Genomic DNA, 112,508 nt, shown 5'->3' on the forward strand with positions numbered 1-112,508 from the left:
AGGCCGCGGGCCGAGCTGCCTGCCTGGAACAGCACCGGTGTGCGCTGCGGCGAGGGCTCGCACAGGTGATAGCCCTCGACCTTGTAGAATTCGCCTCGGTGCTCGACCTTGCGCACCTTGTCGGGCTGGGCATAGACGCGCTGCTTGCGGTCTTCGACCACGGCATCGTCCGCCCAGCTGCCTTCGAGCAGCTTGTACAGCACCTGCAGGTATTCGTCGGCCTGGTCGTAGCGTTGGTCGTGCTCGGGCTGCTGTTCCAGGCCCATGGCACGGGCCGCGCTGTCGAGGTAGCCGGTGACGATGTTCCAGCCGACCCGGCCCTTGCTCAGGTGATCGAGGGTCGAGAGCCGGCGCGCGAACAGATAAGGCGGCTCGTAGGTGAGGTTGGCAGTCAGTCCGAAGCCCAGGTTGCGGGTCACCGCAGCCATGGCCGAGACCAGCAGCAGCGGATCGTTTACCGGCAGCTGGATCGACTCCTTGAGCGTGACATCGACCGAGTCGCCGTAGATGTCGTAGGTGCCGACGATGTCGGCGATGAACAGCCCGTCGAACAGCCCGCGCTCCAGCAGGCGGGCGAGGTCGGTCCAGTACTCGATATCCTTGTAGCGGGTCGAGGTGTCGCGCGGATGGGTCCACAGGCCATGGTTGATATGGCCAATGCAGTTCATGTTGAAGGCGTTGAGCAGGATCTGCTTGCTCATCAGATGGTCCCTCGCAGCGGTGGGTTTTCGCCGTTGAGGTAGTAGTTGCCGATGGCGTGGTACTTCCAGCGCACCGGGTCGTGCAGGGTGTGGACCCGGGCGTTGCGCCAGTGGCGGTCGAGGTTGTGTTCGGCCAGGGTGGCGCGGCTTCCGGCCAGCTCGAACAGGGTGCTGGCAGCGGCCAGGGAGATCTCGGTGCTGATCGCGCGGGCCTCGGCGACGGCGATGGAGGCGGCGGCCACGTTGCTGGCGTTGCTGTCGCGCTGGGCCTGGTCGAGGATTTCACCGGCCCGTTCGAGCAGCGCTTCGGCGGCGTGCAGGCGGATGCTCAGGCGGCCGAAGCTGTTGAGTGTCAGCGGGTCGGCCGAAGCCTGGTCGACGCCCGCGTCGATCCATGGGCGGCTGTGGTTGCGCACGAAGTGCAGGGCGTCCTCGACTGCGGCGCGAGCGATGCCGGTGTCGATGGCGGCGTGGAGAATCTGCGCCAAGGGGCCGACGGTGGTCGGGCGCTCGAACGCGGCCTGGAAGGGCACCACATCGGCGGCCTCGACACGGACATTGTCGAACAGCACCGAACCGCTGCCGGTGGTGCGTTGGCCGAAGCCGCTCCAGTCGTCTATCACTTGCACACCGGGGCTGTCGGCGGGCACGAACGCCAGTTGCTGCACGCCCTCGTCATCGACCACCGAGGTGGGGATGCGTTGGGCATAGATCGCGCCGGTGGCGTAGAACTTGCGGCCGTTGATGCGGTAGCCGCCGCCGTCGCGGGTCAGGCGGGTGGTGCGGTCGCTGGAGGTCCTGGTGCCGAGTTCGGCCAGGGCGTTGCCGAAGCGCTTGCCGGCCAGCACCTCGGCGTAGAGACGCTGCTGTTGTTCGGGGGTGCCGTTCACGCGCAGCACTTCGAGGGCGTAGAAGTGGTTCTGCGGAATCTGCCCGAGCGAAGCGTCGGCCTGGGCGATGCGGGCGATGACCTTGGCCAGGGTGACGTTCGACACTTCGGCGCCACCGAAGGCCTTGGGTACGGTGATGGCCCACAGACCGGAGCGGGTGAACAGCTCCAGTTCAGCGTGTGGCAGGCGGCGTTCGCGGTCGCGCAGGGCGCTGTCGCGGTGCAGTTGCCGGGCGATGTCTTCGGCGACGGCAAGGGCCTGGGCGTCGCTGCTGATCAGGGATGTGGTCATGTTGTTCTCCGGGGCTTTTCGCGGGACAAGGCGCAGCGGCGAACCGCCGCTCCCACAGACCTGTGCTGTCCCTGTAGGAGCGGGCTTGCCCGCGAAAGGCCCTCAAGTCAGATCCAGGAATGCCGCGCAGGCAGCGTGCCGTTGAGGTAGTAGGCGCCGACCGCGTGGTACTTCCAGCGCACCGGGTCGTGCAGCGTGTGCACCCGGGCGTTGCGCCAGTGGCGGTCGAGGTTGAATTCGGCGAGTGTCGCGCGGCTGCCGGCAAGCTCGAGCAGCTTCTCGCTGGCCTGCAGCGAAATCTCGGTGGTGAGCACCTTGGCCTCGGCCACGGCAATCGAGGCGCGTGCCGCCGCCGCAGCGTCGATGGGCGCCGCATTGACCTCGTCCAGCACCTGCGCGGCCTTGCGCAACAGGGCTTCGGCGGCGTGCAACTCAAGCTTGAGGCGGCCGATGTCGGCGATCACATAGAGGTCGTCACTGGCACGCTCGACCTTGGCATCGATCCACGGCCGCGACTTGTCACGCACGAAGGCGATGGCGTCCTCGATGGCCGCTTCGGCGATCCCGGCGTCGATGGCAGCCTGGATCAGTTGCGAGACTGCGCCCTGGATATTGGGCTGGTCGGCCTGGCGCCAGTTGTCGATCACCAGGTCCGCGTCTACTGGCACCTGGTCGAGCAGTACCGTGCCGCTGGCGGTGGTGCGCTGGCCGAAGCCTGACCAGTCGTCGACGATGCGCAACCCCGGGCTGCCGCGGCGGACGAAGGCCAGGCGCTGGCGACCTTCGTCGTCCAGGGCCTTGACTGCCACCCAATGGGCGAACAGGGCGCCGGTGGAGTAGAACTTCTCGCCGCTGATGCGGTAGGTGTCGCCATCGCGGGTGATGCGTGCCTTGAGGGTCAAGGTGTCTTTGGTGCTGCGTTCGGGGCCGGCGTTGCCGATGCGCCAGCCGTCCAGCACCGAGCGGAAGATCAGCGCCTGCTGCGCCTCGCTGGCGGTCAGGCGCAGCAGGTGCAGCAGGCCGAACTGATTCTGTGGGATCTGCCCCAGCGCCGGGTCGGCGGCGCTGATCAGGCGAAAGACTTCGGCGATGGTGGCGAACGACACCTCCGGGCCGCCATGGGCCTTGGGCACGCTGATGCTGCCAAGCCCCGAGCGGGTGAACAGCTCGATCTCGGCCCACGGCAGCTTGCGTTGCTGGTCGCGGCGCGAAGCCTGCTGGCGCGCGGTTTCGGCCAGTTCGCGGGCCGCTTGCAGGGCCTCGGTGTCATTGCGCAGCACCTTGGCCGGCAGTAGCAGGGGCGAGCTGTCGATGTCGCTGTGGAATTGGGTGTTGGGTTGGCTGGACATCAGTGCCGCTCCTTGGCTGCACTCAATGCCCTGGCGTTACGCACTGGGGTGATTGTGTTCCTGACCATTCCTGAACCTCACGAAGTAGATGCGTCGCTACAGCTGGTCGCGACGGATGTGTGCGGGTCCGGTGGTCCGGTCTATATACCTTATGTGCTTATAAAAAGTTTATGAACTAACTCTTTGGAATATGAATAGAAGAGAGGCATTTGCCTGGATGTGCCGGCTTCTTCGCGGGCAAGGCTCGCTCCCACAGAGAACCGCACGGGCTTGAGCACCGGTGCGGCTCCTGTGGGAGGGGGACTTGCCCGCGAAGAATCCAGCCGAGCTTTTCAGTCTTGCGAAGCAGTGGTCCCGAGGAACTTGCGCAGGAACTGCCGGGTACGCTCTTCCTTCGGATTGGCGAACAGCGCCTTGGCCTCGCCCTGTTCGACGATCACGCCCTTGTCGAAGAAGATCACCCGGTTCGCCACATCACGTGCAAAGCTCATCTCGTGGGTGACGATGATCATGGTGCGCTTCTCTTCGGCCAGGCCACGGATGGTCGCCAGCACTTCGCCGACCAGCTCGGGGTCGAGCGCGGAGGTCGGTTCGTCGAAGAGGATCACTTCAGGCTCCATCGCAAGCGCGCGGGCGATAGCCACGCGCTGCTGCTGGCCGCCGGACAGGCGCCGTGGATAGGCGTCTTCCTTGCCGGCCAGGCCGACCTTGGCGAGCAGCTTGCGACCCAGCTCCAGCGCTTGGCTGCGCGGGGTCTTCTTGACGATCACCGGCCCTTCGATGACGTTCTCCAGGGCGGTGCGGTGGGGGAACAGGTTGAAGTTCTGGAACACGAACCCGGCCTGCTGGCGCAGACGGCGGATCGCGCTTTGCTGGCCGCTGAGCGGGCGGTCGGCGTCGATGTCGATGTCGCCGATGCGGATCTTCCCGGCATCGGGCGTTTCCAGCAGGTTCAGGCAGCGCAGGAAAGTGGTCTTGCCCGAGCCACTCGGGCCGATGATGGCGACGACTTCACCGGCCTCGACCGTCAGGTCGATGCCCTTGAGTACGGTCTGGCCCTTGAACTGCTTGGTCAGGCCTTCTACTACGATCATCTTCAGTGCTCCTGGTCATGCTGGTTGACCCGCGCTTCCATGCGGTTCTGGAAGTGCGCCAGGATACTGCAGAGAATCCAGTAGATGACGGCCACGGCCAGGTACATGGTGAAGACTTCGAAGGTCCGTGCGGTGATCAACTGCGCCTGGCGGAACAGCTCTGGCACCTGGATGGTCGCTGCCAGGGCGGTATCCTTGACCAGCGAGATGAAGCTGTTGCCCAGCGGCGGCAAGGCGGTGCGCATGGCCTGGGGCAGGATCGCCCGGCGCATGGCCTGGGTACGGGTCATGCCGATGCTGGCGGCGGCTTCCCACTGGCCGCGGTCGATCGAGGAGATCGCCGCGCGCAGGATTTCGCAGATGTACGCCGCCATGTTCAGCGACAGGCCGATCAGCGAGGCGGGGATCGGATCGAGTTCGATGCCGATCTGCGGCATGCCGAAGTAGATCACGAACAGTTGCACCAGCAGTGGCGTGCCGCGGAAGAACGACACGTAGATCCGCGCCAGCCAGTCCAGCGGCAGGATCTTCGACAGGCGCATCAGTGCCAGGGCAAAGCCCAGCACCAGGCCGAAGAACATGCCGCCGACACTGAGCAGTACCGTGTAACCCGCGCCCTTGAGCAGGAAGGGCGTAGAGTCGATTACGAGTTGCAGGCTTTCAGAGATCATTTGGTGACGTCGGCACCGAAGTATTTCTCGGACAGCTTGGCCAGGGTGCCGTCAGCCTTGAGCTTGTCCAGCGCCTTGTTCACTGCCGCGAGCAGTTCCGGCTCGCCCTTGCGCAGGGCCACGCCGCTTTCCAGGCGCGAGAAGGCTTCGCCGGCAAGTTGAGTGTCCTTGGCCTTCTGGGCGTATTCCAGGGCGGCCAGGCGGTCGATCAGGATGGCGTCGATACGGCCGTTGCGCAGGTCGGCGAACTTGCTCGGATCGTCTTCATAGGTACGCACGTCGGCCTTGGGGACGTCCTGCTTGACCCACTGCTCGTAGTTGGTGCCCAGCCCCACGCCGACCTTCTTGCCCGCCAGGTCCTGCGCGGTCTTGATGTTCAACTGCTCGGCCTTCTTCTTCAGGATCAGCGCCTGGATGCCGGAGATGGTGTAGGGCTCGGAGAAGTCGTACTTTTTCTTGCGCTCTTCGGAGATGGTGACCTGGTTGATCACCACGTCCAGGCGCTTGGATTCGAGCGCGGCGAGGATGCCGTCCCACTTGGTTGGCTGGACCTTGGCCTTGACGCCCAGCTCCTTGGCCAGCAGTTCGGAGAGTTCCACTTCGAAACCGGTCAGCTTGCCGTTCTCGTCGACGAAGCTGAAGGGTGGGTAGGTGCCTTCCAGGCCGACGTTGATCACGCCTTTTTCCTGGATGGTCTTGAGCTGCTCACCCGCGAAGGCGTGGCTGAACAGACCGGTGCCCAGCAGGATGGCCAGGCTGGCGTTGAGAAGTGGTTTGGTGAATTTGGTCATGGCTGTCCCCGCGCTTTGTTTTAAGTAGTGGGTGGCGACTATAGGGTGGGCTTTATAGTTCAGGAAATAATAAAAAATTATCTATTATTCCTTTCAGTTATTTCGTCCCTGAAGGGCAGTGTTGAGGGTAGCCGTGAACCTGGCCCCCGTCATCGCTGCTTATGCCCGACTTAGTGCAGGATGGAATAAAGCGTTGTTTTTTCCAAGGGAAGAATTTGCCGTAGAGTAATTCCTACAAGTTGCGGCCCTACTTTTCCGACATCGCCGCAAGCCAGGAGAACACCGTGAGCGAACATCCATCGACCGGCCATTGGCAATTGCCGGGCATCGTCAGCGAACTGCGCCAGGCCCGTGACCAGTGGCGCAGCCGCAACGGCCGTTGCAGCAACAAGCAAGGCGGACGCGAACTGCCCTCGCGCGAGGCGATGCGCGAGATTCTCGAGCAACTCTGTGGGGCGTTGTTTCCCATGCGCCTGGGGCCTGTGGACCTGCGTGAGGAGAGCGAGGACTTCTACGTCGGCCACACCCTGGATGCGGCGCTGACCGCACTGCTCGCCCAGGCGCGCCTGGAACTGCGCTACGCCGCGCGGCACGGCAATACCGAGGTCGAGCCCAAGGATGTCGATGCCCACGCACTGGGCCTGATCCAAGGCTTTGCCAAAGCCTTGCCGGGGTTGCGCGTACTGCTCGACACCGACGTGCTGGCGGCCTACCACGGCGACCCCGCGGCGCGCAGCGTCGATGAGGTGCTGCTGTGCTATCCCGGCATCCTGGCGATCATTCACCACCGCCTGGCGCACTACCTCTACCAGGCCGGGCTGCCGCTGCTGGCGCGCATCAGCTCTGAGCTGGCGCATTCGGCCACCGGTATCGACATCCATCCCGGCGCACAGATCGGCCAGAGCTTCTTCATCGACCATGGCACAGGCGTGGTGATCGGTGAGACGGCGATCATCGGCGAGCGTGTGCGTATCTACCAGGCCGTGACCCTTGGCGCCAAGCGCTTCCCGTCGGACGAGTCGGGCACCCTGCACAAGGGGCTGGCGCGCCACCCGATCGTCGAGGACGACGTGGTCATCTATGCCGGTGCGACCATTCTGGGGCGGATCACCATCGGCAAGGGCTCGACCATTGGCGGCAATGTCTGGCTGACCCGCAGCGTGCCGGCCGAGAGCAACATCACCCAGGCGAACCTGCAGCTCGATTGCCAGGACAAACAGTGAGGTAGGCCCGGCGGGCCATATCGCGGGACGAGCCCGCTCCCACAGAGTGGAGCGGGCTCGTCCCGCGATAGGGCCGGAACTGCTGGCAAAGCGCAAAGGTCAATTGGTCGCCCGCCAGCGACCACAGGTCGCATTGAAATCCGATCCATGTTTAACTTGAACGCTTGTTCAAATTAAAACGCTGGTCCGCTGCCGGTGTTCAACAGGAGGATTCCCTTTGCTGAACCCGTTCAATCCGAGCCTTTTCACTACTGTAGAGGTGCCCGTTTCATGAGTGCACCGACGCCTTCCCTTGCCAATGGCAAAATCCGCATGAACCCCCCGGTGTTCTACTTCGCGGCAAGTTTCATCCTCATCTTCGGCCTGGTGGTCATCGCCAACCCGCAAGCGGCGGGCGACTGGTTGCTGGCTGCACAGAACTGGGCGGCCAACACGGTCGGCTGGTACTACATGCTGGCCATGACCTTGTACCTGGTGTTCGTGGTGGTCACCGCAGTGTCCGGCTACGGCAAGATCAAGCTCGGCGCCGACCATGACGAGCCCGAGTTCAGCTACCTGTCCTGGGCCGGCATGCTGTTCGCTGCCGGTATCAGCATCACGCTGTTCTTCTTCTGCGTTTCCGAACCCCTGACCCACATGCTCCAGCCGCCCCAGGGCGAGGCGGGCACGGCCGAGGCCGGGCGTCAGGCGATGCAGATCCTGTTCCTGCACTGGGGCCTGCATGGTTGGGGCGTGTTCGCCTTCGTCGGCATGGCCCTGGCGTATTTCGCCTACCGCCACAACCTGCCACTGGCACTGCGCTCGGCGCTGTACCCGCTGATCGGCAAGCGCATCAACGGGCCGATCGGCTATGCAGTGGACGGCTTCGGCATCATCGCCACGGTGTTCGGCCTGGGCGCGGACATGGGCTTTGGCGTGTTGCACCTGAACGCCGGCCTGGACTACCTGTTCGGCATCGACCACAGCCAGTGGGTGCAGGTGCTGCTGATCACCCTGATGATGGGCGCCGCGGTGGCCGTGGCGGTCGCCGGAGTAGAGAAGGGCGTGCGGGTGATGAGCGACATCAACCTGTTCCTGGCCTGCGCGCTGCTGCTGTTCGTGCTCTTCGCCGGGCCCACGCAACACCTGTTCAACACCCTGATCCAGAACCTCGGTGACTATCTCGGCGCCCTGCCGCGCAAGAGCTTCGACGTGTATGCCTATGGCGAGAACCGCGACTGGCTGGGCGGCTGGACGGTGTTCTACTGGGCCTGGTGGATTGCCTGGGCGCCCTTCGTCGGGCTGTTCATCGCGCGCATCTCGCGTGGGCGCACCATTCGCGAATTCGTCTTCGGCGTGCTGTTGATTCCGCTGGGCTTCACCCTGGCGTGGATGTCGATCTTCGGCAACAGTGCGCTGGACCAGGTGATCAACCATGGGATGACCGCGCTGGGGCAGTCGGCGTTGGACAACCCGTCGATGAGCCTGTACCTGCTGCTGGAAACCTACCCCTGGAGCAAGACGGTGATCGCCGTCACGGTGTTCATCAGCTTCGTGTTCTTCGTCACCTCCGCCGACTCCGGCACCGTGGTGCTGTCGACGCTGTCTGCCAAGGGCGGCGACGCTGACGAAGACGGGCCGAACTGGCTGCGGATCTTCTGGGGCGCGATGACGGCGCTGGTCACCAGCGGCTTGCTGTTCGCCGGCAGCATCGATTCGCTCAAGTCGGCCGTGGTGCTGACGTCCTTGCCGTTCTCGCTGATCTTGCTGTGCATGATGTGGGGCTTGCACAAGGCGTTCTATCTGGAGAGCCAGCGACAGATCGCGCAGATGCACTCGCTGGCACCGTTCGCTCAGTCCCGCCGCGGACGCGGTGGCTGGCGCCAGCGCTTGAGCCAGGCCGTGCATTTCCCGTCACGTGACGAGGTGTACCGCTTCATGGATGACGTGGTGCGCCCGGCGATTGCCGACGTGACCGAGGTGTTCGAGCAGAAGGGCCTGGTGCTGATCACCCAGGACGACCCGAGCCACGACAACGTCAGCCTGAAGATCGGCCATGGCGAGGAGCAGCCGTTCATCTACCAGGTGCAGATGCGTGGCTACTTCACCCCATCGTTCGCACTGGGTGGGCTGGGCACGCAGGAGTTGAAGAACCGCCGCTACTACCGCGCCGAAGTGCACCTGGCCGAAGGCAGCCAGAACTATGACCTGGTCGGGTACAGCAAGGAGCAGATCATCAACGACATCCTCGACCAGTACGAGCGGCACATGCAGTTCCTGCATCTGGTCAGGTAAGGCGCGGCGCCTCCATTTGCGGGCAAGTCGGCGCTCCGACTTGCCCGCAAATGGTTTCAGAACGGCGCGTCGCCGAGAATCGTCGCGCGATGCATCACCCGTCGCTGCGGCCGGTAGTCGTCCACCGCGTAATGCTGGGTCACGCGGTTGTCCCAGAACGCCACGTCATTCTCCTGCCAGCGCCAGCGAATGCTGAATTCCGGCCGTGTGGCATGGGCGAACAGCAGCTTGAGCAGCGCCTCGCTCTCGTGGTCGGCAAGTTCGTTGATCCGCGTGGTGAACCCTTCGTTGACGAACAATGCCTTGCGCCCGCTCACCGGATGGGTGCGCACCACAGGGTGCGACAGCGGTGGGTTGTTGCGGCGGGTGGCTTCCCAGCGCTCCAGGTCCTGGGCGGTGGTGCCGAAGCGCTCGAGCGGGAATGACTTGGTGAAATCGTGGGTGGCCGTGAGGCCATCGAGCAGGGTGCGCAGTGGCGCCGACAAGGCTTCGAACGCGGCGATGCCGCTGGCCCACAAGGTGTCACCGCCGTAGGCGGGCAGTTGCTTGGCGCTGAGCACCGCGCCCAGTGCCGGGGTCGGCAGGAAGGTAACGTCGGTGTGCCAGATCGCGTTGTCGCGCACGTCGGTGACCGCAGTGTCGAGAATCAGTACTTGCGGAGTTTCCGGCACGTTGGGGTAGATCGGGTGGATGTGCAGGTCGCCGAAGCGCGCAGCGAAGCGGGCCTGCTGGGCGGGGTCGATCGACTGCTCACGGAAGAACAGCACCTGGTGCTCGAGCAGCGCCTGCTCGATGGCGTCGCGCTGTGCATCGGTGATTTCGCGTGACAGATCGACGCCGCTGATCTGCGCGCCGAGGGCCGGGCTGAGGGGAGTGATGGTCAGGCTCATGTCGGTCTCGAATGGGGGGCGGTTGGCGGTGTCGTTGTGGACCTCATCGCGGGCAAGCCCGTTTTGTAGGAGCGGGCTTGCCCGCGATGAGGCCTAAAAGGTCAGTGACTCTGTCCATGCCAGGGTACGAGGCGGCGCTGCAGGGCGCGCAGGCCCATCTCCAGGGCAAAGGCGATCAGCGCGATCAGCAGGATGCCCAGCACCACCACATCGGTGACCAGGAACTGCGCGGCTGACTGCACCATGAAGCCCAGGCCGCTGGTGGCGGCGATCAGTTCGGCGGCGACCAGGGTCGACCAGCCGACCCCCAGGCCGATGCGAATGCCGGTGAGGATGTCAGGCAAGGCGCTGGGCAGGATCACATGGCGAATCAGTTGCACCTTGCTCGCCCCCAGCGACTGCGCGGCGCGCAGCTTGGCCGGGTCGACGGTGCGCACGCCGGTGGCGGTGGCGATGGCGATCGGGGCGAAGATCGCCAGGTAGATCAGCAGCACTTTTGACAGCTCGCCGATCCCGCACCAGATCACGATCAGCGGCAGGTAGGCCAGCGGCGGTATCGGTCGGTAGAACTCGATCAGTGGGTCGAGGATGCCGCGAGCCACGCGGTTGTAGCCGATGGCGATGCCGACCGGAATCGCGGTCAGGGTCGCCGCCAGCAACGCCACGCCGATGCGGCCCATGCTCGCGCCCAGGTGCTGCCAGAGGCTGGCGTCCATGTAGCCCTGGGTCAGCAGTACCCAGGCCTTGGCCAGGATGTCGCCGGGGGCGGGCAGGAACAGTGGCTCGACCCAGCCGGCAGCGGTCACCAGCCACCAGACCAGCAGCAGGCTGGCCAGGGTCAGGGCGCTGATCCAGCGGGTCGGCAGCGGGCGGCGGGTCTTCACCGCCGAGGCGGTGCGGGTGTCGGTTTTGCCGGCGACCGGCAGGTCCAGGCTGCTCATGCGGACTCCTCGCGGCGGGCGGCACGTTGGGAAAACACCCGCGACAGCACGTGCTCGCGGGTTTCGATGAAGCGCGGATCGGACTTGATCGCCCGCGCTGGTTCGCCCGCGGCGTAGCGCTGGCCGAAGTGCAGTCGCAGGCGCTCGACCACGCGCCCCGGATTAGGGGCCAGCAACACCAGTTCGCTGGCCAGGAACACGGCTTCCTCGATGTCGTGGGTGATCAGGAACACTGGCTTTGCGGTGCGCTGCCAGACCTGCAGCAACAGCTCCTGCATCTGCTCGCGGGTGAAGGCATCGAGGGCGCCGAAGGGTTCGTCCATCAGCAGTACGCGTGGGTCGGCAGCCAGGGCGCGGGCCAGGCCCACGCGCTGCTTCTGTCCACCGGAAAGCTGCCAGATGCGCCGGTCGCCGAACCCGGCCAGATCGACCAGTGCCAGCATCTCGCGCGCCTTGGCTTCACGCTGCGCGCGAGGGACGCCGGCCAGCTCCAGGCCGAAAGCGACATTGCCGAGCACGTCCTGCCAGGGCAGCAGGGCGTCATCCTGAAACACCACCCCACGGTCGGCACCCGGGCCTTGCACGGGCGCGCCGTCGAGGGTGATGCGCCCGCTGCTGGGGGCGACGAAGCCGGCGATGAGATTGAGCAGCGAGGTCTTGCCGCTGCCGGAGGGCCCGAGGGCGACCAGCAGTTGGCGTGGCCCCAGCGTCAGGTTGATGTCATCCAGCACCGGGGTGGTGGCGCCGGGGTACTGTGCGCTGATGCGCTCCAGCTCGAGCAAGGCCATGATGGGCTCCGGTTCGGGGCGCAGGGCGCCCCTGGGTTCGATCGGTTGGGCAGGTGCTTCAGTCGGGAAGGAACTTGGCCGTTACGTACGGCGAGTAATCCGGCAGCACCGCCTCGACCTTGCCTTGCTCCTTGAGGAAGGTCGCGGTGTCGGTCAGCGCCTGGGTGGTTGGCGCGCCCAGCGCCGCGCTCTGGTCGGCGGCCAACGGGTAGACGTTGCCCTCCAGCAGGCCGGGGATATCGCCGGTCTTGGCGCCGGACAGCTTGGCCAGCTTGTTCACGTTGTCTGGATTGGCCAGCCAGGCTTTCGGGTCCTTGCGGTAGTCGGCGTAGGCGTCGAGGGTGACCTTGGCGAACGACTTGACGATCTCCGGGTGCTTCTCGGCGAAGTCCTTGCGCACGATCCAGGCATCGAAGGTCGGGGCGCCTTTCTTTGCCAGTTCGCCAGAGGTGATCAGCACCTTGCCGTTTTCCTTGGCCACGCCCAGTGCCGGGTCCCAGACGTAGGTGGCGTCGATGTCGCCGCGTTTCCAGGCGGCGATGATCGCAGGCGGCGCGAGGTTGAGGATCTGCACCTTGGCCGGGTCGATGTTCCAGCTCTTGAGCGCCGCCAGCAGGCTGTAGTGGCCCGTGGAGACGAAGGGCACGGCGACTTTCTTGCCGATCAGGTCCTGTGGGGTCTTGATGCTGTCGCGGGCGACCAGCGCTTCACCGGCGCCGATCTGGGTGGCGATGAGGAACGTCTCCACCGGCACCTTGCGGGTGGTCGCGGCAGCCAGCGGGCTGGAGCCCAGGTAGCCGATCTGCACGTCGCCGGAGGCGACGGCGGCGATGATGTCGGCACCGTTGTCGAATTTGCGCCAGTCGATGCTGGCGTGGCTGGCTTTTTCATAGCTGCCATCGGCCTGGGCCACCTTGGCCGGATCTACGGTGGTCTGGTAGGCCACGGTCAGGTCGGCGGCCTGGGCGAACCAGCTGGCGGTGGCCAGGGTCAGCGCGGCGAACAGGCGCAGGGGGGCGTGGGGGATCATGATCGAACCTCTCGTCAGGCATCGGGTGATGAATGACGCGAAGACTAAATGATCTAAGAATTACAAAATAAATAACTTTTCAGAATTATCTTAGGAGACAAAACGCTTAGCGAACGCACCCTGTCGGACGAAAGGTTGTGAAAATTTTGTGAAAGGCTACGCTTTCACAACTTTTCACGGAGCGCCCTCTGGCAAAGGGCTGCAGATAACCGGAAGCTATGAGCAAGGGACGCCAATACACCAAATGACGCTGAAGGTTCCGTATTTATTCCGGAAAAATCTGACGATTTCATAAAACGGTCATTTTGGATTTATAGGATTGTCATTATCCTGTAGCGCAGGTGCATTAGACCAAAGTCGTGAAATCTCTGGTAACGATTGACTTACCAGTCACACTTTGGTGCTAAATCGCTTACCCGTGGCGAGGGGGGCAGCAGATCCCCCCGCCTTGAGAATACAAAAATTAGAACGTAGAGGAGCAAAGCATGTACAAGTCTAGCCTGGCCCTGGCCGTGGCACTGGGGGTTCTCGCCCAACAAGCGGGCGCCGCTGGCTTCATCGAAGACAGCAAGGTATCCATCAGCTCGCGCACCATGTACTTCAACAACGACGACCACGAAGTTCGCACGAACGCTCAGGGTCGTAACGGTGACCAGCGCGAAACCGCCCAAGGTTTCAAGCTCGACTACCTGTCTGGCTTCACCCAAGGCACCGTTGGTTTCGGTGTCGACGTTCAAGCTCTCTGGGGTATCCACCTCGATGGCGGCCGTGGCCGTCACCCGGATAACAACACCTTCTTCCCAAGCGACAGCGACGGCTCTGCCGTGAGCCAGTGGGCTCGCATCGGTGGTAACGCCAAGGCTCGCTTCTCCAAGACCGAAGTCCACTACGGCAGCGCCCTGGCGCCAAACCTGCCGATCCTGGTCTCCAACGACGGTCGTCTGCTGCCGCAAACCTTCGAGGGCGGTACCGTCCAGTCGAAGGAAATCGACAACGTCACCCTCAACGCGGGCCAGCTGACCCACGCCATGGGCCGTGCCTCGAGCAACCGCACCGGCCTGTCCGTTGGCGGCGCTTACCGCGACAGCAACAAGTTCCAGTTCGCCGGCGGCGACTGGAAGGTCACCAAAGACCTGACCCTGCAGTACTACTACTCGAACCTGGAAGACTTCTACAAGCAGCACTTCCTGGGTCTGACCCACGTCTACCAGATCGCCAACGATCAGTCGTTCAAGACCGACCTGCGCTGGTTCAAGAGCAGCAGCGACGGCAAGAACGGCGAAGCCGGCTACACCTTCAACAACAACGGTGGCTATGCCAAGAACGCAGGCGAGGTCGACAACAAGACCTGGTCCGCGATGTTCACCTACACCATCGGCGGCCACGCAATCATGCTGGGTCACCAACAGGTTGGCGACGACGGCGGTTTCGTCTGGCTGAACCAGGGTAACGTGCGCAAGGACGGCAGCACCTCGCCGCTGGAAGGCAACGGTGGCTCGAGCTTCTACCTGTTCACCGACAGCATGATCAACCAGTTCGCCCGCGCTGGCGAGAACACCACTTTCGGTCAGTACTCCTATGACTTCGCACGTCTGGGCGTACCGGGCCTGAAGGCATCCGTGGCCTACCTGCGCGGTGATGACGTCAAGAACGCCCGCACCAGCGGCACCTACAGCGAGTGGGAGCGCGACGCGCGTATCGACTACGTACTGCAGGAAGGCACCCTCAAGGGCCTGGGCGTCAGCCTGCGTCACGGTACCTACCGTGGCGGCGGCGAGAGCATCAACGATGCTGATCAGACTCGTCTGATCTTCAACTACACTTACAACTTCATGTAAGTCGTAGCTGCAACGAAAGAGCCTCGCCTGGTGCGAGGCTTTTTTGTGTGTGCAAATTCGTATTCTTTCTGGTTATAAATAAATCATTATTCATTCTTTTTGTTTTTAATCGGAAGCAGGCACATTGAATCTCACAAGGCCAGACACAGCACAGGAGCCGCTTCCATGAGCCTCAAACTCGGCGACATCGCCCCCGACTTCGAACAGGATTCCAGCGCCGGCAAGATCCGTTTCCATGAGTGGCTGGGCAACAGCTGGGGCGTGCTGTTCTCCCACCCGGCCGACTTCACCCCAGTGTGCACCACCGAACTGGGCCTGACCGCCAAGCTCAAGGATGAGTTCGCCAAGCGCGGGGTCAAGGCTATCGCACTGTCGGTGGACCCGGTCGACTCGCACCACAAGTGGATCGATGACATCAACGAGACCCAGAACACCGTGGTCAACTTCCCGATCATCGCCGATGCCGATCGCAAGGTGTCTGACCTGTACGACCTGATCCACCCCAACGCCAACGACACCCTTACCGTACGCTCGCTGTTCGTGATCGACCCGAACAAGAAGGTACGCCTGACCATCACCTATCCAGCCAGCACAGGGCGCAACTTCAACGAAATCCTGCGGGTGATCGATTCGTTGCAGCTGACCGACAACTACAAGGTCGCCACCCCAGGTAACTGGCAGGACGGTGACGAAGTGGTGATCGTGCCTTCGCTGAAGGATGAGGACGAGATCAAGCAGCGCTTCCCGAAAGGTTATCGGGCCGTCAAACCCTATCTGCGCCTCACCCCGCAACCCAATCGTTGAATCCTCGTTGCATTGCTCTTAGCCATAGCAGGGATTTCGGGCCGTTTCGACGGCCTTTTTTTATGCCCGCTTTTTGTGGGAGCGGGCTGGCCCGCGAAACGGGCGAGGTCAAAACGCTATATCTCCATAACGCATAAACAAATGAAAAAATATGATTTCTAGATATATGTGGCGAGCTGCTAATGTCGGAGTCATTCACTGGGGCCACACCCCGGAACCGAATTTAAGGAAGCGCTGCAATGCTGGTTGTTTCGATAGGTGGTAGCCCCAGTACCCGTTCACGTTCCGGCGTGCTGCTCGAGCGTTCGCGCCAGTGGTTGCAGGATCGTGGTGTGGAGGTGGTGACCTTCCAGGTGCGCGAGTTTCCGGCAGAAGACCTGCTCCACGCACGTTTCGACAGCCCACAGGTGCAGCACTTCCAGCAACTGGTAGCCCAGGCTGATGGGCTGGTGGTGTCGACCCCGGTGTACAAGGCATCGTTCGCCGGGGCCCTGAAGACCTTGCTCGACCTGCTGCCCGAGCGCGCGCTGGAACACAAGGTAGTCCTGCCGATCGCTACCGGCGGCAGCATCGCCCACATGCTGGCGGTGGATTACGCATTGAAGCCTGTGCTGTCGGCACTCAAGGCGCAGGAGACCCTTCAAGGGATCTTCGCCGACGACAGCCAGGTCGCTTACGCCGAAGGCAATCGCCCGGCACAGTTGGCCGAGGCCCTGGAGGCCCGCCTGCTGGACTCGCTGGAAACCTTTCACAGTGCCTTGGCGCGTCGGCCCAAGCCGGTCGCTCCAGGTGTACTCAACGAACGCCTGATCAGTGCTCGCTGGAGCATCTGAACGACCCCGCAAATGCGTCACCGTTTTTCCACCTTACTCGCCCGACAACGAGGCAAGCAGGTGCAACCCGAACCTCATTCGCACAGGAGAGCGCCATGCGCACAGTCTTCTTGCGTCGTGGTCTGGTCGCCCTGTTTGCGGCGGCTGTGTCCTTCGGCGCCATCACCCAAGCCCAGGCCGAGAGCCTGCGCATCGGTTACCAGAAATACGGCACCCTGGTGCTGCTCAAGGCCAAGGGCTCGCTGGAAAAGCGCCTGAAGGAACAGGGCATCGACGTGCAATGGACCGAGTTCCCCGGTGGCCCGCAGCTGCTCGAAGGGCTGAACGTCGGCTCGATCGATTTCGGTGTCACCGGCGAAACGCCACCCGTCTTCGCCCAGGCCGCCGGTGCCGACCTGCTCTACGTGGCCTATGAGCCGCCTGCGCCGCACAGCGAGGCGATCCTCGTGCCCAAGGGCTCGCCGATCCAGTCGGTGAAGGAGCTCAAAGGCAAGAAAGTCGCGCTGAACAAAGGCTCCAACGTGCACTACCTGCTGGTCCGCGCCCTTGAGGACGCCGGCCTGAAATACAGCGACATCCAGCCCGTTTACCTGCCACCTGCCGATGCCCGCGCCGCCTTCGAGCGTGGCAGCGTCGATGCCTGGGTGATCTGGGACCCGTACCAGGCGGCTGCCGAACAGCAGTTGCAGGCCCGCACCCTGCGTGATGGCAAGGACCTGGTCGACAACCACCAGTTCTACCTGGCTACCCGCAGCTACGCGACCCAGCACCCGGCGGTGATCAGCACCCTCATCGATGAAGTGCGCGCCGTGGGCGAGTGGTCCCAGGCCAACCCGCAGCAAGTGACCGACCAGGTCGCGCCGCTGCTCGGCCTGCCGGCCGACATCACCCTGACCTCGGTCAAGCGCCAGGGCTACGGCGCCGCGCCGCTGACCCCGGAGGTGATCGCCGCGCAACAGAAGATCGCCGACACCTTCCAGGCTCTGAAGCTGATTCCCAAGCCCTTGAGCATCAAGGACGTGATCTGGACCCCACCGGCCAAGGTCGCCAGCGCGCCTTGAACGATTCGCCTGCGCCGCAGCATCGCTGCGGCTTGAGCCCCCCTTGAGGAGACAACTCCAATGAGCCTTAACATTTTCTGGTTCCTCCCCACCCACGGCGACGGCAAGTACCTGGGTACCACCGAAGGCGCCCGCGCCGTCGATCACGGCTACCTGACCCAGATCGCCCAGGCGGCCGATCGCCTGGGTTTCGGTGGCGTGCTGATCCCTACCGGTCGTTCCTGCGAGGACTCCTGGCTGGTCGCGGCGTCACTGATTCCGGTGACGCAGAACCTGAAGTTCCTGGTCGCGCTGCGTCCGGGCATCGTTTCGCCGACCGTGGCCGCCCGCCAGGCCGCGACTCTGGATCGCCTGTCCAATGGCCGGGCGCTGTTCAACCTGGTGACCGGTGGTGATCCGGACGAGCTGGCCGGCGATGGTCTGCACCTGAACCACCAGGAGCGCTACGAAGCCTCGGTCGAGTTCACGCGCATCTGGCGCAAGGTGCTGGAAGGCGAAGTGGTCGACTACGACGGCAAGCACATCCAGGTGAAGGGCGCCAAGCTGCTCTATCCACCGATCCAGCAGCCGCGCCCGCCGCTGTATTTCGGCGGTTCGTCCGAGGCCGCACAAGACCTCGCCGCCGAGCAGGTCGAGCTGTACCTGACCTGGGGTGAGCCCCCGGCTGCCGTGGCGGAGAAGATCGCCGCGGTGCGCGAGAAAGCCGCTGCGCAAGGCCGCGAAGTGCGCTTCGGTATCCGCCTGCATGTGATCGTGCGGGAAACCAACGAAGAAGCCTGGGCTGCCGCCGATCGACTGATTTCGCACCTGGACGATGACACCATCGCCCGCGCCCAGGCCTCGCTCGCGCGCTTCGATTCGGTTGGCCAGCAACGCATGGCGGCCTTGCACAACGGCAACCGCGACAAGCTCGAAGTCAGCCCCAACCTGTGGGCGGGCGTCGGCCTGGTACGAGGCGGCGCCGGTACAGCACTGGTGGGCGATGGCCCGACGGTCGCGGCGCGGGTCAAGGAATACGCCGACCTGGGCATCGATACCTTTATCTTCTCCGGTTATCCACACCTGGAAGAGTCCTACCGCGTCGCCGAGCTGCTGTTCCCGCACCTGGACGTGCAGCGCCCGGAGCAGGCCAAGGCCGGGGGCTACGTGAGCCCGTTCGGTGAAATGGTCGCCAACGACATCCTGCCCAAGTCCGTGTCGCAGAGCTGAGGGCCAGGCCATGAGTCGTGCAACTTCCTCCACCCTGACACAGCGCCTGGCGCCATGGGCCTTGCCCGTGCTGCTGCTGGCGGTGTGGCAGCTGGCGGTCAGCGCTGGATGGCTGTCCACGCGCATCTTGCCGGCACCGAGCGCTGTGGTCAGCGCCGGTGTCGAACTGGTGCGCAGCGGCGAGATCTGGACCCACCTGGCGATCAGTGGCTGGCGCGCAGGTGTGGGCTTTCTGATCGGCGGCAGCATCGGTCTGTTGCTGGGGTTCGTCACCGGCCTTTCGAACTGGGGCGAACGCCTGCTCGACAGCTCGGTGCAGATGATCCGCAACGTGCCGCACCTGGCGCTGATCCCGCTGGTGATCCTGTGGTTCGGCATCGACGAGTCGGCGAAGATCTTCCTGGTCGCGCTGGGCACGCTGTTCCCGATCTACCTGAACACCTACCACGGCATCCGTAATGTCGACCCGGCGCTGGTGGAAATGGCGCGCAGCTATGGCCTGTCCGGTTTCTCGCTGTTCCGCCAGGTGATCCTGCCCGGTGCGCTGCCTTCGATCCTGGTCGGTGTGCGCTTTGCCCTGGGCTTCATGTGGCTGACCCTGATCGTTGCCGAGACCATCTCGGCTAATGCCGGCATCGGTTACCTGGCGATGAACGCCCGTGAATTCCTGCAAACCGACGTGGTGGTCCTGGCCATCGTCATGTACGCCGTGCTCGGCAAGCTCGCCGACCTCGCCGCCCGTGGCCTGGAGCGTGTCTGGCTGCGCTGGCACCCCGCCTACCAGGTGGCGAAGAAGGAGGGCGCATGACCGTGCTCAAGGAACAACCGCCGCGCCTGCTGCGTGGCATCCCGCTGGCCGCAAACGGCCTGCGCAAGACCTTCGGCAAGCGTGAAGTGCTGCGCGGTATCGACCTGCACATCCCGGCGGGCCAGTTCGTCGCCATCGTTGGCCGCTCCGGCTGTGGCAAGAGCACCTTGTTGCGCCTGCTGGCCGGTCTGGACCAACCCAGCGCCGGCGAGCTGCTGGCCGGTGCCGCGCCGCTGGCCGATGCCCGCGAGGAAACCCGTCTGATGTTCCAGGACGCCCGTCTGCTGCCCTGGAAGAAGGTGATCGACAACGTCGGCCTGGGCTTGTCCGGAGACTGGCGGCCACGCGCGGTGCAAGCGCTGGAAGAGGTCGGCCTGGCCGATCGTGCCAATGAATGGCCAGCTGCGCTGTCCGGCGGGCAGAAGCAGCGCGTGGCCCTGGCCCGCGCGCTGATCCACCAGCCACGCCTGCTGCTGCTCGACGAGCCACTGGGTGCACTGGATGCCCTGACGCGAATCGAAATGCAGCAACTGATCGAGCGCCTCTGGCGCGAACACGGCTTCACCGTGCTGTTGGTCACCCACGACGTCAACGAGGCCGTCGCCGTGGCCGACCGGGTGATCCTGATCGAGGACGGCGAGGTCGGTCTGGACCTCACCGTCGACCTGGCAAGGCCGCGGGCGCGTGGTTCGCACCGCCTGGCGGCGCTGGAAAGCGAAGTGCTCAACCGTGTCCTGTCCGTCCCTGGCACGCCGCCCGAGCCGGAACCTGTAGCCCCTTTGCCCACGCAACTGCGTTGGGCCCACTGAATCTGCGAAGCCAATCAAAGGAATCAAGCCATGACCATCAAAGCGATCAACGTCCGCAACCAGTTCAAAGGCACCGTCAAAGAAATCCTCGAAGGCCCGGTACTGTCGGAAATCGACGTGCAGACCGTCTCCGGCATCGTCACTTCGGTGATCACTACGCGTTCCGTGCGCGAGCTGGAACTGCAGGTTGGCAGTGAAGTGATTGCCTTCGTGAAATCCACCGAGGTGTCCATCGCCAAGCTGTGATGGCGTTCGACTCCCGGGCCGTGTGAAGGCCTTCGCGGGCAAGCCCGCTCCCACAGTAACCTGTAGGAGCGGGCTTGCCCGCGAAGGCAATTTCAGCTTGTGCGCTTGGCCAGGAACGGCGGCAGATAAAGCCCCAGATAAGCCTCGAACACCCGCATGCCTTCCTCTGCCATGCGCGGTGTGATCTGCTCGTGCAGCTGTATCGACCGGGCATAGACCCGGTCGCTCAGCTCCATTGCCAGGGCGAACACATCCACGTCCCCAGGCATCACCGGCAGCAGGAAATGCCGGTCGAACAGCTTGTGCAGCAAATCGCCCAGCTCCATGTCGTGCTGGCGGTCGGCCTGGACCACTTCGCTCAGGCCATGCTGGGCGAGGATCAACTGCCGGGCGGCAGTGTCCTGGTTGTAGATATCCAGCATGCGTTGCTCGACCAGGCGTGACAGACCCTGCCAGGTGCTGAAGGCGTGGCTGTCGATCGGCGCGCTCAGCGCCTCGCGAAAGGCGCGGTGCACGTCGGCGGTCAGGGCTTCGAGCAACGCCGGAACGCTGGCGAAGAAGTGATAGACCGAGGACGGCGGGATCTGCGCCCGTTCGGCCACGCTGTAGATCGACAGCCCCGCTACCCCCTCGCCCGCCAGCAGCTCGCGAGCCGCGGCCAGGATCGCTTCGATCCTGGCCTGGCTGCTGGCGCGGGGCTTGCGTGTCGAGGGCGTGCGGCTCATCAGTTGCTGATCGCCAGGATGCTGGCCTGGTAGGCACCGACGAACAGGTCGAAGTCGCCGACTTCCTGCTGCTCCAGGCGCGACTGTTCGGCCAGAGAGTCGCGGGCGAGTGTTTCGAAGGCTTGCTGGCGCTCGCCAGGCAGCGCTTGCTCACGGAAGGTTTCGGCGTGCAGCTTGCTCTGGCGCAGCGAGAATTCGACGAAGCTTTCTTCGTGCTCGGTCATGCGCGCCAGGACCTGTGCAGAAGGTGTCAGCTCCGGGTCGTCGACCTTGGCCTGCTGCGCCTCCAGGGCCTTGGCGTGGTCGTCACCACCTTGCGCCTGGTCAAGCAGTCCGGCCAGCTGGCCGATGCGGGCGATCAGATCGCTGGCCCATTCGCGCAGGGCGACCGGCTGACCATCGCGCTGCAGCTCCAGGCCTGGGCGACGGCCTTCCTTGACCACGGTGAGGAAGTTGCTGGTGCACTGGCCGCATTCGCCGTTGTCCAGCGATGGGCTGTCCTCAAGCGCGCAGAACAGCAGGAAGGCGTCGAGGAAGCGAGCCTCGGTCAGGTCGATGCCCACCGGCAGGAAGGGGTTGATGTCCAGGCAGCGCACCTCGACGTACTGCACGCCGCGCGCGATCAGGGCCTGGATCGGACGTTCGCCGGTGTAGGTGACACGCTTGGGGCGAATGTTCGAGTAGTACTCGTTCTCGATCTGCAGGATGTTGGTGTTCAACTGCACCCATTCGCCGTCCTTGTGCGTACCGACCTCGACATAGGGCGGGTAAGGCGTGCCAACGGCCTTGCGCAGGCTGTCGGTGTAGCTGGACAGGTTGTTGTAGCAGGGCGTCAGGCCGGCCTGGGCGTTGCTCTGGTAACCCAGGTCGCTCATGCGCAGGCTAGTGGCGTAGGGCAGGTAGAGGGTGTTGGCATCCAGCTCTTCGAGCTGGTGCGGGCGGCCGCGCAGGAAGCCTTTGTCCAGTGCTGGCGAGGCGCCGAACAGGTACATCAGCAGCCAGCTGTAGCGGCGGAAGTTGCGGATCAGCGCAATGTAGGCCGACGACTGATAGTCACGGTCGTCCTGCTCGCTGCCTTCCGCTTCACGCAGCAGGGGCCAGAGGGCCTCGGGCAACGAGAAGTTGTAGTGGATGCCGGCGATGCACTGCATGGTGCGGCCGTAGCGCAGGGCCAGGCCCTTGCGGTACACGTGCTTGAGCTTGCCGATGTTGGAGCTGCCGTACTCGGCGATCGGGATGTCTTCCTCGGCGGGCAGCGCGCACGGCATCGACGGGCTCCACAGGTATTCGTCGCCGAGCTTGGTGTAGACGAAACGGTGGATCTCCTCGAGGTTCTCGAGCACCTTGGCCGGATCAGCCAGGGCCGGGGTGATGAACTCCAGCAGCGACTCGGAATAATCGGTGGTGATCTGCTCGTTGGTCAGTGCCGAACCCAGGGCTTCGGGGTGTGGGGTCTGGGCCAGCCGACCTTCGTCGGTTACTCGCAGGCATTCGCGCTCAATGCCGTGCAGGCACTGCTTGAGCAGGGAGAGATTGGCGCCGAGCAAGCTCAGGCGGCGATTGAGGAGGTCGCTCAAGATGGATTCCTTCACGCGTCAGTCGCCCCAATATGGGGGTAGAAATGACGGTCTACAAGGGTAGGGACAAAGGAACTGGCGTTGTCGCCTGGTTTACGCGGTTCCGGTGCTGGTAGCGCAGATACTTCGGGGCCTTGCCGAGCCCATCGCGGGACAAGCCCGCTCCCACAAAAGCACCGAGGCACCTGTGTGAGCGGGCTTGTCCCGCGATAGGGTCAGTGACAGCGCCCGACCAATACCGGCAAAAATACCGCAGTTATCACTCGGGCAGCTAGAGAACCGCGAAGGTTCCCTGTGCCTTGGCCACCAGCTTGTCGCCCTGGAGCACGTCGGCGTCGACCACCAGCGTACGCCGCCCGGCGTGTATCACCCGGGCGGTGCACAGCACTTCGCCGTCGCTGACAGCGCGCATGTAGTTGATCTTGCACTCGATGGTCACGCTCTGCTGGTCGAAGCCATGGCTGGCCGAACAGGCCAGGCCCATGGCGATGTCCACCAGGCTGAAGATCGCCCCACCGTGCAGTTTCTGGCCACGGTTGCGCAAGTGCGGTTCCAGCGGCAGGACCACCTCGGCAACGCCTGTGTCCAGGCGTTGCAGGCGGCAGCCCAGGAGCTGGCTGAAGGCGCTTTCGACGTATTCCTTCGGGACGTCCATCACTTCTTCTTCAACTGCTTGGCGTTGGCGAACAGCGCGGCCATGGCGTTGTTGGCCGGTGCGGCGGTGGCTGTCTCGCGTGGGCGTGGTGCCTGCTGCGAACGGTTGCCGCCGTTGCCGCGTGCGCCGCCACGGTTGCCTTCGACCTTCTCGCCGGGGGTGTCGCTCATGCGCATGGACAGGCCGACGCGCTTGCGTGGGATATCCACTTCCATGACCTTGACCTTGACCACGTCGCCGGCCTTGACCGCCTCGCGCGGATCCTTGACGAACTTCTCCGACAGCGCCGAGATGTGCACCAGACCATCCTGGTGCACGCCGATGTCGACGAAGGCACCGAAGTTGGTGACGTTGGTCACCACGCCTTCGAGGATCATGCCGGGCTCCAGGTCCTTGAGGTCCTCGACGCCATCCTGGAAGGTGGCGGTCTTGAACTCAGGGCGCGGGTCGCGGCCAGGCTTGTCCAGCTCCTGGAGGATGTCGGTGACGGTCGGCAGGCCGAAGGATTCGTCGGTGAATTTCTTCGGGTCGAGGCGCTTGAGGAAGCTGCTGTCGCCGATCAGCGAGCGGATGTCGCGGTCGGTGTCGGCGGCGATACGTTGCACCAGTGGGTAGGCTTCGGGGTGCACGGCAGAGGCGTCCAGCGGGTTGTCGCCGTTCATCACGCGCAGGAAGCCTGCGGCCTGCTCGAAGGTCTTCTCGCCGAGGCGGCTGACCTTCTTCAGCGCCGCCCGGGTGGCGAACGGGCCGTTGGCGTCGCGGTGGGCGACGATGTTCTGTGCCAGTGTGGCGTTCAGGCCGGAGATACGGGTCAGCAAGGCCACCGAGGCGGTGTTGACGTCCACGCCCACGGCGTTCACGCAGTCCTCGACCACCGCGTCCAGGCCGCGCGCCAGTTTCACCTGCGACACATCGTGCTGGTACTGACCCACCCCGATGGACTTCGGATCGATCTTCACCAGTTCGGCCAGCGGATCCTGCAGGCGGCGGGCGATCGACACCGCGCCGCGGATCGAGACGTCGAGATCCGGGAATTCGCGGGCAGCCAGCTCGGACGCGGAGTACACCGAGGCGCCTGCTTCGGAGACCATGACCTTGGTGATCTTCAGCGCCGGGTATTTTTTCACCAGGTCACCGATCAGCTTGTCGCTTTCGCGGCTGGCGGTGCCGTTGCCGATGGCGATCAGCTCCACCGAATGCTTGGCGCACAGGGCGGCGAGCACGGAGATGGTGCGGTCCCAGTCGTTTTTTGGCGCGTGCGGGTAGACGGTGGTGTAGTCCAGCAGCTTGCCGGTGGCATCGACCACCGCGACCTTGCAGCCGGTGCGCAGGCCGGGGTCGAAGCCCAGGGTGGCACGCGGGCCGGCCGGGGCGGCCAGCAGCAGGTCGTGCAGGTTGTGGGCGAAGACGTTGATCGCCTCGCCTTCGGCGTTGTCGCGCAGCTCGCCGAACAGGTCGGTTTCCAGGTGAGTGTAGAGCTTGACCTTCCAGGTCCAGCGCACCACCTCGCCCAGCCATTTGTCGGCCGGGCGGCTGCGGTTCTCGATGCCAACGTGGCTGGCGATCATCAGCTCGCACGGGTGCAGGGTGCCCGGCAGCTCCTCGCCGACCTTGAGCGAAGCGCTCAGCACGCCTTCGTTGCGACCGCGGAAGATCGCCAGGGCGCGGTGCGACGGGGCGTTGCGCAGCAGTTCGTCATGGGCGAAGTAGTCGCGGAACTTGGCGCCTTCCTCTTCCTTGCCCGGTACCACGCGCGCGGTGAGCACTGCCTCCTGCTTGAGGAAACCGCGCAGCTTTTCGAGCAGGGCGGCGTCTTCGGCGAAGCGCTCCATGAGGATGTACTTGGCGCCTTCGAGGGCGGCCTTGACGTCGGCGACGCCTTTGTCGGCGTCGACAAAGCGCGCGGCTTCGCTTTCAGGGTCGCGCTGCGGGTCGTCGAACAGGCCGTCGGCCAGTTCGCCCAGGCCGGCTTCCAGGGCAATCTGGCCCTTGGTGCGGCGCTTTTGCTTGTAGGGCAGGTAAAGGTCTTCGAGGCGGGTCTTGGTGTCGGCGAGCTTGATCTCGCGGGCCAGTTCCGGGGTCAGCTTGCCCTGCTCCTCGATGCTGGCCAGGATGCTGGCGCGGCGCTCGTCGAGTTCACGCAGGTAACGCAGGCGCTCTTCCAGGTGGCGCAGTTGCGTATCGTCCAGGCTGCCGGTCACTTCCTTGCGGTAACGGGCGATGAAGGGCACGGTCGAGCCTTCGTCCAACAGGCCCACGGCCGCCTCGACCTGCTGTGGGCGCACGCCCAGTTCCTCGGCGATACGGCTGTTGATGCTGTCCATGAGAACCACCTGACAAATAGTGAATACTAGGGCCGCAGTGGGGGTTCAGGCCCGGCGGCACTGGATGAAAGCCGCGCATTATACCTATCGCGTCCGGCTTGCGGTGATGGCGCTTGGCCATGCTCCTGGTGCGGGAAGTGGCACCCGGGGAAAAATCTGCTAACAATGCACACGGCACGCATCGCAATGGCTACGCCATAATGCGCCGCGATATCAGAGGAGTTATTGATGACCAGCACCGCAAACATTGCTGAAGGCGAAAAGATTCTCATCGTTGACGACGATCCAGGGCTGAGCAGCCTGCTGGAACGTTTCTTCACCAGCAAGGGCTTCCGTGCCCGCGCCGTGCCGAACGTCGAGCAGATGGACCGCCTGCTGGCCCGCGAAGTGTTCAACCTGGTGGTGCTCGACCTCATGCTGCCGGGTGAAGACGGCCTCTCCGCCTGCCGCCGCCTGCGCGCGGCGAACAACCAGATCCCGATCATCATGCTCACCGCCAAGGGCGACGAGCTCAGCCGCATCAAGGGCCTCGAGCTGGGCGCTGACGATTATCTCGCCAAGCCGTTCAACCCCGACGAGCTGGTCGCGCGGGTCAAGGCCGTGCTGCGGCGCCAGGTCCCGAGCGTTCCTGGCGCTCCGGGCAGCGAGGAAGAGACCGTCACCTTCGGCGACTACGAACTGTCGCTGGCCACCCGCGAACTCAAGCGCGGCGATGAAGTGCACATGCTCACCACCGGTGAGTTCGCCGTGCTCAAGGCACTGGTCATGCATGCTCGCGAACCGCTGACCCGTGACAAGCTGATGAACCTGGCCCGTGGCCGCGAGTGGGATGCCCTTGAGCGCTCAATCGACGTGCAGATCTCGCGCCTGCGCCGGATGATCGAACCCGATCCATCGAAGCCTCGCTACATCCAGACGGTCTGGGGTGTGGGTTATGTCTTCGTGCCGGACGGAAATGCCGGTAAATGAACCGCTGCCATGAGACGGCAGGGCGGCCCGCAAGGGTCGCCCTGTTTTCGTCTGTGGTCCCCGCCATGCTTGTCCCCGCCGTGCAGTAATCGTCGCCAATGAAAACGCCTCTCTGGTTTCCGCAAAGCTTCTTCGCCCGCACCCTGTGGCTGGTGCTGATCGTCGTCCTGTTTTCCAAGGCGCTGACGCTGGTGTACCTGCTGATGAACGAGGATGTGCTGGTCGACCGCCAGTACAGCCACGGTGTGGCGCTGACCTTGCGTGCCTATTGGGCGGCCGATGAAGAGAACCGGGACCAGATCGCCGAGGCGGCCGGGCTGATCCGCGTGACCGGCTCGGGTGTTCCTGAGGGTGAGCAGCACTGGCCGTACAGCGAGATCTACCAGCGCCAGATGCAGGCCGAGCTGGGCGAGGATACCGAGGTGCGCCTGCGCATCCACGCGCCGCCGGCACTGTGGGTCAATGCGCCGAGCCTGGGGCCGGGGTGGTTGAAGGTGCCGTTGTACCCGCACCCGTTGCGGGGGCAGAAGATCTGGAACGTGCTCGGTTGGTTCCTGGCCATCGGCCTGCTGTCCACCGCGTCGGCCTGGATCTTCGTGCGCCAGCTCAACCAGCCGCTCAAGCGCCTGGTGTTCGCTGCCCGCCAGCTCGGGCAGGGGCGCAGTGTGCGCCTGCCTATCAGCGATACGCCCAGCGAGATGACCGAGGTGTACCGGGCGTTCAACCAGATGGCCGAGGATGTCGAGCAGGCCGGGCGCGAGCGCGAGCTGATGCTGGCGGGGGTCTCCCACGACCTGCGCACGCCCCTGACCCGGCTACGGCTGTCGCTGTCGCTGATGGGTAACGAAAGCGAGCTCAGCGACGACATGGTGCGCGACATCGAAGACATGGACGCCATTCTCGACCAGTTCCTGGCCTTCATCCGCGATGGCCGCGACGAGCCGGTGGAAGAAGTCGACCTGGGTTATCTGATTCGCGAGGTGGTGGCGCCTTATAACCAGCCCGAAGAGCGCGTGCGCCTGTGCCTGGAGCCTATTCCACCCTTCCCGCTACGACGTGTATCGCTCAAGCGCATGCTGGGCAACCTGATCGGCAATGCCCTGCACCATGCGGGCAAGGGCGTCGAGGTGGCGGCTTATGTATCAGGTGAGCAGGGCGCGCCGTATGTGGTGCTCAGCGTGCTCGACCGGGGCACGGGGATCGACGAATCGGAACTTGAGACCATCTTCAACCCGTTCATTCGCGGCGACCGCGCGCGTGGGGGCAAGGGCACCGGGCTGGGCTTGGCGATCGTCAAACGTATCGCCGCCCAGCATGGCGGCAATGTCGAGTTGCGCAACCGCTCCGGTGGCGGGATCGAGGCGCGGGTGCGCCTGCCGCTGGGGTTGTTGCTGCCGCGCGATGCGGTGTGAGGTTCTGCGGCCTCTTCGTGGATAGCCACGAAGAGGCCGCAACGGTTTCGAATCAGCCCTTGCCCTTGGTCCGAGTCTGGTTCGGCCCGCCGTTCTTCTCCAGATGTTCGATGATCATCCCGGCAACGTTCTTGCCGGTGGTGACCTCGATACCCTCCAGCCCCGGCGACGAATTCACTTCCATCACCAGCGGGCCATGATTGGATCGCAGGATATCCACCCCGGCCACGCTAAGGCCCATGACCTTGGCCGCACGAATGGCCGTCATGCGTTCCTCGGGGGTGATCTTGATCAGGCTGGCCACTCCACCGCGGTGCAGGTTGGAGCGGAATTCGCCGGGCTTGGCCTGGCGCTTCATCGAGGCGATGACCTTGTCGCCGACCACGAAGCAGCGGATATCGGCGCCGCCGGCCTCCTTGATGTACTCCTGGACCATGATGTTCTGCTTCAGGCCCATGAACGCTTCGATGACCGACTCGGCAGCCTTGGTCGTTTCGCACAGCACTACGCCGATGCCCTGGGTGCCTTCGAGCACCTTGATCACCAGCGGTGCGCCGTTGACCATCTGGATCAGGTCGGGAATGTCATCCGGTGAGTGAGCGAAGCCTGTGATCGGCAGGCCGATGCCGCGGCGTGACAGCAGTTGCAGAGAGCGCAGCTTGTCCCGCGAGCGGGCGATGGCCACCGATTCATTGAGTGGATAGACGCCCATCATCTCGAACTGACGCAACACGGCGCAGCCATAGAAGGTCACCGAGGCGCCGATACGTGGGATCACCGCATCGAAACCTTCCAGCGGTTTGCCGCGATAGTGGATCTGCGGCTTGTGGCTGGCGATGTTCATGTAGGCGCGCAGGGTGTCGATCACGACCATTTCATGGCCGCGCTGTGTGCCGGCTTCGACCAGGCGGCGGGTGGAATACAGACGCGGGTTGCGCGAAAGCACGGCGATCTTCATGCAGCACCTGTGACAGGGGAGAGAGTGGCCGGGAAGGCCGGTTTGTCCTGAACGTACTTGAGGCCGGGGTTGACGACCAGTTGACCGTGGACCAAGGCTTTCGATCCAAGCAACAACCGATAGCGCATGCTCTTGCGGCAGGCCAGGGTGAATTCCACTTCCCAGACCCGGTCGCCCAACGCCAGCGGCGTGCGGATCACGTAGCGGGTTTGGGCGTGGCCGTTGGAGCTCTTGATGGTCTTCATGGTAACCAGCGGCGCCTCGCAGCGGCGATGGCGCAGTTGCACCACCGAACCCAGGTGTGCGGTGAAGCGCACCCACGACTGGCCGTCGCGCTCGAAGGGTTCGATGTCGGTGGCGTGCAGGCTGGAGGTGCTGGCGCCGGTGTCGATCTTGGCCCGAAGCCCGGCGAGACCGAGGTCGGGCAGGGCGATCCACTCGCGCAGGCCGATCACTGTCAGATGGTCAAATGTTTTCACGAAGCACACCCTGCGAATGAGGTGGTGAACTGTAAGCATGGCGCGGACTTTTTGCATCCGACAGTTACGGTAGTACAGTTCCGTTAAAGACAGAATTCGAGGTAGAGGGATGGCACAGAAACCAGAAGACGACGATAAGGTCCGCCTGGACAAGTGGCTGTGGGCGGCGCGCTTCTACAAGACGCGTGCGTTGGCCAAGGCGGCGATCGAGAGTGGCAAGGTGCATTGCCGTGGTGAGCGCTGCAAACCGGGCAAGGAGCCGCGGGTAGGCGATGAGTTCGTGCTGCGCACCGGTTTCGACGAGAAGACCGTGGTGGTCAAGGCGCTGTCGGTGGTGCGTCGCGGGGCGCCCGAGGCGCAGACCCTCTACGAGGAAACCGCCGACAGCGTGAAGCGCCGCGAACAGGCCGCCGAACTGCGCAAGGCCGGGGCGATGGGGGTGACCACCGACGGCCGGCCAAACAAGAAGCAACGGCGGCAGATCCACCAGTTGCATGGCAGTTTCGAGTAGACCTGCGCCTTCAGTTGCGCCTAAGAGGCCGTGCGCATCACACTCATGCGCCCGATCAGCGGCAACTTGCCGAGTACCCTGAACAGCGGTGAGGTCCAGCGCAACAGTGCCGCGCTGGCCTTGGCCGCCAGCGGGGTATGCACGGTCCAGCCCAGGGCCAGTAATGCCATCCCCAGACCGCCGATGTAGTCATCCTGTCCCCAGTGCGCACCAGCAACCAGACGCGGCAGCATGAACAACACGGCCAGCCCCCAGATCACCAGGCTCTGCACCAGTCGGCGACTGAACAGGCTCATGAACAGGGCCCAGAGCAGCAGTACCGAGGCGTGATCGCCCGGGAAACTCTTGCTGGAACGGTCCTTGAGCTCCCAGTGGGCTTCGAGGTTCGGGTAGTAGTGGCTCAGGCGCACGGCGTCGTCGAATACGATCGACGGGCTGTCATGTTGCCATCCAGATGCATCCACCCACTTGGAAAACAGCGCGCGAACCACCACTAAGAGGAGCAGACTGACGAAAAAGCCGAAGAATGCCTGTCGGACCTGTACAGCCTTGAACACCCAGTCGCCTTTGATCAGCAGCAGGAGCAGGATCAGGCCGACGACGATGTCGAAGGGGCGCAGGCTGCCCAAGGTCCAGATGTAGCGCCAGGTGGTGTTGTCTGCCAGCGGGCCGTTGAGTGCACGGAATAGCCACTCGTCGAAAGTCAGGAACAGGATCTGGCCAAACGGCCACAACCAGAAACACAGTAGAGCGACGGGCAGTAACGTGCAGGCTGCCAGAGGTCCCCAGGACCACTTTTCCTGGAACAGTGGTCGATTATCCATAAAATACCTCGATTGCCAGCTGAAATTCTGCGCGTCGGACGCGCTTTACGACGGGCCTTTGTAAGCTCCTGTAATCATTTTGTCACCCTTTTCAGAATTTTCAGATAGCCAAAACCATGAGCGATTTACCGGATACCGATTTCACCCAACGCTTCCTGTTCGAAGAGCGCGATGTGCGCGGCGAATGGGTCGAGCTCGACAAGAGCTACCGCGAAGTGCTTGCCCGTCACCCTTATCCGCAGCCGGTTGCCGCTCTGCTGGGTGAGCTGATGGCTGCCACCTCGCTGCTGGTCGGCGCACTCAAGTTCGATGGCCTGCTGATTCTGCAGGCGCGCTCGCAAGGGCCGATCCCGCTGCTGATGGTGGAGTGCTCGAGCCAGCGCGACATCCGCGGCATGGCACGTTACGAGGCCGATCAGATCGCCGCTGACGCCACCCTGGCGGACCTGATGCCTGGTGGCCACCTCACGCTGACCATCGACCCGGTCAAGGGCCAGCGCTACCAGGGCACCGTCGACCTCGATGGCGCCAACCTGTCCGAATGCTTCACCAACTACTTCGTGCAATCCCAGCAGCTCAACACGCGCTTCTGGCTCGACACCTCGGCGGGCAAGGCCCGTGGCCTGCTGCTGCAGCAGTTGCCGGTCGACCGCCAGCGTGATGAAGAAGAGCGCGAAGACAGCTGGCAACACGTAGTGGCCATGGCCAGCACGCTGAAGCCCGAAGAGTGGGCCGAAGGCAACGAAACCCTGCTGCACCGCCTCTATCACGAGGACGCCGTACGCCTCTTCGACATCGAGCCGCTGCGCTTCCACTGCAGCTGCTCGCGTGAGCGTTCCGGCAACGCTTTGGTCAGTCTCGGCGAGGCGGATGCCAAGGCGCTGGTCGAGGAATGTGGTGGCAAGGTCGAGATCGATTGCCAGTTCTGCAACGAGCGGTATTTCTTCGATGCCACCGATGTAGCGCAATTGTTTGCGGGTGGTGGCACGGACGAAGCGTCAGAAACTCGCCACTGAAACGCTTCACTACAGGAGATTCTCCTGTCTAATTGCGTAAAAGCGCAGTTACGACAGGAGGGGCCTACTTTTTTTGGGCGTTTCTGGCATAATCCGGCCACTTTTTTCGCTGTAGTAGTTTGAAACAGGCCACTACAAAACGTTTGGAGCACTCGGCCTCGGGCCGGATGGGGTATCTCATGACGCAAGCCAACAACACCGTGTACACCGACCTGACCGTCGACGAGCTGGTAAAACATGCGCTGCAACGCGGTGAAGGCGTGCTGGCCGATACTGGCGCACTGGTCGTGAAAACCGGTCACCGTACTGGCCGTTCGCCCGCTGACCGTTTCATCGTCGATGAGCCGAGCACCTCTGCCGCCATCGCCTGGGGCCCGATCAACCGCAAGTTCCCAGCCGACAAGTTCGATGCCCTGTGGGACCGCGTCGAGGCGTTCAACAACGCCCAGGAACACTTCGTCTCCTACGTACACGTTGGTGCTGCAGCCGAGCACTACCTGCCGGTGAAGATGACCACCCAGACCGCCTGGCAGAACCTGTTCGGCCGTTGCCTGTTCATCAATCCGGAAAAAGGCCAGTTCAACCCGGCCGGCCGCGATCAGTGGCAGATCCTCAACGTCGCCAACTTCGAGTGCGTTCCAGAGCGTGATGGCACCAACTCCGATGGTTGCGTCATCCTCAACTTCGCCCAGAAGAAAGTGCTGATCGCAGGCATGCGCTATGCCGGCGAAATGAAGAAGGCCATGTTCTCGGTGCAGAACTTCCTGCTGCCGGAAGTCGACGTGCTGCCGATGCACTGCGCGGCCAACATCGGTGAAGAAGGCGACGTGACCCTGTTCTTCGGCCTGTCCGGCACCGGCAAGACCACCCTCTCCGCCGACGAAAGCCGTTACCTGATCGGTGACGACGAGCACGGTTGGGGCGAAGGTGTCGTCTTCAACATGGAAGGTGGTTGCTACGCCAAGTGCATCGACCTGTCCGAGAAGAACGAGCCGGTCATCTGGAAAGCCATCAAGCATGGTGCGGTGCTGGAAAACGTCGTTATCGACAAAACCGGCAAAGCCGACTACACCGATGTCAGCCTGACCCAGAACAGCCGTGCCGCCTACCCGCTGGAGCACGTCGCCAAGCGCGCCGAAGCCAACCTGGGTGGCGAGCCGAACGCGGTCATCTTCCTGACCTGCGACCTGACTGGCGTTCTGCCTCCGGTGTCGATCCTGAACAACGAGCAGGCAGCCTACCACTTCCTGTCGGGCTACACCGCGCTGGTCGGTTCCACCGAAATGGGTTCGGGCGGCGGCATCAAGTCGACCTTCTCCACCTGCTTCGGCGCGCCGTTCTTCGCCCGTCCTGCAGGCGAGTACGCCGAGCTGCTGATCAAGCGCATCAATGGCTTCAACTCCAAGGTTTACCTGGTCAACACCGGCTGGACGGGCGGTGGCTACGGTGTCGGCAAGCGCTTCAGCATCCCGACCACCCGTGGTGTGATCGCCGCGATCCAGAGCGGTGCTCTGGTCGGTGCTGAAACCGAACACCTGGACATCATCAACCTGGACGTACCGAAGTCCGTTCCAGGCGTCGACACCGAGCTGCTCAACCCGCGCGCCACCTGGGCTGACAAGGCCGCTTACGACGAGGCCGCCAAAGGCCTGGCCAAGCTGTTCATCGAAAACTTCAAGAAGTTCGAAGTTTCCGACGCGATCAAGGCCGCTGGCCCACAGCTGTAAGCTGTACTGGCCGCACTGAAAGAGCCGCCCTTCGGGGCGGCTTTTTCATGTCTGGCGATCAAGGGCTGTGTTTGCGTCTATGGTTTTCCAGATCAGATGTGGGAAGCTTTCCTTTCCTGCCACCCGCCTTGGATACCCCATGCCCGAGACCATCAAGCGCAGTGCCTTTTCTCATTTCCACCCCATCCTCACCCGCCCGCAGGACAACGACCACAACGGCTACCTTGCCGGTTCCACGGTGCATGCCTTCTTCGAGACGGCCATCCAGGCGTTTCTCGTCGAACAGGCTGAACTGGACCTGCGCGACGGTGAGCTGGCGGGTTTCGTGGTCAGCTCTGCCGCGGACTTCTATGCCCTGCCTGGATTTCCCGATGTGCTGGAGGTCGGCCTGGGGGTGACGCGGCTGTCTGGCAGCACGGTGGAGTTTTGCCTGGCGTTGTACCGGCCGGGCGAGGCCGAGCCCTGTGCGGCGGGCACTGTGGTGCACGTATTCATCGAACGCGCCACGGGGCACCCGGCGGTGTTGCCGGAAACCCTGCAACTGATCCTGGCGGGGCTGTCGCTCAATCGTTGAGGCGAATGATCCCCTCGCGCACGGCAAACAGCACCAACCCCGGGACATCGTGGATCTGCAGGCGGTGCATGATCTGCGAGCGATGGGCCTCGATGGTCTTGATGCTCAGCCCCAGCCCCTCGGCGATGGAGCGGGTGCTCTCGCCGCGGGCGATCAGGCGCAGGATTTCCAGCTGACGGGTGGTCAGCGGCGCTTGTGCGGGGCTGGGCGTGCGCTTGCGACTGTGCTTGAGGGCCTGCCCGATGACCATCGGCAGCACCGTCGACGACAGGTACTGACCGCCGCTGCGCAAAGTCTGCAACGCCTGCTCGAACTCTGCCACGGTGGCGCTCTTGAGCAGGAAGCCCTGGGCGCCGAGTTGCAGGCAGCTCATCACATGCTCCAGTTCCGAGCGTGTCGAGAGCATCAGCACGCGTGTGGCCGGAACCCGGATAAACAGTTCCTGCAGCACCTGCTGACAATCCAGTGCATCGCTGTTCATGTCGAGCACGACGATCTCGGGCCGCAGCTTTTCCGCCAGACTCACGGCGCTCATGCCGTCGCTGGTGTCTCCGACCACGGTGTATTCCTTCTTCTGTTCGAGCAGGGCGCGCAGGCCGGCGCGGAAAAGTGGCGAGTCGTCGGCAAGCAGGATTCGGCAGGGCATGGGTCAAGGCCTGTTTCGCAAGGGATGGGGGGCGGCAGGCCTGCTCGATCCACAAGCGCACTGCCGCGCGGGGGCGCGACCAGTCCTTGTCTGCCGTTCGATGCGGCAGTGCTATTCATCATAGGCGTTCGAACACCGACGGCAGTAGTGGCCGCAGGGGCAGGTCCAGGCCGTGAATGCTCTCGCTGTGGCCGATCATCAACAGCCCGCCCGGACGCAGGTGTGGCATCAGGCGCAGCAGGACATCGGCCTTGCACCGCGCGTCGAAACCCGCGAGCAGGTTACGCAGCAGGATTACATCGAACTCGCCCAGATCGGTCGGCAGCGGCTCGATCAGGTTGATCTTCTCGAAGCGTACCCGGTCGCGCAGGCTCGGTGCGATACGTAGACGACCGGCTGCTTCGTCGGCGCCACACAGGCAATGGCAGTCCAGCCAGCCGTGGGGAAAGTAGCGGGCCTGGGCGATGTCGTAGACACCGGCCTCAGCCTGTCGCAGCAGGGCGCTGTCGTAGTCGCTGGCCAGCACCTGCCAGCCGGCGGATGTGCTCTGTTGCGCGACCATGGCCAGGCTCCAGGCCTCTTCGCCGCTGGCACAGGCCGCACTCCAAAGGCGTACCGGGTGAGCGAGCCTGGGGAGCCAGCGTTGCAACTGTTCGAAGTGGCGATGCTCGCGAAAGAAGTAGGTGTCCCGGGCAATGAGCAGGTGCAGCAGGTGCGTCTGTTCGCCGGGGTGTGCATCGATCAGGTCGAGGTAAGCCTCGAAGCTTGCCAGCCGGTGGAAGCGCAAGCGGGCGTGCAGGCGATGGGCAACCATGCTCTGGCGATCGTCTGCCAGTTGCAGGCCGGTGGCCTGGGAAACCCGTCGGCGGATGCGCAGGAAGCAGGCGTGGTCGAGGTGTGGCGGGCGCGTATCGTCCGTCATCCTTCTGCCTCCCCGGATTCGGGCTGGCGTGTTGGATCGACGAGGCTCGTGCGCATTCCCTGCGTCCCCTGTTGTGATGGCGGTGGGAAATGATAGCTAGTGGCTACCTGCCTCCATATCGGGGTGTCCCTTACGCCCTCGACCTGTCGGAATACAAAGGCCCCGCCGGGTGAGGGCGGGGCCTTAGGTATCAGGCGTAGGTGAGTGGACGCCGATCAGTCACGCCAGTGGCGCTTGTGCTTGCGATGGCCGTAGTGATGGCCGTGGTCCCAATGGCGACGGTCGTCGCGGCGGTAGCGCCGATCGCGATCGCGGTCGTGGCGATCGTCTTCGTCGGCCTTGTTGCCCATGTAGTTACCCAGTGCGCCACCGGCACCGCCACCTGCGGCTGCGCCGATCAGGCTACCGGTGCTGCCGCCGACCTGACGGCCGACGACGTTGCCGCCCGCCGCGCCCAGTGCACCGCCAATGGCGGCTTCACCGCGCTGGCGCTTGTCGGCACCGACGGCACTGCCCGCCGCGCCACCCAGACCTGCGCCGATGGCCGAGCCGGTGTTGCCGCCGATGGACTGGCCGACCACCGAGCCCAGTACCCCACCCAATGCGCCGCCAATGCCGGCCTCGGTGGTGCCGCCTGCCATGGCAGCGCCGCTGAGCAGACCAAAAGACAACAACAGAATCGAGGAGTACTTCTTCATCAAGAGAGCCTCAGAGGGATGACGAGGCGGAATTTGAGGCTCAGCGAAGCGGCTGGCAATGGAAATCCGACGAGTAGCACGAGTTGTACACAATTTCCTAACTTGCTGATTTTGCTGTGAAACTTTCTCTGTTTTTGCTGGTCTCAGATTACTTGAGATGAAAACAAGCCCCGGTCGTTTGCTCGGGGCTTTTTGTTGGGTGATGGCTTTATCGCAAAACGAGCCTGCTCCCACAGGAAGTGAACAGGGTAGCGGGCTCAAGTCCGCAACGCCATGCCCTGTCACTCTGGGTCGTATTCGAAAGACTTCAATTTGGTGTGCGCGCTGTTATGGTCGATGGAGCGGATGAGCGTGACACTCTTGATGCCTGGCTGACTGACTTCTGCGGTTGTGCCCACTACCTGGCCATTGGCATTCTTCACGACAAACTGTTCGAATGTGCCTTCTTTGACAACCTTGATGCGGCTTGCCGTCCCATCAAGCGTTATCAGCGTGTCTCCCGGTTGATGATCGCGGTCGGTCCCTTCGCCCTCCAGAAACTTTTTGCCGTTCTCTTGCTTTACCGTCCATTTCAGTTCGTTGATGACTTTCAGCTTGTAGCCAAATCTTGGGCGTTCGATGACATCGCCTTTGACGTATACCTGGCCTAGCGGCAGATCATTGAACTCGTCGATCACAGTGCTCACAGATGTCCCCTCTCGACTGGCGTCGATGTTTTTTGAAGCCTTGACTCTGTGTCCTTGCTGGTTGCTGCACAACTGGCAACTTTATCAGTTGAAACGCGCAGCGAACTTATGCTGACCATTACGTCAGTGATAAATGTGCAGGCCTGAGGTTACCGGAAGTACAAAAAAACCCGGTTGATTAGCCGGGTTTTCTTGTATGGGTTGTCCCGTCGTGGGACGAACCCGCTCCCGCATGGGAGCGGTGGTGGCATCAGATGATGCGACCGTCCCCGCGCGCGGCTTCCAGCTTGATGGCGATGAACTTCGAGGTTGGCGTGTGGCTGCCGTCGCCGATGCTCTCCAGCGGTACCAGCGGGTTCACCTCTGGGTAGTAGGCGGCTGCCTGCCCCGCCGGAATGTCGAAGGCCAGCAGGGTGAAACCCTCCACCCGGCGCACGTGTTCATCGCCCCACAACGACACGATGTCGACCTTCTGCCCTGGCTGGAAGCCCAGGCGAATGATGTCGGCCTCGTTGGCGAACAGCACCTCGCGCTGGCCCCGCACGCCGCGGTAGCGGTCGTCCAGGCCGTAGATGGTGGTGTTGTACTGATCGTGCGAACGCATCGACTGCATGATCAGGTCAGGCACCTGGCCGCTGGCGCGCACGCGCTCGTCGAGCAAGGTGTCGGGCAGCAGGTTGGGCTTGAAGTTGGCACGGCCGCTCGCGGTCTTCCACTGGCGGCTGCCGGCGCTGTTGCCCAGGTAGAAACCACCCGGCAGGTTCAGGCGCTGGTTGAAGTCGGTAAAACCGGGGATGGTATCGGCGATCAGGTCGCGAATCCGGTCGTAGTCGGCCACCACCCAGTTCCAGTCCACAGGATGGTTGCCCAGGGTGGCGGCGGCGATGCCGGCGACCACCGCAGGCTCCGAGCGCATCTGCTTGGACAGTGCGCGCAACTGGCCGTTGGAGGCGTGGACCATGCTGAACGAGTCCTCCACCGTGACCGCCTGCGGGCCTTCGGCCTGCAGGTCGATATCGGTGCGGCCCAGGCACGGCAGGATCAATGCCTGCTGGCCATGGATCAGGTGGCTGCGGTTGAGCTTGGTGCTGATGTGCACGGTCAGCGCACAGTTGCGCAGGGCCTGGGCGGTGCGCTCGGTATCCGGGGTAGCCTGGGCGAAGTTGCCGCCCAGCCCGATGAACACCTTGGCCCGGCCTTCGAGCATGGCGTGGATCGCCTCGACCGTGTTGTGGCCGTTGTGGCGTGGCGCCGGGAAGCCGAAGCGCTTCTCGATGGCATCGAGCAGGGCTACCGGCGGGCGTTCGTTGATGCCCATGGTGCGGTCGCCCTGCACGTTGCTGTGGCCGCGAACGGGGCACAGGCCGGCGCCAGGTACACCGATGTTGCCGCGCAGCAGCATCAGGTTGACGATTTCCTGGATGGTCGGCACCGAGTGGCGGTGCTGGGTGATACCCATCGCCCAGCACATGATCACGCGTTTGCCTTTGCAGTACATGCGCGCCGACAGCTCGATGTCGTCGAGGGTCAGGCCGGACTGTTCGACGATCTGCTCCCAGGGTGTGGCATCGACCACTGCCAGGTATTCGTTCACGCCCTGGCCGTGCTCGGCGATGAACACGTGGTCGAAGACCGCCGGCTCGCCCTTGGCCTGAGCCTCGCGCTCCCACTGCAGGAGGAACTTGGCCATGCCGCGCAGCAGCGCCATGTCGCCACCCAGCGCCGGGCGGAAGAACGCGGTGTTGGTCGGCCGGTCGCTGTTGAGCAGCATCTCCAGTGGATGTTGCGGGTGCTGGAAGCGCTCCAGGCCGCGCTCTTTCAGCGGGTTGACGCAGACCACCTGGGCGCCGCGCTTCACGGCATCGCGCAGGGGGTCGAGCATGCGCGGGTGGTTGGTGCCGGGGTTCTGGCCCAGGACGAAGATCGCGTCGGCATGTTCGAAATCGTCGTAGGTGACGGTGCCCTTGCCGACGCCGACGCTCTGCCCCAGGGCCACGCCGCTGGCCTCGTGGCACATGTTCGAGCAGTCGGGGAAATTGTTGGTGCCAAAGGCGCGTACGAACAGTTGGTACAGATAGGCCGCCTCGTTGCTGGCCCGGCCTGATGTGTAGAACTCGGCCTGGTCTGGCGACTCCAGCGCCTTGAGGTGGCTGGCGATCAGCTCGAAGGCTGCATCCCAGGCAATCGGCTGGTAACGGTCGCTGGCCGGGTCATAGACCATCGGCTCGGTCAGGCGGCCCTGGTACTCGAGCCAGTAGTCGCTCTGCTCGAGCAGCGCACTGACGCTGTAGCGGGCGAAGAAGGCGGCGTCGACACGACGCTTGGTGGCCTCCCAGTTGACGGCCTTGGCGCCGTTCTCGCAGAACTTGACCATGCCGCTCTCGGGCGAGTCGCCCCAGGCGCAGCCGGGGCAGTCGAAGCCGCCGTTCTGGTTGGTCTTGAGGAGTGCACGCAGGTTCTTCAGCGCGTTGTCGCTGCCGACCCAGGCCTTGGCCACGCTGCGCAGCGCGCCCCAGCCGCCGGCTGGGCCGTGATAGGGCTTGTAGCGTGGGGTGGAAGCGGGGGCGTTGTCTGGAAGTTTCTCGAAGGAGGTCACGGCTTTTACGACTCCGCCGCTGGGCTGAATACCCGCGGTGCGCTGTGTTTGGGCAGATGGATGAGGTTGAGGTTGTGCTTGCGTGCCCATTGCAGGGCAAGGCCGGTCGGTGCCGACAGGCTGACCAGGGTCTGGATGCCGGCACGCAGGACTTTCTGGATCAGCTCCAGGCTGCAGCGGCTGGTGACGATGGCCAGGCCGCCGGAGGTGTCGATGCGTTGGCGCAGCAGGGCGCCGATCAGTTTGTCGAGGGCGTTGTGCCGGCCGATGTCTTCGCGGCCCAGCAGCAGTTCGCCGTTGCGATCCATGAACAGCGCCGCATGCACAGCGCCGCAGTGCTGGCCCAGGGGCTGGAAGGCGTCGATGCGCTGGCGCAGGTCCTTGAGCCACTCCACCGGCGGCAGGGGCGCGCCGGGCAGTGCCGCGAGCTCGGGCAATGCCTGTTCCAGAGCCTCTACACCACACAGGCCGCAGCCACTGGTGCCGGCCATCTGACGCCGCTGGTCCTTGAGGTTCCAGAACGCGCGGCTGGAAATCTCCAGGTCGGCATACAGCGCCGAGCCGCTGCCGGAGAGCTTTACGTCATAGATCTCTTCGGTGCTGGAAACGATGCCACTGCCGACGCTGAAACCGACGGCGAAGTCTTCCAGGTCAGTCGGGCTGACCAGCATCACCGCCTGGTTCAGGCCGTTGTAGACGATCGCCAGGGCGACTTCTTCGGCCAGGGGCGTGCTGTCGCTCGCATGGTCGCAGAGCTGTACATAATCGTAGGTGTTGCTGGCGGCAGGCAGTGACAGAGGTGCTGATGCCGCGCAGACCGGAGGCTTGCTGTTCATCGGGGCGGATCACCGGCGGCTTTTTACTAGCACAAGCCTAGGCTTGTGGGCGCGCCGCGTCTAATCGCTAGGGTCGATGCCGTGATAGACCGCGTCGATTGGTCGCAGTGGAGCGGGCCAGGGATTCCTGGCCTAGACTCTCAGGTTCCGAGGAATCATCAACAAGGAGCGCGTCATGAGCCTGTTCAGTTTCGTGAAGGAAGCCGGCGAGAAGTTGATCGATCTGCTGACCCCCGGCAACGCGAATGCCGAGGAGCAGTTGAAGAAGCACGTGGAGAGCGTGGGCCTGGGCAATCCGAATATTTCGGCCACCGTAGAGGGTGACAAGGTCATCCTCAAGGGCGAGGTGGCGAGTCAGGAGGAGAAGGAGAAGATCATCCTGGCGGCAGGCAACATCGCAGGGGTGGCTTCGGTGGATGACCAGATCACCGTCACCGGGCCGGTGGCGCAGGCGGCTCGATTCGTCACGGTGAAGAAGGGCGACACCTTGAGTGCGATCGCCAAGGCTGAGTATGGCGATGCCAGCAGATACCAGAAGATCTTCGAGGCCAACAAGCCGCTGCTGTCACACCCGGACAAGATCTATCCGGGGCAGGTACTGCGCATTCCAGACTGAGGATCGGTGTTGCGCTCATCGCGGGACAAGTCGGAGCGCCGAACCGCCGCTCTCACAGGGATATCTCCCCCGCCTGAAACCCGGGTGATATTTGTGGGAGCGGCGGTTCGGCGCTCCGACTTGTCCCGCGATGAGGCCCTCAAAGTCCCAGCAACAATTCCCGGTAATCCTCGACCGCCGCGAACTCCTGCGTATCGCGCACATCCGCCCGGCTATCGGGCTGCCGCACTGCCAGCAGATGCCCCACCCCGAACCGCTGGGCACTGCGCAGGATCGCCAGGGTGTCGTCGATGAACAGGCTGCGCGCGGGCTCGAAGCCGATATCGGCGCGCAGGGCATCCCAGAACTGCGGGCTCTCTTTCGGGTAGCCATAGTCGTGCGAGCTGATCAGCCGTTCGAAATACGGCGCAAGCTGCACTTTTTCGAGTTTCAGCGACAGTGAGTCGCGGTGGGCGTTGGTGATCATCACCACACGCTTGCCGGCCTTGCCGATGGCGGCAAGGAAGGTGTCGGCGTCCGGGCGCAGAGCGATCAGGTCGGCGATCTCGCGCTTGAGTTCGCGGATCGGCAGGCGCAGTTCGCGGCTCCAGAAGTCCAGGCAATACCAGTTCAGGGTGCCGGCATGAAGCTCGAACAGCGGCCGCAGTTCCAGCTCGGCCATCGCGCGGCTCACGCCATGCAGCTCGGCGTAGCGCTGGGGCAGGTGTTCGAGCCAGAAGCGATTGTCGTAGTGCAGGTCGAGCAGGGTGCCGTCCATGTCCAGCAGGACGGTATCGATGGTGGACCAGGGCAGAACAGGCATTGGAATTTCTCGATCGGTCGGCAAGCCACGGTATAGTAACCCGTTCACGCCAAGGAGCCGCACCCATGCGCCAGAAACCCACCGTCCTCAGTCGCGAGATCGTCGCCAGCAGCCGCCTGTTCCGGGTCGAGGCGGTGCAGTTGCGCTTCTCCAATGGCAACGAGCGCACCTACGAGCGCCTGGTCGGTCGGGGCAACGGTTATGGTGCGGTGATGATCGTGGCGATGCTCGACGCCGAGCATGCGGTGCTGGTCGAGGAATACTGCGGCGGCACCGATGAATACGAACTGTCGCTGCCCAAGGGCCTGATCGAGCCGGGCGAGGACGTGCTGGCCGCCGCTGATCGTGAGCTCAAGGAAGAAGCCGGTTTCGGGGCACGACAACTGGAGCACCTCACCGAGCTGTCGCTGTCGCCCGGCTACATGAGCCAGAAGATCCAGGTGGTGCTGGCCAGCGACCTGTACGAAGAGCGCCTGGAGGGCGACGAGCCTGAGCCGATGCGCGTCGACAAGGTCAACCTGCGCGAGCTCTCGGCCCTGGCCATGCACCCGCAGTTCAGTGAAGGCCGGGCGCTGGCGGCGTTGTACCTGGCGCGTGACCTGCTGATCCAGCGGGGGCTGCTGAGCGCATGAACGACCTGCAACTGATGCATGAAGTGGTCAAGCTCGCTCAACTGGCGGGCGAGGCGATCCTGCCATTCTGGCGCTCTGGCGTCGCAGTCACCAACAAGGCCGACGACTCGCCGGTGACCGCCGCCGACCTGGCTGCTCACCGAGTCATCGCCGACGGCCTGCAAGCCCTGGCGCCGCAGATTCCGGTGCTGTCGGAGGAAGATTGCAACATCCCGCTGGCGACACGCCAAGCCTGGACGCGCTGGTGGCTGGTCGATCCATTGGACGGCACCAAGGAGTTCATCGCCGGCAGCGAGGAATTCACCGTCAACATCGCCCTGATCGAGAACGGTGAGGTGGTGTTCGGTGTGGTGTCGATGCCGACCAATGGCCGCTGCTACTTCGGTGGCCGGGCGTTGGGTGCATGGCGCGTCGAGCCCCAGGGTGACGCCCGGCCGATTCACGTGCGCAACGCGCCACCTGCCGATGGGCGTTTCACGGTCGTTGCCAGCCGTCGTCATACCAGCCCCGAGCAGGAAGCCCTGCTGGCTGGGCTCGGTGCCGAGGTCGGCGAACTGGAACTGGCCAATATCGGCAGCTCGCTGAAGTTCTGCCTGCTGGCCGAGGGCGCTGCCGATTTCTACCCGCGCCTGGCGCCGACCTCGCAGTGGGATACCGCGGCGGCGCAGGGGGTGGTCGAAGGGGCAGGGGGCGAGGTGATCGGGCTGGATGGCCAGGCGTTCCGCTATCCGGCGCGGGAGTCGCTGCTCAATCCGTTCTTCCTGGCGCTGCCGGCCAAGGCGCCATGGCGGCAAAAAGTCATTGCAGCGGCTATCGGGCAGTAATTACCGAAGCCGCCTCGCTCCTCGCCTGATCAGCGGTGCAGCACATACTGCCCGCTGAATCTCACTGCCGCCTCTTCACTCCCCGCATTGCTCACCATCGTCTCCAGGGTCAGGCGCGCCCGGCCGCGGCGCTGGTACATCGTCAGGAAGCGCTCCCAGACCTTTTCGTCCGGCGCCGGGCAGCGTGCTACCGCCGTGCCTGTCACCGGCAATGGATAACTGATCTGCCCTTCATGGATGACGATGTGCCCGTCATCGATCCCCAACTCACGCAAGCGCAGGTGCAGCCAGCCCCAGCCGACCAGCACGGCGGCGCAGTAGAGGCTGCCGCCGAACATGGTGCTCTTGTGGTTGACGTTGGGCGCCAGCGGTAATTGCAGACGCAGGCACTGCTCGCGCCAGTCGATGACTTGCATGCCCATTTCTCGTGTCAGCGGTATATCGCTGTGCAGGACTGCCTGCAGGTACTGGCTGTCGGTGGTCATGGCCGCGGCTCCTCGTGATCGTCATGGCTGCTGCCGTCGGCGAAGCTCAGGCCGTGCTTGCGCAGCTTGTCGTGCAACGTTTTGCGCGGGATGCCGAGGGCTTCGGCGAGGCTGCGCATGGAGCTGTGCGGCTGGTTCAGTTCGGCGGCGATCAGCGAGCGTTCGAACTGCTCGACCTGCTCGCTGAGGTTGCCGACACGTGCCGGTTCGGCGCTGTCGGTGGCAGGGGGCACCTGGCCGTCCAGGGCCAGCTCCAGGCCCAGGGCGAAGCGCTCTGCCGCGTTCTGCAGCTCGCGTACGTTGCCTGGCCATTCGTGACGCAGCAGCACGGCCCGCTGCGCCGGTTGCAGGGTGTGCGGTGCCAGGCCGTGGCGTTGGCTGGCGGCATCGGCGAAGTGCTGGAACAGCACCAGGATGTCGTCGCCGCGTTCGCGCAGGGCCGGTATGCGCAGCGGTGCGACGTTCAGGCGGTAGTAGAGGTCGGCGCGGAAACGCCCTTGGTCGGCCGACTGGCGCAGGTCTTCCTTGGTCGCGGCGATCACGCGGATATCCAGCGGGATCAGTTGGTTGCCACCCAGGCGCTCGACCACCCGCTCCTGCAGCAGGCGCAGCAGCTTGACCTGCACGTCCAGGCTCATGCTCTCGATTTCGTCGAGGAACAGCGTGCCGCCGTTGGCGAATTCGAACTTGCCGATACGACGCTTCTGCGCACCGGTGAAGGCGCCGGGTTCATGGCCGAACAGCTCGCTCTCGACCACCGACTCGGCCAGGGCGCCGGCATTGATGGCCACGAACGGGCCGTCCCGACGGCTCGACAGGTCGTGCAGGGCACGCGCGACCACCTCTTTACCGGCGCCGGTCTCGCCGAGGATCAGCACGTCGGCGCGGGTTCCGGCCAGGGCGCCGATCTGTTCGCGCAGGCGCTGCATCGACGGTGAATGGCCGACCAGCCGTGTCGACAACTGCTGGCGATCGCTCAGGGCCAGACGCAGGCTGCGGTTGTCCAGCACCAGGCGGCGCAGCGCCAGGGCCCGGCGCACGCTGTCGAGCAGGGCGTCGCTGGCGAAGGGCTTTTCCAGGAAGTCATAGGCCCCGGCACGCATCGCCTGGACTGCCAGCGGCACGTCGCCGTGGCCGGTGATCAGCAGCACAGGCAGTTCGCTGTCCCGTGTGTGCAGTTGCTCCAGCAGTTGCAGGCCGTCGATACCCGGCATGCGGATATCGCTGACCACCACGCCGGGCCAGTCAGGCTCGATGCGCTCGGCCAGGCCCTGGGCGTCGGCCAGGGTAGCAACCTTGAGGCCTGCCAGGTCCAGGGTCTGGCTCAGGGCCTGGCGCAGGTGCGGATCGTCATCGACCAGGATGACCTGGGTTTGACTGTCGATCAGTGTCTCGGTCATGCCGAGGAATCCTCCGAAGGTTTCAGGTTGGCACCGGGTGCTGCCATGCGCAGTTGCAGGGTGAGCAGGGCGCCCCCTTCCGGGTGGTTGCCCATCAGCAACTCGCCACCGAGCGCGCGCATCAGGCTTTCGCAGATCGCCAGGCCCAGGCCAAGGCCCTGGGTACGGGTCTTGGTGGTGAAGAAGGGTTCCTTGGCGTGCTCCAGCGCTTGCCGGGTAAAGCCCGGGCCGTTGTCGCGAATGTACAGGTAGACGCAGTCGTCGCGCGTCTCGGCACTCAGCCAGAGGCGGCGAGGGTTGGCTTTTTCCGTGAGTGCGTCGAGGGCATTGGCCAGCAGGTTGCCGAGCACCTGGCGCAGGCGGGTTTCACCGGCCTGGACCCATAAGGTGGCATCCGGCAGATCGCGGATCAGTTCCACCGCCATGGCCCGACGACGCTTGGCCAGCAAGGCCAGGGCATCGTCCAGCGCCGGTTGCAGGGCCACGCTTTCCGGGGCATGGCGGTCGCGGCGGGCAAAGGCGCGCAGGTGGGCGATGATCGAGGCCATGCGCCCGGTCAGCTCGCCGATCAGCTTGAGGTTGCCGCGGGCATCCTCGGTGCGCTGGTGGTCGAGCAGGATCTCGGCGTTCTCGGCGTAGCTGCGGATCGCCGCCAGCGGTTGGTTGAGCTCGTGGCTGATGCTCGCCGACATGGTGCCCAGCACCGACAGTTTCCCGGCCTGGACCAGCTCGTCCTGGGCGCGTACCAGTTCCTGCTGCGCCTGCTCGCGCTCCAGCACTTCGTTCTTCAGGCGATTGTTCAGCCATTCGAGGTCGGCGGTGCGCGCCACCACGCGGTTTTCCAGCTCCTGGCGGCCACGAGCCTCCAGTTCGATGCGATCCATGTAGTGGCGGCGGCGCTGCATCACCAGCCCGGCCAGGAGCATGGTCACCAGCAGCGCACCGGCGCCGATGGCCATGACGGTCTGCACCGAGCGATCGACCAGGATGCGCGGCGCAAGGATGCTCACCTGCCAGCCGGTCTCCTTGATATCGCGGGTCTGGGTCAGCCAGGCGTCGGGTTCCAGGCGCAACGGTTGCGGTGCCTGGGTCGGGTAGGGCTGGATGGCGATCATCGCCTTGCGCTCGGCTTCGCTCAGTACACGGGTAGCGCGGAAACGCCACTCCGGGCGCGAAGTGAGCACCACCACGCCGTACTGGTCGGTCAGCAGCAATTGTTCCGGGGTGCGGCCCCAGAGGGTTTCGGTGTGGTCGAGGTCGACCTTGACCACCAGCACGCCGACTACACGTTCGCCGTCACGCACCGCTGCCGCGAAGAAGTAGCCGCGCTTGGCCGAGGTGGTGCCCTGGCCGAAGAAGCGGCCCAGGCGCCCTTCCATCGCCTCGATGAAGTAGGGGCGGAAGGCGAAGTTGCGGCCGACGAAGCTGTCGCGCTTGTCCCAGTTGGAGGCGGCCAGGGTATTGCCGCTGACGTCCATCAGGTACATCACTTCGGCGCCGGTCTGCTGGGTGATCTCGCGCAGCAGGCGATTGGCGTTGGTCACCGCCTCCAGCCTGAACGGGTCGGCCAGCACGCCACGCAGGGCCGGGAGGTCGCCGAGGATCTGCGGCAGGGTCTCGTAGCGGTGCAGGGTGCCGAGCAGGTTGGCGACGTAGAGGTCGAGGGTCTGGCGGTTCTGCGAGGCCAGTTGGTCCTGATAATAGCGTTCGGCCAGATGATGCAGCGGCCACAGCAGCGGGGCCAGGCACAGGGCCAGCAGGGCCAGGCTGCGCCAGCGGGGTCGTTGCGAAGTGATTGAAGTCGAGGTCATCGCCAAGTGCGCCAGAATGAACTGGCGCAATTATGCGCTACTTCAGGCAGTCGATCAGCGCTTGCTGCCAATGCGGCTGGCTGACCTGCCATTCACGTGCCAGGCGTGAGCAGTCCAGGCGTGAGTTGAGCGGGCGGCGGGCCGGGGTCGGGTATTCGCTGCTGGGGATCGGCAGCAGTTCGGCACAGGGCAGGCCGCGGGCCTTCAACTGCTCGGCGATGGCCTCGGCGAAGCCGAACCAGGAGGTTTCGCCCTGGGCTGTCAGATGATAGGTCCCCCACGCACCCGCCTGGCCGGCCTGCCAGCGCTCGATCAAGGCGCGGGTGCTGGCGGCGATCGTCCCGGCCCAGGTCGGTGCGCCGATCTGGTCGTCGACCACTTTCAACTGCGGGCGCTCCTGCAGCAGGCGTTGCATGGTCAGCAGGAAGTTGCGTCCATGCAGCGAGTACACCCAGCTGGTGCGCAGGATCAGGTGCTGGGCGCCCACTGCGGTAATCGCCTGCTCGCCTGCGAGCTTGCTCTGGCCGTAGACACCCAGCGGATGCACCGGGTCGTCCTCGACATAGGGGGTTGTCTTGTTGCCGTCGAACACGTAGTCGGTGGAGTAGTGGATCAGCGGCGTACCCAGGCGTGCGGCTTCCTCGGCCAGCACGCGCGGACCTTCGGCGTTGATCGCGTAGGCCAGTGGCGCTTCGCTCTCGGCCTGGTCCACCGCGGTGTGGGCCGCGGCGTTGATGATCAGGTCGGGGGCGAGCTGGCGCAGAGGCTCACGCATGCCTTCGGGTTGAGCCAGGTCGAGCTGGTCGCGGCCGAGCAGGTGCAGTTCGCCAAGCCCGGCCAGCGCCTGCTGAAGGGCCTGGGCGACCTGGCCGTTGCGGCCGCAGACGAGGATCTTCATGGGAACAGCTCCGCGTCCTGAAGCAGCACCCCAGCCTGGTCCTTGGCTGACAGCAGCGGTTCCGACTCAAGTTGCCAGTCGATGGCCAACTGCGGATCGTCCCAGCGAATGCAGCGCTCGGCTGCGGGGTTGTAATAGTCGGTGGTCTTGTACAGGAAGTCGGCCGACTCGCTGAGCACCACGAAACCGTGGGCGAAGCCAGCAGGGACCCACATCTGGTGGTGGTTCTCGGCAGACAGGCGTGCGCTGACCCAGCGCCCGAAGGTTGGCGAGCCGCGGCGGATGTCCACGACCACGTCCAGCACCTCGCCCTGGGTCACGCGGACCAGCTTGCCTTGCGGGTTCTGCAACTGGTAGTGCAGACCGCGCAGCACGCCCCGCTGGGAGCGCGAATGATTGTCCTGAACGAACTCGACATCGACCCCGGTACGTTCGGCGAAGGTGCGGGCATTGAAGCTTTCGAGGAAGAAACCACGGCTGTCACCGAACACCTTGGGTTCGATGATGAGGACTTCGGGGATTGCGGTATTGATGACGTTCATGGCGTTTCTTCAGCCAGTTTGCTCAGGTATTGGCCGTAGCCGGTTTTCTTCAGTTCGTTGGCCTTGGCCAGCAGCCTTTCCCGGCAGATCCAGCCCTTCTGATAGGCGATTTCTTCCAGGCACGCCACTTTCAGGCCCTGGCGGTGCTCGATGGTCTGCACGTACTGGGAAGCCTCCAGCAGGCTGTCGTGGGTGCCGGTATCGAGCCAGGCGAACCCGCGACCGAAGCGTTCGACCCTCAAGTCGCCGCGCTTGAGGTAGGCGTTGGTGATGTCGGTGATTTCCAGTTCGCCCCGAGGCGAAGGGCGCACGCCCTTGGCGATCTCGATCACATCGTTGTCGTAGAAATACAGGCCGGTCACCGCGTAGCTGGAGCGCGGTGCGACCGGTTTTTCCTCGATGGACAGGGCATTGCCCTGCGCGTCGAACTCGACCACGCCGAAGCGCTCCGGGTCCTTGACCAGGTAGCCGAACACCGTCGCCCCGGAGGGGCGGTTGACCGCACGCAGCAACTGTTCGCTGAAGCCTTGGCCGTGGAAGATGTTGTCGCCGAGGATCAGGCACACCGAATCGTCGCCGATGAAGTGTTCGCCGATCAGGAAGGCTTGGGCCAGGCCATCAGGCGAGGGCTGCTCGGCGTAGCTGAGGTTGATGCCGAACTGGCTGCCGTCGCCGAACAGCTGGCGGTACTGCGGCAAGTCCTGGGGAGTGGAAATGAGCAGGATGTCGCGGATGCCAGCGAGCATCAACACCGAGATCGGGTAGTAGATCATCGGTTTGTCGTAGATCGGCAACAGCTGTTTCGACACGCCAAGCGTGATGGGGTGCAGGCGAGTACCGGAGCCTCCGGCGAGGACGATGCCCTTGGTCATGCGATCAGGTCCTTGAAGTCGGAATTGCCCAGGCGTTCACCCTGGTAGCTGCCATCCTGGACGTGGCGGCACCATTCCAGGTTGTCGAGGTACCACTGCACGGTCTTGCGCAGGCCGGACTCGAAGGTCTCCTCCGGCACCCAGCCCAGCTCGCGCTCGATCTTGCTCGCGTCGATGGCGTATCGCAGGTCGTGGCCGGGGCGGTCCTGGACGAAGGTGATGAGGTCGGCAAAGTGGGCGATGTTGGCGGGGCGCTGGGGCGCGAGCTCTTCGAGCAGATTGCAGAGCGCCCGCACCACATCGAGGTTCTTCTGTTCGTTGTGCCCGCCGATGTTGTAGGTCTCGCCAACCTTGCCTGCGGTCACCACCCTGAGCAGCGCGCGGGCATGGTCCTCGACGAACAGCCAGTCACGCACTTGCTGGCCGTTGCCGTACACCGGCAGTGGCTTGCCGGCGAGGGCGTTGAGGATCATCAGCGGGATGAGTTTCTCGGGGAAATGATACGGGCCGTAGTTGTTCGAGCAATTGGTGATCAGCACCGGGAGGCCGTAGGTGCGATGCCAGGCGCGGACCAGGTGGTCGGATGCCGCCTTGCTGGCCGAGTAGGGCGAGCTTGGGGCATAAGGCGTGGTTTCGCGGAACAGGTCGTCGGCACCGTGCAGGTCGCCATACACCTCGTCGGTGGAAATGTGGTGGAAGCGGAACGCGTCGCGCGCATCTTCCGGCTGGCGGCTCCACCAGGCGCGGGTGGCCTCCAGCAAGGTATAGGTGCCGGTGATGTTGGTCTGGATGAATGCTGCCGGCCCGTCGATGGAGCGGTCCACATGGGACTCGGCGGCCAGGTGCATGATCGCGTCAGGCTGGAAACGTTCGAGGACAGCGCTGACGGTCTCCTGATCCACGATATCGGCCTGGACGAACTCATAGCGGCTGTTGTCGGCGATGCCGCGCAGCGACTCGAGGTTGCCAGCGTAGGTCAACTTGTCGAGGTTCAGAACTTCGTTGTCGGTATGGCCGATCAAGTAGCGGATCAGCGCCGAACCGATGAAGCCGGCACCGCCGGTAATGAGAATACGCATGGGGTGTGACTATCCTGCTGGTGGTAGGTGGCATTGTGCTGCAGGCGCGTAACAGCCTTTGGTTCAACGGCGCGCGAGCGCGGTACTCAAGGCTGAAATCACTCGGTCCTGGCGTTCATCGCCCAGGCCGCACCACAGCGGCAGGCGTACCAGGCGGTCTGACAGTTCGTCGGTGAGCTGCATCGAGCCATGTGCACGTCCGTAGCGCTCGCCGGCGGGCGAGGAATGCAGTGGCACATAGTGGAACACGGCATACACCTCTTCGTCTCGCATCCTCTGCAACACAGCCTGACGGTCAATGCCCGGGGCGAGCAGCACATAGTACATATGGGCGTTGTGCTGGCAGTCCTGCGGGATGATCGGCCTACGCAGCAGGCCGTCCGCCTCGAGGCCGGCGAGGGTGTGGTGGTAGCGTTCCCAGGTGGCCAGGCGGCTGTTGGTGATCGCTTCGGCTTCCTGCAACTGTGCCCAGAGGAAGGCGGCGGTCAGCTCGCCGGGCAGGAACGACGATCCGACCTCTTGCCAGGTGTACTTGTCGACCTGGCCGCGGAAGAAGCGGCTGCGATCGGTGCCCTTCTCGCGGATGATTTCCGCGCGCATCACCAGCTCTGGATCGTTGGCCAGCAGGGCACCACCCTCGCCGCTGATGACGTTCTTGGTTTCATGGAAGCTGAACGCGCCTAGATCCCCGATGCTGCCCAGCGCGCGCCCCTTGTAGCTGGACATGACGCCCTGCGCGGCATCCTCCACCACCTTCAGGCCGTGCCTGCGGGCGATGGCCAGGATGCTGTCCATCTCGCAGGCGACGCCGGCGTAGTGGACCACGGCGATGGCCTTGGTGCGGGGGGTGATGGCGGCCTCGATCAGGCGTTCGTCGAGGTTGAGCGTGTCTTCACGGATGTCGACGAACACCGGCACCGCGCCGCGCAGGACGAAAGCATTGGCGGTGGAGACGAAGGTGTAGGACGGCATGATCACTTCATCGCCGGGCTGGATGTCGAGCAGCAACGCGCACATTTCCAGTGCCGCGGTGCAGGAGTGAGTCAGCAGCGCCTTGCCGCTGCCGGTACGTTCCTCGAGCCAGGCATGGCAGCGCTTGGTGAACGGTCCGTCGCCGGCAAGCATCTGGCCCAGGTTGGCCTCGGCAATATGGTGGAACTCCTTGCCAGTCATGTAGGGGCGGTTGAAGGGGATCTTTTCCAGGCTCATGGGCGGTTTCCTGCAGCGTTCGCGGGCGGAAGGTCGCTGCGGATCGCGCTGATGCGCCCGCCGATCTGCGTGCCCTTGGCAAGGTTTTCGTAGAAGTACTCGGTGAAGCCAGCATGTGCCATGGCGCGTTGCGCGGCCTCGATGTCGTAGGCGATGCGACAGAGCGTGAAGCGTTGGCCATCCCAGGTGGCGAAGGCGGCCCGAGGGTCGCCGTCGCGGGGCTGGCCGACCGAGCCAGGGTTGCACCAGGCCTTTTCGCGGCCTTGCCAGAGGTACTGCACATGGCTGTGGCCGGAGGCAAAGAAGCGCCCCGGGCGTTCGGCGAAGTAGGCCTCGCTGGGCTCGAGATACTCGTCCAGTGGGTCGTTCCAGCCGCCGTGGATCAGCTCAAGGCCATGCAGGCTGGCGCGCTCCGGCAGGCTTTCGAGCCAGCGGCGGTTGTCGGCGCTGAGCACCTCACGCTGGTAGTCCAGACAGGCATTGGCGCTGTTGGAGCGTGGGCAGGGCTGGTTGAGTGCGATGTAGGCATCGTGGTTGCCCATCAGCGAGAAGATCCCGCGAGCGCGCAAGGTATCGCAGCACTCGTTGATCTGGCTGTAGTAACCGGCGGTGTCGCCCAGGCAGATGATCTCGTCCACACCCATCCGGTCGAGCTCGGCGAGCACAGTGGACAGCGCGGCGAAATTGCCGTGGATGTCAGAAATGATCCCGATCATGAACCACGTAGTCCTCGATGTAGCGCACCGCAAAACCTGCGCGGACCTCTGGTTGCCGGGGCTTCTCGCCCTGGAGATACCAGGCCAGGCACATGGCGGCCTCGTTGTAGCCGAAAGCGGTGCGGATGGAACTGGTGGAAGAGATCCGTGGATTGATCTCCAGCAGCTTCCAGGTGCCGTCGTCTGCCCGGCGGAACTGCAGGTTGGTGGGCCCGACCGGTTTGAAGTGCTGGCACAGGCGCAGCACCACGGCATCCAGGCTGGCGTCGTGGCGCACTTTGGCCTTGGCTGTGGAGCCGTCAGAGGCCAGGCTGCGCTGGAAGGTGATCGCGGCGCAGATGCCGCCCTGGCCGTCACCGAACACCGCCACGGTGTACTCCTGGCTGGCGCTGCCGATGATCGGCTGGGCCATCAGCACCTCCCCGAGAAGGGGTGCCCAGGGTATGAAATCGCGCTCTTCGCGGACCCACACCAGGCCCTTGGAGGCATAGCTGCGTCGCGGCTTGAGCAGGAACGGAAGGCCGAGTTGCTGCGAAAGCGAGGCGAAGTCGCCGGTCAGATGGCTGGGGATGCGGGCGTCGTCTTCAAGTGCCAGCAGGGCCTGGTCCATGGCGTACTTGTCGCGCGACAGGCTGATCAGTCGGGCGTCGTTGAGCACAATCCGGCAGCCGCTGGCAGCCAGCACGTCACGGTGTTCGTCGAGCCAGTGCACATCCTGCTCGATGCCGGGAATCAGCAGCTCGACCCGATACTGCTCGATCATCCGCAGCAGCCAATCCTGATATCTGGGGTCGGCGGTCAGCGGTGCCTGTTCGAAGTGGTCGCACCAGGCCTGGCCGACCGCATCGTCGTAGATGTCGGTGCCCAGCAACGTGAGTGTCGGGTCGGCGGCGCGCAGCGATTTCAGCAGGCCATAGCCCATGATCGCGCCGACGCCGGTGACCATTGCCGTGGTCATTGCTGGGTCTCCTGATGAGCCTGCATCAGTTGCAGGCCGGTACGGATGTCAGTGGCTGGCCAATAGTCGATGGCCTGGTGCAGTTGCGCATCGGCCTGCATGGCCGGCATATCGGCGATGTCCGGCTTGTCCCGTAGGAAGTGGATTTCGGCAGGGCGGGCGCAGGCAGCAAAGGCCGCTTCGGCGATCTCGGACAGCCTGGGGCTGTGCGGGTGCACGCAGTCGAAGCGACCGACCACCGTGCGCTGCGCCACGCGTTTCACGATCTCGGCCAGGTCGTCCAGAAACAGGTAGTTGCGCTGCGCATCGTTGTTGCCATACAGCTGCACTGTCCTGCCTGCACGCGCCGTTTCGGCGATGACGTACAGCAGCCCCTGGTGTTTGCGGCAGGCACCGGCTGCATCGTAGACCTGGCTGGGGCGCAGGATGGTCAGGGCGATTTCGCGTTGCTTGCAGAACAGCTGTGCAAGCTCCTCGGAATGGCGCTTCGACAGCGAATAGATGTTGTAGTGAGGGTCGTCGGCGCTAAAGCCTGCGAACACCGAAGACACCAGGATCAAGTGCCGGGCGCCGCTCTGCGCAGCAAGCTCGCAAGCGCGCAGGGTACCGACCGCGTTGACCTGCTCGGCCTGGATCAGCGCTTGGCTGGAGGTCCCGCCGAAGGCGGCGGCCACCAGCACCGCGGTATCGAAGTGCCCGCCAGCGAAGGGCGGGTTGTCTGCCTGCTCCAGATCGAACGGGAAGTCCGCTTCGCGACGCCCCGCAGTCCTGACTTCGCCCAGCGTGGCAAGCCGGGCGGCGATGGCCTGGCCGATGACCGAGGTGCTGCCGATCAACAGGCTTCTCATGTCGGCTCGACCTGGGCCTCGAACATGAGTGCACAGCAGAGCTCGGGGTAGTCGATGCCGACCGTGCACATCCCTTCGATGATCTCGTTGGACAGCCCCAGTGGCTGCAGTTGCGAGGTCATCAGCGGCTTGAGGAACACCCCTTCCTTGCGCACGATGCGATAGCCGGCCTGCTCCAGCTCATCGGTCAGGCGGCTGACCGAGTAGGTGCGCTGGTGACCGAGTTCCAGATCGCCCTGGCCCAGCTTCATCATGTCGTCGAGCTTGCCTGCCGCATGGCCGATACGCCGGTGCAGCGACTCGCCATTGGGCACCAGGGCGAACAGCCGGCCGCCAGGCGCGAGGAAGCGGCGGAAGTGTTCCAGGACCTGCTGCGGGTTGTCGACGTGTTCGAGGATGAAGCCCATCACGATCAGGTCGAAGGTCCGCTCGGTGTCGAAATGCTCGAAATAGCTTTCGACGATCTCGACCGGACTGTCGGGGTAGTTTTCGCGGAACTGGGCGATGACCGAGGGCGATCCGTCGATCACCGTATGCGAGGCGAAGAAGCGCGAGAAGCGGTTGGTCGAGAAACCGTGGCCGACGCCCAGTTCCAGAATCGAGTGGTGCTGCTGACACAGCTTCATGATCCGCTGGGGATACCAGTTGAGCATGATGTCGTTGTCGAAAGCGAAGCCGAAACGATCACTGTAGGCGCCGATGTAGCTGTCTAGTGCATTGCTCATGGGGAGACTCGCATGTCGGGTGCTGCGCCCGTCGGCGCGGTGGATTCAGGAGCCGATGACCGTATGTGCTTCATGAAGCGCGGTGCGTCCGGGCCACAGTTGAACAGCAGGTCGAGGATGCTCACGCCATGGGTGAAATCACCCCACTGCTGCGGGTATTGGGGGTAGCCGCTGTAGTCGAACCAACTGACGGCGATGCCCTGTGCGGCGAACAGACTTTCATCCAGGTAGTCGCGCGCGGCCGGGCCGGAAAGGTATTCGCTGGCACCGGCTTGCTGGCACAAGTCGACCAAACGCTCGCTCTTGCCTTCACCCAGGCGATAGTCCCAGGAGTGGCTGATGCGTGTGCCGATGCCCAGGTAGTGGCAGACGGCCTGGAGTAGCCTACGATTCAGCGGGCTGAGATGGTCGAACTGCTCTTCGAGATAGATCGGTCGCAGCCACTGTTTGATTTCGTCGAAATACGGCGCACGCTTGTAGTTCGCTTCGAGGGACCGCCAGTGACTGGCGGCCCAGTCGTGCCCGTCGATCCGTGTTTCGCGGATCGCCTGGTGGTAGCGCCCTCTGACCTGAACCGGCACGGTCAGCCATTGCACGCCTTGGGGAGTCTTGATTTGGTTGCGATTACGCCAGTCACGTCGGGTGAATTGCATGTCGTCGTAAAGGATGAACTCGTCCACGGCGGCGATCAGGTCGAAATAACCTTTCCAGGGGATGTAGTTCGACTGCAGGATGGCGACCTTCTTCATGCGTATGCCCCCGCGCGTTTGTGACGAACTTCTGACGCATGCAGCCTGCGCGACGATGCCCCGGCGTCAAGGAGCCGGTGCGGGAGGGGCGACAACAACAGTGGTGCAGCGGACATCGACATCGAGCTCCTGATGGACAGCGGGCGATACCAGGCCTTCTGGGGCGCGGCTTTGGCAATGATCGTTGCAGGTTGGCAACGACTGTCTGCGTCTCACCCCCTTGCTTCCGGGCAGTGGTAATGGCGATATAAGCAAAAAAGAGGCCGAGGTTCGCACCATGCCGTTGCACACCCTGATCCACCGCTCCAGCCTTCCACGTCCCGAGGTTTCCGAGGCGCAGGCCAGCCATACCCTGCAGGCGTATTACGGCCTGCACGGCGCGCTGGTGCCCCTTGGCAGCCAGCAGGACGTGAACTACCGGCTGGACAGCGAGCAGGGGCGCTTCGTCTTCAAGCTCTGCCACGGCAGTTATGCCCAGGTCGAGCTCGAGGCACAGCATGCCGCGCTGGCCTACCTGCGCACCCAGGGCCTGCCGGTGCCTGCGGTGCGTGCAGCGCTGGGTGGCGAGGGCTTGCTGGCGCTGGAGATCGGCGGCCAGGCCCTGCGTTGCCGTGTGCTCGAATACATCGACGGCCAGCCACTGACCCGTCTGAAGCATATGCCGGATCGGCTGATGGCCGAGCTGGGGGCGCTGTGCGCGCAACTCGACAAGGCCCTGGTCGGCTTCGAGCACCCGGGGCTGGAGCGCACGCTGCAGTGGGATCCGCGGCATGCCGAGGCGTTGATCGAGCACCTGCTGCCGGTCATCAAGGACGAGGCCCGGCGCGAGCGCGTCGAGGGTGTGGCCAGTCAGGCGCGGGCGCGTCTGCAGCCGCTGGTCGGACAGCTTCCGACGCAGGCGGTGCATCTGGACATCACCGATGACAACGTGGTCTGGTCGCTTGACGAGCACCGTCAGTGGCAGGCGCAAGGTGTGATCGACTTCGGCGATCTGTCACACACCTGGCGTATCGCCGACCTCTCGGTCACCTGCGCAGCCTTGCTGCACCATGCCGAAGGCGATCCGCTGCGCATCCTGCCGGTGATTGCGGCCTACCAGGCGGTCAATCCGCTGAGCGAAGCCGAATTGCGCGCCCTGTGGCCGCTGGTGCTCAACCGTTCCGCAGTGCTGGTGCTGAGCAGCGAGCAGCAACTCACCGTCGATCCGGACAACCAGTACACCCGCGACAACATCGCCCATGAGTGGGAAATCTTCGATACCGCCACTGCGGTGCCTGCCGCATTGATGGAAGCGGCGATCCTGCAGACGGCAGGTTTTGCCCCCGACACCCTGGACCTCGGCGACTGCGCAGCACTGCTGCCGAGCCTGGCCGGCCAGACCGTGGGTCGGCTCGATCTCGGTGTGCTGAGCCCGCACTGCGAGGCTGGAAACTGGCAGCAGGCCGGATTCGACCAGCGCCTGTTGCTTGCCCAGCCGGCTCCCGCCACCACGCTGCATGGGCAGTACCGTCTGTCGCAAACCCATTTTGACCGCCCGGACGAGCCTGCCACCTGTGCCTTGGGCGTGGAACTGAACCTGCCGAGCGGTACGGTGTTGCACGCGCCGCAAACCGGTATCTGGCTGAGCACCGGGGATGGCCGGGGTTGCCTGAGTACCGCCGGTTGGGGCCTGTGGCTGAGCGGCCTGGAGCAGGCGCCGGAGGATGGCGAATCGGTGCACAAGGGGCAGGTGCTGGGGTCGACCTGTGGCTTCCTGAGCGTGCAGTTGTGCCTGGACCCCAACATTGCGCCGCCGTTCTTTGCCAAACCGTCCCAGGCAAAGGCCTGGCTGGCGCTTTGCCCGTCGCCGACGGCACTGCTGGGCTTCGATTGCGATGCCGAGCCGCTGGTCGATGCCCAGGCCCTGCTGGCGCGGCGCGATGCCAGCTTCGCCCGCTCGCAGAAGCACTACTACGCCCAGCCGCCGCATATCGAGCGCGGCTGGCGCAACTACCTGATCGACATGCAGGGGCGTTCCTACCTGGACATGCTCAACAACGTGGCGGTGCTCGGGCATGGGCATCCGCGCATGGTCGCCGAATCGGCGCGGCAGTGGTCGCTGGTCAATACCAACTCGCGCTTCCACTACGCGGCCATCGCCGAGTTTTCCGAGCGCCTGCTCGAGCTGGCGCCGGAAGGCTTCGACCGGGTGTTCCTGGTCAACAGCGGCACCGAGGCCAACGACCTGGCGATTCGTCTGGCCTGGGCCTACAGCGGCGGGCGTGACCTGCTCAGCGTGCTGGAGGCCTATCACGGCTGGTCGGTGGCCACCGATGCCATCTCCACCTCGATCGCCGACAATCCGCAGGCGTTGGAAACCCGGCCGGACTGGGTCCATCCGGTGGAGGCGCCGAATACGTTCCGCGGCCGTTACCGCGGCGCCGACAGCGCCAGCGATTACCTGCGCGATGTCGACGCCAAGCTCGCCGACCTGGATGCCCGTGGCCGCCAGTTGGCAGGGATGATCTGCGAACCGGTGTACGGTAATGCCGGCGGGATCTCGCTACCCAAGGGCTACCTGCGCGAGGCCTATGCCAAGGTGCGGGCGCGCGGCGGCGTGTGCATCGCCGATGAAGTGCAGGTGGGCTATGGTCGCCTGGGCGAGTACTTCTGGGGCTTCGAGGAGCAGGGCGTGGTGCCGGACATCATCACCATGGCCAAGGGCATGGGCAATGGCCAGCCGCTGGGTGCGGTGATCACCCGCCGCGACATCGCCGAGGCGCTCGAGGCCGAGGGCTATTTCTTCTCCTCGGCCGGCGGCAGCCCGGTGAGCTGCCGGATCGGCATGGCGGTGCTGGATGTGATGCGCGACGAAGGGCTGTGGGACAACGCCCGCGATGTTGGCCGCCACTTCAAGGCGCGCTTGCAAGCGCTGGTCGATAAACATCCGCTTGCCGGTGCCGCCCACGGCTCGGGCTTCTACCTGGGGCTGGAACTGGTGCGTGACCGCCAGACACTTGAACCGGCGACCGAGGAGACCATGGTCCTGTGCGATCGCCTGCGCGACCTGGGGATCTTCATGCAGCCCACGGGAGACTACCTGAACATCCTCAAGATCAAGCCGCCGATGTGCACCACGCGCCAGAGCGTGGACTACTTCGTCGATTGCGTGGATCGTGTCCTGACGGAGCTGAGTTGATTTAAACCGATTTATATCGATTAAATTTCCTGAAATATCTATTTCGATTTTATTTCAGGCTTTAAAAGTCGATATCTATCGGTTAGATTGGTCGTATTCGCTGCCCCTGTGGGAGCGGGCTTGCCCGCGAAGGGGCCCTGCAGACACCTGAACAACCAACCCTGGCACCAGCCTGCCGGGCCATCCAGAGGCTACTCATGAAGACCCTGAACTCGACTCCCCGCGCCGACGGTTTCCACATGCCTGCGGAGTGGGCTCCGCAAACCCAGGTATGGATGGTCTGGCCGGAGCGCCCGGACAACTGGCGCCTGGGCGGCAAGCCCGCGCAGGCGGCACACGTCACCTTGGCCAAGGCCATCGCCCGCTTCGAGCCGGTCACCGTGGCGGTATCTGCGGGCCAGTATGAAAACGCCCGCCGCCAGCTCGACCTGCCCAATATCCGCGTGGTCGAGATCAGCAACGACGACGCCTGGGTCCGCGACACCGGCCCGACCTTCGTGATCAACGATCACGGCGAAGTGCGCGGCGTGGATTGGGGCTTCAATGCCTGGGGCGGTTTCGACGGCGGCCTGTACGCGCCCTGGAACCGTGACGAAGAACTGGCCGCCAAGGTCATGGAAATGGAACGCTGCCAGCGCTACCACACCGAAGGCTTCGTGCTCGAAGGCGGTTCGATCCACGTGGACGGCGAAGGCACCCTGATCACCACCGAAGAGTGCCTGCTCAATCGCAACCGCAACCCGCACCTCACGCGTGAGCAGATCGAGGAAGTGCTGCGCGAGCATCTGGCAGTGGAGACCATCGTCTGGCTGCCCGACGGCCTGTACAACGACGAAACCGACGGCCACGTCGACAATTTCTGCTGTTACGTCAGCCCGGGCGAAGTGTTACTGGCCTGGACCGATGATTCCAACGATCCCAACTATGCACGCTGCCACGCCGCCTACGAGGTGCTGAAAAACACCCGTGATGCCAAGGGACGCGAGTTCGTGGTGCACAAGATGCCCATTCCCGGGCCGCTGTTCGCCACCGAGGAAGAATGCGCCGGGGTCGACCAGGTCGCCGGCAGCCAGGAGCGTGACCCGTCGGTGCGCCTGGCCGGCTCTTACGTGAACTTCCTGATCGTCAACGGCGGCATCATCGCGCCGAGCTTCGACGACCCGGCAGATGCCCAGGCTAGAGCGATTCTGGCCAAGGTCTTCCCGGACCATGAAGTGGTGATGATCCCAGGTCGCGAGCTGCTGCTGGGCGGTGGCAACATCCACTGCCTCACCCAGCAGCAACCGGCACCGGTCAAGCGCTGATCGCCGAACACTGGAAGGGCCTGTCGAACGACAGGCCCTTTTTGTTTGCGCGAACGATTTTTCCACGCGCTGGCACAGCTCTTGTATTGCATTTCCCTGGGGTGTTTCGGGGCGGCGGTCCACGCTGTTCTGTAACAATCCCACAGTAATTTAGCCGCTCACGGCCCCGGGGAGTACGTGTCGAAATGAATGCAGCAAGTGAGTCGGCTTTGTCTCCAATGGCGATCAATCACGAATCGCTCAAGGTGCTGGCGCAATGGTTGAAGCACCATGGAAACATCCGGGTCAGGAAGACCGATACGCGCCGCCTTCTGGATGGTCGCTACCCTCAAGGCCTGCTTAGCGAAGCGGAGCTCGAGGCTCTGGTTGCTGTCTGGCGCTGAAGGCAAGGCATCGCACAACGAAAACGCCACCGTATCGACGGTGGCGTTTTTGTTTCAGCTGGCCAGCTCCGTGGCCTCCTCTTCCTCGAACCCGCGAGCGGCACGACCCACCAGCAGCGGGTCTGGCGCGTGGGCGACGCTGTGATCCTTGCCTGGGTAATCCAGCGAGTGCAGGAAGTGCCGGATGCAGTTGAGCCGGGCGCGCTTCTTGTCGTCGGACTTGATCACTGTCCAGGGTGCATCGGCGGTGTCGGTGTGGAAGAACATCGCCTCCTTGGCGGCGGTGTAGTCGTCCCACTTGTCCAGTGACTTGATGTCGATTGGCGACAGCTTCCAGTGCTTGAGTGGGTCGTCCCGCCGGGAGATGAAGCGGCGCAGCTGTTCTTCGCGATTCACCGAGAACCAGTACTTGAACAGCAGGATGCCGCTGTTGCACAGCATCCGCTCAAGATCAGGTGCCTGGCGCATGAACTCCAGGTACTGCAACGGTGAGCAGAAATCCATGACCCGCTCGACCCCGGCGCGGTTGTACCAGGAGCGGTCGAAGAACACCATTTCGCCCGCCGTAGGCAGGTGCTGGATGTAGCGCTGGAAGTACCACTGGCCCTTTTCCTGCTCGGACGGCTTCTCCAGCGCGACGATCCGGGCTCCCCGCGGGTTCAGGTGTTCCATGAAGCGCTTGATGGTGCCGCCCTTTCCCGCCGCATCGCGCCCCTCGAACAGCACCACGATGCGCTGGCCGGTATCTTTCGCCCAGCTCTGCACCTTCAGCAGCTCGATCTGCAGCGCGTGCTTGGCCTTTTCGTACTCCTGGCGGCGCATGCGTGTGCGATAGGGGTAGCTGGCCGGCAGGCGCGCGCTGGTGCTGTCTTCGTTGCTGCCTTTACGGGCGCTGGCGACTTCCAGGGCGGCAGGTTGCTGGCTGATCCGGGTGATGGACGCTTGCGGTTTGCGCTTGCGAGGGCGCGGTGTGCGCAGTGGCGTAGCCGGGGCAGCTTCGACGGGGTTGGCAAGGGGGAGGGGAGAATCGTCGCTCATGGAGGTCCTTTCGGGGATCGGGTGTCCATGGCGCAGTTTAGGGCGGTGCGGTTGGTGGCTTTTTGATGCTGGTCAATGATGGCCGGTTAGGCAAGACCACTCTTGATCAACAGAGGAGGGAGAAATCGCAGGCAACAAAAAACCCGCACTAGGCGGGTTTCTTGTGTCGCTTCGGGTAACTTTGCAACCACCCGATGCTTAATGGTGGTGCCCAGAGACGGAGTCGAACCGCCGACACGAGGATTTTCAATCCTCTGCTCTACCGACTGAGCTATCTGGGCGACGGGGCGAATTAAAAAGGTTTTCAGACCTTGCGTCAACGACTTTTTGAAAATTTTTTAAATTAATTCCGTCGCTTACGCATGTTGGCTGTTTTTTGTACAGCCAACCGTCCTGATCGGGTTCACTCGCTGGGTGGAACGTAGCCTTCGGCCTGGGCGTATTCCTCGCCGGCGAAGAACTTGTCCATTTCCGCCTGTAGGAATTTGCGGTCTTCGCCATTCATCATGTTCAGGCGTTTCTCGTTGATCAGCATGGTCTGGTGCTTCTGCCACTCATCCCAGGCCTTCTGCGAGATGTGCTCGTAGATGTCCTGGCCCTTGGCACCGGGGTAGGGCGGGCGTGGCAGGCCTGGCAGTTCTTCGTTGTACTTGCGGCACTTCACGGTGCGGGTCATCGGGGGTCTCCTGCAGTCAATTCGTCGGCCACGCGTGCGAGCAGCTTCTTGACCGGGGCTGCGAGGCCCAGGCGCGGCGGGGTGGCGAGGTTATACCAGAGCCAGTCGGGCTCGGCCACGTGCGAGCCGAGCGGGTCGACACGCACCAGCCACGGCTCGATCGCCAGCTGAAAGTGGCTGAAGGTGTGAGTCAGGCCTTGCAGCGCCTGGCTTTGGGTCATGCGCAGGCCGTGCTGGTAGGCGAGGTCGTCGAGCTGCGCCAGGCTGTCGAGCTCCGGCAGGCTCCACAGGCCACCCCACAGACCGCTGGAGGGGCGGCGGTAGAGCAGGATGGCGCCTTCGTTGTTGGTCAGCAGCGGCATCAGCGTCTTGCGCTGGGGCAGGGCCTTGCGCGGCTTGGGTTCTGGGTAGCGTTTCTCGTCGCCGAGCAGGTGCGCCTCGCAGCCCTGTTGCAGCGGGCAGATCAGACAACTGGGCTTGCTGCGGGTGCACAGCGTGGCGCCCAGGTCCATCATCGCCTGGGTGTAGTGGTTGACCCGGGTCATGGGGGTGAAGCGCTCGGCTGCGGCCCACAGCGCATTGGCCACCTTGGGCTCGCCGGGGTAACCGGCCTGGGCGGTGAAGCGCGCCAGGACGCGCTTGACGTTGCCGTCGAGGATCGGCGCTCGGATGCCCATGCTGATGCTGGCGATGGCGCCTGCGGTGGAGCGGCCGATACCGGGCAGCTCGGTCAGCGCCTCGACGCTGCGTGGGAACTCGCCGTCATGCTGGGCGACGACGATCTTCGCCGCCTTCTGCAGGTTGCGCGCGCGAGTGTAGTAGCCCAGGCCCGTCCACAGGTGCAGTACCTCGTCCTCCGGCGCTTCGGCCAGGGCCTGCACGGTGGGCAGGGCCTGCATGAAGCGGTCGAAGTAGTTGAGCACGGTACTGACCTGGGTCTGCTGCAACATGATTTCCGACACCCACACCCGGTAGGGAGTGATGCCCTGTTGCCAGGGCAGGTCGTGGCGGCCGTGCTGATCGAACCACGTCAGCACGGCGCTGGAGAACTGCTGGGGGCTCATCGTTTGAACAGCCCCTTGAGCGCATCTTTCAATTCTGGGCTCACCTTGTCGCCGAGTTTTTCATCGAGCTTTTCGTCGATCTTGTCTTTCAGGCGGTTGCCGGCAAGTTTTGCGGCAACCTTGCCCAGGCCGTCCTGGTCCAGGCGGCAGGCCTTGGCCCCCAGCTCGAGCGGGCCGCGGCAGCGCAGCGGCACTTCGACGCCGACATAGCGCTCATTGACCTGGCAGGCCGGGTCGGGCATCGCGCGCTGGTCGCCTTCGACCATCACGCCGACGCCGTAGTCCATGCCCAGCACGCGCAGGTCCAGATCGCCCTGTCCGTTCACGGTCAGGCCCGGGATGCGCACCTTGAGGTCGGGGTTGCTGGCCACGCCATTGCGCACCACCAGCGTGCCGCGCAGCTCCTGGAAGGGCGTGTCCTTGGCCCGTGGCTCGCCGCTGAGCTGCTTGCGGTTGAGGGTGGCGATGGCCTGGCACAACTGCTGTTCGAGGTTGGCGTTGACCAGCACACCGTCGTTGATGGTGAAGCTGGCGTTGCCGTTGAGCGTGTCGATCAGGGCCTTCTGGCTGTTGCCGGTGGCGGTCAGGTCGCTGGACAAGGTCAGCAGGCCTTTGACCGGCGGCGCCTGATCGGGGCTTTCACGCTTGATGAAGTGCTCGACCGGCACCCGGTTGATGCGGGTGTTCACCCCCAGTTGCGGCACGGCAGGGCGCACATCGACCGTACCCTTGGCCTCGAAGGTGCCGTTGTACAGGCCGCCGCGCAGGGTCTCCAGGGTGACCAGGCCGCCTTGGCCGTTGGCCTTGAGCTGTGCATCGGTGATCGGCAGCTTGTCGAGGGTCAGGGTGCCGAACGACAGGTCGGCCTGCAGGTCGAGGGCGCGCAGGCGATCGACCGGCAGCAGCTTGTCGGTGCTCCAGGCTACTTGAGTGGGGGCGCTGGGCAGTGGCGAGGTACCGGCACCTGCGATCGCACTGGCCTCCTGCTGCTTGACCTCGGCCTGGCGTGCGGCCTTGGCACCCTTGGCTTCTTCGCTCTTGGCCGGCAGGTAGCGATCGGCGTTGAGCGTGTCGCCCTTGAGCTGGAGGCGCAAGGCTTGCTTGGCGAAGTCTTCGACGGCGACGCGGCCGGTGAAGGTGCTCTGGTCGAGTTTCACCGCCAGGTCTTCCATGGCGATGGAGTTCTGGGTGCCTTGCAGGCGGCCGACCAATTCCAGCTTGGCGAAGGCGGTCGGGTCGGCGGTTGCCGGCAGCGGATGGCCGATGCCGTCGAGGAAGGTGCGCAGGTCGAACTGGGCGATGGACAGCCCGCCGCTGAGTTGTGGTGCCTTGTCCAGGTCGCGCAGGCTCAGCTCGCCGAGGGCGCGCAGCTGGTTGGCCGAGACCTTCAGGCCGCTCCAGGACGCGACGTTGGCGCCCAGGTCGACCAGCACCTGGCCTTGGGCGGCGAAGGTCACGGTCTTGCCAGCGGTCGGCTCGCCCGAGGTTTCGCCGGACAGGCGCATGTCTTCGAGGCTGTAGCGCTTGAGCTTGCGGTCGAAGCGCAGATCGCCGACCAGTTCGGTACGGGCCTTGATGTTCGGCTCACTGGCGCTGAGGAAGGCGCTGGCCTTGATCGGGGTGTTGACCCCGTCGTGGATGGGGCCGCTGCTCAACTGGATGCTTTCGGCGCCATAGCTTTTGCCGCTCTGCTCGTCGGTGAACTGCACCCGAGCGTTGTTGACGGTCAGGCTGTCGATGTCCAGTTTCACCGTGCGTTCGTTGCTGGCTTGCGCTTGGGTCGCTGTCGGGGTGCCATCGGCAGCCGGGGGCGGCGCATCAGGGCTGGCGTTCGGGTCGGGGAGCGGCTTGCCGATATCCTCCCAGTTGCCATGACCGTGTTCGTCGCGCAGCAGCGTAAGGTTCAAGCCCTCGATGCGCACATCGCTCATCTGCACCTCGCGGCGCAGCAGCGGCAGTACGCGCACCGACAGGCCGAGCATCTGCAGGTCGGCGAACGGCTGCTTGGGGTTGTTCAGCGTGGCGATGCTCGCCTCGTGCAGTTCCAGGCCCAGCCATGGGAACAGGCTCCAACCGATGTCACCGTTGAGGGTGAGCTCGACGTGGGCCTTGTTGCGGGCCAGCTGGCGGATTTCGTCTTTGTAGTCGTTGGGATCGAAGAGGTGGGTCAGGGCGAAGCCCAGCGCCACGATGATCAGCAACAACCCGAGAAGTCCCAGCCCCAGGAATTTGCCGAACGCTTTCATGGGCGAGTCCTTGTAGTCCGATAGGTGAATTCAAGCGGCAGAGTATAGCGCCGTGACCATCGCTTCTGAGTATCGCTTCGACAGTTATGGTCAGGGCAGTTCCACGCTTGGGTCTGCTTTGGCCTCATTCGCGGGCAAGCCCGCTCCCATGGAAGCCTACGAAAAGGTCGCTGCAGATCGCAAACGGTTGCGCATCCGACCTGTACCGGTTCAGTTTTATGAAAAATAACGATGTCAGATTGATCTCACCGTCATCTTATGCTGGTAACCTTGCGCAGCTTCCGGAGTGACCGCGACCTATTGTCGCGGGGCAACGACGCCGAAAACGGTGCCAATTTCGCCTTGTGTGCCGCGAAAAAGCCAAGGATCCGGTCCGAAAGCGCAGTCTACCTATAAAAGGATCGAATCCATGAATAGCAGCATTACGGCAGGAGCAGCGGCGAGCGCGCCGGGCTTCCTGTCCAAGGAGCGCATCATCGCCCGGCCGGGGTTCAATCGCTGGTTGGTTCCACCGGCCGCCCTGGCCATTCACCTGTGCATCGGCATGGCCTATGGCTTCTCGGTGTTCTGGCTGCCCCTGTCCCAGGCCATCGGCATCACCGCACCGGTCGCTTGCTCGCCTGACATGGGCTTCATCGCCCGCCTGTTCAGCGCCGACTGCGACTGGCAGATCTCGATGCTCAGCTGGATCTACACCCTGTTCTTCGTCTTCCTCGGCTGTTCGGCCGCCGTGCTGGGTGGCTGGCTGGAACACGCCGGCCCGCGCAAGGCCGGCCTGGTATCGGCGCTGTGCTGGTGCGGTGGCCTGCTGATCTCGGCAATCGGGGTGAAGACCCATCAGCTGTGGCTGATGTGGCTGGGTTCGGGTGTGATCGGCGGCATCGGCCTGGGGCTGGGCTATATCTCGCCGGTCTCCACGCTGATCAAGTGGTTCCCGGACAAGCGCGGCATGGCCACTGGCATGGCGATCATGGGCTTCGGCGGCGGCGCCATGGTCGGTGCACCGCTGGCCACTGCGCTGATGGGGCACTTCGCCAACGGCCAGGAAGTCGGCGTATGGCAGAGCTTCGTCGCCATGGCGGCCATCTACTTCGTGTTCATGACCGCTGGCGCCCTGGCGTACCGCGTGCCGCCGACCGGCTGGAAGCCTGAAGGCTGGACGCCGCCGGCGAAGAAGGCCAACGCCATGGTCACCGACCGCCACGTGCACGTCAGCGTAGCCTGGAAGACCCCGCAGTTTGCGCTGGTCTGGCTGGTCCTGTGCCTGAACGTCTCGGCCGGTATCGGCATCCTCGGCATGGCCTCGCCGCTGCTGCAGGAAGTGTTCGGCGGCAAGCTGCTGGGCAACGACCTGAGCTTCAGCGAGCTGAACGCCGCGCAACTGGCGCAGATCGCTGCCATCGCTGCCGGCTTCACCGGCCTGCTCAGCCTGTTCAACATCGGCGGGCGTTTCTTCTGGGCGTCGTTCTCCGACTATATCGGGCGCAAGAACACCTACTTCGCCTTCTTCGCCATCGGTGTGGGCCTCTACACCCTGGTGCCGAACATGGGCCATATCGGCAACGTGGCGCTGTTCGTGGCGGCGTTCTGCATCATCCTGTCGATGTACGGCGGCGGTTTCGCCACCGTTCCAGCCTACCTGGCCGACCTGTTCGGCACGCAGATGGTCGGCGCCATCCACGGTCGCCTGCTGACCGCCTGGGCTGCGGCCGGCGTGCTGGGCCCGGTGTTGATCACCTACCTGCGCGAATCGCAGCTGGCGGCAGGTGTGCCGCGCGCGGCAGCCTACGACATGACCCTGTACATCCTCGCCGGCCTGCTGGTGCTGGGCTTCATCTGCAACCTGCTGGTGCGCCCGGTGGCCGACAAGTACTTCATGACCGACGCCGAGCTCGCTGCCGAGCGCGCGCTGAGCCACGACAAGGGCGCCGATGGCGCGCAGGCGCTGGAGTGGCATGCCGCTCCGGGCAGCCTGCCGCTGGTGCTGCTGGCCTGGGCCGTGGTGGTGATTCCGCTGGCCTGGGGCGTGTGGATCACTCTGCAGAAGACGGCAGTGCTGTTCCACTGATGCACTGATTTGCCGGGCCTGAAAGGGCCCTTTCGCGGGCAAGCTCGCTCCCACAAGGGCAAAAGGACCCTGTGGGAGCGAGCTTGCCCGCGAGTGCTTTGTGCTGCCACACGTCATCCGCGTTTCAAGCCGGCGCATTCTGGGCCTATAATGGAGCCCTTTTCGCCCAATGATTTTGCGGAGCTGGTGATGGTCGAACGTAAGGCTTCCGTCGAGCGCAATACCCTGGAAACCCAGGTCAAGGCCTCGATCAACCTGGATGGCACCGGCAAGGCCCGATTCGATATCGGTGTGCCTTTCCTTGAACACATGCTCGACCAGATCGCCCGGCACGGGCTGATCGATCTGGACATCGAATGCAAGGGCGACCTGCATATCGACGATCACCATACCGTCGAGGACGTCGGTATTACCCTCGGCCAGGCCTTCGCCAAGGCCATCGGCGACAAGAAGGGTATCTTCCGCTACGGCCACGCCTACGTGCCGCTGGACGAAGCGCTGTCGCGCGTGGTCATCGACTTCTCCGGCCGTCCCGGCCTGCAGATGCATGTGCCGTTCACCCGCGCCTCGGTGGGCGGTTTCGACGTCGATCTGTTCCAGGAGTTCTTCCAGGGCTTCGTCAATCACGCCCTGGTGACCCTGCACATCGACACGATTCGCGGTCACAACACCCACCACCAGATCGAAACCGTGTTCAAGGCCTTCGGCCGCGCCCTGCGCATGGCCGTGACGCTCGATGAGCGCATGGCCGGCCAGATGCCGTCGACCAAGGGATGCCTGTGATGCAGACTGTCGCCGTCATCGACTATGGCATGGGCAACCTGCACTCGGTGGCCAAGGCCCTCGAGCATGTGGGCGCTGGCAAGGTGCTGGTCACCAGCGACGCTGCGGTGATCCGCGAAGCCGATCGCGTGGTGTTTCCAGGCGTCGGCGCGATCCGCGACTGCATGGCCGAGATCCGTCGCCTGGGCTTCGACAGCCTGGTGCGTGAAGTCAGCCAGGACCGCCCCTTCCTCGGCATCTGCGTCGGCATGCAGGCGCTGCTCGAGCACAGCGAGGAGAACGAAGGCGTCGACTGCATCGGCCTGTTCCCCGGCCAGGTGCGCTTCTTCGGCAAAGGCCTGGAGGAAGACGGCGAGCACCTGAAGGTGCCGCACATGGGCTGGAACGAAGTCAGCCAGTCCATCGACCACCCGCTGTGGCACGACATCCCGGACCGCGCGCGTTTCTATTTCGTGCACAGCTACTACATCAATGCCGGCAAGCCGGGCCAGGTGGTCGGTCGTGGCCACTATGGCGTCGACTTCGCCGCTGCGCTGGCTGACGGCTCGCGCTTCGCCGTGCAATTCCACCCGGAAAAGAGCCACACGCACGGCCTGCAGCTGCTGCAGAACTTCGTCGCCTGGGACGGGCGCTGGTAAATGAGCAGGTCGAAGACCAAGGCCCCGGCCATCACCCTGGCCCCCGAGCAGGAGCGCGAGGCGCTCGATGTGCTCAAGCGCTTCCTTGAAGAGCGCTTCGAGCTGACGCTCGGTTCGTTCGAGGTGGCCGAGGTCCTCGAGTTGTTCAGCAAGGAAATTGCACCGCATTACTACAACAGGGCGATTGCCGATGTTCAACTGCACCTCAAGGAGCGGTTCGAGAGCATCGAAAGCGACCTGTGGGCGCTCGAGAAGCCCTGAACTCCACCGATTAGAACAGGTTTCCAAGATGCTGATTATCCCCGCTATCGATCTGAAGGACGGTGCCTGCGTGCGCCTGCGCCAGGGCCGCATGGAAGACTCGACGGTATTCTCCGACGATCCGGTGAGCATGGCTGCCAAGTGGGTGGAGGGTGGCTGCCGCCGCCTGCACCTGGTCGACCTCAATGGCGCCTTCGAGGGCCAGCCGGTCAACGGCGAAGTGGTCACCGCCATCGCCAAGCGCTACCCGAACCTGCCGATCCAGATCGGCGGCGGCATCCGTTCGCTGGAAACCATCGAGCACTATGTCAAGGCTGGTGTCAGCTACGTGATCATCGGCACCAAGGCGGTCAAGCAGCCTGAGTTCGTCGCCGAGGCCTGCAAGGCGTTCCCGGGCAAGGTCATCGTCGGCCTGGACGCGAAGGACGGCTTCGTCGCCACCGACGGCTGGGCCGAAGTGAGCTCGGTGCAGGTCATCGACCTGGCCAAGCGTTTCGAGGCCGACGGCGTCTCGGCGATCGTCTACACCGACATCGCCAAGGACGGCATGATGCAGGGCTGCAACGTGCCCTTCACCAAGGCCCTGGCCGAAGCCACCTCGATCCCGGTGATCGCCTCGGGCGGCATTCACAACCTGGGTGACATCAAGGCCCTGCTGGACGCCAAGGCCCCGGGCATCATCGGCGCCATTACCGGGCGTGCCATCTACGAAGGCACCCTCGATGTCGCCGAGGCCCAGGCCTTCTGCGACAACTACCAAGGCTGAGGACTGAACCATGGCACTGGCCAAGCGCATCATCCCTTGCCTGGACGTGGACAACGGCCGGGTGGTCAAGGGCGTCAAGTTCGAGAACATCCGTGATGCGGGTGATCCGGTGGAAATCGCCCGTCGCTACAACGAGCAGGGCGCCGACGAGATCACCTTCCTGGACATCACCGCCAGTGTCGATGGCCGTGATACCACCCTGCATACCGTCGAGCGCATGGCCAGCCAGGTGTTCATCCCGCTGACCGTCGGGGGTGGCGTGCGTACCGTGCAGGATATCCGCAACCTGCTCAACGCTGGTGCCGACAAGGTCTCGATCAACACCGCCGCGGTGTTCAACCCGGAGTTCGTTGGCGAAGCTGCCGACCGTTTCGGTTCGCAGTGCATCGTCGTGGCCATCGACGCCAAGAAGGTTTCTGGCCCAGGCGAAACGCCGCGCTGGGAAATCTTCACCCATGGCGGGCGCAAGCCTACCGGCCTGGATGCGGTGGAGTGGGCGAAGAAGATGGAAGGTTTGGGCGCCGGCGAGATCCTGCTGACCAGCATGGACCAGGACGGTATGAAGAATGGCTTCGACCTGGGCGTGACCCGTGCCATCAGCGACGCGCTGGGGATTCCGGTGATTGCCTCCGGTGGCGTGGGCAACCTGCAGCACCTGGCCGACGGGATTCTGGAAGGGCATGCCAGTGCGGTACTGGCGGCGAGCATCTTCCACTTCGGTGAGTACACGGTGCCAGAGGCGAAGGCCTACATGGCGTCGCGCGGGATCGTGGTGCGCTGAATCAGTGAAGGGGGCCGCTATGCGGCCCAATCGCGGGGCAAGCCCGCTCCTACAAAGGCCGCGTAGTATTTTGTAGGAGCGGGCTTGCCCCGCGATGGTTTCAGCCGTGATTCTTGCCCAGCAACGCGTGATACAGCTCGCTGTCGCCCAGAATCCCGACCACCTTGTCGTTCTCCTGCAGCACCAGCTTGTTGCCGGTCTGATAACGAATCTGCAGCGCCTCGCGCATGCCGATGTCGGCGTGCACCAGCGTTGGCAGACGGCCCAGGCTTTCCACATCCTGCCCCGGCACCCAGTTCTGCAGGTCCAGCCCATTCTGCCCCTGACGCGCGCGCTTGATCGAGCCGCCTTCGCCCAGGTCCAGCCACGAGTCGCCACCCGGGTCCAGGCACACCGATCCGTTGATCCGCTTGCAGTTGTCCAGGCTGCGCATCAGGCTGCGGCCGCACAGGACGTTGAGCGGGTTGGTGTGGGCGACGAAGGTGCGCACGTATTCGTCGGCCGGGTTCAGCACGATCTCTTCCGGCTTGCTGTACTGGATGATCCGGCCATCCTTCATGATCGCAATGCGGCTACCCAGCTTCAGGGCCTCGTCCAGGTCGTGGCTGACGAAGACGATGGTCTTGCTCAGCTTGCGCTGCAGCTCCAGCAGCTCGTCCTGCAGGCCCTGGCGGATCAGGGGGTCCAGCGCGGAGAAGGGTTCGTCCATCAGCAGGATGTCGGCGTCCATCGCCAGCGCCCGGGCCAGGCCCACGCGTTGCTGCATGCCACCGGACAGCTCGTCCGGCTTCTTGTTGCGCCACTGGGTCAGGCCCACCAGCTCGAGCTTCTCGTCCACCAGCTTGCGCCGCTCCTTCTCGGGGCGACCCTGCATTTCCAGGCCGAAGCTGATGTTCTCGCGCACGGTCAGCCATGGCATCAGGGCGAACTTCTGGAACACCATGGCGATGCGCTTGGTGCGCATCATCTTCAGCTCTGCCGGGGAGCAGTGAGCGATGTCGATATGCTTGCCTTCGTGCTCGACGAACAGCTTGCCGCGGCTGACGGTGTTCAGGCCGTTGATGCAGCGCAGCAGGCTCGACTTGCCCGAGCCCGACAGGCCCATCAGCACGCAGATCTCGCCTTTCTCGATGTCCAGGTTGGCCTTTTCGACGCCGACCACCAGGCCGGTCTGCTTGAGGATCTGCTCGCGGGTCTTGCCCTGGTCGAGCAGCGACAGCGCTTCGCGCGGCTTGCTGGAGAAGATGACGTCGACATCTTCGAAGCGAATGATGCTCATGCTTCACTCCTTGCCGGCAGTTCCGGTTGCTTGCAGATACGGTCGAGCATGATCGCCAGCAACACGATCGCAAGGCCCGCTTCGAAGCCGAGCGAAATGTCGGCGGTATTGAGGGCGTTGACCACCGGTTTGCCCAGGCCATCGGCGCCGACCAGGGCGGCGATCACCACCATCGACAGCGACAGCATGATGCATTGGGTAACGCCTGCGGCGATGCTCGGCATGGCGTGCGGCAGTTCGATGCGCGTCAGCAGTTGGCGACGCGAGCAGCCGAAGGCCTTGCCGGCGTCCATCAGCTCCTGGGGCACATCACAGATGCCCAGGTAGGTGAGGCGGATAGGGGCCGCGATGGCGAACACTACGGTGGAGATCAGCCCCGGAACCACGCCCAGCCCGAACAGGGTGAGGGTCGGGATCAGGTAGACGAAGGTGGGGACGGTCTGCATCAGGTCGAGCACCGGACGCATAGCGGTATAGAACATCGGCTTGTGCGCGGCAATGATGCCCAGCGGCACACCGATGGCCACGCAGACCACCGTGGCGAAGCTCACTTGCGCCAGGGTTTCCATGGTTTCCTGCCAGTAGCCGAGGTTGAGGATCAACAGGAACGACAGGGCGACGAAGACGGTCAGCGCCCACTTGCGCTGGATCAGGTGCGCGAGGGCGGCGAACAGGGCGACGAGAACGAAGGGGTTGAACCAGGTCAGGGCACTGGTGACGCCATGGATCATGAACTCCAGGCCTTGGGCGATAGCGTCGAAGTAGTTGGCGCCGTTCTGGGTCAACCATTCGACAAATGAGGCGATGTACTGCCCCAGAGGTATTTTTTGATCGATAAGCATGATAGCGAGCTTCCACCTGCAATGATTGAAATCAGTCCGGGGTGAGCACGGTCCCACCCCGAGGTAGTGCCTAGGCTCTGGATGGAAAGCCTTGATACTCGGTGATGCTGCGTTGAAAACAGCCTCGGAGTACCCATTTGAAACCCGTAAAGTCGAGCGCGACCCCGGCCGTTCCTCGGCTGTTTTCGCCTTGCCTGACCTTCGTCTCAAGACTTTTCATCCAGAGCCGACAGCTACTGCGTCAACTTGGCCTTGGCTGCCTCCAGGCCTGGTTTGCCATCCACGGTGGTGACGCCGGCCAGCCAGGTCTCCAGCTTGCCGGGGTTGTCCTTGAGCCACTTCTTGGCGGCCGCCTCGGGCTTCATCTTGTCGTCCAGGACATAGCCCATCATGGTGCTTTCATCCTTGAGCTCGAACACCAGGTTCTTCAGCAGCTGGCCGACGTTGCTGCATTCCTGCGCATAACCCTTGCGGGTGTTGGTCAGTACGGTGGCCTTGCCGAATTCTGGACCGAAGAACTCATCACCCCCGGTCAGGTACTGCATCTTGAAGCGGGTGTTCATCGGGTGCGGTTCCCAGCCCAGGAACACTATGGCCTCGCCGCGCTTCTGCGCCCGATCGACCTGCGACAGCATGCCGGCCTCGCTCGACTGCACGATCTTGAAGCCGGCGTCCTTCAGGCCGAAGGCGTTCTTGTCGATCATGCTCTGGATGGTGCGGTTGCCATCGTTGCCCGGTTCGATGCCGTAGATCTTGCCGTCCAGTTCCTTCTTGAACTTGGGAATGTCGCTGAAATCCTTCAGACCCTTGTCATACAGCGCCTGGGGCACTGCCAGGGTGTACTTGGCGTTTTCCAGGTTGGCGCGGACCGTCTCGACGGTGCCAGCGTCGCGGTACTGCTTGATGTCGTTTTCCATGGTCGGCATCCAGTTGCCGAGGAAAACGTCGAGGTCCTTGCCGGTGGCCAGCGACTTGTAGGTCACCGGCACCGAGATCATGGTGGTGTGGGTCTTGTAGCCCAGCGCTTCGAGGACAACGCTGGTGGTTGCCGTGGTCACGGTGATGTCGGTCCAGCCGACATCGGAGAAGCGAACCGTTTGACACTGTTCGGGTTCGGCCGCTTGGGCGAACACAGGTGCTGCGAGCAACGCAACCAACAACAGCGAGGGTGAACCTTTCATGGGTGGACTCCTGTGATTTTTTCTTCGGGTTCGCGTAATCGTCGTCGCATTCTGGGGCGTCGATCGATCTGGCCTGCAGAGGGCAGGTTGCGTGGCCGTGCAATACGAGTCGCTTTCGATAATCCCCCAGCGTTCGGCAATCGCCTACTGGTGGAGTCGTAACCAGTGCAGGACAGGTCGCATCCAGTACGGGCAATGTCGCTTACGGATTTTTCCACACCTCGGCCCGTGTCTTTGCGTCACCGGTTCGCCTGAAAGCGGCGAAATGATGGCTGTCGCAACAGGGCGCTGCCGGACAAAAGTACGTCGGTTGCAGACGGCGAGGGGTGGGGTAAAAGCCCGATGATGCGTGCATTCGCGGCAACTCGCCGCTATCAGCCTAGCAGCTGGCTGCGCCGCCACATGGCGCGCAGAGACAAGCCCATCAAGAGGTGATTCGACAATGGCCATCAGCGTGTTCGACCTGTTCAAGATCGGCGTCGGGCCTTCCAGCTCGCACACCGTCGGCCCCATGCGCGCCGCAGCGCTGTTCGTCCAGGGCCTGCGCGAGCGCGGTGAGCTGGAGCGGGTTCGGCGTATCGAGGTGCGTTTGTACGGCTCGTTGTCGGCCACCGGCATCGGTCACGGCACCGACAACGCCACGATCATGGGGCTGATGGGCGAATGGCCCGACGCAATCGACCCGACGCAGATCACCCCACGCATCGCCGACCTGCGCGAAACCGGCATATTGCAGCTCGACAGCCGCCTGCCCATCGAATTCATCTGGGCCCGCGACATGCTGCTGCTCGACGAGAACCTGCCCTACCACCCCAATGCCATGACCCTGGTGGCCGAAGGTGCCGAGGGCGAGCTGCATCGCGACACTTACTACTCGGTGGGGGGCGGCTTCGTGGTCGATGCCGCGCAGGCCGCGAGCGGCGTACTGGACGCCGACCAGACGGTGCTGCCCTACGATTTCAACAGCGCCGCCGAATTGCTGCGCCTGTGCAAGCAAAACGACATGCGCGTGTCGCAATTGATGATGGAGAACGAGAAGGTCTGGCGCAGCGAAGCCGAGATTCGCGCCGGTCTGCTCAAGCTCTGGGGCGCCATGCAGGAGTGCGTGAACAACGGCCTCAAGCACGAAGGCATCTTGCCCGGCGGGCTCAATGTGCGGCGCCGCGCAGCCAAGCTGCACCGCAGCCTGCAGGAGATCGGCAAGCCCAACGTGATCGGCTCGACCATGAGTGCCATGGAGTGGGTGAACCTGTTCGCCTTGGCGGTCAACGAAGAAAACGCCGCCGGTGGGCGCATGGTCACCGCACCCACCAACGGCGCGGCCGGCATCATCCCGGCGGTGTTGCACTACTACATGCGCTTCTCCGACGCGGTGGACGAGTCCAATGTGGTGGAGTTCTTCCTCGGTGCAGCGGCGGTAGGCATCCTGTGCAAGAAGAACGCTTCCATCTCCGGCGCCGAGGTGGGCTGTCAGGGCGAGGTCGGCTCGGCCTGCGCCATGGCTGCAGCGGGTCTGGCCGAAGTGCTGGGGGCCACGCCGGCACAATTGGAAAACGCTGCAGAAATCGCCCTGGAGCACAACCTCGGGCTGACCTGCGATCCGGTCGGAGGCCTGGTCCAGGTGCCTTGCATCGAACGTAACGCCATCGCTGCGGTGAAGGCGATCAACGCCGTACAGATGGCCCTGCGTGGTGACGGCGAGCACTTCATCTCCCTCGACCAGGTGATCCGCACCATGCGCGACACCGGCGCCGACATGCACGACAAGTACAAGGAAACTTCTCGCGGCGGGTTGGCAGTCAGCGTCATCGAATGCTGATGCGCTGATCTGGCCCTCCTGCGGCGGTTGTGCCGCATTATTGTGCAGCAGCCGGTTCCGACCGGCTGTCGGCTGTCGCTACCAGTGGTGTCATTGTCGGTGACACTTATGAATGTCGCTTCTGGGCAGCCTTCCCACAAGTGCTACCGAACTGCTCAGCCGTTACACGCAGAGGCGCTGGCACGCCTGTTTGCGATGATCGTCCAGCGCTCTCGGAAAAGCCCTACAACTCGCGCGGCAACGTCGTTTTTGGGTTTTTTTGGATAGCCGTTCAATTTCAGGCACGGCGATTGCGTTGAGATTGGCAAAGCCCCTGCATACGAATCAGGGCCATTACAAGAAACGGTGCCCGCCTGAGGCACACCCTGCATTGTGTGAGGAGAAACCGCGATGACGTCGTACACCTCCGGGAACCCAACCCAGAACCGCACAGCACCCCAGTCCATCGGCTTTCTCCTGCTGGACAACTTCACCCTGATTTCGCTCGCCTCGGCGGTCGAGCCGCTGCGCATGGCCAACCAGCTGTCGGGGCGCGAGCTGTACCGCTGGCATACGCTGACCGTCGATGGCGGCCAGGTCTGGGCCAGCGATGGCCTGCAGATCACCCCGGACGCGGCGATGCACAGCGCACCGCCGGTGGACACTGTGATCGTCTGCGGTGGCGTTGGCATCCAGCGCACCGTGACCCGTGAACATGTCACCTGGCTGCAGGCCCAGGCGCGTCAGTCGCGCAGGCTTGGTGCGGTGTGCACTGGCAGCTGGGCATTGGCCTGTGCCGGCCTGCTCGACGGCTTCGACTGCAGCGTGCACTGGGAGTGCCTGGCGGCGATGCAGGAAGCCTTCCCGCGGGTCAACATGAGCACCCGCCTGTTTACCCTCGACCGCAACCGCTTCACCAGCTCCGGTGGCACTGCGCCCCTGGACATGATGCTGCACCTGATCAGCCGCGATCATGGTCGTGAGCTGTCGGCAGCCATCTCCGAGATGTTCGTCTACGAGCGCATCCGCAATGAGCAGGACCACCAGCGCGTGCCGCTCAAGCACATGCTCGGCACCAACCAGCCGAAGCTGCAGGAAATCGTCGCGCTGATGGAGGCCAACCTCGAAGAGCCGATCGACCTGGACGAGTTGGCGGTGTACGTCAACGTGTCGCGGCGCCAGCTCGAGCGCCTGTTCCAGAAGTACCTGCACTGCTCGCCGTCGCGCTACTACCTCAAGCTGCGGCTGATCCGGGCACGGCAGCTGCTTAAGCAGACGCCGATGTCGATCATCGAGGTGGCGTCGGTGTGCGGGTTCGTGTCGACGCCGCACTTCTCCAAGTGCTACCGCGAGTACTTCGGTATTCCGCCGCGTGACGAGCGTGTGGGCTCCAATACCGCGCAGCAGGTGGCGATGATGCCGATTCCGCAGGCCATGGCGCTGTCACCGCACAGCGGGCCGATGGCGGCCCTGAGCCAGGCGCGCAACGAGTCGACCTTTGCCAGTGTGAGGCTTTGAGACTGCGCTGAATTCTTCGCGGGCAAGCCCGCTCCCACAGGACCTGTATCGGCCTTGTAGGAGCGGGCTTGCCCGCGAAGAATTCAGTAAAGATCCAGAATCAGGCGCGCTGACTGAACTGCGCCAACGCCGGCAACAGCTGCTTGTCGATCGCCTGACGTACCGCCGGGAGGATGGTCGCGCTGCCGGTGTACATCTGCTCCACCATTCCCTTCAACGCCCGGGCATTGGGCTCGGTCAGCCCGCGCACCACTACTTCGCAGGCCTGCTCGGCGCTGGCCCCGGCCGGAATGTCGAAGCCGCGTGCGCGCAGGTGGCCCAGCAGGTCGTCCTGGTCGATCAAATCCGCATGCATCATGGTTGTAGTCCTTGTCTGGTGCCGTGATTTACGACTGATTCTGTGACCAGTACGACAACCTCGCAAGGGTAGAACGTCGCGATGGCCGCTTTGGCTAAGAACAGGTCGTTCCCGGCTAAATCAGGCAGAAGGGAAGTGAGCACACTGGAGTCATTCACGGCACCGAGGGTTTGGTCACCCTCACTTCACGCACAGTGGATGTTGCTCGCTCTCAGCCCCGGACGCTCACGGCTTCCGGGGTTTTTTTCGGGGGGGCACTTCATTCTGTGGGAGCGGGCTTGCCCGCGAAAAAGACACCGCGCTGCCTGGCACGGGCTAAGCCCGTGTTCGCGGGCAAGCCCGCTCCTACAAGGACCTGGGCGGGCTCAGGATCGTGCGGGCAAACCGATCACCCGGCCCACGAACTCGGCGGGTGCCTGGTCTTGCTGCTCATCCACCAGCCCTTGCAGCAACGCGGCACTGCGCTCGCTGAATGGCGCCGACTTCGGCCCTGCCAGGTCCACGTGCAGCAGCATCTGCTCGCTGGCCGACAGGGCTTCGTCGAAGCCTGCACGGTGCAGCGTGTGGTACAGGTGCAGGCGCTTCTTGTCGAAGCCGATGATCTGCGTCTGCACCCAGACTTCGGTGCCGAGCTTCACCTCGTGCAGGTAGTTGATGTGCGCCTCCAGGGTGAACAGCGAGTTGCCGCTCTGGCCACGGCTATCGGCGTCCAGGCCGATGCGCTCCATCAGCGCATCGGTGGCATAGCTGAAGATCAGCAGGTAGAAGGCATCGCGCAGGTGCCCGTTGTAATCGACCCAGTCCTGTTGAACCGGGGTGCGGTAGGTGATCAGGGCGGGCATCGCAGTCTCCTCAGTCGCCAAAGGCCATGCCGTGCTTGGCCTTGCTGTTCTTCACAGCGTCCAGCACCGCCAGCAGGGTATCGTCACGATAGCGCTCCAGCGCCGCGATGCTGCGTTCGCCCAGTTGCTCGGAGGTGCCGTCGACCACGTCGTCGATCAGCTTGTCGGTCAGCTCTGGTGCTGGCAGGTAGGTCCAGGGCAGCTTCAGTGCCGGGCCGAACTGCGACATGAAGTGACGCATACCGGCATCGCCACCGGCCAGGGTGTAGGTGAGGAAGGTGCCCATGAACGACCAGCGCAGACCCGCGCCAAAGCGAATCGCATCGTCGATCTCGCCCGTGCTGGCAACCCCGTCGTTGACCAGGTGCAGGGCCTCGCGCCACAACGCTTCGAGCAGGCGGTCGGCGATGAAGCCCGGGACCTCCTTGCGCACATGCAGCGGACGCATGCCCAGCGCGGTGTAGATGGTCTTTGCGGCTTCGATGGCTTCAGGCGCGGTGTGCTTGCCGCCGACGATCTCCACCAGCGGCAGCAGGTACACCGGGTTGAATGGGTGGCCGACCACGCAGCGCTCGGGGTGGGTGGCCGACTCGTAGAATTCGCTGGGCAGCAGGCCCGAGGTGCTGGAGCCGATGATCGCATCGGGCTTGGCCGCGGCGCTGATCTTGGCGTGCAGGTCGAGCTTGAGGTCCAGGCGCTCGGGGGCGCTTTCCTGGATGAAATCGGCGTCGCGCACGCACTCTTCGATGGTGGCGACGAACTTCAGCCGCGCTTGTGCGGCGCCGGGTGCCAGGCCTTGTTTTTCCAGGGCTGGCCAGGCGTTGGCGATGCGTTTGCGCAGGGCCTGTTCGGCGCCGGGCGCCGGGTCCCAGGTGATCACGTCCAGGCCATGGGCCAGGGCGCGAGCGACCCAGCCGCTGCCGATGACGCCGCTACCGAGTGCGGCGAAGGTCTTGATGTGGGTGATGAAAGGCATATCAGTCTCTCTATGTTCTGGAGGTTGGCGCGGGCCTTGTAGGAGCGGGCTTGCCCGCGAACACCGGCGAAGCCGGTGCCATGCACCGCGCCGTATTTTTCGCGGGCAAGCCCGCTCCTACAGGGGGCAGTGCGATCAGCGACGCTTGAGATTCATTTTTTCGCGGCCTTCGGCCGGGGTCAGCACGCGGCCACCGAGGCGCGAGATGATCTCCACCGCGCGTTCGACCAGTTGACCGTTGCTGGCCAGCACGCCACGGTCGAGGTAGAGGTTGTCTTCCAGGCCCACGCGTACGTTGCCGCCGAGCAGCACCGCCTGTGCGGCCATCGGCATCTGCATGCGGCCGATACCGAAGCCTGCCCAGGTGACGTTGGCCGGCAGGTTGTCGACCATGGCCTTCATGGTGGTGGTGTCGGCCGGCGCCCCCCATGGGATGCCCAGGCACAGCTGGAACAGCGGATCGTCGAGCAGGCCTTCCTTGATCATCTGCTTGGCGAACCACAGATGGCCGGTGTCGAAGATCTCCAGCTCCGCCTTCACGCCCAGCTCGGTGATGCGTTTGGCGCCAGCGCGCAGTTGCGCCGGGGTGGAGACATAGATCGAGTTGCCGTCGCCAAAGTTGAGGGTGCCGCAGTCCAGGGTGCAGATCTCGGGCAGCAGTGCCTCGACGTGGGCCAGACGCTCCAGCGGGCCAATCAGGTCGGTGCCGGCGCCGAAGTCCATCGGTGCCTCGCCCGGGCCGATCTCGAGGTCGCCACCCATGCCGGCGGTCAGGTTGACGATCACGTCCACGTCGGATTCGCGGATGCGTTCCATCACTTCGCGGTACAGCGCGACGTCGCGGCTGAAGCGGCCGGTCTGCGGGTCACGGACGTGGCAGTGGACCACGGTGGCGCCGGCCTTGGCGGCCTCGACGGCGGCTTCGGCGATCTGCTTGGGGGTGACCGGGACCAGGTGGCTCTTGGCAACAGTGTCGCCGGCTCCGGTCAGGGCACAGGTGATGATGACGTCGTGGTTCATGGGGTAAATCCTTCAGGCGTGTCTGTTCTGTGAGTTCGGTGTTGGGCTTTTCGCGGGCAAGCCCGCTCCTACAGCTCATGGCATGCGCATAACCTGTAGGAGCGGGCTTGCCCGCGAAGAGGCCGGGTCAGTTGGCGGTGAGCTTGAGGTTGTCAGCCGCCGGCTTGCCGTCGAAGGTGGTCACGCCTTCAAGCCAGCGGGCCTTGTCTTGTGGGTGGTCCTTGAGCCACTGGCGTGCCGATTCCAGCGGGTCCTTGTGGTCGAGCAGCGGCTGCATCATGCGGCTCTCGTCCTCGGCGCTGAATTTCAGGTTGGCCAGCAGGCGGTTGGCGTTGGGGCAGCGTTCGGCGTAGTCGGGCGCGGTCACGGTCCAGACCGTGGCACGGCCTTCGTCCGGGCCCAGGGCGTCCTGGCTGTCACCCAGGTAGACCATGTCGATGTTCACGTTCATCGGGTGCGGCGCCCAGCCGAAGAACACCACGGCCTCCTTGCGGCGCACGGCGCGATCGACGGCGGCGAGCATGCCGGCCTCGCTCGACTCGACCAGCTGGAACTTGCCCAGGTCGAACTTGTTGCTGGCGATCATCGCCTTGATCTGGGTGTTGGCGCCCGAGCCGGGCTCGATGCCGTAGATCTTGCCGCCCAACTCCTTCTCGAACTTGTGGATGTCGGCAAAGCTCTTCAGGCCCTTGTCGGCCAGGTACTTGGGTACTGCGAGCGTGGCGCGGGCGTCTTCCAGGCTGGGTTTGTCGAGCACCTTGACCTGCTTGGCATCGACGAACGGGGTGATGGTCTGGGTCATGATCGGGTTCCAGTACCCGAGGAACATGTCCAGGCGCTTGTCGCGGATGCCCGCGAAGATGATCTGTTGCGAGGCGCTGGTCTGTTTGGTCTGGTAGCCCAGGCCGTCGAGCAGGACCTGGGCCATGGCGCTGGTGGCGATGACGTCGGTCCAGTTGACCACACCGAGGCGCACGTTCTTGCAGGCGGCGGGCTCGGCGGCGAAAAGCGGGGTGACCACGGTGGTGCTGAGAGCGAGGGACAACAGGCTGCGGCGGATAAAGCGATGCATGGTGGCTCTCCATCGGCAGTGCGTATTGTTATGGGATCCGGCCTCTGCGGGCCGTGGGAAAAAAGTTACGCCCATGGCACAGTGGGCAATCGCACGCTGGCGACCAAGAGTTGCACTGCAGCGACCACCCACTTCCCAGGAGTCAGCGATGCCGGAAACGATCCAGTTTCTCCTCTTGCCGGGATTTTCTGCGTTGGGCTTCATCAGTGCGGTGGAGCCCTTGCGGGTGGCCAATCGCTTTCGCGGAGCGCTGTATCGCTGGCAGGTGCTGAGCCTGGACGGCGGCCCGGTGCAGGCCAGCAACGGCATGTCGGTCAATGCCGACCAATCGCTGTCTGACAGCGAGCGGGGAGGGATGCTGCTGGTTGTCGCCGGCTTCGAGCCGCTGGCCTGCTATGGCCCTGTGCTGCAACAGGCGCTGCGGCGCGTCGAGCATGACGGCGGCACGCTCGGCGGCATCGATACCGGTGCGCTGGTGCTGGCCGAAGCGGGCCTGCTCGACGGCTATCGCGCGACCTTGCACTGGGAGGCGCTGGAGGCGTTCAAGGAGCGCTATCCGCGCCTGCAGGCGACTCAGGAGCTGTTCGAGATCGACCGGCGGCGGATCACCTGCGCGGGAGGGACGGCGTCCATCGATCTGATGCTCGACCTGATCGCCCAGGCCCACGGCAGCGAGCTGGCGATCCAGGTGTCGGAGCAGTTCGTGGTCAGCCGTATTCGTCCGCGCCAGGACCACCAGCGCATGGAGATCGCCACGCGCTACGGCATTCGCAACAAGAAGCTGGTGAAGGTGATCGGCGAGATGGAGCGCAATACCGAGCAACCGCTCAACACCCAGGTGCTGGCCGATGCCGTGCAGGTGACCCGCCGTCAGTTGGAGCGCCTGTTTCGCCTGCACCTGGACGACACGCCCAGCGGCTTCTACCTGCGGCTGAGGCTGGACAAGGCCCGACAACTGCTGCGCCAGACCGATATGAGCGTGCTCGAAGTGGGTGTGGCGTGCGGGTTCGAGTCGGCGTCGTATTTCACCCGCTGTTATCGGGCGCGGTTCGAACGCTGTCCGCGGGAGGACAGGTTGGCCAGGGCGGTGTGACTGATGCCATCAGTGATATTGAAGCATCAGTCTCCGCCCTTTTTACGAAACCCCTGATCAATTTTCTTCTGAGCAGTGGTCAATCGATTAGGGTGTTTTATGCATTAATCCTGAGCAAACCCTGGCTTGCCGTTTGCAGCCCGCCAGGCCTTAACTTCGGCCACAATGTGCTCCGGGCTATCTTTCCCATCTTCAGGATAAAAAAGTAAATCTGAACCAGCAGGATGTTCTGAAAGCCGTTCGAACTCGTACACAGCGCTGCGATGCTGTTCGTCGGACGAATAGTCAACGGCGTATATTTTTCTTACAAATTCCAAAAAGTGTTTTTCTGTTATTTCGCTAATGAGTTTGTTCATATTTATTCCCCTTTATGGATTTCTATATGGCGGCTGGGGGTCGTTAGGAAAATATTCTCAACGTTGTAAACCTCTCCACCTCTCGAAATCGAGATTTTATGATGCAATTCAATTACACCGCGTCCTCCCACTCGGTCTCTTTTAGGTACAAAAGGGGCCAGCCCTTGTCTCATCCTGGAAACGTTTACAGTACTGAATTGTTTTGAAAGCATTTCGTCACTACCCACGGCCTTCCATAGGGCTTCCCTCATGGCTCTCCAGTTTGCGAAATGCCTGCCTCGCAGTGAGTCGGCTATTTGCATGGGAATCGGTGCACCTTCACCTATAGATGCGCCTTTGGACCAGTTTTCGTCAACCTGAGGGCCCTGCCCGCTCGCCACACCGGGGTCTTCCCGCCGATCCCTGAACATCGTATAGATCGGTGGCAAGCCTGAGTCTGCAGGAAAAACAATGATGTAGTCATCAAGGCTTGCGTCAGCGACTCCCGGATAGCTGTCGATCCTGATCTCGATGGGCATCAGTTCAGCGCCGGTATAGACCGTCGGTGGAGAGAGATCATTGGGCAGACTGGTTGAGGGGTCACCAGGATTGACGATGGGGGTCCATGTCATGGTGCGCGGTGGCGAGTCTGTTGTGACCGCGATGTAAATATTTCGCTGGGTATCATATGACGCGGAAAGCACGCGTACTTTTGATGGGATGGCGTTGCTGTCTGTTTTTACGACAAATATCTCTGAGTAACCTTCAGCACCGGTGCGCGAGCTGAAACGGTAGGGTATTTCAGCCTCGCTGGTCGTGGCGTCAACGGGCGGCAGCGACGTATTCGCCTCGGGGATGAGATCTGATAATGGAGTCTGCAAGCTATAGCGTTCTGGCAATTCGCCATTGCCCAGTTTGGGAGAATAAAGCAGGGCCGAAACACCGACGGTAAAACCGGATGCTACCGTGGCTGCGTAACCTCCCAGCGCACCGATTGCTGCGCTGATGACAGAGCGCAAAGCAAATGTTGCAGTGTTGCTTGCTACAGCACCTGCGGCTGTCAGCACCACAGCTTGAATGGAAGCCGTGGCGCCAGAGGTAGAATAGGTGTTGGCGAGTAGTGCAGCAGCTTCGGCGGCAGTACGTTCGGCTTCGGCCTTCGCAACAGCTTCGGCGGCGATACGTTCGGCTTCGGCCTTCGCGGCTAATGCGACCGCGCGTCGTTTAGATTCTCGTGTTTGAACTCGAGCCCGCACCTGCTCGGTAGTAGATCCCTTCAATTGTTCCGAGAGGTAATATAGCTGCAGGGCGGAGAAGTCCCGGGCCCTGGCATAGACGTAACTCTGAGTTATTCGCTGAACGAAAAGATCAGGGTTGTCGCCGACGCTTCCATATCTTTGCTCATAGCTCGACATCACAGCTTCAGTAGATCTCCAGGATGGATTAAACCCGAGTAGCTGCTGGACCTGGGCGTCTAGAGCGGGTAGTGCGTCGTTTTTTTGTATTACCAAGTCCTCCATTGCGTATATTTGGGCGTTGTCGTCCCCTGCATACCTGTTGGCGACCAGTGTTGCGACTTCGTCAGTTGTCGCAGGGACAATACTGTCTAATTGAAATTTTTCAGTGCTTTCTTTCTTGATGGCGTCCAGCAACTGAGAGGGAGTTGGTAGTGGGGGCGGAGGTGGGGGTGTTGAAGGTGATGTTATTACAGGAAACATACCGGGGTCGTGCGGTCCGCCAGAGGGGTATGGCCAGTGCGGTAGTCCGAATGGATAAAGTGAGGGAAGTACTACGGGGATTGTAATCGTGGGGTAGACATATTGGGTGGGTAAAATAATTACGCCTTGCATGTGATGCTCCAGGCCATAAGCAGCAACAAGCTGCGGAGTCATGAAGCGTCAACATTTGGCTAACGATAAAGAATGGTGTTTTTTTTCCTGGTGGCCTACTTTTTCACCGTTGTCTTTCAAAGCTCGATGATTCGATTCGGAAAGCCGACGAATATGAGCGTACAACAAGTTGAGGGCCTTGATATTTTTCTATTTATACAACTGACGATAGGGGCGCTGACCCCATAGGGCGTCCCTGCCCCTGAGCGGTGCGTATCCCCGGTGGTGTGCCAATTTGCTGCCGTGGCAAGCCGGTGAAGATTTCACTACAGAATCACTGCTGCCCCACCGACTGCAGATACTCCGACCGCTCATCGCTGCGCTGCGCCACGCAGGTATTCCACGCCGCTTCAAAGGCCTTGCTGCCGGGTTTCTCGGCATAGGTCTCGACCTTGCAGTCGGCATCGCGCAACTGGGTCCAGAGCTTCTCGGCCGCCTCCATGCGTCCGCTGAGCGCAACGGCCTTGTCGTTTTCGTCCGCGTACTGGTCACGGATGCGCTGGATCAGGTCGTCATAGGCGGCCTTCAGTTCGCGTTCGGCGGTCTGCTTGTTGTACGCCGCGCACGCATAGGTCTGCTGGTCGGTCTCGACGTTGTCGCAGGGCGTGCTTTCTTCTTCGGCGGCCTGGGCGCCCAGCGCCACGAACAGCAGTACCAGCCATGCCTTTGATTTCATCCGTTTTCTCCTGAACAGGCTGACGAATCGTCGAGATTCTCGCTCAGCCTAGAGCCGGGTGGTAGAGGGCAAAGAAAATGTTCATGAACGGTTCTTGTCGAGACTCGCTCTCATTGCCCAGCAGCGCGCCAGAGCTTGCCATGTCGCTCATTGACGCTTTCGGCAAACCCCCTGTCGTTTTTGCATCGGGGCGACACAGGCCGCAGGCATATGCTGGCCCCAAAGCGCCGGCACACGATTCGGCGTCGCCCAACTCGACAAAAGGGGACAGCCTGATGAGCCCAGCCGAATTACACGCCGACAGCATCGTCATCGATGGCCTGATCATCGCCAAGTGGAACCGCGAGCTGTTCGAAGACATGCGCAAAGGCGGCCTGACCGCAGCCAACTGCACCGTGTCGGTCTGGGAAGGGTTCAAGGCCACGGTCGACCAGATCGCCGCCAGCCAGAAACTGATCCGCGACAACAGCGACCTGGTGATGCCGGTGCGCACCACAGCCGACATCCGCAAGGCCAAGGAGCTGGGCAAGACCGGTATCCTCTTCGGCTTCCAGAACGCCCATGCGTTCGAAGACCAGATCGCCTACGTGGACGTGTTCAAGCAGCTGGGCGTGGGCATCGTGCAGATGTGCTACAACACCCAGAACCTGGTCGGCACCGGTTGCTACGAGCGTGACGGCGGCCTGTCGGGCTTCGGCCGCGAGATCGTCGCCGAGATGAACCGTGTCGGCATCATGTGCGACCTCTCGCACGTGGGCTCCAAGACTTCCGAGGAAGTCATCCTCGAATCGAAAAAGCCGGTCTGCTATTCCCACTGCCTGCCGTCGGGCCTGAAAGAGCACCCGCGCAACAAGTCCGATGCCGAGCTGAAGTTCATCGCCGACCACGGCGGCTTCGTCGGCGTGACCATGTTCGCGCCGTTCCTGGCCAAGGGCATCGACTCGACCATCGACGACTACGCCGAGGCCATCGAGTACACCATGAACATCGTCGGTGAAGACGCCATCGGTATCGGCACCGACTTCACCCAGGGCCATGGCCAGGAATTCTTCGAGTACCTGACCCACGACAAGGGCTACGCCCGTCGCCTGACCAACTTCGGCAAGATCATCAACCCGCTGGGCATCCGCACCGTGGGCGAATTCCCCAACCTCACCGAGACCCTGCTCAAGCGCGGCCATTCCGAACGCGTGGTGCGCAAGATCATGGGCGAGAACTGGGTGAACGTTCTCAAGGATGTGTGGGGCGAATAAAGCCGCACTCCGAGCCTGAAAGCCCTTGCCAGCAACGCCGGGGCATCCAAACAAAAAATTTTATGGAGTTGAGTTTCCATGGCCAAGATCGCCCCGCAATTGCCAATCGAAGTCGACAGCGAGACCGGTGTCTGGACCTCCGATGCCCTGCCGATGCTGTATGTACCGCGGCATTTCTTCGTCAACAACCACATTGGCATCGAGGAAGTGCTGGGCGCCGACGCCTATGCCGAGATCCTCTACAAGGCGGGTTACAAGTCCGCCTGGCACTGGTGCGAAAAAGAAGCCGAGTGCCATGGCCTGGAAGGCGTGGCAGTGTTCGAGCACTACATGAAGCGCCTGAGCCAGCGTGGCTGGGGCCTGTTCGAGATCCAGGACATCGACCTCGACAAAGGCACGTGCAGCGTCAAGCTCAAGCACTCGGCGTTCGTCTACGTGTATGGCAAATGCGGCCGCAAGGTCGACTACATGTTCACCGGCTGGTTCGCCGGTGCCATGGACCAGATCCTCGCTGCCCGTGGCAGCTCGATCCGCACTGTGGCGGAGCAGGTCTATGGCGGTTCTGAAGAAGGCCACGAAGATGGCCTGTTCGTTACAAAGCCGTTGTAAGCCGGAGAGAGCGTCATGGCATTCGAAGCAATGTTCCAGCCGATCCAGATCGGCAAGCTGACCATCCGCAACCGCGTGCTCAGCACCGCGCACGCCGAGGTCTACGCCACCGATGGCGGCATGACCACCGAGCGCTACGTGAAGTATTACGAAGAGAAGGCCAAGGGCGGCATCGGCCTGGCCATCTGTGGCGGCTCGTCGGTGGTTGCCATCGACAGCCCGCAGCAATGGTGGGCCTCGGTGAACCTGTCCACCGACCGCATCATCCCGCACTTCCAGAACCTCGCCGACGCCATGCACAAGCATGGCGCCAAGATCATGATCCAGATTACCCACATGGGCCGTCGCTCGCGCTGGGACGGTTTCCACTGGCCGACCCTGATGTCGCCGTCCGGCATCCGCGAGCCGGTGCACCGCGCCACCTGCAAGACCATCGAGGTGGAGGAGATCTGGCGGGTGATCGGCAATTACGCCCAGGCCGCGCGCCGGGCGAAGGAAGGCGGACTGGACGGCGTGGAGCTGTCGGCGGTGCACCAGCACATGATCGACCAGTTCTGGAGCCCTCGGGTCAACAAGCGTACCGACGAATGGGGCGGCAGCTTCGAAGGCCGCATGAAGTTCGGCCTGGAAGTACTCAAGGCGGTACGCGCCGAGGTCGGCGACGACTTCTGCGTGGGCATGCGCATCTGCGGTGACGAATTCCACCCCGATGGCCTGAGCCACGAGGACATGAAGCAGATCGCCGCCTACTACGACGCCACCGGCATGATCGATTTCATCGGCGTGGTCGGCTCGGGTTGCGACACCCACAACACCCTGGCCAACGTCATTCCCAACATGAGCTACCCGCCGGAGCCGTTCCTGCACCTGGCGGCCGGCATCAAGGAAGTGGTCAAGGTCCCGGTGCTGCACGCGCAGAACATCAAGGACCCGAACCAGGCCACGCGCATTCTCGAAGGCGGCTATGTCGACATGGTCGGCATGACCCGTGCGCACATGGCCGACCCGCACCTGATCGCCAAGATCAAGATGGGCCAGATCGACCAGATCAAGCAGTGCGTCGGTGCCAACTACTGCATCGACCGTCAGTACCAGGGCCTGGACGTGCTGTGCATCCAGAACGCCGCGACGTCCCGTGAGTACATGGGCGTGCCGCACATCATCGAGAAGTCCACCGGGCCGAAACGCAAGGTGGTGGTGGTCGGCGCCGGCCCGGCCGGCATGGAGGCCGCACGGGTGGCCGCCGAGCGTGGCCATGACGTCACCGTGTTCGAAAAGAAGGAGCAGATCGGCGGGCAGATCACCATCGCCGCCAAGGCACCGCAGCGCGACCAGATCGCCGGCATCACCCGCTGGTACCAACTCGAGTTCGCGCGCCTGAAGGTCGACCTGCGCCTGGGCACGGCGGCAGACATCGCGACCATCCAGGACCTGCGCCCGGACATCATCGTGCTGGCGGTGGGCGGTCATCCGTTCATCGAGCAGAACGAGCACTGGGGCGCCGCCGAAGGGCTGGTGGTCAGTAGCTGGGACGTGCTCGACGGCAAGGTCGCACCGGGCAAGAACGTGCTGGTGTACGACACCATCTGCGAATTCACCGGCATGTCCACCGCTGATTTCATCGCCGACAAGGGCAGCCAGGTCGAGATCGTCACCGACGACATCAAGCCGGGCGTGGCCATGGGCGGCACGACCTTCCCGACCTACTACCGCAGCATCTACCCCAAGGAAGTGATCATGACCGGGGACATGATGCTGGAGAAGGTCTACCGCGAGGGCGACAAGCTGGTGGCGGTGCTCGAGAACGAATACACCGGGGCCAAGGAAGAGCGTGTGGTCGACCAGGTGGTGATCGAGAACGGCGTGCGCCCGGACGAGGAGCTGTACTACGGGCTCAAGGAGGGTTCGCGCAACAAGGGCCAAATCGACATCGACGCTCTGTTCGCGATCCAGCCGCAGCCGATCCTCAGCCAGCCGGGCGAGGGCTACCTGCTGTACCGCATCGGCGACTGCGTGGCCCAGCGCAACGTGCATGCGGCGATCTATGACGCCTTGCGGTTGTGCAAGGATTTCTGATCGATCTGTCGGCACACACCGGCCCCCGTGGGAGCGGGCTTGCCCGCGAAAGCGTCAGCACCAACAACAGGGGTGTCTGACCTGGCGCATTCGCGGGCAAGCCCGCTCCCACAGGGCCGGTGCAGGATTCCAGGGGCCTGAACCCCTTGCAACCGCTGTTGTGGGAGCCTCCCATGTTGAACACCCTTCTACCCATCCTGCTGTTCGCCGCACTCGCCCTGGCGGTGCTCGGCGCCCTGCGCCGGGTGCGCATGTGGCGGCGCGGGCGGCCGAGCAAGGTCGACCTGCTCGGCGGCCTGCTGGCCATGCCGCGGCGCTACCTGGTCGATCTGCACCATGTGGTCGAGCGCGACAAGTACATGTCCAAGACTCACGTGGCCACTGCAGGTGGCTTCGTCCTGTCGGCGCTGTTGGCGATCCTGGTGCATGGCTTCGGCCTGCAGAGCAAGATCCTTGGCTACGCGCTGCTGGTTGCTACGGTGATCATGTTCAGCGGCGCGATCTTCGTCTTCAAGCGTCGTCTGAATCCGCCTTCGCGCCTGTCCAAGGGCCCGTGGATGCGCCTGCCGAAAAGCCTGCTGGTATTCGCCGCGAGCTTCTTCATCGCCACCCTGCCGGTGGCGGGCATCCTGCCGGCCAATACCGGCGGCTGGGTGATGGTCGGCATTCTTGGCCTCGGTGTGCTGTGGGGTGTGTCGGAGCTGTTCTTCGGCATGACCTGGGGCGGGCCGATGAAGCACGCCTTCGCCGGTGCCCTGCACCTGGCCTGGCACCGCCGTGCCGAGCGTTTCGGCGGCGGTCGCTCCACTGGCCTCAAGCCGCTCGACCTGGAAGACCCGAACGCGCCGCTGGGTGTGGAAAAACCAGTCGATTTCACCTGGAACCAGCTGTTGGGCTTCGACGCCTGCGTGCAGTGCGGCAAGTGCGAGGCGATGTGCCCGGCATTCGCCGCCGGCCAGCCGCTGAACCCGAAAAAGCTCATCCAGGACATGGTCATCGGCCTGGCCGGTGGCACCGATGCGACCTTTGCCGGCAGCCCTTACCCCGGTAAACCGGTTGGTCAGCATGGCGGTCATCCGCACCAGCCGATCGTCAACGGCCTGGTCGATGCCGAGACGCTGTGGTCGTGCACCACCTGCCGCGCTTGCGTGGAGGAGTGCCCGATGATGATCGAGCACGTCGATGCCATCGTCGACATGCGCCGCCACCTCACGCTGGAAAAGGGCGCGACGCCGAACAAGGGCGCCGAGGTGCTCGACAACCTGATCGCCACCGACAACCCCGGCGGCTTCAACCCCGGTGGGCGGATGAACTGGGCCGCCGACCTGAACCTGAAACTGCTGTCGGACGTGAAGAGCACCGAGGTGTTGTTCTGGGTCGGCGACGGCGCCTTCGACATGCGCAACCAGCGCACCCTGCGTGCCTTCGTCAAGGTGCTCAAGGCCTCGGGTGTGGACTTCGCCGTGCTCGGCCTGGAAGAACGCGACAGCGGTGATGTGGCCCGTCGCCTGGGCGATGAAGCGACCTTCCAGCACCTGGCCAGGCGCAACATCCAGACCCTGGGCCAATACCGCTTCCAGCGCATCGTCACCTGCGATCCGCACAGCTTCCATGTGCTGAAGAACGAATACGGCGCCCTGGGCGGCGAGTACCAGGTGCAGCACCACAGCACCTACATCGCCGAACTGATCGCCGCCAACAAGCTCAACCTCGGCCAGCACAAGGGCGGTAGCGTGACCTACCACGACCCGTGCTACCTGGGGCGCTACAACGGCGAGTACCAGGCCCCGCGCGACGTGCTCAAGGCCTTGGGCATCGAGGTGCGCGAGATGCAGCGCTCGGGCTTCCGTTCGCGTTGCTGTGGCGGTGGCGGCGGTGCGCCGATCACCGACATCCCGGGCAAGCAGCGTATCCCCGACATGCGCATGGACGATATCCGCGAGACCGAGGCCGAACTGGTGGCGGTAGGTTGTCCACAGTGCACGGCGATGCTTGAGGGTGTGGTCGAGCCGCGCCCACAGATCAAGGACCTGGCCGAGTTGGTCGCCGATTTGCTGATCGAAGACGAGACGCCCGCCGCTGCGAGCAAATCGAACCTGGTAGAACGTGAACCTGCGGAGGTGCACTGATGAGCGACATCATCCGCCGCGATCCTCGCGCCGAGTGGATTGCCCGTAACCGCCTGCACCCGCTGCACGCGGCGATGCAGACGCAACAGGCCCGCTGGATGGGCCCCAACGGGCTGATTCGCAAGAACCCCCACGCCATCGCTGCCGGCTTCATCGGCCCCAGCGGCCTCAAGCGTATCGACCGCAGCGGTGCCCAGCAGGGCACGGCGATCGGCGGTCGGCGCACGGCAGCCGCCGAGGTGCAATTGCCCTTGCATCAGGTGGCGGATCCGGCGTTCTACATCGCCGTGGTGCCCGACATGGTCGGTGGCCGCCTCGGCAGCCACGACCGCGACCTGCTCGGCCTTGCCCGCAGCCTTGCCGGCAGTGAGGGGGCAGTGCTTGCGGTCGTCTTTGGCGAACACAAGGAAAGCCACTTTTCCACAGCCGGTGTCGATCGCCTGCTGGTCATCGATGGCGAAGCATTCGAAGGCTATGTGCCCGAGCAGCTTGTCCAGGGCTTGCGGGCTGTGGATAACCAGTTTGCGCCGCAGCACTGGTTGCTGCCTGACAGCCGCACTGGTGGCGGCGAACTGGGGCGGCGCCTGGGGGCAGCGCTCGGCGAGCGCCCGGCCACGCGGGTCTGGCAGATCAAGGACGGCCAGTGCATCGGCCGTGCCGGCGCCGGCCAGCAGGACCTGCAGCGCGGCCTGCCGCGCCTGATACTGGCCGCCGCCGAATGCGCCGAGCCGGTCAGCGAAACCCGTCACGAAGCGCTGCCGGTCACGTTGTCCACAGGCGTGGCGCGCAGCCTGTCGCGCATCGAAGACCTCGGATCGGTGGCGGTAGACCCGGCGGCCATCGCCATGGCCGAAGCCGAATTCATTGTCTCCGGCGGCAACGGTGTGAAGGACTGGGCACTTTTCCACAGGGCAACTGCGGCCCTGGGGGCAACCGAGGGCGCCTCGCGGGTCGCCGTGGACGACGGCTTCATGCCGCGCAACCGCCAGGTCGGTGCCACCGGTACCTGGGTCACGGCGCGGGTCTACGTGGCGGTGGGGATCTCCGGGGCCATCCAGCACCTGCAAGGTATCGGTGCCTGCGACAAGGTGGTGGCGATCAACATGGATCCCGGCTGCGACATGATCAAACGGGCCGACCTGTCGGTGATTGGCGACAGCGCGGCGATTCTCCAGGCACTGATCGAGGCTGTGGACAACTACCGCAGCGGCGCTCGGCGCGACGCGGCATAAGGGCACGAGCATGAGTACGAAAGTCATCAGCCTGGTTTCCATCGGCGCTCACCCCAGCTCTGGTCGCGCTCGCCGCGCCGAGCAGGATGCACGCGCTGTCGAATTGGGCTTGCAGCTGGCTGGGGATAACTTGCAGGTGGTACATGCCGGCGACCCGCGCGAAGAGGCCCTGCGCGGCTACCTGGGCATGGGCCTGGAGCATCTGGATGTGCTCGAGCAGCCTGCGGGGGCCGATGTGCTGGGGGTGCTGGGGGATTACCTGCGCGACGCTGGTGCTCAACTGGTGCTGACCGGCAGCCAGGCCGAGACGGGTGAAGGCTCGGGCATGCTGCCGTTTCTGCTGGCCGAGAGGCTGGGCTGGCCGTTGGTGGTGGGCCTGGCTGAGGTGGAGTCGATCGAGAATGGCACCGCCCAGGTGCTGCAGGCCTTGCCGCGCGGTCAACGACGCCGGTTGAAGGTACGCCTGCCGTTGCTGGCGACTGTGGATAACGCCGCGCCCAAGCCGCGCCAGAGCGCCTTTGGCCCTGCGCGGCGGGGTGTGCTGGCGGCGCGTAACGTGGCGGTGGTGGACGATGAACTGCTCGAAGGCGACGCCTTGCAGCCTGCCCGCCCGCGGCCCAAGCGGCTCAAGGTGATCAAGGCCAAGAGCGGCGCCGATCGGATGAAGGCAGCCACGGCCAAGGCCAGTGGCGGTGGCGGCAAGGTGCTCAAGGATGTTTCCCCGCAGGAGGGTGCCGAAGCGATCCTCAAGTTGCTGGTGGAGGAAGGCGTGTTGCGCTGACTGGTTGGGGCTGTTGTAGGAGCGGGCTTGCCCGCGAAAAGAACACCGCGCTGCCTGGCACGGGCTACGCTCGTGTTCGCGGGACAAGCCCGCTCCCACAGAGAGTTGCCCACCAAATCTGTTCGCGACCCTGTGAATAAAGTGTTCGCGCTTCGCTACAGCCCTTTGAAATCAATGCGTGTAGAGCATTGATCAAAAAACATACAGCCCGCTCCGTGAATCACCCATGGCAATCCCGGGTCATTCCCATGAGGTTTCCCACAATCACTGTTGGCGGCTCTGTGGATAATATGTTGGGCAACCGCTGGATGCCTTGATTTCATTGGCCTGCAAGCTATTGGTCAATAATTGACCAAAGTCGCCTTAATCACTCTCAAGGTCATGATTGACAAGGGGTCAAGGCCATTATCCACAGCACTTTTCCACGCGGTCTGCATGTGCCCACAAAATCTGTTGGCGTATCTGTGGACAAGGTGTTCGATATTACTTGCAGGCCTCTGGATCAAAGGCTTTCAGAGAATTGATCAAATAATGATCAGTCTGTCGTCTGCCGAGGCTCGACGCCTGTCCACAGAACATCTGAACAACTCTGTGGATAACATGTTCAGTTCCTTTGGATTGCAATGTAAAACGCCACGGCCGATCGCTCGGCCGTGGCGTTTATCAACACCCGTGAAGGCTTACTGCGCCTTGACTTCCTTCAGGTATGGCGCAGGTTCCGCACCCAAGTTGGCCAGGACGCGGTCGCTGTACCAGTCGATGAAGTTGACCACACCGAACTCGTAGGTCTTCGAGTACGGGCCCGGCTGGTAGGCGGTGGAGTTGATCCCGCGCTGGTTCTCTTCGGCCAGGCGGCGGTCCTGGTCGTTGGTGGCATCCCACACCTTGCGCATCTGCTCGGGGTCGTAATCGACGCCTTCGACGGCATCCTTGTGCACCAGCCACTTGGTGGTGACCATGGTTTCCTGGGCGCTGATCGGCCACACCGTGAAGACGATCATGTGATCGCCCATGCAGTGGTTCCAGGAGTGCGGCAGGTGCAGGATGCGCATCGAACCGAGGTCGGGGTTCTTGATGCGGCCCATGAGCTTCTTGCACGCCTGCTTGCCGTCCATGGTCATCGACACGGTGCCCTTGAGCAGCGGCATGCGCACGATGCGGTTACGCAGGCCATGGCTCTTGTGCAGGTAAGGGATCTTCTCGGCTTCCCAGGCGGCAGCGGAAGCGGCGACGTGGTCCTTGAACGCCTGGTCGGCGCGCGGGTCGTTGGTGTCGTCCCACTCCAGCAGGGTCTTGAGCAATTCAGGGTGCGAACCGTTGCAGTGGTAGCACTCGCGGTTGTTTTCCAGCACCAGTTTCCAGTTGGCCTTTTCCATCAAGGTGGTCTGCACGGCCACCTTGGCGTTCTCCATGTCGTACGGTTCCATGTAGTGGTCGAGCGTGGCCAGGAACTCGTCGATGGCCGGCGGATTTTCCGCCAGGCTGATGAAGATGTAGCCGCCGGCAGTCTTCACGTTGATCGGCTTGAGGCCGTACTGGTTCATGTCGAAGTCGGCGCCCATCTCGGTGCCGGCGAACAGCAGGCGGCCGTCGAGCTCGTAGGTCCACTGGTGGTAGGGACAGACCAGCTTGGCCACCTTGCCCTTTTCGCTGACGCACAGCCGCGAACCGCGGTGGCGGCAGACGTTGTGGAAAGCGTGCACCTTGCCTTCGGCGCCGCGGATGACGATCACCGGGTTCTTGCCGATCTGCAGGGTGAGGTAGTTGCCTTTCGATGGAATTTCGCAGGTCATCCCCGCGATCAGCCACTCCTTGTGGAAGATCTCCTGCATGTCGATCTGGAACAGGCGCTCGTCGCAGTAGAACGGCTGCGGCAGCGAGTAGGTCCGCTCGCGGGTCTGCAGCATCTCGGCGGTGGCCTTGCGTGCAGGTTCCAGTGGATCGCCCAGGCTCAGGGTTGCGGTGACGTCCATCGTTATATCCTCAAGGCCGTTGTCGGCCGGCGAAAGGTGGCTAATCGTTGTTGTGGTTGGCGCAAGGCTGTCAGCGAAAAAACGGCGGTTCTATTTGCCGAGGAGTGTGCGTTCGCGCCGTTCGCGAACCATATCCATGGGCGACATGGCCGAATCGAATTCCGACGCGCCAACCCTTGTACCTTGGGGCTGGTCGCGATAAGCACGCCGATGTCGCGGATGGGAATGTGCGACGTCACGGCGTTGCGCATTATCGCAGCCATAAGAAGGCCGATAGTCGGCTGCTGGAGAAGAACATGTCCGAAACCTTCCTCAATCCGGTCACCACCCAGACCTGGGCCAACGGCCGCCACATCGTGCGCTGCGTCAAGGTCATCCAGGAGACCTGGGACGTGCGCACTTTCTGCTTCATGGCCGACCAGCCGATCATGTTCTTCTTCAAGCCGGGCCAGTTCGTGACGCTGGAGCTGGAGATCGAAGGCAAGCCAGTGATGCGTTCCTACACCATCTCCAGCTCGCCATCAGTCCCCTACAGCTTCTCGATCACCGTCAAGCGCGTGCCCGGCGGGCTGGTATCGAACTTCCTCCACGACACCCTGCACGAAGGCGCAGAGCTTCCCGTGCACGGCCCGGTGGGGTTGTTCAACGCCATCGACTTCCCGGCCAACAAGGCGCTGTACCTTTCCGGCGGTGTCGGCATCACCCCGGTGATGTCCATGGCGCGCTGGTTCTACGACACCAACGCCAACGTCGACATGGTGTTCGTGCACAGCGCCCGCTCACCCAAGGACATCATCTACCACCGCGAGCTGGAACACATGGCCTCGCGCATCCCCAACTTCAGCCTGCACATCATTTGCGAGAAGCACGGCCTGGGCGAGCCCTGGGCGGGCTATCGCGGCTACCTGAACCAGCGGCTGATGGAGTTGATCGCGCCTGACTACCTCGAGCGGGTGATCTTCTGCTGTGGGCCGACGCCCTACATGAACGCGGTCAAGCGCATGCTCGAAGCGGTCGGCTTCGACATGAAGAACTACCACGAGGAATCGTTCGGCGCGACGCCGGCCGAGGCCAAGGCCGATGCGGTCGAGCATGCCGAAGCGGCGGCCGAGGCGCCGGCAGTGGATGTGGCGGACCTCAACCTGGTCGAGTTCGTCGGCAGCGAGAAGAGCATTCGCATCGCCCCGGGCGAGACGGTGCACGCGGCGGCGGCGAAAGTCGGGCTGATGATTCCCAAGGCCTGCGGCATGGGCATCTGCGGCACCTGCAAGGTGCTCAAGCTCGGCGGTGAAGTGGAGATGGACCACAACGGCGGGATCACCGAGGACGACGAAGCCGAAGGCTACATCCTGTCGTGCTGCAGCGTGCCCAAGGGGGATGTGCGGATCGACTACTGATCCGTTGCACCGTAACTGCAGGAGTGGCGAATTGCCGCTCCTGCAGGATTGCGTGGTCAGGTGCGGAACCGCCCCACCAGCCCATTCAGATCCACTGCCAGGCGCGACAGCTCGGCGCTGGCCATGCTGGTCTGGTGTGCGCCGGTCGCGCTCTGCACCGACAGGTCATTGATGTTCACCAGGTTGCGGTCCACCTCGCGGGCCACCTGGGCTTGCTCCTCGGCAGCGCTGGCGATCACCAGGTTGCGCTCGTTGATCTGCGCCACGGCGCTGGTGATGGTGTCCAATGCAAGGCCAGCGCCGCGAGCGATGTTCAAGGTCGATTCGGCTCGATCGGTGCTGGTGCGCATCGATTCCACCGCATGCTCGGTGCCGCCCTGGATGCTGCCGATCATCCGCTCGATCTCGCTGGTCGATTGCTGGGTGCGATGGGCCAATGCCCTCACCTCGTCAGCCACCACCGCGAAGCCACGTCCAGCCTCGCCGGCACGTGCCGCTTCGATGGCGGCGTTGAGTGCCAGCAGGTTGGTCTGGTCGGCCAGGCCGCGGATCACGTCCAGCACCTTGCCGATATCGCGTGATTGCCCGGCCAGATCCTCGATCAGCCTGGCGGTGGTCTGCACGTCGCTGCTCATGCGTTCGATGGCGCCGACCGTCTCGATCACCAGGTCGCGGCCATCGCCGGCCGAGCGGCTGGCTTCACCCGAGGCCTCCGAGGTGCTGACGGCATTGCGGGCAACCTCTTCGACGGCGCTGGTCATCTCGGTAACCGCAGTGGCGGCCTGCTGGATCTCGTTGTTCTGCTGGGCCAGGCCGCGCGCGCTTTCGTCGGTGACGCTGTTGAGTTCCTCGGCGGCCGAGGCGAGCTGGGTGGCAGAGCCTGAGATCAGCTGCAGGGTGTCGCGCAGCTTGTCCTGCATCTTGGCCATGGCCTGCAGCAGACGGGCGGCTTCGTCGGTGCCGTCGGTGCTGACGCGCTGGGTGAGGTCGCCTTCGGCGATCTGTTCGGCGGCGCGCAGGGCGTCGTCGATCGGACGCACGATGCTGCGTGTCAGCAGCAGCGCGAACAGCAACGTGAGCACCGTGGCAGCCACCAGCAGGCCAATCACCAGCATGAAGGCGCTGTCGTACTGGCGTGCGGCTTCCTCGTTGGCCTTGCGCGTCTGCGCGGTGTTGATCTGCAGCAGGCGGTCCATGGCCTTGTTGATCTGGTCGGAGTTGGCCAGCAGGTCGCGGTTGAGCATCTCGCGCAGAGGATCGAGCTGGCCGGCCTGGCTCAGGCTGCGCATACGGGCTTCAAGCTGGCGGTACTGCGTCAGCAACTGGCCGAGCTGGTCGAATGCGGCCTGTTCCTCAGGCTCGGCGATCAGCGGCACGTAGGCGCTACGAGCCTTGTCGATCTGGGCGTTGCGTTCGTCCATCAGGCGCATGGTATCGGCCTGCGAATCCCGGTTGACCAGCAGTCGATAGGACAGGGTGCGCAGGCGCAGATTGAGCGCGGTCATTTCGTCCAGCAGCTTGATACTCGGGACATTGACCTGCTCGATGATGATGCCCGCCTGCCGGATATTGCCCATCTGGATGAGTGAAAAAATACCTAGGCTAAGCATCAGCACACCGATCAGGGAAAAGCCGAGCAGGGCGCGTGGGGCGATATTCAGATTGCGTAGGGACATGACGTCGAGATCCGGAGGGAAGGCTCGCGTCCATGCGAAGGAATTTGACCTACCTGCCTATCGGTCGGAACGCACAAGTCTTTAGGCAATGGGGGGCTAAACGAGGATTTACACTCGTTCTTCCTGACAGGCGGTTGATCCAGGCCGGAACAAGGTGCCCGCAAGCCTGTCAATCTGCCGGAACACACCCTCCCTTACCTGATTTTTAATGGCGGGGGCGCGAGCTTTTCTTTATCGTGTGCGCCCTTTGCAACAACCGAGATAGACGTATGTTGGAAGCATCCCTGAATCAACTGGAGCAACTGGTCGGCGACCTGATGCACAAGAACGCACAACTGACCGAGCAGAACCAGAAGCTCGATCAGGAACTGGCCCAGGCCAAGGAAGAGAACGAGACTCTGCAGCTGTCGCTGATGGAGCAGGAAGAGAAGCACGGCGCTACCGCCGCACGTATCCAGGCGCTGGTCGAGCGTGCCAGTGCAGGTGTCGTAGGCGCATGAGACTGCAAGCGCAGCCGATCAATGTGGTGAACATTCTCGGCACCGACTACTCGCTGAAGGCGCCCGAGGGCCAGGAAGAGACGCTCTCGCAGGCCGTGCGCATGCTCAACGTCGCTCTGGCCGAGACCAAGCGCAACTACCCCACATTGATCGGCGACAAGTTGCTGGTGCTGGCAGCTTTGAACCTGTGCTCCAGGCAGATCGAGTTGCAGCGCGAGCACGCGCAGACGCTCGAACGCACTCAGGCGAAGGTGGATGCTGCGGTGGACGCTATCGCCCGGACCATCGGCGAGGCCTGAATCCAGGCTTGAGGCAGGGCAACGTCTTGCTGATGACCTTGAGTGGAGGAGCGGGCTTGTCGGGCCCCCACAAGCCCGGTCCCAAACAGCCCGCTCTCGCCGAGTGCCTTTCGATCAGCCGCCGATGATTACGCGGATATCGGCCGCCAGCTCACGCACCCGCGCTTCTTCGGTATCCCACGAGCACATGAAGCGCGCGCCACCGCTACCGATGAAGGTGTAGAAGCGCCAGCCCTTGCCGCGCAGGGCTTCGATGGCGAATTCCGGTAGTTGCAGGAACACCCCGTTGGCTTCCACCGGGAACATCAGCTCGACACCCGGCAGGTCACTGACCAGCGAAGCCAGCAACTGCGCGCAGTGGTTGGCATGCTGTGCGTGACGCAACCAGGCGCTGTCTTCCAGCAGCCCGACCCAGGGCGCCGACAGGAAGCGCATCTTCGAGGCCAGCTGCCCGGCCTGCTTGCAGCGGTAGTCGAAGTCTTCGGCCAGGTCGCGGTTGAAGAACAGGATCGCCTCGCCCACCGCCATGCCGTTCTTGGTGCCACCGAAGCACAACACATCGATGCCCGCTTTCCAGGTCAGCTCTGCCGGCGAACAGCCGAGGAACGCGCAGGCGTTGGAGAAGCGTGCGCCATCCATGTGCAGGTTCAGGCCCAGCTCCTTGCAGGTGGCGCTGATTGCCTTGAGCTCGTCGGGGCGATACACGCTGCCGACTTCGGTGGCCTGGGTGATGGTGACCACGCGCGGCTTGGGATAGTGGATGTCCTGGCGTTTGAGCGCGACCTCGCGGATCGAGTCCGGGGTCAGCTTGCCGTTGACGCTGCGTGCGGTCAGCAGCTTGGAGCCGTTGGAAAAGAACTCCGGCGCGCCGCATTCGTCGGTCTCGACGTGGGCGGTCTCGGAGCAGATCACGCTGTGGTAGCTCTGGCACAGCGAGGCCAGCGCCAGGGAGTTGGCGGCAGTACCGTTGAAGGCGAAGAACACCTCGCAGTCGGTTTCGAACAGCTTGCGGAAATATTCCGAGGCGCGTTCGGTCCACTGATCGTCGCCATAGGCGCGTTCGTGGCCCTGGTTGGCCTTTTCCATCGCCGCCCAGGCTTCAGGGCAGATGCCGGAATAGTTGTCGCTGGCGAATTGTTGGTTGTTATCGGTCATGACGCCTGTCCTTTTTACGACGCAAGGCAGCACTCTAAACCATCGATTCAGCAGTTGCCTATACAAGCCGAGTGTGGGGTGTCAGTGCCGGCCTCTTCGCGGGCAAGCCCGCTCCTACAAGGTTCACCACGGCCCCCGTAGGAGCGGGCTTGCCCGCGAAGAGGCCGGTACTGACACACCACCAATGTCGTAAACGCGCCATTGCAAGGCGCGCGCAGGCATCTGTGCCCCCCGGCCCAGTCATACCATCGCCGCAAAGGGTGAGAAGACCCTCATCAGACAAGAAGCGATCGCTGCCGGGAGAAACACGATGTTCAGCAAGCAAGACCAGATCCAGGGTTACGACGATGCACTGCTGGCGGCGATGAATGCCGAGGAACAGCGCCAGGAAGATCACATCGAGCTGATCGCCTCGGAGAACTACACCAGCAAGCGCGTCATGCAGGCCCAGGGCAGCGGCCTGACCAACAAGTACGCCGAAGGCTATCCGGGCAAGCGCTACTATGGTGGCTGCGAGCACGTCGACAAGGTCGAGGCACTGGCCATCGAGCGCGCCAAGCAGCTGTTCGGCGCCGATTACGCCAACGTCCAGCCGCACTCCGGTTCTTCGGCCAACAGCGCGGTCTACCTCGCTCTGCTGCAGGCCGGTGACACCATCCTGGGCATGAGCCTGGCCCACGGTGGCCACCTCACCCACGGTGCCAAGGTGTCGTCCTCGGGCAAGCTGTACAACGCCGTTCAGTACGGAATCGACACCAATACCGGCCTGATCGACTACGACGAAGTCGAGCGCCTCGCCGTCGAGCACAAGCCGAAGATGATCGTCGCAGGTTTCTCGGCCTACTCGAAAACCCTCGATTTCCCACGCTTCCGCCAGATCGCCGATAAAGTCGGTGCGCTGCTGTTCGTCGACATGGCCCACGTTGCCGGTCTGGTCGCTGCGGGCCTGTATCCGAACCCGATTCCTTTCGCCGACGTGGTCACCACCACCACCCACAAGACCCTGCGCGGTCCGCGTGGCGGCCTGATCCTGGCCAAGTCCAACGAAGAGATCGAGAAGAAGCTCAACGCTGCCGTATTCCCTGGCGCCCAGGGCGGCCCGCTGATGCATGTGATCGCAGCCAAGGCGGTGTGCTTCAAGGAGGCGCTGGAGCCCGAATTCAAGACCTACCAGAAGCAGGTCATCGAGAACGCCCAGGCCATGGCCCAGGTGTTCATCGAGCGTGGTTACGACGTGGTTTCCGGCGGCACCGACAACCACCTGTTCCTGGTCAGCCTGATCCGCCAGGGCCTGACCGGCAAGGATGCTGACGCCGCCCTCGGCCGCGCGCACATCACCGTCAACAAGAACGCTGTGCCCAATGACCCGCAGTCGCCGTTCGTCACCTCGGGCCTGCGCATCGGCACCCCGGCCGTCACCACCCGCGGCTTCAAGGTTGCCCAGTGCGTGGCGCTGGCGGGCTGGATCTGCGATGTGCTGGACAACCTGGGCGACGCCGACGTCGAAGCCGATGTCGCCAAGAACGTCGCCGCCCTGTGCGCCGACTTCCCGGTCTACCGCTGAGTGGAGTAGAACACCATGCAACGCTATTCGGGCTTCGGCCTTCTCAAGCACTCCCTCAGCCACCACGAGAACTGGCAGCGCATGTGGCGCACGCCGACCCCCAAGAAGGTCTACGACGTGGTCATCGTTGGCGGCGGCGGCCATGGCCTGGCCACGGCTTACTACCTGGCCAAGGAACACGGCATCACCAACGTCGCGGTGGTCGAGAAGGGTTACCTGGGCGGTGGCAACACCGCGCGCAACACCACCATCGTGCGTTCCAACTACCTGTGGGATGAGTCCGCGCACCTCTACGAACACGCCATGAAGCTGTGGGAAGGCCTGTCGCAGGACATCAACTACAACGTGATGTTCTCCCAGCGCGGCGTCTACAACCTGTGCCACACCCTGCAGGACATCCGCGATTCCGAGCGCCGGGTCAACGCCAACCGCCTCAATGGTGTCGATGGCGAGCTGATCCTCACCGACCAGGTCGCGGCCGAGATCCCGCACCTGGACTGCTCGAAGAACACCCGTTACCCGATCCTGGGCGCCACCGTGCAGCGTCGCGGCGGCGTCGCCCGCCACGATGCGGTCGCCTGGGGCTTCGCCCGGGCCGCCGACGCCCTGGGTGTGGACCTGATCCAGCAGACCGAAGTCATTGGTTTCCGCAAGGAGAACGGTGCGGTGATCGGTGTGGAAACCAACAAGGGCTTCATCGGTGCCAAGCGCGTCGGCGTGGTCACTGCCGGTAACTCCGGGCACATGGCCAAGCTTGCCGGCTTCCGCCTGCCGCTGGAGTCGCACCCCCTGCAGGCACTGGTGTCGGAGCCGATCAAGCCGATCATCGACTCGGTGATCATGTCCAACGCCGTGCATGGCTACATCAGCCAGTCCGACAAGGGCGACCTGGTGATCGGCGCCGGCATCGACGGTTGGGTCGGTTATGGCCAGCGTGGCTCGTACCCGATCATCGAGCACACCCTGCAGGCGATCGTCGAGATGTTCCCGATCCTGTCGCGCGTGCGCATGAACCGCCAGTGGGGCGGCATCGTCGACACCACCCCGGATGCGTGCCCGATCATCTCCAAGACCCCGGTCAAGAACATGTTCTTCAACTGCGGTTGGGGCACGGGCGGCTTCAAGGCCACTCCGGGCTCGGGCAACGTCTTCGCGGCGAGCCTGGCCAAGGGCGAGATGCATCCACTGGCCGCGCCTTTCTCCATCGACCGTTTCTACAACGGCGCGCTGATCGACGAACACGGCGCTGCTGCCGTCGCCCACTGACCCGGAGACAACCGTCATGTTGCAAATCTTCTGTCCCCACTGCGGCGAGCTGCGCTCCGAAGAAGAATTCCACGCTTCAGGCCAGGCGCACATCGCCCGCCCGCTGGACCCGAACACCTGCTCCGACGAAGAGTGGGGCACCTACATGTTCTTCCGCGACAACCCGCGCGGTATCCACCACGAGCTGTGGGACCACGTCGCCGGTTGCCGCCAGTACTTCAACGTGACCCGTGACACGGTGACCTACGAGATTCTCGAAACCTACAAGATCGGTGAGAAGCCTCAGGTGACCGCTGCATCCAGACAAAGCGCCGCACCGGCGACCGCCAAGGGCCAGGGAGAAAAAGTATGAGCCAGGTCTATCGCCTCGCCAGCGGCGGTCGCATCGACCGCAGCAAGGTTCTGAACTTTACCTTCAACGGCAAGACCTACCAGGGTTATGCCGGCGATACCCTGGCCGCCGCGCTGCTGGCCAACGGTGTCGAGATCGTCGGGCGCAGCTTCAAGTATTCGCGCCCGCGCGGGATCATCGCCGCCGGTACCGAAGAGCCGAACGCTATCCTGCAGATCGGCTCCAGCGAAGCCACCCAGATCCCCAACGTGCGTGCCACCCAGCAGGCGCTGTATTCGGGCCTGGTGGCCAGCAGCACCAACGGCTGGCCGAACGTCAACAACGACGTGATGGGCATCATCGGCAAGGTCGGCGGCAACATGATGCCGCCGGGGTTCTACTACAAGACCTTCATGTATCCCAAGTCGTTCTGGATGACCTACGAGAAGTACATCCGCAAGGCGGCGGGCCTGGGCCGTGCACCGCTGCAGAACGACCCGGACAGCTACGACTACATGAACCAGCACTGCGACGTGCTGATCGTCGGTGCCGGCCCGGCAGGCCTGGCTGCTGCACTGGCGGCCGGCCGTAGCGGGGCGCGGGTGATCCTGGCCGATGAACAGGAAGAGTTCGGCGGCAGCCTCCTCGACAGCCGCGAGACCCTCGACGGCAAGCCGGCCGCCGACTGGGTGGCTGCGACCCTTGCCGAGCTGCAGGGGCTGGCCGAAGTCACCCTGCTGCCGCGCAGCACGGTCAACGGTTACCACGACCATAACTTCCTGACCATCCACGAGCGCCTCACCGACCACCTCGGTGACCGCGCGCCGATCGGCCAGGTACGCCAGCGCGTGCACCGTGTGCGGGCCAAGCGTGTGGTGCTGGCTACCGGCGCCCACGAACGTCCGCTGGTGTACGGCAACAACGACCTGCCGGGCAACATGCTGGCCGGAGCGGTTTCCACCTATGTGCGCCGTTATGGCGTGGCGCCGGGCCGCAAGCTGGTGCTGTCGACCAACAACGACCATGCCTACCGCACCGCCCTTGACTGGCACGATGCCGGCCTGCAGGTGGTCGCCATCGCCGATGCGCGCCACAACCCGCGCGGTTCGCTGGTCGAGGAGGCGCGTGCCAAGGGGATCCGCATCCTCACCTCCAGCGCGGTGATCGAAGCCCGTGGCGGCAAGCACGTCACCGGTGCCCGTGTGGCGGCCATCGATGTGCCTGCACACAAGGTCACCAGCCCTGGCGAATGGCTCGAATGCGACCTGGTTGCCACTTCCGGGGGCTACAGCCCGGTGGTGCACCTGGCCTCGCACCTGGGCGGGCGCCCTGTCTGGCGTGACGATATCCTCGGCTTCGTGCCGGGCGACGCGCCGCAGAAGCGTGTGTGCGTCGGTGGCGTGAACGGCGTCTATGCGCTGGGCGACACCCTCGCCGATGGTTTCGAAGGCGGTGTTCGCGCCGCCACCGAGGCCGGCTTCAAGGCCAGCGTCGGCAGCCTGCCCAAGACCTTGCAGCGCAAGGAAGAGGCCACCGTGGCGCTGTTCCAGGTGCCGCACGACAAAGGCACTGCGCGCGCCCCGAAACAGTTCGTCGACCAGCAGAACGACGTCACTGCTGCCGCCATCGAGCTGGCCACCCGCGAAGGCTTCGAGTCGGTCGAGCACGTCAAGCGTTACACCGCGCTGGGCTTCGGCACCGACCAGGGCAAGCTGGGCAACATCAACGGCCTGGCCATCGCCGCCCGCTCGCTGGGTATCACCATTCCGGAAATGGGCACCACCATGTTCCGCCCCAACTACACGCCGGTCACGTTCGGCGCGGTGGCGGGCCGTCATTGTGGCCACCTGTTCGAGCCGGTGCGCTTCACCGCGCTGCACGCCTGGCACGTGAAGAACAACGCCGAGTTCGAGGATGTCGGCCAGTGGAAGCGTCCGTGGTACTTCCCCAAGCCTGGCGAAGACATTCACGCCGCCGTGGCTCGTGAGTGCAAGGCGGTGCGTGACAGCGTGGGCCTGCTCGATGCTTCCACGCTCGGCAAGATCGACATCCAGGGCCCGGATGCGCGCGAGTTCCTCAACCGCGTGTACACCAACGCCTGGACCAAGCTCGATGTGGGCAAGGCCCGCTACGGCCTGATGTGCAAGGAAGACGGCATGGTCTTCGACGACGGTGTGACCGCCTGCGTCGGCGACAACCACTTCATCATGACCACCACCACTGGCGGCGCCGCCCGTGTGCTGCAGTGGCTGGAGCTGTACCACCAGACCGAATGGCCGGAGCTGAAGGTGTACTTCACCTCGGTCACCGACCACTGGGCGACCATGACCCTGTCCGGCCCCAACAGCCGCAAGCTGCTGGAGCAGATCAGCGATATCGACCTGGACAAGGACGCCTTCCCGTTCATGAGCTGGAAGGAAGGCAACGTCGGTGGGGTGCCGGCGCGGGTGTTCCGTATCTCGTTCACCGGCGAGCTGTCTTACGAGGTCAACGTCCAGGCCAACTACGCCATGGGCGTGCTGGAAAAGATCATCGAGGCGGGCAAGCAGTACAACCTCACGCCGTACGGCACCGAGACCATGCACGTGCTGCGTGCCGAGAAGGGCTTCATCATCGTCGGCCAGGACACCGACGGCTCGATGACGCCGGACGACCTGAACATGAGTTGGTGCGTGGGCCGCAACAAGCCGTTCTCGTGGATCGGCCTGCGCGGCATGAACCGCGAGGACACCACCCGCGAGAACCGCAAGCAACTGGTCGGCCTCAAGCCTGTGGACCCGAACGTGTGGCTGCCTGAAGGTGCCCAGCTGGTGTTCGATCCCAAGCAGCCGATTCCGATGGACATGGTCGGTCACGTCACCTCCAGCTACAAGGCCAACTCCCTGGGCTATTCGTTCGCCATGGGCGTGGTCAAGGGTGGCCTCAAGCGCCTCGGCGAGCGGGTCTATTCGCCACAGGCCGACGGCAGCGTGATCGAGGCAGAGATCGTGTCTTCGGTGTTCTTCGATCCGAAGGGTGAGCGGCAGAACGTCTAAGGCATTGGAAGACCACGCCGGACCCTGTGGGAGCGGGCTTGCCCCGCGATTGCGATGGTGGCCTCTGCGCCCCAATCGCGGGACAAGCCCGCTCCTACAGGTCGGCGCCGTTCCTGGCACAAGAATTCAAGGCAGGTAAGAAATGAGCGCTATCAACGTCTTCCAGCAAAACCCCGGCAGCGATGCCAAGGCCCAGTCGCCGCTGCACCACGCAGACCTGGCCAGCCTGGTCGGCAAGGGCCGCAACAACGCAGGCGTCACCCTGCGCGAGAAGAAATTCCTCGGTCACCTGACGATCCGTGGTGATGGCCACGATCCGCAGTTCGCCGGCGCCGTGCACAAGGCCCTGGGCCTGGAGCTGCCGGTGGCACTGACGGTGGTCGCCAACAGTGAAATGTCGCTGCAGTGGGTCGGCCCCGACGAATGGCTGCTGATCGTCCCGGGCGGCCAGGAGTTCAGCGTCGAGCAGAAGCTGCGCGATGCCCTCGACGGCCAGCACGTCCAGGTGGTCAATGTCAGTGGCGGGCAGACCCTGCTCGAGCTGCGCGGCCCGAACGTGCGCGACGTGCTGATGAAATCCACCAGCTATGATGTACACCCGAACAACTTCCCGGTGGGCAAGGCCGTCGGCACCGTGTTCGCCAAGTCGCAACTGGTGATCCGCCGCACTGCCGAAGACACCTGGGAGCTGGTGATCCGCCGCAGCTTCTCCGACTACTGGTGGCTGTGGCTGCAGGACGCATCGGCCGAGTACGGCCTGGCCATCGAGGCATAAGGAGCGCAGATCATGAGTCGGGCACCGGACACCTGGATTCTCACCGCCGACTGCCCGAGCATGCTCGGCACGGTCGATGTGGTCACGCGTCATCTCTTCGAGCAGCGCTGCTACGTCACCGAGCATCACTCCTTCGATGACCGACTGTCGGGGCGTTTCTTCATCCGTGTGGAATTCCGCGCACCTGACGGTTTCGATGAAGATGCCTTCCGTGCCGGGCTCGCCGAGCGCAGTGAAGCCTTTGGCATGGCGTTCGAGCTGACGGCACCCAATCACCGCCCCAAGGTGGTGATCATGGTGTCCAAGGCCGACCATTGCCTGAACGACCTGCTGTATCGCCAGCGCATCGGCCAATTGGGCATGGAGGTGGTCGCAGTGATCTCCAACCACCCCGACCTGGAGCCGCTGGCGCACTGGCACAAGATTCCCTACTACCACTTCGCGCTCGACCCGAACGACAAGCCGGGCCAGGAGCGCAAGGTGCTCAAGGTGATCGAGGAAACCGGCGCGGAGCTGGTGATTCTCGCGCGCTACATGCAGGTGCTGTCGCCAGAGCTGTGCCGGCGCCTGGATGGCTGGGCGATCAACATCCATCACTCGCTGCTGCCGGGCTTCAAGGGCGCCAAGCCCTATCACCAGGCGTACAACAAGGGTGTGAAGATGGTCGGCGCGACCGCCCACTACATCAACAACGACCTCGACGAAGGGCCGATCATTGCCCAGGGCGTCGAGGTGGTCGATCACAGCCACTATCCTGAAGATCTGATCGCCAAGGGGCGCGATATCGAGTGCCTGACCCTGGCGCGGGCGGTGGGGTATCACATCGAGCGACGGGTATTCCTCAATGCCAACCGGACTGTCGTTCTCTGACGTCTGCACGGGCCTCTTCGCGGGCAAGCCCGCTCCTACAGGCACAGCGCCGTTCTCAGGCATGCGATCCCCTGTAGGAGCGGGCTTGCCCGCGAATGGCCTCACCACTTTCGACCTGCCGTAAACAGATAATCCCCTGTCGCATCCAGTCACTGCGACATCCCCCATCAAGCCCACAATTCCCCTCATTCCAGTAACACAGGCCGCCCAGGGATGGCGGCGCTTCAACCACCGCTGCATAAATACAAATCAAGCGAGGTAAGAGCATGTCTGGTAATCGTGGAGTGGTGTATCTCGGCGCAGGCAAGGTCGAGGTGCAGAAGATCGACTACCCCAAGATGCAGGATCCGCGCGGCAAGAAGATCGAGCACGGCGTGATCCTCAAGGTGGTCTCCACCAATATCTGCGGTTCCGACCAGCACATGGTCCGGGGCCGCACCACCGCTCAGGTCGGCCTGGTTCTCGGCCATGAGATCACGGGTGAAATCGTCGAGTTGGGCCGCGATGTCGAGCGCCTGAAGATCGGCGACCTGGTGTCGGTGCCGTTCAACGTCGCTTGCGGGCGCTGCCGTTCCTGCAAGGAGATGCACACCGGCGTCTGCCTGACCGTCAACCCGGCCCGTGCCGGCGGTGCCTATGGTTATGTCGACATGGGTGACTGGACCGGCGGCCAGGCTGAATACGTGCTGGTGCCGTACGCCGACTTCAACCTGCTGAAACTGCCTGACCGCGACAAGGCCATGGAGAAGATCCGTGACCTGACCTGCCTGTCGGACATCCTGCCCACCGGCTACCACGGTGCTGTCACCGCAGGCGTCGGCCCGGGCAGCACCGTCTATGTGGCAGGCGCCGGCCCGGTCGGCCTGGCCGCTGCCGCTTCGGCACGCCTGCTGGGCGCCGCCTGCGTGATCGTGGGTGACCTCAATCCGCTGCGCCTGGCCCACGCCAAGTCCCAGGGCTTCGAGGTGGTCGACCTGTCCAAGGACACCCCGCTGCACGAGCAGATCATCGACATCCTCGGCGAGCCGGAAGTGGACTGCGCCGTCGATGCGGTAGGCTTCGAAGCCCGCGGCCACGGCCATGAAGGCGCCAAGCACGAAGCTCCGGCGACCGTGCTCAACTCGCTGATGCAGGTCACCCGTGTGGCCGGCAAGATCGGCATTCCGGGCCTGTACGTGACCGAAGACCCGGGCGCGGTGGACGCGGCGGCGAAGATCGGCGCGCTGAGCATCCGCTTCGGCCTGGGCTGGGCCAAGTCGCACAGCTTCCACACCGGCCAGACCCCGACCATGAAGTACAACCGCCAGCTGATGCAGGCAATCATGTGGGATCGGATCAACATCGCCGAAGTGGTGGGCGTGCAGGTGATCAGCCTGGATCAGGCGCCGGAAGGGTACGGTGAGTTCGATGCGGGCGTGCCGAAGAAATTCGTGATCGATCCGCACAGGACCTTCAGCGCTGCCTGAGGTTTTTGGGGCCGCTTTGCGGCCCAATCGCGGGACGAGCCCGCTCCCACAGGCCTGTGGGGCGGGCTCGCTGCTTGCCGACACCCGGCAGGAACAAACCTCCGGGCCCCCAGTCCAACACCTCGTTTTCCAGGCCATCCCGGCCTACGAGGTCCTCCGATGAAAGCATTCACCCTGGCAACCCTGATGACCCTGGCCGCAAGCCCGGTGTTCGCCTTCAACCTCAACGATGCCGCCAATGCTGTCTCGGCCATGCAGACCCCGAAAGGCCAGGTCCAGGCGCCGGCCGCACAGGCCAATCTGCTCAACACCTTGGGCAGCGAACTGAAGATCACCCCCGAGCAGGCTGTCGGCGGCGCTGGCGCCATGCTGGGCCTTGCGCGCAACAACCTGAGCAATGACGACTACGGCCAGTTGACCAAGGCGGTGCCCGGTCTCGACCTGTTGTCCGGTGCCAACGCCCTGGGCGGGCTCAACGGGCTGGGCGAGTTGCTGGGGCAGAACAACCAGCACCCGTCGGCGCTGAGCAATGCCCTGGGCAATGTCGAGAATCGCAACGACCTGGATAACGCCTTCAAGGCGCTAGGCATGGATACCGGCATGATCGGCCAGTTCGCGCCGTTGATCCTGCAGTACCTGGGGCAGCAGGGCATTGCCGGTTCGTTGCTGCAGAACCTGGGCAGCCTGTGGGGCAGCCCGGCAAGTGCGGTGCCATCGGTCTGACAGCCAGCCGGCCCTGTCGCGGGCTTGCCTGCGAAAAAGCCGGCGCGGACACGCCGTTACCCCGCCTAGGAAAAGTCCACCAGTTGCACCGGCCGCCGGAAGCCGGCCGTCAGCACCGCCAGGTAAGCCAGCCCCAGGGCGAACCAGCACAGGCCAATCACCAGGGTCAACGCCGACAGGCTGGTCCACAACCACAGCGTCAGCCCCAACCCGACCAATGGCACCAAGCCATAGCGCAGCAGCCCTGTTGGAGTGCGATGGGTACGCTCGTCGATCAGGTGCGTGCGCACCACTGCCAGGTTCACCACCGAGAACGCCACCAGCGCACCGAAGCTGATCAGCGATGCCAGGGTCGCCAGATCGATCACCAGTGCCAGCAGCGAAAAGGCCGAGACCAGCACGATGGCGAACACCGGTGTGCCGAAGCGTGGCGACAGGTGGCCGAAAGTGCGCCTTGGCAGCACGCCATCACGGCCCATGGTGAAGAGGATACGTGACACCGCCGCCTGGGAGGCCAGTGCCGAGCCCAGGCTGCCGGCGACGAACGCGGCCGTGAAGAAGTTGGCGAGGAACTGGCCGCCGGCCTTGAGCATCACCTCGTTGGCGGCGGCGTCGACGTTGCTGAATGCGCTGCCTGGCAGCACCAACTGGCTGACATAGGCGAGCACGGTGAACAGCAGCCCGGCACTCAGGGTGGTGAGGATGATCGCCCGCGGTACGTCGCGACGGGCGTCCCTGCATTCCTCGGCCAGTGTCGACACTGCATCGAAGCCCAGGAACGAAAGACACAGCACCGCCGCCCCGGCCATCAACGCCGCGAAGCCCGGGGCACTGCCGTCGCCCCGCAGCGGAGCCAGCATCTCTACCGGTTGTCCGGCGAGGCTCTGATAGGACAGGGCGACGAACACCCCGATGAAGACGATCTGCGCGCCGACGATCAGGTTGCTGGCCTTGGCCACCGAGTGGATGCCGATCACGTTGAGCAGGGTGACCAGGGCAATCGATGCCAGGACGATGCTCCAGGCCGGGATGGCAGGGAAGGCGAGGTTGAGGAAAAGGCCGATGAGCAGGTAGTTGATCATCGGGATGAACAGGTAGTCGAGCAGCAACGACCAGCCGGCCAGGAAGCCGATATTCGGACCGAAGGCGAGGTTTGTATAGGAGTATGCCGAGCCTGCGACCGGAAAACGCTTGACCATGAAGCTGTAGGACGTGGCGGTGAACAGCATCGCTAGCAGGGTGACGAGATAGGCACCTGCGGTGCGCCCGCCCGTGATCTCGGTGACGATGCCGTAGGTGGTGAAGATGGTCAGCGGGACCATGTACACCAGGCCGAAGAACACCAGTGCGGGGAGGCCGAGCACGCGGCGCAGTTGTGGTGCTGGCGCCTCGGCGGAAGAGGAGGGTGTGTGGGCCATCGATCGATCCTGGCTTTTTGTAATTGTGTAGATCGATTTTTATCCAGGCGACTGGACGATGACAAACAAAGAG

104 protein-coding genes, 1 tRNA gene and 1 pseudogene (1 of these 106 cut by a window edge) are annotated in these 112,508 nt (G+C 63.7%); 48 read left to right on the forward strand and 58 right to left on the reverse strand.

The features are described from left to right. The 6 genes from AC2CGW_RS11730 to tcyJ form a co-directional block, all read right to left on the reverse strand. Positions 1–701, reverse strand: the 5' portion of a protein-coding gene (locus AC2CGW_RS11730) for an LLM class flavin-dependent oxidoreductase (protein ID WP_484574073.1). It extends 688 nt beyond the left edge of the window; the window shows 701 of its 1,389 coding nt (coding positions 1–701); the start codon lies at positions 699–701; its stop codon lies beyond the left edge, outside the window. Then, positions 701–1,882 (reverse strand): SfnB family sulfur acquisition oxidoreductase, encoded by a 1,182-nt coding sequence (locus AC2CGW_RS11735; protein ID WP_484574074.1) that lies wholly within the window; start codon positions 1,880–1,882, stop codon positions 701–703. Before AC2CGW_RS11735 ends, AC2CGW_RS11730 begins: the two co-directional genes overlap by 1 nt. A gap of 107 nt (positions 1,883–1,989) precedes the next feature. Further along, positions 1,990–3,231 (reverse strand): SfnB family sulfur acquisition oxidoreductase, encoded by a 1,242-nt coding sequence (locus AC2CGW_RS11740; RefSeq protein ID WP_186711240.1) that lies wholly within the window; start codon positions 3,229–3,231, stop codon positions 1,990–1,992. Between the two features lie 332 nt (positions 3,232–3,563). Then, positions 3,564–4,325, reverse strand: coding sequence for an L-cystine ABC transporter ATP-binding protein TcyN (gene tcyN / locus AC2CGW_RS11745; RefSeq protein WP_186667407.1), 762 nt, complete (start codon positions 4,323–4,325; stop codon positions 3,564–3,566). Positions 4,326–4,327: 2 nt separating this feature from the next. Further along, the gene (gene tcyL / locus AC2CGW_RS11750; RefSeq protein WP_054891654.1) at positions 4,328–4,996 is read right to left on the reverse strand and encodes a cystine ABC transporter permease; all 669 of its coding nucleotides are present in this window, start codon (positions 4,994–4,996) and stop codon (positions 4,328–4,330) included. After that, the gene (gene tcyJ, locus AC2CGW_RS11755; RefSeq protein ID WP_054891655.1) at positions 4,993–5,787 is read right to left on the reverse strand and encodes a cystine ABC transporter substrate-binding protein; all 795 of its coding nucleotides are present in this window, start codon (positions 5,785–5,787) and stop codon (positions 4,993–4,995) included. Before tcyJ ends, tcyL begins: the two co-directional genes overlap by 4 nt. A gap of 284 nt (positions 5,788–6,071) precedes the next feature. Here tcyJ and epsC point away from each other — a divergent pair, with 284 nt between their 5' ends. Beyond that, a complete protein-coding gene (gene epsC, locus AC2CGW_RS11760; protein ID WP_186667408.1) occupies positions 6,072–7,010 on the forward strand; it encodes a serine O-acetyltransferase EpsC in 939 nt (312 codons plus the stop codon). Positions 7,011–7,322: 312 nt separating this feature from the next. Then, positions 7,323–9,284, forward strand: a complete 1,962-nt coding sequence (gene betT / locus AC2CGW_RS11765) for a choline transporter BetT (protein ID WP_186667576.1) — start codon at positions 7,323–7,325, stop codon at positions 9,282–9,284. Positions 9,285–9,340: 56 nt separating this feature from the next. Here the strand turns inward: betT and tauD are convergent, their stop codons facing one another. The 4 genes from tauD to tauA form a co-directional block, all read right to left on the reverse strand. Next, complete coding sequence (gene tauD, locus AC2CGW_RS11770) at positions 9,341–10,174, reverse strand: taurine dioxygenase (RefSeq protein WP_186667409.1); 834 nt, start codon at positions 10,172–10,174, stop codon at positions 9,341–9,343. 101 nt (positions 10,175–10,275) lie between these two features. Beyond that, positions 10,276–11,115 (reverse strand): taurine ABC transporter permease TauC, encoded by an 840-nt coding sequence (tauC, locus tag AC2CGW_RS11775; protein WP_484574075.1) that lies wholly within the window; start codon positions 11,113–11,115, stop codon positions 10,276–10,278. Further along, the gene (gene tauB, locus AC2CGW_RS11780) at positions 11,112–11,903 is read right to left on the reverse strand and encodes a taurine ABC transporter ATP-binding subunit (protein ID WP_484574076.1); all 792 of its coding nucleotides are present in this window, start codon (positions 11,901–11,903) and stop codon (positions 11,112–11,114) included. The genes tauC and tauB overlap by 4 nt, the downstream gene beginning before the upstream one ends. Positions 11,904–11,961: 58 nt before the next feature. After that, complete coding sequence (gene tauA / locus AC2CGW_RS11785; protein ID WP_484574077.1) at positions 11,962–12,933, reverse strand: taurine ABC transporter substrate-binding protein; 972 nt, start codon at positions 12,931–12,933, stop codon at positions 11,962–11,964. Between the two features lie 485 nt (positions 12,934–13,418). Here tauA and AC2CGW_RS11790 point away from each other — a divergent pair, with 485 nt between their 5' ends. The 8 genes from AC2CGW_RS11790 to AC2CGW_RS11825 all read left to right on the forward strand — a co-directional run bounded on the left by AC2CGW_RS11790 (position 13,419) and on the right by AC2CGW_RS11825 (position 20,541). After that, the gene (locus tag AC2CGW_RS11790; RefSeq protein WP_411383604.1) at positions 13,419–14,771 is read left to right on the forward strand and encodes an OprD family porin; all 1,353 of its coding nucleotides are present in this window, start codon (positions 13,419–13,421) and stop codon (positions 14,769–14,771) included. A gap of 165 nt (positions 14,772–14,936) precedes the next feature. Further along, positions 14,937–15,575 carry a peroxiredoxin gene (locus AC2CGW_RS11795; RefSeq protein WP_054891663.1) on the forward strand — a complete coding sequence of 213 codons (639 nt, stop codon included), beginning with the start codon at positions 14,937–14,939 and terminating at the stop codon, positions 15,573–15,575. Positions 15,576–15,814: 239 nt separating this feature from the next. Beyond that, positions 15,815–16,408 (forward strand): NADPH-dependent FMN reductase, encoded by a 594-nt coding sequence (gene ssuE / locus AC2CGW_RS11800; RefSeq protein ID WP_054891664.1) that lies wholly within the window; start codon positions 15,815–15,817, stop codon positions 16,406–16,408. Between the two features lie 95 nt (positions 16,409–16,503). Further along, entirely contained in the window at positions 16,504–17,469 is a 966-nt protein-coding gene (locus AC2CGW_RS11805; RefSeq protein ID WP_186667414.1) for a sulfonate ABC transporter substrate-binding protein, read from the forward strand. Positions 17,470–17,529: 60 nt separating this feature from the next. Beyond that, positions 17,530–18,678: an FMNH2-dependent alkanesulfonate monooxygenase gene (gene ssuD, locus AC2CGW_RS11810; protein WP_484574078.1), complete on the forward strand. Its 1,149-nt coding sequence runs from the start codon at positions 17,530–17,532 to the stop codon at positions 18,676–18,678. Positions 18,679–18,688: 10 nt separating this feature from the next. Then, positions 18,689–19,486, forward strand: a complete 798-nt coding sequence (gene ssuC, locus AC2CGW_RS11815; RefSeq protein ID WP_186667416.1) for an aliphatic sulfonate ABC transporter permease SsuC — start codon at positions 18,689–18,691, stop codon at positions 19,484–19,486. Further along, complete coding sequence (gene ssuB, locus AC2CGW_RS11820) at positions 19,483–20,295, forward strand: aliphatic sulfonates ABC transporter ATP-binding protein (RefSeq protein ID WP_186710734.1); 813 nt, start codon at positions 19,483–19,485, stop codon at positions 20,293–20,295. Before ssuC ends, ssuB begins: the two co-directional genes overlap by 4 nt. Positions 20,296–20,325: 30 nt before the next feature. After that, positions 20,326–20,541, forward strand: coding sequence for a TOBE domain-containing protein (locus tag AC2CGW_RS11825; RefSeq protein ID WP_087501913.1), 216 nt, complete (start codon positions 20,326–20,328; stop codon positions 20,539–20,541). Positions 20,542–20,633: 92 nt separating this feature from the next. On the opposite strand, the gene AC2CGW_RS11830 is transcribed toward AC2CGW_RS11825, so the two are convergent. From AC2CGW_RS11830 to AC2CGW_RS11845, 4 genes are all read right to left on the reverse strand, one after another. Next, complete coding sequence (locus AC2CGW_RS11830; RefSeq protein ID WP_484574079.1) at positions 20,634–21,266, reverse strand: TetR/AcrR family transcriptional regulator; 633 nt, start codon at positions 21,264–21,266, stop codon at positions 20,634–20,636. Then, entirely contained in the window at positions 21,266–22,843 is a 1,578-nt protein-coding gene (gene gshA, locus AC2CGW_RS11835) for a glutamate--cysteine ligase (protein ID WP_186710730.1), read from the reverse strand. Before gshA ends, AC2CGW_RS11830 begins: the two co-directional genes overlap by 1 nt. A gap of 271 nt (positions 22,844–23,114) precedes the next feature. After that, the gene (locus AC2CGW_RS11840) at positions 23,115–23,498 is read right to left on the reverse strand and encodes a PaaI family thioesterase (protein WP_186667420.1); all 384 of its coding nucleotides are present in this window, start codon (positions 23,496–23,498) and stop codon (positions 23,115–23,117) included. After that, positions 23,498–25,822: a Tex family protein gene (locus AC2CGW_RS11845; RefSeq protein ID WP_186667421.1), complete on the reverse strand. Its 2,325-nt coding sequence runs from the start codon at positions 25,820–25,822 to the stop codon at positions 23,498–23,500. The genes AC2CGW_RS11840 and AC2CGW_RS11845 overlap by 1 nt, the downstream gene beginning before the upstream one ends. Before the next feature lie 228 nt (positions 25,823–26,050). On the opposite strand from AC2CGW_RS11845, the gene ompR reads away from it, so the two are divergent. Both ompR and AC2CGW_RS11855 read left to right on the forward strand, forming a co-directional pair. Continuing rightward, on the forward strand, positions 26,051–26,791 hold the full coding sequence (gene ompR, locus AC2CGW_RS11850; protein ID WP_186667422.1) for an osmolarity response regulator transcription factor OmpR: 741 nt from the start codon (positions 26,051–26,053) through the stop codon (positions 26,789–26,791). 98 nt (positions 26,792–26,889) lie between these two features. After that, positions 26,890–28,203, forward strand: a complete 1,314-nt coding sequence (locus AC2CGW_RS11855; RefSeq protein ID WP_186667423.1) for an ATP-binding protein — start codon at positions 26,890–26,892, stop codon at positions 28,201–28,203. Between the two features lie 52 nt (positions 28,204–28,255). On the opposite strand, the gene rimK is transcribed toward AC2CGW_RS11855, so the two are convergent. Next, positions 28,256–29,161: a 30S ribosomal protein S6--L-glutamate ligase gene (gene rimK, locus AC2CGW_RS11860; RefSeq protein ID WP_015268602.1), complete on the reverse strand. Its 906-nt coding sequence runs from the start codon at positions 29,159–29,161 to the stop codon at positions 28,256–28,258. Then, a complete protein-coding gene (gene rimB / locus AC2CGW_RS11865) occupies positions 29,158–29,640 on the reverse strand; it encodes a retropepsin-like aspartic endopeptidase RimB (protein WP_063542222.1) in 483 nt (160 codons plus the stop codon). Before rimB ends, rimK begins: the two co-directional genes overlap by 4 nt. A gap of 109 nt (positions 29,641–29,749) precedes the next feature. On the opposite strand from rimB, the gene AC2CGW_RS11870 reads away from it, so the two are divergent. Next, entirely contained in the window at positions 29,750–30,151 is a 402-nt protein-coding gene (locus AC2CGW_RS11870; RefSeq protein ID WP_186667424.1) for an RNA-binding S4 domain-containing protein, read from the forward strand. A 20-nt stretch (positions 30,152–30,171) separates the two neighbouring features. Here AC2CGW_RS11870 and AC2CGW_RS11875 read toward each other — a convergent pair whose 3' ends face one another. Beyond that, positions 30,172–30,975 (reverse strand): phosphatase PAP2 family protein, encoded by an 804-nt coding sequence (locus tag AC2CGW_RS11875; protein ID WP_484574080.1) that lies wholly within the window; start codon positions 30,973–30,975, stop codon positions 30,172–30,174. Positions 30,976–31,091: 116 nt separating this feature from the next. Here AC2CGW_RS11875 and hslO point away from each other — a divergent pair, with 116 nt between their 5' ends. From hslO to AC2CGW_RS11890, 3 genes are all read left to right on the forward strand, one after another. Continuing rightward, positions 31,092–31,991 (forward strand): Hsp33 family molecular chaperone HslO, encoded by a 900-nt coding sequence (hslO, locus tag AC2CGW_RS11880; RefSeq protein ID WP_186667426.1) that lies wholly within the window; start codon positions 31,092–31,094, stop codon positions 31,989–31,991. A 179-nt stretch (positions 31,992–32,170) separates the two neighbouring features. Beyond that, complete coding sequence (locus AC2CGW_RS11885; protein WP_411383607.1) at positions 32,171–33,718, forward strand: phosphoenolpyruvate carboxykinase; 1,548 nt, start codon at positions 32,171–32,173, stop codon at positions 33,716–33,718. Positions 33,719–33,857: 139 nt separating this feature from the next. Continuing rightward, positions 33,858–34,292, forward strand: coding sequence for an acyl-CoA thioesterase (locus tag AC2CGW_RS11890; protein WP_411383608.1), 435 nt, complete (start codon positions 33,858–33,860; stop codon positions 34,290–34,292). On the opposite strand, the gene AC2CGW_RS11895 is transcribed toward AC2CGW_RS11890, so the two are convergent. The 6 genes from AC2CGW_RS11895 to fdhD all read right to left on the reverse strand — a co-directional run bounded on the left by AC2CGW_RS11895 (position 34,282) and on the right by fdhD (position 40,676). Then, positions 34,282–34,938: a response regulator gene (locus AC2CGW_RS11895; RefSeq protein WP_186710718.1), complete on the reverse strand. Its 657-nt coding sequence runs from the start codon at positions 34,936–34,938 to the stop codon at positions 34,282–34,284. The genes AC2CGW_RS11890 and AC2CGW_RS11895 overlap by 11 nt on opposite strands. Before the next feature lie 118 nt (positions 34,939–35,056). After that, positions 35,057–35,860: a CheR family methyltransferase gene (locus tag AC2CGW_RS11900; protein ID WP_186667430.1), complete on the reverse strand. Its 804-nt coding sequence runs from the start codon at positions 35,858–35,860 to the stop codon at positions 35,057–35,059. Positions 35,861–36,075: 215 nt separating this feature from the next. After that, entirely contained in the window at positions 36,076–36,558 is a 483-nt protein-coding gene (locus AC2CGW_RS11905; RefSeq protein WP_186667431.1) for a glycine zipper domain-containing protein, read from the reverse strand. Between the two features lie 281 nt (positions 36,559–36,839). Beyond that, positions 36,840–37,244, reverse strand: a complete 405-nt coding sequence (locus AC2CGW_RS11910; RefSeq protein WP_186667432.1) for a hypothetical protein — start codon at positions 37,242–37,244, stop codon at positions 36,840–36,842. Positions 37,245–37,494: 250 nt separating this feature from the next. Then, positions 37,495–39,840: an FdhF/YdeP family oxidoreductase gene (locus AC2CGW_RS11915; protein WP_484574081.1), complete on the reverse strand. Its 2,346-nt coding sequence runs from the start codon at positions 39,838–39,840 to the stop codon at positions 37,495–37,497. Between the two features lie 5 nt (positions 39,841–39,845). Continuing rightward, positions 39,846–40,676, reverse strand: coding sequence for a formate dehydrogenase accessory sulfurtransferase FdhD (gene fdhD, locus AC2CGW_RS11920; protein WP_186667434.1), 831 nt, complete (start codon positions 40,674–40,676; stop codon positions 39,846–39,848). Positions 40,677–40,851: 175 nt separating this feature from the next. Here fdhD and lysM point away from each other — a divergent pair, with 175 nt between their 5' ends. Further along, a complete protein-coding gene (gene lysM / locus AC2CGW_RS11925; RefSeq protein WP_186710714.1) occupies positions 40,852–41,292 on the forward strand; it encodes a peptidoglycan-binding protein LysM in 441 nt (146 codons plus the stop codon). A 139-nt stretch (positions 41,293–41,431) separates the two neighbouring features. On the opposite strand, the gene yrfG is transcribed toward lysM, so the two are convergent. Beyond that, on the reverse strand, positions 41,432–42,094 hold the full coding sequence (yrfG, locus tag AC2CGW_RS11930) for a GMP/IMP nucleotidase (RefSeq protein ID WP_186667436.1): 663 nt from the start codon (positions 42,092–42,094) through the stop codon (positions 41,432–41,434). A 65-nt stretch (positions 42,095–42,159) separates the two neighbouring features. On the opposite strand from yrfG, the gene nudE reads away from it, so the two are divergent. Both nudE and cysQ read left to right on the forward strand, forming a co-directional pair. Continuing rightward, positions 42,160–42,726 carry an ADP compounds hydrolase NudE gene (gene nudE, locus AC2CGW_RS11935; protein WP_054891688.1) on the forward strand — a complete coding sequence of 189 codons (567 nt, stop codon included), beginning with the start codon at positions 42,160–42,162 and terminating at the stop codon, positions 42,724–42,726. Beyond that, positions 42,723–43,550 (forward strand): 3'(2'),5'-bisphosphate nucleotidase CysQ, encoded by an 828-nt coding sequence (gene cysQ, locus AC2CGW_RS11940; protein ID WP_186667437.1) that lies wholly within the window; start codon positions 42,723–42,725, stop codon positions 43,548–43,550. Before nudE ends, cysQ begins: the two co-directional genes overlap by 4 nt. A 29-nt stretch (positions 43,551–43,579) precedes the next feature. On the opposite strand, the gene AC2CGW_RS11945 is transcribed toward cysQ, so the two are convergent. The 13 genes from AC2CGW_RS11945 to AC2CGW_RS12005 all read right to left on the reverse strand — a co-directional run bounded on the left by AC2CGW_RS11945 (position 43,580) and on the right by AC2CGW_RS12005 (position 55,842). Further along, positions 43,580–44,035, reverse strand: coding sequence for a thioesterase domain-containing protein (locus tag AC2CGW_RS11945; RefSeq protein WP_186667438.1), 456 nt, complete (start codon positions 44,033–44,035; stop codon positions 43,580–43,582). Next, entirely contained in the window at positions 44,032–45,435 is a 1,404-nt protein-coding gene (locus AC2CGW_RS11950; RefSeq protein ID WP_288375842.1) for a sigma-54-dependent transcriptional regulator, read from the reverse strand. Before AC2CGW_RS11950 ends, AC2CGW_RS11945 begins: the two co-directional genes overlap by 4 nt. Next, positions 45,432–47,246, reverse strand: coding sequence for a sensor histidine kinase (locus AC2CGW_RS11955; protein ID WP_186710216.1), 1,815 nt, complete (start codon positions 47,244–47,246; stop codon positions 45,432–45,434). The genes AC2CGW_RS11950 and AC2CGW_RS11955 overlap by 4 nt, the downstream gene beginning before the upstream one ends. 37 nt (positions 47,247–47,283) lie before the next feature. Beyond that, positions 47,284–48,144 carry a dTDP-4-dehydrorhamnose reductase gene (rfbD, locus tag AC2CGW_RS11960; protein WP_288375840.1) on the reverse strand — a complete coding sequence of 287 codons (861 nt, stop codon included), beginning with the start codon at positions 48,142–48,144 and terminating at the stop codon, positions 47,284–47,286. Beyond that, positions 48,141–48,686: a dTDP-4-dehydrorhamnose 3,5-epimerase gene (gene rfbC / locus AC2CGW_RS11965; RefSeq protein WP_484574082.1), complete on the reverse strand. Its 546-nt coding sequence runs from the start codon at positions 48,684–48,686 to the stop codon at positions 48,141–48,143. The genes rfbD and rfbC overlap by 4 nt, the downstream gene beginning before the upstream one ends. Continuing rightward, the gene (gene rfbA / locus AC2CGW_RS11970; protein ID WP_186720191.1) at positions 48,683–49,558 is read right to left on the reverse strand and encodes a glucose-1-phosphate thymidylyltransferase RfbA; all 876 of its coding nucleotides are present in this window, start codon (positions 49,556–49,558) and stop codon (positions 48,683–48,685) included. Before rfbA ends, rfbC begins: the two co-directional genes overlap by 4 nt. Further along, the gene (gene rfbB, locus AC2CGW_RS11975; RefSeq protein ID WP_186720190.1) at positions 49,555–50,637 is read right to left on the reverse strand and encodes a dTDP-glucose 4,6-dehydratase; all 1,083 of its coding nucleotides are present in this window, start codon (positions 50,635–50,637) and stop codon (positions 49,555–49,557) included. Before rfbB ends, rfbA begins: the two co-directional genes overlap by 4 nt. Before the next feature lie 63 nt (positions 50,638–50,700). Next, positions 50,701–51,846: a dTDP-4-amino-4,6-dideoxygalactose transaminase gene (rffA, locus tag AC2CGW_RS11980; RefSeq protein ID WP_288375834.1), complete on the reverse strand. Its 1,146-nt coding sequence runs from the start codon at positions 51,844–51,846 to the stop codon at positions 50,701–50,703. Then, entirely contained in the window at positions 51,843–52,562 is a 720-nt protein-coding gene (locus tag AC2CGW_RS11985) for a metallophosphoesterase family protein (RefSeq protein ID WP_186667444.1), read from the reverse strand. The genes rffA and AC2CGW_RS11985 overlap by 4 nt, the downstream gene beginning before the upstream one ends. Continuing rightward, the gene (locus AC2CGW_RS11990; RefSeq protein WP_186667445.1) at positions 52,543–53,520 is read right to left on the reverse strand and encodes an ATP-grasp domain-containing protein; all 978 of its coding nucleotides are present in this window, start codon (positions 53,518–53,520) and stop codon (positions 52,543–52,545) included. The genes AC2CGW_RS11985 and AC2CGW_RS11990 overlap by 20 nt, the downstream gene beginning before the upstream one ends. Next, positions 53,517–54,368 (reverse strand): NAD-dependent epimerase/dehydratase family protein, encoded by an 852-nt coding sequence (locus tag AC2CGW_RS11995; protein WP_186667446.1) that lies wholly within the window; start codon positions 54,366–54,368, stop codon positions 53,517–53,519. Before AC2CGW_RS11995 ends, AC2CGW_RS11990 begins: the two co-directional genes overlap by 4 nt. Further along, positions 54,365–55,093: a class I SAM-dependent methyltransferase gene (locus AC2CGW_RS12000; protein WP_288375832.1), complete on the reverse strand. Its 729-nt coding sequence runs from the start codon at positions 55,091–55,093 to the stop codon at positions 54,365–54,367. Before AC2CGW_RS12000 ends, AC2CGW_RS11995 begins: the two co-directional genes overlap by 4 nt. Beyond that, positions 55,090–55,842, reverse strand: coding sequence for a WbqC family protein (locus AC2CGW_RS12005; RefSeq protein ID WP_186667447.1), 753 nt, complete (start codon positions 55,840–55,842; stop codon positions 55,090–55,092). The genes AC2CGW_RS12000 and AC2CGW_RS12005 overlap by 4 nt, the downstream gene beginning before the upstream one ends. A 277-nt stretch (positions 55,843–56,119) precedes the next feature. Between AC2CGW_RS12005 and AC2CGW_RS12010 the strand changes: the two genes are divergently transcribed. The 3 genes from AC2CGW_RS12010 to AC2CGW_RS12020 all read left to right on the forward strand — a co-directional run bounded on the left by AC2CGW_RS12010 (position 56,120) and on the right by AC2CGW_RS12020 (position 60,707). After that, a complete protein-coding gene (locus AC2CGW_RS12010) occupies positions 56,120–59,020 on the forward strand; it encodes an aminotransferase (protein ID WP_288375828.1) in 2,901 nt (966 codons plus the stop codon). A gap of 197 nt (positions 59,021–59,217) precedes the next feature. Further along, a complete protein-coding gene (aguA, locus tag AC2CGW_RS12015) occupies positions 59,218–60,324 on the forward strand; it encodes an agmatine deiminase (RefSeq protein ID WP_186667449.1) in 1,107 nt (368 codons plus the stop codon). Between the two features lie 185 nt (positions 60,325–60,509). Next, on the forward strand, positions 60,510–60,707 hold the full coding sequence (locus AC2CGW_RS12020) for a hypothetical protein (RefSeq protein WP_186667450.1): 198 nt from the start codon (positions 60,510–60,512) through the stop codon (positions 60,705–60,707). Positions 60,708–60,761: 54 nt separating this feature from the next. Here the strand turns inward: AC2CGW_RS12020 and ppk2 are convergent, their stop codons facing one another. The 5 genes from ppk2 to AC2CGW_RS12045 all read right to left on the reverse strand — a co-directional run bounded on the left by ppk2 (position 60,762) and on the right by AC2CGW_RS12045 (position 65,731). Beyond that, positions 60,762–61,745: a polyphosphate kinase 2 gene (gene ppk2, locus AC2CGW_RS12025; protein WP_238348364.1), complete on the reverse strand. Its 984-nt coding sequence runs from the start codon at positions 61,743–61,745 to the stop codon at positions 60,762–60,764. A gap of 205 nt (positions 61,746–61,950) precedes the next feature. Further along, a tRNA-Phe gene (locus AC2CGW_RS12030) sits at positions 61,951–62,026 on the reverse strand. Between the two features lie 122 nt (positions 62,027–62,148). Further along, positions 62,149–62,421 (reverse strand): oxidative damage protection protein, encoded by a 273-nt coding sequence (locus AC2CGW_RS12035; RefSeq protein WP_125930973.1) that lies wholly within the window; start codon positions 62,419–62,421, stop codon positions 62,149–62,151. Then, a complete protein-coding gene (gene mutY, locus AC2CGW_RS12040; RefSeq protein WP_186710232.1) occupies positions 62,418–63,485 on the reverse strand; it encodes an A/G-specific adenine glycosylase in 1,068 nt (355 codons plus the stop codon). The genes AC2CGW_RS12035 and mutY overlap by 4 nt, the downstream gene beginning before the upstream one ends. Next, the gene (locus AC2CGW_RS12045; RefSeq protein ID WP_186710234.1) at positions 63,482–65,731 is read right to left on the reverse strand and encodes an AsmA family protein; all 2,250 of its coding nucleotides are present in this window, start codon (positions 65,729–65,731) and stop codon (positions 63,482–63,484) included. Before AC2CGW_RS12045 ends, mutY begins: the two co-directional genes overlap by 4 nt. A 409-nt stretch (positions 65,732–66,140) precedes the next feature. On the opposite strand from AC2CGW_RS12045, the gene AC2CGW_RS12050 reads away from it, so the two are divergent. From AC2CGW_RS12050 to hisF, 6 genes are all read left to right on the forward strand, one after another. After that, positions 66,141–67,799 (forward strand): OFA family MFS transporter, encoded by a 1,659-nt coding sequence (locus AC2CGW_RS12050; protein ID WP_186667453.1) that lies wholly within the window; start codon positions 66,141–66,143, stop codon positions 67,797–67,799. 189 nt (positions 67,800–67,988) lie between these two features. Continuing rightward, positions 67,989–68,582, forward strand: a complete 594-nt coding sequence (gene hisB / locus AC2CGW_RS12055; protein ID WP_054891708.1) for an imidazoleglycerol-phosphate dehydratase HisB — start codon at positions 67,989–67,991, stop codon at positions 68,580–68,582. Continuing rightward, the gene (gene hisH, locus AC2CGW_RS12060) at positions 68,582–69,220 is read left to right on the forward strand and encodes an imidazole glycerol phosphate synthase subunit HisH (RefSeq protein WP_186720176.1); all 639 of its coding nucleotides are present in this window, start codon (positions 68,582–68,584) and stop codon (positions 69,218–69,220) included. Before hisB ends, hisH begins: the two co-directional genes overlap by 1 nt. Continuing rightward, entirely contained in the window at positions 69,221–69,481 is a 261-nt protein-coding gene (locus AC2CGW_RS12065) for a DUF2164 domain-containing protein (RefSeq protein WP_288375824.1), read from the forward strand. A gap of 28 nt (positions 69,482–69,509) precedes the next feature. After that, positions 69,510–70,247: a 1-(5-phosphoribosyl)-5-[(5-phosphoribosylamino)methylideneamino]imidazole-4-carboxamide isomerase gene (gene hisA, locus AC2CGW_RS12070; protein WP_023382794.1), complete on the forward strand. Its 738-nt coding sequence runs from the start codon at positions 69,510–69,512 to the stop codon at positions 70,245–70,247. Between the two features lie 10 nt (positions 70,248–70,257). After that, positions 70,258–71,028 (forward strand): imidazole glycerol phosphate synthase subunit HisF, encoded by a 771-nt coding sequence (gene hisF, locus AC2CGW_RS12075; protein ID WP_008091498.1) that lies wholly within the window; start codon positions 70,258–70,260, stop codon positions 71,026–71,028. A 100-nt stretch (positions 71,029–71,128) separates the two neighbouring features. On the opposite strand, the gene choV is transcribed toward hisF, so the two are convergent. From choV to AC2CGW_RS12090, 3 genes are all read right to left on the reverse strand, one after another. After that, a complete protein-coding gene (gene choV / locus AC2CGW_RS12080; RefSeq protein WP_186667456.1) occupies positions 71,129–72,307 on the reverse strand; it encodes a choline ABC transporter ATP-binding protein in 1,179 nt (392 codons plus the stop codon). Further along, positions 72,304–73,152 carry a choline ABC transporter permease subunit gene (gene choW / locus AC2CGW_RS12085; RefSeq protein ID WP_186667578.1) on the reverse strand — a complete coding sequence of 283 codons (849 nt, stop codon included), beginning with the start codon at positions 73,150–73,152 and terminating at the stop codon, positions 72,304–72,306. Before choW ends, choV begins: the two co-directional genes overlap by 4 nt. A gap of 230 nt (positions 73,153–73,382) precedes the next feature. Continuing rightward, positions 73,383–74,330, reverse strand: coding sequence for a choline ABC transporter substrate-binding protein (locus AC2CGW_RS12090; RefSeq protein ID WP_151925524.1), 948 nt, complete (start codon positions 74,328–74,330; stop codon positions 73,383–73,385). Between the two features lie 442 nt (positions 74,331–74,772). On the opposite strand from AC2CGW_RS12090, the gene AC2CGW_RS12095 reads away from it, so the two are divergent. Together AC2CGW_RS12095 and gbdR are read left to right on the forward strand one after the other, a co-directional pair. Continuing rightward, positions 74,773–76,149 (forward strand): L-serine ammonia-lyase, encoded by a 1,377-nt coding sequence (locus tag AC2CGW_RS12095; protein ID WP_186667457.1) that lies wholly within the window; start codon positions 74,773–74,775, stop codon positions 76,147–76,149. A 390-nt stretch (positions 76,150–76,539) separates the two neighbouring features. Beyond that, a complete protein-coding gene (gene gbdR, locus AC2CGW_RS12100; RefSeq protein WP_054891716.1) occupies positions 76,540–77,646 on the forward strand; it encodes a choline metabolism transcriptional regulator GbdR in 1,107 nt (368 codons plus the stop codon). A 100-nt stretch (positions 77,647–77,746) separates the two neighbouring features. Here gbdR and AC2CGW_RS12105 read toward each other — a convergent pair whose 3' ends face one another. The 5 genes from AC2CGW_RS12105 to choX form a co-directional block, all read right to left on the reverse strand. After that, positions 77,747–78,004: a hypothetical protein gene (locus tag AC2CGW_RS12105; protein WP_054891717.1), complete on the reverse strand. Its 258-nt coding sequence runs from the start codon at positions 78,002–78,004 to the stop codon at positions 77,747–77,749. A 365-nt stretch (positions 78,005–78,369) separates the two neighbouring features. After that, positions 78,370–78,846: a thioesterase family protein gene (locus AC2CGW_RS12110; protein WP_186710236.1), complete on the reverse strand. Its 477-nt coding sequence runs from the start codon at positions 78,844–78,846 to the stop codon at positions 78,370–78,372. 10 nt (positions 78,847–78,856) lie between these two features. Next, entirely contained in the window at positions 78,857–79,822 is a 966-nt protein-coding gene (locus AC2CGW_RS12115; protein WP_484574083.1) for an L-carnitine dehydrogenase, read from the reverse strand. A 135-nt stretch (positions 79,823–79,957) separates the two neighbouring features. Further along, a complete protein-coding gene (cdhC, locus tag AC2CGW_RS12120; protein ID WP_186667460.1) occupies positions 79,958–80,842 on the reverse strand; it encodes a 3-dehydrocarnitine:acetyl-CoA trimethylamine transferase CdhC in 885 nt (294 codons plus the stop codon). A gap of 127 nt (positions 80,843–80,969) precedes the next feature. After that, positions 80,970–81,914 (reverse strand): choline ABC transporter substrate-binding protein, encoded by a 945-nt coding sequence (gene choX, locus AC2CGW_RS12125; protein ID WP_186667461.1) that lies wholly within the window; start codon positions 81,912–81,914, stop codon positions 80,970–80,972. Between the two features lie 148 nt (positions 81,915–82,062). On the opposite strand from choX, the gene AC2CGW_RS12130 reads away from it, so the two are divergent. Next, on the forward strand, positions 82,063–83,007 hold the full coding sequence (locus tag AC2CGW_RS12130; RefSeq protein WP_186667462.1) for a GlxA family transcriptional regulator: 945 nt from the start codon (positions 82,063–82,065) through the stop codon (positions 83,005–83,007). A gap of 104 nt (positions 83,008–83,111) precedes the next feature. On the opposite strand, the gene AC2CGW_RS12135 is transcribed toward AC2CGW_RS12130, so the two are convergent. The 3 genes from AC2CGW_RS12135 to AC2CGW_RS12145 form a co-directional block, all read right to left on the reverse strand. Beyond that, positions 83,112–83,363: a bacteriocin immunity protein gene (locus AC2CGW_RS12135; RefSeq protein ID WP_484574084.1), complete on the reverse strand. Its 252-nt coding sequence runs from the start codon at positions 83,361–83,363 to the stop codon at positions 83,112–83,114. A 2-nt stretch (positions 83,364–83,365) separates the two neighbouring features. Further along, positions 83,366–84,994: an S-type pyocin domain-containing protein gene (locus tag AC2CGW_RS12140; protein WP_484574085.1), complete on the reverse strand. Its 1,629-nt coding sequence runs from the start codon at positions 84,992–84,994 to the stop codon at positions 83,366–83,368. 511 nt (positions 84,995–85,505) lie between these two features. Continuing rightward, positions 85,506–85,907: a lysozyme inhibitor LprI family protein gene (locus AC2CGW_RS12145; RefSeq protein ID WP_054891723.1), complete on the reverse strand. Its 402-nt coding sequence runs from the start codon at positions 85,905–85,907 to the stop codon at positions 85,506–85,508. A 275-nt stretch (positions 85,908–86,182) separates the two neighbouring features. Here AC2CGW_RS12145 and AC2CGW_RS12150 point away from each other — a divergent pair, with 275 nt between their 5' ends. The 6 genes from AC2CGW_RS12150 to etfB all read left to right on the forward strand — a co-directional run bounded on the left by AC2CGW_RS12150 (position 86,183) and on the right by etfB (position 93,987). Further along, positions 86,183–87,160, forward strand: a complete 978-nt coding sequence (locus AC2CGW_RS12150) for a dipeptidase (protein WP_186667463.1) — start codon at positions 86,183–86,185, stop codon at positions 87,158–87,160. 78 nt (positions 87,161–87,238) lie between these two features. Continuing rightward, on the forward strand, positions 87,239–87,769 hold the full coding sequence (locus AC2CGW_RS12155; protein ID WP_054891724.1) for a DUF5943 domain-containing protein: 531 nt from the start codon (positions 87,239–87,241) through the stop codon (positions 87,767–87,769). 15 nt (positions 87,770–87,784) lie between these two features. Next, positions 87,785–89,845, forward strand: coding sequence for a dimethylglycine demethylation protein DgcA (gene dgcA / locus AC2CGW_RS12160; RefSeq protein ID WP_054891725.1), 2,061 nt, complete (start codon positions 87,785–87,787; stop codon positions 89,843–89,845). Between the two features lie 173 nt (positions 89,846–90,018). Continuing rightward, the gene (gene dgcB / locus AC2CGW_RS12165) at positions 90,019–91,974 is read left to right on the forward strand and encodes a dimethylglycine demethylation protein DgcB (RefSeq protein ID WP_484574086.1); all 1,956 of its coding nucleotides are present in this window, start codon (positions 90,019–90,021) and stop codon (positions 91,972–91,974) included. After that, on the forward strand, positions 91,974–93,206 hold the full coding sequence (etfA, locus tag AC2CGW_RS12170) for an electron transfer flavoprotein subunit alpha (protein ID WP_186711266.1): 1,233 nt from the start codon (positions 91,974–91,976) through the stop codon (positions 93,204–93,206). The genes dgcB and etfA overlap by 1 nt, the downstream gene beginning before the upstream one ends. 10 nt (positions 93,207–93,216) lie before the next feature. Then, positions 93,217–93,987, forward strand: coding sequence for an electron transfer flavoprotein subunit beta (gene etfB / locus AC2CGW_RS12175; RefSeq protein ID WP_186711265.1), 771 nt, complete (start codon positions 93,217–93,219; stop codon positions 93,985–93,987). Positions 93,988–94,667: 680 nt separating this feature from the next. Here the strand turns inward: etfB and gbcA are convergent. Beyond that, entirely contained in the window at positions 94,668–95,960 is a 1,293-nt protein-coding gene (gbcA, locus tag AC2CGW_RS12180) for a glycine-betaine demethylase subunit GbcA (RefSeq protein ID WP_186667467.1), read from the reverse strand. A gap of 296 nt (positions 95,961–96,256) precedes the next feature. Between gbcA and gbcB the strand changes: the two genes are divergently transcribed. Further along, positions 96,257–97,357, forward strand: a complete 1,101-nt coding sequence (gbcB, locus tag AC2CGW_RS12185; RefSeq protein ID WP_186667468.1) for a glycine-betaine demethylase subunit GbcB — start codon at positions 96,257–96,259, stop codon at positions 97,355–97,357. Positions 97,358–97,413: 56 nt separating this feature from the next. Here gbcB and AC2CGW_RS12190 read toward each other — a convergent pair whose 3' ends face one another. After that, positions 97,414–98,286: a methyl-accepting chemotaxis protein gene (locus AC2CGW_RS12190; RefSeq protein ID WP_484574115.1), complete on the reverse strand. Its 873-nt coding sequence runs from the start codon at positions 98,284–98,286 to the stop codon at positions 97,414–97,416. Then, positions 98,269–99,033 (reverse strand): annotated as a pseudogene (locus tag AC2CGW_RS12195) (MCP four helix bundle domain-containing protein); the annotation flags it as partial. The pseudogene AC2CGW_RS12195 and the gene AC2CGW_RS12190, both read right to left, overlap by 18 nt. A 269-nt stretch (positions 99,034–99,302) precedes the next feature. Here AC2CGW_RS12195 and AC2CGW_RS12200 point away from each other — a divergent pair. After that, entirely contained in the window at positions 99,303–99,533 is a 231-nt protein-coding gene (locus AC2CGW_RS12200; protein ID WP_054892145.1) for a hypothetical protein, read from the forward strand. Further along, the gene (locus tag AC2CGW_RS12205; protein WP_186667471.1) at positions 99,530–99,832 is read left to right on the forward strand and encodes a cell division protein ZapA; all 303 of its coding nucleotides are present in this window, start codon (positions 99,530–99,532) and stop codon (positions 99,830–99,832) included. The genes AC2CGW_RS12200 and AC2CGW_RS12205 overlap by 4 nt, the downstream gene beginning before the upstream one ends. Positions 99,833–99,946: 114 nt before the next feature. Here the strand turns inward: AC2CGW_RS12205 and AC2CGW_RS12210 are convergent, their stop codons facing one another. Next, complete coding sequence (locus tag AC2CGW_RS12210) at positions 99,947–100,987, reverse strand: threonine aldolase family protein (RefSeq protein ID WP_186667472.1); 1,041 nt, start codon at positions 100,985–100,987, stop codon at positions 99,947–99,949. 310 nt (positions 100,988–101,297) lie between these two features. Between AC2CGW_RS12210 and AC2CGW_RS12215 the strand changes: the two genes are divergently transcribed. From AC2CGW_RS12215 to AC2CGW_RS12250, 8 genes are all read left to right on the forward strand, one after another. After that, positions 101,298–102,551, forward strand: coding sequence for a serine hydroxymethyltransferase (locus AC2CGW_RS12215; RefSeq protein WP_063542290.1), 1,254 nt, complete (start codon positions 101,298–101,300; stop codon positions 102,549–102,551). A gap of 15 nt (positions 102,552–102,566) precedes the next feature. After that, the gene (locus tag AC2CGW_RS12220; protein ID WP_484574087.1) at positions 102,567–103,817 is read left to right on the forward strand and encodes a sarcosine oxidase subunit beta family protein; all 1,251 of its coding nucleotides are present in this window, start codon (positions 102,567–102,569) and stop codon (positions 103,815–103,817) included. 16 nt (positions 103,818–103,833) lie between these two features. Continuing rightward, positions 103,834–104,169 carry a sarcosine oxidase subunit delta gene (locus AC2CGW_RS12225; RefSeq protein ID WP_186667473.1) on the forward strand — a complete coding sequence of 112 codons (336 nt, stop codon included), beginning with the start codon at positions 103,834–103,836 and terminating at the stop codon, positions 104,167–104,169. Next, positions 104,166–107,183: a sarcosine oxidase subunit alpha gene (locus AC2CGW_RS12230; RefSeq protein WP_484574088.1), complete on the forward strand. Its 3,018-nt coding sequence runs from the start codon at positions 104,166–104,168 to the stop codon at positions 107,181–107,183. The genes AC2CGW_RS12225 and AC2CGW_RS12230 overlap by 4 nt, the downstream gene beginning before the upstream one ends. A 142-nt stretch (positions 107,184–107,325) precedes the next feature. Then, positions 107,326–107,958, forward strand: a complete 633-nt coding sequence (locus AC2CGW_RS12235; protein WP_484574089.1) for a sarcosine oxidase subunit gamma — start codon at positions 107,326–107,328, stop codon at positions 107,956–107,958. A 12-nt stretch (positions 107,959–107,970) separates the two neighbouring features. Then, on the forward strand, positions 107,971–108,828 hold the full coding sequence (purU, locus tag AC2CGW_RS12240; protein ID WP_186667476.1) for a formyltetrahydrofolate deformylase: 858 nt from the start codon (positions 107,971–107,973) through the stop codon (positions 108,826–108,828). A gap of 266 nt (positions 108,829–109,094) precedes the next feature. Then, positions 109,095–110,294, forward strand: coding sequence for a formaldehyde dehydrogenase, glutathione-independent (fdhA, locus tag AC2CGW_RS12245; protein WP_054892154.1), 1,200 nt, complete (start codon positions 109,095–109,097; stop codon positions 110,292–110,294). A gap of 159 nt (positions 110,295–110,453) precedes the next feature. Further along, entirely contained in the window at positions 110,454–111,017 is a 564-nt protein-coding gene (locus AC2CGW_RS12250; protein ID WP_186720164.1) for a DUF2780 domain-containing protein, read from the forward strand. Positions 111,018–111,082: 65 nt separating this feature from the next. On the opposite strand, the gene AC2CGW_RS12255 is transcribed toward AC2CGW_RS12250, so the two are convergent. After that, positions 111,083–112,435, reverse strand: a complete 1,353-nt coding sequence (locus AC2CGW_RS12255; RefSeq protein ID WP_484574090.1) for an APC family permease — start codon at positions 112,433–112,435, stop codon at positions 111,083–111,085. Positions 112,436–112,508 lie beyond the last annotated feature (73 nt).

The sequence above is a fragment of the Pseudomonas sp. SYWMCR5 genome (genome assembly GCF_057197165.1).

Coding starts and splice junctions, on each gene's coding strand:
- AC2CGW_RS11735 (WP_484574074.1), bottom strand. CDS start 1,882: ATGACCACATCCCTGATCAGCAGCGACGCCCAGGCCCTTGCCGTCGCC.
- AC2CGW_RS11740 (WP_186711240.1), bottom strand. CDS start 3,231: ATGTCCAGCCAACCCAACACCCAATTCCACAGCGACATCGACAGCTCG.
- tcyN (WP_186667407.1), bottom strand. CDS start 4,325: ATGATCGTAGTAGAAGGCCTGACCAAGCAGTTCAAGGGCCAGACCGTA.
- tcyL (WP_054891654.1), bottom strand. CDS start 4,996: ATGATCTCTGAAAGCCTGCAACTCGTAATCGACTCTACGCCCTTCCTG.
- tcyJ (WP_054891655.1), bottom strand. CDS start 5,787: ATGACCAAATTCACCAAACCACTTCTCAACGCCAGCCTGGCCATCCTG.
- betT (WP_186667576.1), top strand. CDS start 7,323: ATGAACCCCCCGGTGTTCTACTTCGCGGCAAGTTTCATCCTCATCTTC.
- tauD (WP_186667409.1), bottom strand. CDS start 10,174: ATGAGCCTGACCATCACTCCCCTCAGCCCGGCCCTCGGCGCGCAGATC.
- tauC (WP_484574075.1), bottom strand. CDS start 11,115: ATGAGCAGCCTGGACCTGCCGGTCGCCGGCAAAACCGACACCCGCACC.
- tauB (WP_484574076.1), bottom strand. CDS start 11,903: ATGGCCTTGCTCGAGCTGGAGCGCATCAGCGCACAGTACCCCGGCGCC.
- tauA (WP_484574077.1), bottom strand. CDS start 12,933: ATGATCCCCCACGCCCCCCTGCGCCTGTTCGCCGCGCTGACCCTGGCC.
- AC2CGW_RS11790 (WP_411383604.1), top strand. CDS start 13,419: ATGTACAAGTCTAGCCTGGCCCTGGCCGTGGCACTGGGGGTTCTCGCC.
- AC2CGW_RS11795 (WP_054891663.1), top strand. CDS start 14,937: ATGAGCCTCAAACTCGGCGACATCGCCCCCGACTTCGAACAGGATTCC.
- ssuE (WP_054891664.1), top strand. CDS start 15,815: ATGCTGGTTGTTTCGATAGGTGGTAGCCCCAGTACCCGTTCACGTTCC.
- AC2CGW_RS11805 (WP_186667414.1), top strand. CDS start 16,504: ATGCGCACAGTCTTCTTGCGTCGTGGTCTGGTCGCCCTGTTTGCGGCG.
- ssuD (WP_484574078.1), top strand. CDS start 17,530: ATGAGCCTTAACATTTTCTGGTTCCTCCCCACCCACGGCGACGGCAAG.
- ssuC (WP_186667416.1), top strand. CDS start 18,689: ATGAGTCGTGCAACTTCCTCCACCCTGACACAGCGCCTGGCGCCATGG.
- ssuB (WP_186710734.1), top strand. CDS start 19,483: ATGACCGTGCTCAAGGAACAACCGCCGCGCCTGCTGCGTGGCATCCCG.
- AC2CGW_RS11825 (WP_087501913.1), top strand. CDS start 20,326: ATGACCATCAAAGCGATCAACGTCCGCAACCAGTTCAAAGGCACCGTC.
- AC2CGW_RS11830 (WP_484574079.1), bottom strand. CDS start 21,266: ATGAGCCGCACGCCCTCGACACGCAAGCCCCGCGCCAGCAGCCAGGCC.
- AC2CGW_RS11840 (WP_186667420.1), bottom strand. CDS start 23,498: ATGGACGTCCCGAAGGAATACGTCGAAAGCGCCTTCAGCCAGCTCCTG.
- AC2CGW_RS11845 (WP_186667421.1), bottom strand. CDS start 25,822: ATGGACAGCATCAACAGCCGTATCGCCGAGGAACTGGGCGTGCGCCCA.
- ompR (WP_186667422.1), top strand. CDS start 26,051: ATGACCAGCACCGCAAACATTGCTGAAGGCGAAAAGATTCTCATCGTT.
- AC2CGW_RS11855 (WP_186667423.1), top strand. CDS start 26,890: ATGAAAACGCCTCTCTGGTTTCCGCAAAGCTTCTTCGCCCGCACCCTG.
- rimK (WP_015268602.1), bottom strand. CDS start 29,161: ATGAAGATCGCCGTGCTTTCGCGCAACCCGCGTCTGTATTCCACCCGC.
- AC2CGW_RS11870 (WP_186667424.1), top strand. CDS start 29,750: ATGGCACAGAAACCAGAAGACGACGATAAGGTCCGCCTGGACAAGTGG.
- AC2CGW_RS11875 (WP_484574080.1), bottom strand. CDS start 30,975: ATGGATAATCGACCACTGTTCCAGGAAAAGTGGTCCTGGGGACCTCTG.
- hslO (WP_186667426.1), top strand. CDS start 31,092: ATGAGCGATTTACCGGATACCGATTTCACCCAACGCTTCCTGTTCGAA.
- AC2CGW_RS11885 (WP_411383607.1), top strand. CDS start 32,171: ATGACGCAAGCCAACAACACCGTGTACACCGACCTGACCGTCGACGAG.
- AC2CGW_RS11890 (WP_411383608.1), top strand. CDS start 33,858: ATGCCCGAGACCATCAAGCGCAGTGCCTTTTCTCATTTCCACCCCATC.
- AC2CGW_RS11895 (WP_186710718.1), bottom strand. CDS start 34,938: ATGCCCTGCCGAATCCTGCTTGCCGACGACTCGCCACTTTTCCGCGCC.
- AC2CGW_RS11900 (WP_186667430.1), bottom strand. CDS start 35,860: ATGACGGACGATACGCGCCCGCCACACCTCGACCACGCCTGCTTCCTG.
- AC2CGW_RS11905 (WP_186667431.1), bottom strand. CDS start 36,558: ATGAAGAAGTACTCCTCGATTCTGTTGTTGTCTTTTGGTCTGCTCAGC.
- fdhD (WP_186667434.1), bottom strand. CDS start 40,676: ATGAACAGCAAGCCTCCGGTCTGCGCGGCATCAGCACCTCTGTCACTG.
- lysM (WP_186710714.1), top strand. CDS start 40,852: ATGAGCCTGTTCAGTTTCGTGAAGGAAGCCGGCGAGAAGTTGATCGAT.
- yrfG (WP_186667436.1), bottom strand. CDS start 42,094: ATGCCTGTTCTGCCCTGGTCCACCATCGATACCGTCCTGCTGGACATG.
- nudE (WP_054891688.1), top strand. CDS start 42,160: ATGCGCCAGAAACCCACCGTCCTCAGTCGCGAGATCGTCGCCAGCAGC.
- cysQ (WP_186667437.1), top strand. CDS start 42,723: ATGAACGACCTGCAACTGATGCATGAAGTGGTCAAGCTCGCTCAACTG.
- AC2CGW_RS11945 (WP_186667438.1), bottom strand. CDS start 44,035: ATGACCACCGACAGCCAGTACCTGCAGGCAGTCCTGCACAGCGATATA.
- AC2CGW_RS11950 (WP_288375842.1), bottom strand. CDS start 45,435: ATGACCGAGACACTGATCGACAGTCAAACCCAGGTCATCCTGGTCGAT.
- AC2CGW_RS11955 (WP_186710216.1), bottom strand. CDS start 47,246: ATGACCTCGACTTCAATCACTTCGCAACGACCCCGCTGGCGCAGCCTG.
- rfbD (WP_288375840.1), bottom strand. CDS start 48,144: ATGAAGATCCTCGTCTGCGGCCGCAACGGCCAGGTCGCCCAGGCCCTT.
- rfbC (WP_484574082.1), bottom strand. CDS start 48,686: ATGAACGTCATCAATACCGCAATCCCCGAAGTCCTCATCATCGAACCC.
- rfbA (WP_186720191.1), bottom strand. CDS start 49,558: ATGACCAAGGGCATCGTCCTCGCCGGAGGCTCCGGTACTCGCCTGCAC.
- rfbB (WP_186720190.1), bottom strand. CDS start 50,637: ATGCGTATTCTCATTACCGGCGGTGCCGGCTTCATCGGTTCGGCGCTG.
- rffA (WP_288375834.1), bottom strand. CDS start 51,846: ATGAGCCTGGAAAAGATCCCCTTCAACCGCCCCTACATGACTGGCAAG.
- AC2CGW_RS11985 (WP_186667444.1), bottom strand. CDS start 52,562: ATGATCGGGATCATTTCTGACATCCACGGCAATTTCGCCGCGCTGTCC.
- AC2CGW_RS11990 (WP_186667445.1), bottom strand. CDS start 53,520: ATGACCACGGCAATGGTCACCGGCGTCGGCGCGATCATGGGCTATGGC.
- AC2CGW_RS11995 (WP_186667446.1), bottom strand. CDS start 54,368: ATGAGAAGCCTGTTGATCGGCAGCACCTCGGTCATCGGCCAGGCCATC.
- AC2CGW_RS12000 (WP_288375832.1), bottom strand. CDS start 55,093: ATGAGCAATGCACTAGACAGCTACATCGGCGCCTACAGTGATCGTTTC.
- AC2CGW_RS12005 (WP_186667447.1), bottom strand. CDS start 55,842: ATGAAGAAGGTCGCCATCCTGCAGTCGAACTACATCCCCTGGAAAGGT.
- AC2CGW_RS12010 (WP_288375828.1), top strand. CDS start 56,120: ATGCCGTTGCACACCCTGATCCACCGCTCCAGCCTTCCACGTCCCGAG.
- aguA (WP_186667449.1), top strand. CDS start 59,218: ATGAAGACCCTGAACTCGACTCCCCGCGCCGACGGTTTCCACATGCCT.
- AC2CGW_RS12020 (WP_186667450.1), top strand. CDS start 60,510: ATGAATGCAGCAAGTGAGTCGGCTTTGTCTCCAATGGCGATCAATCAC.
- ppk2 (WP_238348364.1), bottom strand. CDS start 61,745: ATGAGCGACGATTCTCCCCTCCCCCTTGCCAACCCCGTCGAAGCTGCC.
- AC2CGW_RS12035 (WP_125930973.1), bottom strand. CDS start 62,421: ATGACCCGCACCGTGAAGTGCCGCAAGTACAACGAAGAACTGCCAGGC.
- mutY (WP_186710232.1), bottom strand. CDS start 63,485: ATGAGCCCCCAGCAGTTCTCCAGCGCCGTGCTGACGTGGTTCGATCAG.
- AC2CGW_RS12045 (WP_186710234.1), bottom strand. CDS start 65,731: ATGAAAGCGTTCGGCAAATTCCTGGGGCTGGGACTTCTCGGGTTGTTG.
- AC2CGW_RS12050 (WP_186667453.1), top strand. CDS start 66,141: ATGAATAGCAGCATTACGGCAGGAGCAGCGGCGAGCGCGCCGGGCTTC.
- hisB (WP_054891708.1), top strand. CDS start 67,989: ATGGTCGAACGTAAGGCTTCCGTCGAGCGCAATACCCTGGAAACCCAG.
- hisH (WP_186720176.1), top strand. CDS start 68,582: ATGCAGACTGTCGCCGTCATCGACTATGGCATGGGCAACCTGCACTCG.
- AC2CGW_RS12065 (WP_288375824.1), top strand. CDS start 69,221: ATGAGCAGGTCGAAGACCAAGGCCCCGGCCATCACCCTGGCCCCCGAG.
- hisA (WP_023382794.1), top strand. CDS start 69,510: ATGCTGATTATCCCCGCTATCGATCTGAAGGACGGTGCCTGCGTGCGC.
- hisF (WP_008091498.1), top strand. CDS start 70,258: ATGGCACTGGCCAAGCGCATCATCCCTTGCCTGGACGTGGACAACGGC.
- choV (WP_186667456.1), bottom strand. CDS start 72,307: ATGAGCATCATTCGCTTCGAAGATGTCGACGTCATCTTCTCCAGCAAG.
- AC2CGW_RS12090 (WP_151925524.1), bottom strand. CDS start 74,330: ATGAAAGGTTCACCCTCGCTGTTGTTGGTTGCGTTGCTCGCAGCACCT.
- AC2CGW_RS12095 (WP_186667457.1), top strand. CDS start 74,773: ATGGCCATCAGCGTGTTCGACCTGTTCAAGATCGGCGTCGGGCCTTCC.
- gbdR (WP_054891716.1), top strand. CDS start 76,540: ATGACGTCGTACACCTCCGGGAACCCAACCCAGAACCGCACAGCACCC.
- AC2CGW_RS12105 (WP_054891717.1), bottom strand. CDS start 78,004: ATGATGCATGCGGATTTGATCGACCAGGACGACCTGCTGGGCCACCTG.
- AC2CGW_RS12110 (WP_186710236.1), bottom strand. CDS start 78,846: ATGCCCGCCCTGATCACCTACCGCACCCCGGTTCAACAGGACTGGGTC.
- AC2CGW_RS12115 (WP_484574083.1), bottom strand. CDS start 79,822: ATGCCTTTCATCACCCACATCAAGACCTTCGCCGCACTCGGTAGCGGC.
- cdhC (WP_186667460.1), bottom strand. CDS start 80,842: ATGAACCACGACGTCATCATCACCTGTGCCCTGACCGGAGCCGGCGAC.
- choX (WP_186667461.1), bottom strand. CDS start 81,914: ATGCATCGCTTTATCCGCCGCAGCCTGTTGTCCCTCGCTCTCAGCACC.
- AC2CGW_RS12130 (WP_186667462.1), top strand. CDS start 82,063: ATGCCGGAAACGATCCAGTTTCTCCTCTTGCCGGGATTTTCTGCGTTG.
- AC2CGW_RS12135 (WP_484574084.1), bottom strand. CDS start 83,363: ATGAACAAACTCATTAGCGAAATAACAGAAAAACACTTTTTGGAATTT.
- AC2CGW_RS12145 (WP_054891723.1), bottom strand. CDS start 85,907: ATGAAATCAAAGGCATGGCTGGTACTGCTGTTCGTGGCGCTGGGCGCC.
- AC2CGW_RS12150 (WP_186667463.1), top strand. CDS start 86,183: ATGAGCCCAGCCGAATTACACGCCGACAGCATCGTCATCGATGGCCTG.
- AC2CGW_RS12155 (WP_054891724.1), top strand. CDS start 87,239: ATGGCCAAGATCGCCCCGCAATTGCCAATCGAAGTCGACAGCGAGACC.
- dgcA (WP_054891725.1), top strand. CDS start 87,785: ATGGCATTCGAAGCAATGTTCCAGCCGATCCAGATCGGCAAGCTGACC.
- dgcB (WP_484574086.1), top strand. CDS start 90,019: ATGTTGAACACCCTTCTACCCATCCTGCTGTTCGCCGCACTCGCCCTG.
- etfA (WP_186711266.1), top strand. CDS start 91,974: ATGAGCGACATCATCCGCCGCGATCCTCGCGCCGAGTGGATTGCCCGT.
- etfB (WP_186711265.1), top strand. CDS start 93,217: ATGAGTACGAAAGTCATCAGCCTGGTTTCCATCGGCGCTCACCCCAGC.
- gbcA (WP_186667467.1), bottom strand. CDS start 95,960: ATGGACGTCACCGCAACCCTGAGCCTGGGCGATCCACTGGAACCTGCA.
- gbcB (WP_186667468.1), top strand. CDS start 96,257: ATGTCCGAAACCTTCCTCAATCCGGTCACCACCCAGACCTGGGCCAAC.
- AC2CGW_RS12190 (WP_484574115.1), bottom strand. CDS start 98,286: ATGGCCAAGATGCAGGACAAGCTGCGCGACACCCTGCAGCTGATCTCA.
- AC2CGW_RS12200 (WP_054892145.1), top strand. CDS start 99,303: ATGTTGGAAGCATCCCTGAATCAACTGGAGCAACTGGTCGGCGACCTG.
- AC2CGW_RS12205 (WP_186667471.1), top strand. CDS start 99,530: ATGAGACTGCAAGCGCAGCCGATCAATGTGGTGAACATTCTCGGCACC.
- AC2CGW_RS12210 (WP_186667472.1), bottom strand. CDS start 100,987: ATGACCGATAACAACCAACAATTCGCCAGCGACAACTATTCCGGCATC.
- AC2CGW_RS12215 (WP_063542290.1), top strand. CDS start 101,298: ATGTTCAGCAAGCAAGACCAGATCCAGGGTTACGACGATGCACTGCTG.
- AC2CGW_RS12220 (WP_484574087.1), top strand. CDS start 102,567: ATGCAACGCTATTCGGGCTTCGGCCTTCTCAAGCACTCCCTCAGCCAC.
- AC2CGW_RS12225 (WP_186667473.1), top strand. CDS start 103,834: ATGTTGCAAATCTTCTGTCCCCACTGCGGCGAGCTGCGCTCCGAAGAA.
- AC2CGW_RS12230 (WP_484574088.1), top strand. CDS start 104,166: ATGAGCCAGGTCTATCGCCTCGCCAGCGGCGGTCGCATCGACCGCAGC.
- AC2CGW_RS12235 (WP_484574089.1), top strand. CDS start 107,326: ATGAGCGCTATCAACGTCTTCCAGCAAAACCCCGGCAGCGATGCCAAG.
- purU (WP_186667476.1), top strand. CDS start 107,971: ATGAGTCGGGCACCGGACACCTGGATTCTCACCGCCGACTGCCCGAGC.
- fdhA (WP_054892154.1), top strand. CDS start 109,095: ATGTCTGGTAATCGTGGAGTGGTGTATCTCGGCGCAGGCAAGGTCGAG.
- AC2CGW_RS12250 (WP_186720164.1), top strand. CDS start 110,454: ATGAAAGCATTCACCCTGGCAACCCTGATGACCCTGGCCGCAAGCCCG.
- AC2CGW_RS12255 (WP_484574090.1), bottom strand. CDS start 112,435: ATGGCCCACACACCCTCCTCTTCCGCCGAGGCGCCAGCACCACAACTG.